Annotated in this window: 100 protein-coding genes (2 of these 100 only partly in view); 46 read left to right on the plus strand and 54 right to left on the minus strand. The window is 50.1% G+C overall.

The annotated features are described in order from the left end of the window. A protein-coding gene (gene cysQ, locus DS731_RS20815) for a 3'(2'),5'-bisphosphate nucleotidase CysQ (RefSeq protein WP_119503109.1) crosses the window boundary here: on the plus strand, positions 1–332 show its final stretch. It extends 505 nt beyond the left edge of the window; the window shows 332 of its 837 coding nt (coding positions 506–837); the start codon falls outside the window, past its left edge; the stop codon is at positions 330–332. Next, positions 329–898, plus strand: coding sequence for a YceI family protein (locus DS731_RS20820; RefSeq protein WP_119503110.1), 570 nt, complete (start codon positions 329–331; stop codon positions 896–898). Before cysQ ends, DS731_RS20820 begins: the two co-directional genes overlap by 4 nt. A gap of 62 nt (positions 899–960) precedes the next feature. Here DS731_RS20820 and DS731_RS20825 read toward each other — a convergent pair whose 3' ends face one another. The 3 genes from DS731_RS20825 to DS731_RS20835 all read right to left on the minus strand — a co-directional run bounded on the left by DS731_RS20825 (position 961) and on the right by DS731_RS20835 (position 5,983). Continuing rightward, complete coding sequence (locus DS731_RS20825; RefSeq protein ID WP_119503111.1) at positions 961–2,184, minus strand: hypothetical protein; 1,224 nt, start codon at positions 2,182–2,184, stop codon at positions 961–963. Positions 2,185–2,343: 159 nt separating this feature from the next. Continuing rightward, entirely contained in the window at positions 2,344–4,248 is a 1,905-nt protein-coding gene (gene mdoH, locus DS731_RS20830) for a glucans biosynthesis glucosyltransferase MdoH (RefSeq protein ID WP_442858473.1), read from the minus strand. Positions 4,249–4,336: 88 nt separating this feature from the next. Beyond that, positions 4,337–5,983: a glucan biosynthesis protein gene (locus DS731_RS20835; protein WP_232373438.1), complete on the minus strand. Its 1,647-nt coding sequence runs from the start codon at positions 5,981–5,983 to the stop codon at positions 4,337–4,339. 436 nt (positions 5,984–6,419) lie between these two features. Here DS731_RS20835 and DS731_RS20840 point away from each other — a divergent pair, with 436 nt between their 5' ends. Together DS731_RS20840 and DS731_RS20845 are read left to right on the plus strand one after the other, a co-directional pair. Further along, entirely contained in the window at positions 6,420–6,962 is a 543-nt protein-coding gene (locus tag DS731_RS20840; protein WP_119503113.1) for a porin, read from the plus strand. Positions 6,963–7,139: 177 nt separating this feature from the next. Continuing rightward, entirely contained in the window at positions 7,140–8,021 is an 882-nt protein-coding gene (locus tag DS731_RS20845; protein ID WP_119503114.1) for a LysR family transcriptional regulator, read from the plus strand. Here DS731_RS20845 and DS731_RS20850 read toward each other — a convergent pair. The 5 genes from DS731_RS20850 to DS731_RS20870 form a co-directional block, all read right to left on the minus strand. Beyond that, positions 7,999–8,388, minus strand: coding sequence for a hypothetical protein (locus DS731_RS20850; RefSeq protein WP_119503115.1), 390 nt, complete (start codon positions 8,386–8,388; stop codon positions 7,999–8,001). The genes DS731_RS20845 and DS731_RS20850 overlap by 23 nt on opposite strands. Positions 8,389–8,463: 75 nt before the next feature. Next, positions 8,464–8,697 carry a YheU family protein gene (locus tag DS731_RS20855; protein ID WP_119503116.1) on the minus strand — a complete coding sequence of 78 codons (234 nt, stop codon included), beginning with the start codon at positions 8,695–8,697 and terminating at the stop codon, positions 8,464–8,466. A 7-nt stretch (positions 8,698–8,704) separates the two neighbouring features. Beyond that, a complete protein-coding gene (locus DS731_RS20860) occupies positions 8,705–9,724 on the minus strand; it encodes a hydrolase (RefSeq protein ID WP_119503117.1) in 1,020 nt (339 codons plus the stop codon). 3 nt (positions 9,725–9,727) lie between these two features. Continuing rightward, positions 9,728–10,216 (minus strand): TIGR02444 family protein, encoded by a 489-nt coding sequence (locus tag DS731_RS20865; protein ID WP_161599196.1) that lies wholly within the window; start codon positions 10,214–10,216, stop codon positions 9,728–9,730. Continuing rightward, a complete protein-coding gene (locus DS731_RS20870) occupies positions 10,200–12,107 on the minus strand; it encodes an ATP-binding cassette domain-containing protein (RefSeq protein WP_119503555.1) in 1,908 nt (635 codons plus the stop codon). Before DS731_RS20870 ends, DS731_RS20865 begins: the two co-directional genes overlap by 17 nt. A 125-nt stretch (positions 12,108–12,232) precedes the next feature. On the opposite strand from DS731_RS20870, the gene DS731_RS20875 reads away from it, so the two are divergent. After that, positions 12,233–12,439 (plus strand): YheV family putative zinc ribbon protein, encoded by a 207-nt coding sequence (locus DS731_RS20875; RefSeq protein ID WP_119503119.1) that lies wholly within the window; start codon positions 12,233–12,235, stop codon positions 12,437–12,439. A gap of 214 nt (positions 12,440–12,653) precedes the next feature. Next, on the plus strand, positions 12,654–13,796 hold the full coding sequence (locus DS731_RS20880; protein WP_119503120.1) for a DUF748 domain-containing protein: 1,143 nt from the start codon (positions 12,654–12,656) through the stop codon (positions 13,794–13,796). Between the two features lie 41 nt (positions 13,797–13,837). Here the strand turns inward: DS731_RS20880 and DS731_RS20885 are convergent, their stop codons facing one another. The 3 genes from DS731_RS20885 to DS731_RS20895 form a co-directional block, all read right to left on the minus strand. Further along, positions 13,838–14,533 (minus strand): transposase, encoded by a 696-nt coding sequence (locus DS731_RS20885; RefSeq protein WP_150154341.1) that lies wholly within the window; start codon positions 14,531–14,533, stop codon positions 13,838–13,840. A 122-nt stretch (positions 14,534–14,655) separates the two neighbouring features. Then, entirely contained in the window at positions 14,656–14,886 is a 231-nt protein-coding gene (locus DS731_RS20890) for a SlyX family protein (RefSeq protein ID WP_119503122.1), read from the minus strand. Continuing rightward, on the minus strand, positions 14,886–15,848 hold the full coding sequence (locus DS731_RS20895; protein ID WP_119503123.1) for a WD40 repeat domain-containing protein: 963 nt from the start codon (positions 15,846–15,848) through the stop codon (positions 14,886–14,888). Before DS731_RS20895 ends, DS731_RS20890 begins: the two co-directional genes overlap by 1 nt. Positions 15,849–16,069: 221 nt before the next feature. On the opposite strand from DS731_RS20895, the gene fkpA reads away from it, so the two are divergent. Further along, the gene (gene fkpA, locus DS731_RS20900; RefSeq protein WP_119503124.1) at positions 16,070–16,852 is read left to right on the plus strand and encodes an FKBP-type peptidyl-prolyl cis-trans isomerase; all 783 of its coding nucleotides are present in this window, start codon (positions 16,070–16,072) and stop codon (positions 16,850–16,852) included. Positions 16,853–16,915: 63 nt separating this feature from the next. Here fkpA and DS731_RS20905 read toward each other — a convergent pair whose 3' ends face one another. The 3 genes from DS731_RS20905 to DS731_RS20915 all read right to left on the minus strand — a co-directional run bounded on the left by DS731_RS20905 (position 16,916) and on the right by DS731_RS20915 (position 19,021). Continuing rightward, positions 16,916–17,998 (minus strand): alkene reductase, encoded by a 1,083-nt coding sequence (locus DS731_RS20905; RefSeq protein WP_119503125.1) that lies wholly within the window; start codon positions 17,996–17,998, stop codon positions 16,916–16,918. A 15-nt stretch (positions 17,999–18,013) separates the two neighbouring features. Beyond that, complete coding sequence (locus DS731_RS20910; protein ID WP_119503126.1) at positions 18,014–18,577, minus strand: type 1 glutamine amidotransferase domain-containing protein; 564 nt, start codon at positions 18,575–18,577, stop codon at positions 18,014–18,016. Positions 18,578–18,730: 153 nt separating this feature from the next. Next, on the minus strand, positions 18,731–19,021 hold the full coding sequence (locus DS731_RS20915) for a hypothetical protein (RefSeq protein WP_119503127.1): 291 nt from the start codon (positions 19,019–19,021) through the stop codon (positions 18,731–18,733). Positions 19,022–19,205: 184 nt separating this feature from the next. On the opposite strand from DS731_RS20915, the gene greB reads away from it, so the two are divergent. Then, on the plus strand, positions 19,206–19,691 hold the full coding sequence (gene greB, locus DS731_RS20920; protein WP_119503128.1) for a transcription elongation factor GreB: 486 nt from the start codon (positions 19,206–19,208) through the stop codon (positions 19,689–19,691). A gap of 43 nt (positions 19,692–19,734) precedes the next feature. On the opposite strand, the gene DS731_RS20925 is transcribed toward greB, so the two are convergent. Together DS731_RS20925 and DS731_RS20930 are read right to left on the minus strand one after the other, a co-directional pair. Continuing rightward, positions 19,735–20,808 (minus strand): aromatic ring-hydroxylating dioxygenase subunit alpha, encoded by a 1,074-nt coding sequence (locus DS731_RS20925; RefSeq protein ID WP_202980684.1) that lies wholly within the window; start codon positions 20,806–20,808, stop codon positions 19,735–19,737. A gap of 22 nt (positions 20,809–20,830) precedes the next feature. Further along, a complete protein-coding gene (locus DS731_RS20930; protein ID WP_161599197.1) occupies positions 20,831–21,784 on the minus strand; it encodes a PDR/VanB family oxidoreductase in 954 nt (317 codons plus the stop codon). A gap of 137 nt (positions 21,785–21,921) precedes the next feature. Here DS731_RS20930 and DS731_RS20935 point away from each other — a divergent pair, with 137 nt between their 5' ends. Further along, the gene (locus tag DS731_RS20935) at positions 21,922–22,383 is read left to right on the plus strand and encodes a MarR family winged helix-turn-helix transcriptional regulator (protein WP_202980685.1); all 462 of its coding nucleotides are present in this window, start codon (positions 21,922–21,924) and stop codon (positions 22,381–22,383) included. A 159-nt stretch (positions 22,384–22,542) separates the two neighbouring features. Beyond that, complete coding sequence (locus DS731_RS20940; RefSeq protein WP_119503131.1) at positions 22,543–24,885, plus strand: Tex family protein; 2,343 nt, start codon at positions 22,543–22,545, stop codon at positions 24,883–24,885. Between the two features lie 62 nt (positions 24,886–24,947). Here DS731_RS20940 and DS731_RS20945 read toward each other — a convergent pair whose 3' ends face one another. Together DS731_RS20945 and DS731_RS20950 are read right to left on the minus strand one after the other, a co-directional pair. Further along, positions 24,948–25,793: an IS3 family transposase gene (locus DS731_RS20945; RefSeq protein ID WP_232373549.1), complete on the minus strand. Its 846-nt coding sequence runs from the start codon at positions 25,791–25,793 to the stop codon at positions 24,948–24,950. After that, a complete protein-coding gene (locus DS731_RS20950) occupies positions 25,790–26,290 on the minus strand; it encodes a helix-turn-helix domain-containing protein (protein WP_119500931.1) in 501 nt (166 codons plus the stop codon). Before DS731_RS20950 ends, DS731_RS20945 begins: the two co-directional genes overlap by 4 nt. A gap of 124 nt (positions 26,291–26,414) precedes the next feature. Here DS731_RS20950 and DS731_RS20955 point away from each other — a divergent pair, with 124 nt between their 5' ends. Further along, positions 26,415–28,940 carry a response regulator gene (locus DS731_RS20955; RefSeq protein ID WP_232373439.1) on the plus strand — a complete coding sequence of 842 codons (2,526 nt, stop codon included), beginning with the start codon at positions 26,415–26,417 and terminating at the stop codon, positions 28,938–28,940. Positions 28,941–28,973: 33 nt separating this feature from the next. On the opposite strand, the gene DS731_RS20960 is transcribed toward DS731_RS20955, so the two are convergent. From DS731_RS20960 to bioH, 7 genes are all read right to left on the minus strand, one after another. Next, positions 28,974–29,837: a putative metalloprotease CJM1_0395 family protein gene (locus DS731_RS20960; protein ID WP_119503132.1), complete on the minus strand. Its 864-nt coding sequence runs from the start codon at positions 29,835–29,837 to the stop codon at positions 28,974–28,976. Between the two features lie 16 nt (positions 29,838–29,853). Next, positions 29,854–30,186 carry a hypothetical protein gene (locus DS731_RS20965; RefSeq protein ID WP_119503133.1) on the minus strand — a complete coding sequence of 111 codons (333 nt, stop codon included), beginning with the start codon at positions 30,184–30,186 and terminating at the stop codon, positions 29,854–29,856. A gap of 168 nt (positions 30,187–30,354) precedes the next feature. Beyond that, positions 30,355–36,504 carry a pectinesterase family protein gene (locus DS731_RS20970; RefSeq protein ID WP_119503134.1) on the minus strand — a complete coding sequence of 2,050 codons (6,150 nt, stop codon included), beginning with the start codon at positions 36,502–36,504 and terminating at the stop codon, positions 30,355–30,357. 98 nt (positions 36,505–36,602) lie between these two features. Next, positions 36,603–39,569: a TonB-dependent receptor gene (locus DS731_RS20975; RefSeq protein WP_119503135.1), complete on the minus strand. Its 2,967-nt coding sequence runs from the start codon at positions 39,567–39,569 to the stop codon at positions 36,603–36,605. Positions 39,570–39,723: 154 nt separating this feature from the next. Beyond that, positions 39,724–41,034, minus strand: a complete 1,311-nt coding sequence (locus tag DS731_RS20980) for a pectate lyase family protein (protein ID WP_150154343.1) — start codon at positions 41,032–41,034, stop codon at positions 39,724–39,726. 5 nt (positions 41,035–41,039) lie between these two features. Then, positions 41,040–41,780 (minus strand): helix-turn-helix domain-containing protein, encoded by a 741-nt coding sequence (locus DS731_RS20985; protein WP_119503137.1) that lies wholly within the window; start codon positions 41,778–41,780, stop codon positions 41,040–41,042. 154 nt (positions 41,781–41,934) lie between these two features. Continuing rightward, a complete protein-coding gene (gene bioH / locus DS731_RS20990; RefSeq protein WP_119503138.1) occupies positions 41,935–42,741 on the minus strand; it encodes a pimeloyl-ACP methyl ester esterase BioH in 807 nt (268 codons plus the stop codon). Positions 42,742–42,750: 9 nt separating this feature from the next. Here bioH and DS731_RS20995 point away from each other — a divergent pair, with 9 nt between their 5' ends. Beyond that, a complete protein-coding gene (locus DS731_RS20995) occupies positions 42,751–43,476 on the plus strand; it encodes a ComF family protein (protein ID WP_119503139.1) in 726 nt (241 codons plus the stop codon). Here the strand turns inward: DS731_RS20995 and DS731_RS21000 are convergent. Further along, positions 43,465–46,053 (minus strand): M14 metallopeptidase family protein, encoded by a 2,589-nt coding sequence (locus DS731_RS21000; protein WP_119503140.1) that lies wholly within the window; start codon positions 46,051–46,053, stop codon positions 43,465–43,467. The two genes, DS731_RS20995 and DS731_RS21000, sit on opposite strands and share 12 nt — an antisense overlap. Before the next feature lie 126 nt (positions 46,054–46,179). Between DS731_RS21000 and nfuA the strand changes: the two genes are divergently transcribed. Next, the gene (gene nfuA / locus DS731_RS21005) at positions 46,180–46,758 is read left to right on the plus strand and encodes a Fe-S biogenesis protein NfuA (RefSeq protein WP_119503141.1); all 579 of its coding nucleotides are present in this window, start codon (positions 46,180–46,182) and stop codon (positions 46,756–46,758) included. Beyond that, positions 46,715–47,002, plus strand: coding sequence for a hypothetical protein (locus DS731_RS21010; RefSeq protein WP_232373440.1), 288 nt, complete (start codon positions 46,715–46,717; stop codon positions 47,000–47,002). Before nfuA ends, DS731_RS21010 begins: the two co-directional genes overlap by 44 nt. Here DS731_RS21010 and DS731_RS21015 read toward each other — a convergent pair. Then, positions 46,959–48,287: an MATE family efflux transporter gene (locus tag DS731_RS21015; protein ID WP_442858474.1), complete on the minus strand. Its 1,329-nt coding sequence runs from the start codon at positions 48,285–48,287 to the stop codon at positions 46,959–46,961. The genes DS731_RS21010 and DS731_RS21015 overlap by 44 nt on opposite strands. 21 nt (positions 48,288–48,308) lie before the next feature. On the opposite strand from DS731_RS21015, the gene DS731_RS21020 reads away from it, so the two are divergent. Then, positions 48,309–49,394, plus strand: coding sequence for a polysaccharide deacetylase family protein (locus DS731_RS21020; protein ID WP_232373441.1), 1,086 nt, complete (start codon positions 48,309–48,311; stop codon positions 49,392–49,394). Here the strand turns inward: DS731_RS21020 and DS731_RS21025 are convergent. The 6 genes from DS731_RS21025 to DS731_RS21050 are packed head-to-tail and all read right to left on the minus strand — an operon-like array spanning position 49,391 to position 53,842. Then, a complete protein-coding gene (locus DS731_RS21025; protein ID WP_119503142.1) occupies positions 49,391–49,993 on the minus strand; it encodes a GNAT family N-acetyltransferase in 603 nt (200 codons plus the stop codon). The genes DS731_RS21020 and DS731_RS21025 overlap by 4 nt on opposite strands. Positions 49,994–49,998: 5 nt before the next feature. Further along, positions 49,999–50,646 (minus strand): SCO family protein, encoded by a 648-nt coding sequence (locus DS731_RS21030; protein WP_119503143.1) that lies wholly within the window; start codon positions 50,644–50,646, stop codon positions 49,999–50,001. Continuing rightward, positions 50,643–51,560 (minus strand): heme o synthase, encoded by a 918-nt coding sequence (gene cyoE / locus DS731_RS21035; RefSeq protein WP_119503144.1) that lies wholly within the window; start codon positions 51,558–51,560, stop codon positions 50,643–50,645. Before cyoE ends, DS731_RS21030 begins: the two co-directional genes overlap by 4 nt. Then, positions 51,553–52,554 carry a COX15/CtaA family protein gene (locus tag DS731_RS21040; protein ID WP_119503145.1) on the minus strand — a complete coding sequence of 334 codons (1,002 nt, stop codon included), beginning with the start codon at positions 52,552–52,554 and terminating at the stop codon, positions 51,553–51,555. Before DS731_RS21040 ends, cyoE begins: the two co-directional genes overlap by 8 nt. Before the next feature lie 14 nt (positions 52,555–52,568). Continuing rightward, positions 52,569–53,126 (minus strand): hypothetical protein, encoded by a 558-nt coding sequence (locus DS731_RS21045; protein WP_119503146.1) that lies wholly within the window; start codon positions 53,124–53,126, stop codon positions 52,569–52,571. A 5-nt stretch (positions 53,127–53,131) separates the two neighbouring features. Next, positions 53,132–53,842, minus strand: coding sequence for an SURF1 family protein (locus DS731_RS21050; protein ID WP_119503147.1), 711 nt, complete (start codon positions 53,840–53,842; stop codon positions 53,132–53,134). Between the two features lie 30 nt (positions 53,843–53,872). On the opposite strand from DS731_RS21050, the gene DS731_RS21055 reads away from it, so the two are divergent. Beyond that, positions 53,873–54,082, plus strand: coding sequence for a DUF2909 domain-containing protein (locus tag DS731_RS21055; protein ID WP_119503148.1), 210 nt, complete (start codon positions 53,873–53,875; stop codon positions 54,080–54,082). A gap of 21 nt (positions 54,083–54,103) precedes the next feature. On the opposite strand, the gene DS731_RS21060 is transcribed toward DS731_RS21055, so the two are convergent. From DS731_RS21060 to coxB, 4 genes are read right to left on the minus strand one after another with little or no spacing between them, the layout of a single operon-like run. After that, the gene (locus tag DS731_RS21060; RefSeq protein WP_119503149.1) at positions 54,104–54,982 is read right to left on the minus strand and encodes a cytochrome c oxidase subunit 3; all 879 of its coding nucleotides are present in this window, start codon (positions 54,980–54,982) and stop codon (positions 54,104–54,106) included. Positions 54,983–55,003: 21 nt separating this feature from the next. Next, positions 55,004–55,594, minus strand: a complete 591-nt coding sequence (locus DS731_RS21065; protein ID WP_119503150.1) for a cytochrome c oxidase assembly protein — start codon at positions 55,592–55,594, stop codon at positions 55,004–55,006. 9 nt (positions 55,595–55,603) lie between these two features. Further along, entirely contained in the window at positions 55,604–57,226 is a 1,623-nt protein-coding gene (gene ctaD, locus DS731_RS21070; protein ID WP_119503151.1) for a cytochrome c oxidase subunit I, read from the minus strand. Between the two features lie 9 nt (positions 57,227–57,235). After that, positions 57,236–58,321 (minus strand): cytochrome c oxidase subunit II, encoded by a 1,086-nt coding sequence (gene coxB / locus DS731_RS21075; RefSeq protein ID WP_232373577.1) that lies wholly within the window; start codon positions 58,319–58,321, stop codon positions 57,236–57,238. A 407-nt stretch (positions 58,322–58,728) separates the two neighbouring features. On the opposite strand from coxB, the gene DS731_RS21080 reads away from it, so the two are divergent. Both DS731_RS21080 and DS731_RS21085 read left to right on the plus strand, forming a co-directional pair. Beyond that, the gene (locus tag DS731_RS21080; RefSeq protein ID WP_119503152.1) at positions 58,729–59,301 is read left to right on the plus strand and encodes a YceI family protein; all 573 of its coding nucleotides are present in this window, start codon (positions 58,729–58,731) and stop codon (positions 59,299–59,301) included. A 109-nt stretch (positions 59,302–59,410) separates the two neighbouring features. Beyond that, the gene (locus DS731_RS21085) at positions 59,411–60,550 is read left to right on the plus strand and encodes a serine hydrolase domain-containing protein (RefSeq protein WP_119503153.1); all 1,140 of its coding nucleotides are present in this window, start codon (positions 59,411–59,413) and stop codon (positions 60,548–60,550) included. Between the two features lie 101 nt (positions 60,551–60,651). Here the strand turns inward: DS731_RS21085 and lexA are convergent, their stop codons facing one another. Then, the gene (lexA, locus tag DS731_RS21090; RefSeq protein WP_119503154.1) at positions 60,652–61,278 is read right to left on the minus strand and encodes a transcriptional repressor LexA; all 627 of its coding nucleotides are present in this window, start codon (positions 61,276–61,278) and stop codon (positions 60,652–60,654) included. Positions 61,279–61,362: 84 nt separating this feature from the next. Beyond that, positions 61,363–62,232, minus strand: coding sequence for a LysR family transcriptional regulator (locus DS731_RS21095; protein ID WP_202980686.1), 870 nt, complete (start codon positions 62,230–62,232; stop codon positions 61,363–61,365). A gap of 102 nt (positions 62,233–62,334) precedes the next feature. Between DS731_RS21095 and DS731_RS21100 the strand changes: the two genes are divergently transcribed. After that, entirely contained in the window at positions 62,335–63,270 is a 936-nt protein-coding gene (locus tag DS731_RS21100) for an AEC family transporter (RefSeq protein ID WP_119503562.1), read from the plus strand. On the opposite strand, the gene DS731_RS21105 is transcribed toward DS731_RS21100, so the two are convergent. After that, entirely contained in the window at positions 63,251–64,552 is a 1,302-nt protein-coding gene (locus DS731_RS21105; protein ID WP_119503156.1) for an MFS transporter, read from the minus strand. The two genes, DS731_RS21100 and DS731_RS21105, sit on opposite strands and share 20 nt — an antisense overlap. Before the next feature lie 42 nt (positions 64,553–64,594). Then, entirely contained in the window at positions 64,595–65,614 is a 1,020-nt protein-coding gene (locus DS731_RS21110) for a LacI family DNA-binding transcriptional regulator (protein ID WP_161599198.1), read from the minus strand. A gap of 376 nt (positions 65,615–65,990) precedes the next feature. Between DS731_RS21110 and DS731_RS21115 the strand changes: the two genes are divergently transcribed. The 5 genes from DS731_RS21115 (at position 65,991) to DS731_RS21135 (ending at position 75,489) form a co-directional block, all read left to right on the plus strand. Beyond that, positions 65,991–68,342, plus strand: a complete 2,352-nt coding sequence (locus DS731_RS21115) for a TonB-dependent receptor (protein WP_119503158.1) — start codon at positions 65,991–65,993, stop codon at positions 68,340–68,342. An 83-nt stretch (positions 68,343–68,425) separates the two neighbouring features. Then, positions 68,426–70,090 carry a sulfatase family protein gene (locus DS731_RS21120; protein ID WP_119503159.1) on the plus strand — a complete coding sequence of 555 codons (1,665 nt, stop codon included), beginning with the start codon at positions 68,426–68,428 and terminating at the stop codon, positions 70,088–70,090. Positions 70,091–70,102: 12 nt separating this feature from the next. Further along, positions 70,103–71,767 (plus strand): sulfatase family protein, encoded by a 1,665-nt coding sequence (locus tag DS731_RS21125; protein WP_119503160.1) that lies wholly within the window; start codon positions 70,103–70,105, stop codon positions 71,765–71,767. Continuing rightward, positions 71,742–73,223: a sulfatase family protein gene (locus DS731_RS21130; RefSeq protein ID WP_232373442.1), complete on the plus strand. Its 1,482-nt coding sequence runs from the start codon at positions 71,742–71,744 to the stop codon at positions 73,221–73,223. Before DS731_RS21125 ends, DS731_RS21130 begins: the two co-directional genes overlap by 26 nt. A 16-nt stretch (positions 73,224–73,239) precedes the next feature. Beyond that, a complete protein-coding gene (locus DS731_RS21135) occupies positions 73,240–75,489 on the plus strand; it encodes an ammonia-forming cytochrome c nitrite reductase subunit c552 (RefSeq protein WP_119503161.1) in 2,250 nt (749 codons plus the stop codon). Here the strand turns inward: DS731_RS21135 and DS731_RS21140 are convergent. Next, positions 75,476–76,270, minus strand: a complete 795-nt coding sequence (locus tag DS731_RS21140; RefSeq protein ID WP_119503162.1) for a hypothetical protein — start codon at positions 76,268–76,270, stop codon at positions 75,476–75,478. The genes DS731_RS21135 and DS731_RS21140 overlap by 14 nt on opposite strands. A 158-nt stretch (positions 76,271–76,428) precedes the next feature. Between DS731_RS21140 and DS731_RS21145 the strand changes: the two genes are divergently transcribed. The 3 genes from DS731_RS21145 to DS731_RS21155 all read left to right on the plus strand — a co-directional run bounded on the left by DS731_RS21145 (position 76,429) and on the right by DS731_RS21155 (position 80,435). After that, positions 76,429–76,854, plus strand: coding sequence for a DUF2177 family protein (locus DS731_RS21145; RefSeq protein WP_119503163.1), 426 nt, complete (start codon positions 76,429–76,431; stop codon positions 76,852–76,854). Positions 76,855–76,968: 114 nt separating this feature from the next. Then, positions 76,969–79,419: a glycerol-3-phosphate 1-O-acyltransferase PlsB gene (plsB, locus tag DS731_RS21150; protein WP_119503164.1), complete on the plus strand. Its 2,451-nt coding sequence runs from the start codon at positions 76,969–76,971 to the stop codon at positions 79,417–79,419. Positions 79,420–79,451: 32 nt separating this feature from the next. Next, on the plus strand, positions 79,452–80,435 hold the full coding sequence (locus DS731_RS21155; RefSeq protein WP_119503165.1) for a Kelch repeat-containing protein: 984 nt from the start codon (positions 79,452–79,454) through the stop codon (positions 80,433–80,435). Positions 80,436–80,484: 49 nt separating this feature from the next. Here DS731_RS21155 and ilvA read toward each other — a convergent pair whose 3' ends face one another. From ilvA to DS731_RS21170, 3 genes are read right to left on the minus strand one after another with little or no spacing between them, the layout of a single operon-like run. Next, complete coding sequence (gene ilvA / locus DS731_RS21160) at positions 80,485–82,014, minus strand: threonine ammonia-lyase, biosynthetic (RefSeq protein WP_119503166.1); 1,530 nt, start codon at positions 82,012–82,014, stop codon at positions 80,485–80,487. Then, positions 82,011–83,861 (minus strand): dihydroxy-acid dehydratase, encoded by a 1,851-nt coding sequence (ilvD, locus tag DS731_RS21165; RefSeq protein WP_119503167.1) that lies wholly within the window; start codon positions 83,859–83,861, stop codon positions 82,011–82,013. Before ilvD ends, ilvA begins: the two co-directional genes overlap by 4 nt. Positions 83,862–83,896: 35 nt before the next feature. Then, on the minus strand, positions 83,897–84,829 hold the full coding sequence (locus DS731_RS21170; RefSeq protein WP_119503168.1) for a branched-chain amino acid transaminase: 933 nt from the start codon (positions 84,827–84,829) through the stop codon (positions 83,897–83,899). A gap of 445 nt (positions 84,830–85,274) precedes the next feature. On the opposite strand from DS731_RS21170, the gene DS731_RS21175 reads away from it, so the two are divergent. Both DS731_RS21175 and DS731_RS21180 read left to right on the plus strand, forming a co-directional pair. Continuing rightward, positions 85,275–85,886 (plus strand): trimeric intracellular cation channel family protein, encoded by a 612-nt coding sequence (locus DS731_RS21175; protein WP_119503169.1) that lies wholly within the window; start codon positions 85,275–85,277, stop codon positions 85,884–85,886. 77 nt (positions 85,887–85,963) lie between these two features. Beyond that, the gene (locus DS731_RS21180) at positions 85,964–87,484 is read left to right on the plus strand and encodes a YifB family Mg chelatase-like AAA ATPase (RefSeq protein WP_119503170.1); all 1,521 of its coding nucleotides are present in this window, start codon (positions 85,964–85,966) and stop codon (positions 87,482–87,484) included. Here DS731_RS21180 and ilvY read toward each other — a convergent pair. Next, positions 87,466–88,329 carry an HTH-type transcriptional activator IlvY gene (ilvY, locus tag DS731_RS21185; protein ID WP_119503564.1) on the minus strand — a complete coding sequence of 288 codons (864 nt, stop codon included), beginning with the start codon at positions 88,327–88,329 and terminating at the stop codon, positions 87,466–87,468. The two genes, DS731_RS21180 and ilvY, sit on opposite strands and share 19 nt — an antisense overlap. A 155-nt stretch (positions 88,330–88,484) precedes the next feature. On the opposite strand from ilvY, the gene ilvC reads away from it, so the two are divergent. Then, a complete protein-coding gene (ilvC, locus tag DS731_RS21190; RefSeq protein WP_119503171.1) occupies positions 88,485–89,966 on the plus strand; it encodes a ketol-acid reductoisomerase in 1,482 nt (493 codons plus the stop codon). A gap of 145 nt (positions 89,967–90,111) precedes the next feature. On the opposite strand, the gene DS731_RS21195 is transcribed toward ilvC, so the two are convergent. Both DS731_RS21195 and DS731_RS21200 read right to left on the minus strand, forming a co-directional pair. Continuing rightward, on the minus strand, positions 90,112–92,076 hold the full coding sequence (locus DS731_RS21195) for an alpha/beta hydrolase family protein (protein WP_119503172.1): 1,965 nt from the start codon (positions 92,074–92,076) through the stop codon (positions 90,112–90,114). Positions 92,077–92,225: 149 nt separating this feature from the next. Then, entirely contained in the window at positions 92,226–93,440 is a 1,215-nt protein-coding gene (locus DS731_RS21200) for a multidrug effflux MFS transporter (RefSeq protein WP_119503173.1), read from the minus strand. A 420-nt stretch (positions 93,441–93,860) separates the two neighbouring features. On the opposite strand from DS731_RS21200, the gene DS731_RS21205 reads away from it, so the two are divergent. Genes DS731_RS21205 through DS731_RS21215 form a run of 3 tightly spaced genes read left to right on the plus strand, consistent with a single transcriptional unit; the run spans position 93,861 to position 100,428 of the window. Next, positions 93,861–95,669, plus strand: a complete 1,809-nt coding sequence (locus tag DS731_RS21205) for an autotransporter assembly complex protein TamA (RefSeq protein ID WP_119503174.1) — start codon at positions 93,861–93,863, stop codon at positions 95,667–95,669. Next, the gene (locus DS731_RS21210) at positions 95,666–99,409 is read left to right on the plus strand and encodes a translocation/assembly module TamB domain-containing protein (protein ID WP_119503175.1); all 3,744 of its coding nucleotides are present in this window, start codon (positions 95,666–95,668) and stop codon (positions 99,407–99,409) included. The genes DS731_RS21205 and DS731_RS21210 overlap by 4 nt, the downstream gene beginning before the upstream one ends. A gap of 2 nt (positions 99,410–99,411) precedes the next feature. Next, entirely contained in the window at positions 99,412–100,428 is a 1,017-nt protein-coding gene (locus tag DS731_RS21215) for an LLM class flavin-dependent oxidoreductase (protein WP_119503176.1), read from the plus strand. Positions 100,429–100,436: 8 nt separating this feature from the next. On the opposite strand, the gene DS731_RS21220 is transcribed toward DS731_RS21215, so the two are convergent. Both DS731_RS21220 and DS731_RS21225 read right to left on the minus strand, forming a co-directional pair. Beyond that, entirely contained in the window at positions 100,437–101,018 is a 582-nt protein-coding gene (locus DS731_RS21220) for a hypothetical protein (protein ID WP_119503177.1), read from the minus strand. After that, positions 101,008–101,508: an RNA polymerase sigma factor gene (locus DS731_RS21225; protein ID WP_119503565.1), complete on the minus strand. Its 501-nt coding sequence runs from the start codon at positions 101,506–101,508 to the stop codon at positions 101,008–101,010. The genes DS731_RS21220 and DS731_RS21225 overlap by 11 nt, the downstream gene beginning before the upstream one ends. A gap of 162 nt (positions 101,509–101,670) precedes the next feature. On the opposite strand from DS731_RS21225, the gene DS731_RS21230 reads away from it, so the two are divergent. Continuing rightward, a complete protein-coding gene (locus DS731_RS21230) occupies positions 101,671–101,940 on the plus strand; it encodes a hypothetical protein (protein ID WP_119503178.1) in 270 nt (89 codons plus the stop codon). A gap of 6 nt (positions 101,941–101,946) precedes the next feature. On the opposite strand, the gene DS731_RS21235 is transcribed toward DS731_RS21230, so the two are convergent. From DS731_RS21235 to proB, 3 genes are read right to left on the minus strand one after another with little or no spacing between them, the layout of a single operon-like run. Beyond that, on the minus strand, positions 101,947–102,876 hold the full coding sequence (locus tag DS731_RS21235) for a D-2-hydroxyacid dehydrogenase (protein WP_119503179.1): 930 nt from the start codon (positions 102,874–102,876) through the stop codon (positions 101,947–101,949). Next, entirely contained in the window at positions 102,877–103,308 is a 432-nt protein-coding gene (locus DS731_RS21240; protein WP_119503180.1) for an acyl-CoA thioesterase, read from the minus strand. A gap of 51 nt (positions 103,309–103,359) precedes the next feature. After that, positions 103,360–104,460, minus strand: a complete 1,101-nt coding sequence (gene proB / locus DS731_RS21245) for a glutamate 5-kinase (protein WP_119503566.1) — start codon at positions 104,458–104,460, stop codon at positions 103,360–103,362. Between the two features lie 245 nt (positions 104,461–104,705). Between proB and DS731_RS21250 the strand changes: the two genes are divergently transcribed. From DS731_RS21250 to DS731_RS21265, 4 genes are all read left to right on the plus strand, one after another. After that, positions 104,706–107,165 carry a M1 family metallopeptidase gene (locus tag DS731_RS21250; protein WP_119503181.1) on the plus strand — a complete coding sequence of 820 codons (2,460 nt, stop codon included), beginning with the start codon at positions 104,706–104,708 and terminating at the stop codon, positions 107,163–107,165. 10 nt (positions 107,166–107,175) lie between these two features. Next, positions 107,176–107,688 (plus strand): DUF6702 family protein, encoded by a 513-nt coding sequence (locus DS731_RS21255; RefSeq protein WP_119503567.1) that lies wholly within the window; start codon positions 107,176–107,178, stop codon positions 107,686–107,688. A gap of 81 nt (positions 107,689–107,769) precedes the next feature. Beyond that, positions 107,770–108,051, plus strand: a complete 282-nt coding sequence (locus DS731_RS21260; protein WP_119503182.1) for a hypothetical protein — start codon at positions 107,770–107,772, stop codon at positions 108,049–108,051. Continuing rightward, positions 108,048–109,364, plus strand: a complete 1,317-nt coding sequence (locus DS731_RS21265; RefSeq protein WP_119503183.1) for an ABC1 kinase family protein — start codon at positions 108,048–108,050, stop codon at positions 109,362–109,364. Before DS731_RS21260 ends, DS731_RS21265 begins: the two co-directional genes overlap by 4 nt. On the opposite strand, the gene DS731_RS21270 is transcribed toward DS731_RS21265, so the two are convergent. Continuing rightward, a complete protein-coding gene (locus tag DS731_RS21270; protein WP_119503184.1) occupies positions 109,358–109,666 on the minus strand; it encodes a DUF6482 family protein in 309 nt (102 codons plus the stop codon). The genes DS731_RS21265 and DS731_RS21270 overlap by 7 nt on opposite strands. Before the next feature lie 361 nt (positions 109,667–110,027). Here DS731_RS21270 and DS731_RS21275 point away from each other — a divergent pair, with 361 nt between their 5' ends. From DS731_RS21275 to DS731_RS21310, 8 genes are all read left to right on the plus strand, one after another. Then, positions 110,028–110,876: a DUF3014 domain-containing protein gene (locus DS731_RS21275; RefSeq protein ID WP_119503185.1), complete on the plus strand. Its 849-nt coding sequence runs from the start codon at positions 110,028–110,030 to the stop codon at positions 110,874–110,876. Next, positions 110,866–111,420, plus strand: coding sequence for a DUF1285 domain-containing protein (locus DS731_RS21280; protein ID WP_119503186.1), 555 nt, complete (start codon positions 110,866–110,868; stop codon positions 111,418–111,420). The genes DS731_RS21275 and DS731_RS21280 overlap by 11 nt, the downstream gene beginning before the upstream one ends. A 73-nt stretch (positions 111,421–111,493) precedes the next feature. Further along, complete coding sequence (locus DS731_RS21285) at positions 111,494–112,777, plus strand: metal-dependent hydrolase family protein (protein WP_119503187.1); 1,284 nt, start codon at positions 111,494–111,496, stop codon at positions 112,775–112,777. A gap of 9 nt (positions 112,778–112,786) precedes the next feature. Further along, positions 112,787–113,371 (plus strand): YqaA family protein, encoded by a 585-nt coding sequence (locus DS731_RS21290; RefSeq protein ID WP_119503188.1) that lies wholly within the window; start codon positions 112,787–112,789, stop codon positions 113,369–113,371. Positions 113,372–113,441: 70 nt separating this feature from the next. Next, on the plus strand, positions 113,442–113,903 hold the full coding sequence (locus DS731_RS21295; protein WP_119503189.1) for a hypothetical protein: 462 nt from the start codon (positions 113,442–113,444) through the stop codon (positions 113,901–113,903). Next, positions 113,903–114,082: a hypothetical protein gene (locus tag DS731_RS21300; protein WP_119503190.1), complete on the plus strand. Its 180-nt coding sequence runs from the start codon at positions 113,903–113,905 to the stop codon at positions 114,080–114,082. The genes DS731_RS21295 and DS731_RS21300 overlap by 1 nt, the downstream gene beginning before the upstream one ends. A gap of 110 nt (positions 114,083–114,192) precedes the next feature. Next, the gene (locus tag DS731_RS21305) at positions 114,193–114,996 is read left to right on the plus strand and encodes a DUF1206 domain-containing protein (RefSeq protein ID WP_232373444.1); all 804 of its coding nucleotides are present in this window, start codon (positions 114,193–114,195) and stop codon (positions 114,994–114,996) included. Between the two features lie 64 nt (positions 114,997–115,060). Then, positions 115,061–115,343 carry the 5' portion of a helix-turn-helix domain-containing protein gene (locus DS731_RS21310; RefSeq protein WP_119500931.1) on the plus strand. Its footprint extends 218 nt past the window's final position, so only the first 283 of its 501 coding nucleotides appear in the window; the start codon lies at positions 115,061–115,063; its stop codon lies off the right edge, out of view.

Raw genomic sequence — 115,343 nt, forward strand, 5'->3', positions numbered from 1 at the left:
GCCGCCGTCAGTCACGGGACAAAGTGTTTTCCCGCATGTGTGCGAAACGGGTTTATCAAACGTTACCTTTGGGTAGCTGCTCGTTGAAATCATGCTTTATTGCCGAAGGCAAAGCTGATGTATTCATGCGTATAGGCATTACCGGCGAATGGGATACAGGTGCATCGCAATGCATCGTGTCGGAAGCCGGTGGCAGCATCCTGGCGGCAAACTTTGAGCCACTGACTTATAACCAGCGTCATACACTGGAAAACCCGGACTTTGTGGTGCTTGGTGATCAACGGGTCCCCTGGCAAGACATTGTCCAATATGAAAAAGGAGCGAAGGAATGATGAAACGAACGTTACTGGCATTATCGGCGTGTATTGCTTTACCGGCCTCAGCGGCATGGACGTTAGACAGCGATACGTCCAGCCTGCATTTTTTATCTACCAAGAATGCCCAGATAACGGAAGTTCACAGCTTCGATGAATTATCCGGCACACTCAGCGATGGTGGTCAGTTATCTGTTACCGTTCCGCTGACCAGTGTGAACACCAGTATTGAATTGCGTGATACCCGCATGCAGGAAATGCTGTTTGATACCACGAACTTTGCTAATGCCACCTTCACTGCAGATGTTCCTGCTGAACTGATGAAGCTGAAAAAAGGAAGCAGCACGACGGGCTCTGTAACCGGTGAACTGGATTTACACGGCGTAAAAGCGCCGGCTACCTTTCAGGTGATTGTCAGCAAGCTGGCCAATGACAAGTTAACGGTATCTACCACAGCCCCGACTGTGATTAACGCTTCTTCTTTTAAACTGGAAGGCGGTATTCAGGCACTTCAGGATGTCGCCAAGTTAAGCAGCATCACACTGGCTGTCCCGGTGACATTTTCGGTCACGTTTGAAGAGTAACATTCTCTTTTTGCCATTAATAACGGACAAAGCCGGCAACACGCTTTGTCCGTTACCATTATTTACGCATCTGGCTTACTGAACCCTGTCAGAACAAACTTCTGCACCCGCTGTCCGGTATACACTTCGGACGTATACAGATTACCGTCCTTATCCGTCTCAATGCTGTGTAACCAGGTAAACTCACCGGCATAACGACCGTTCCTGCCAATACTTCCCAATACCTCGTAGGTGTCGTGCCAGAGGATCCAGATACGCCCGTTCATCATATCTGCCACGTAGAGATACTTATTGTCGGGAGAGAAAGCGACAGCTGTGGCGGTGCCCAGACCGCCTGTTTCAGCGGCAATTTCCAGATTTTTTTCGAACAGAACCTGTCCTTCATCATTTTTTCTGAAGATCTGAAGTCGGTTGTTTCGCCGGTCGCACACATAAATTCTGCCGTCCTGAGACTTATCTACACAGTGGACAATGTCACCAAAATGCTCAGCCCCCGTGGACAAATCTCCGTTTCCGGATGCTGCCTGAGAAGTATCAAAACTTCCTTCACGGGTACCGCCGCCGGGCGCGTTACCCCATGCCCCCCAGGCCTGTTCAAAGTCCAGTTCCTGTTTACCTAGCCTGACTACACGCTTGTTAATATAACCATCAGCAATCATCACATCCGTGTCATCAACCACAATGTCTGCCGGGTTGCCAAGATAGTGTTCAGACGTATTACCATCCGTTTTTCCTGCTTCCCCGAACGCCTTTACAAATTCACCGTCGCGGGTATAGCTGAAAATTTGATGATCGCCTTTCCCATTGCCGCCTATCCACACTTTGCCCTCAGCATCGACATATAAACCATGCACATTCTCAGGCCAAGGACGGTCGCCTTCCGGCCCTCCCCATGAATTAAGTAACTTACCTTCAACAGAAAACTGCATGACGAAAGGTGCCGGCTCACAACAACTGGCAGAACCATTTGTCAGACCCAGTGACAGATTTGGAATAGATGCCGGGCGGTGCAATACCCAAACGGTGTTATCACGTTTGTCTACAGCCAGCCCCGGCACCTGTCCCGTTAACCAGGTTTCCGGTAACGCCGGCCAGGCGGGATCCACTGCAAATTGAGGAATAGCATAACTGGGAGAAACATTATTTGAGTGACTGACAACGGGAATTGTCGTCGTAGTTTCACTTTGTAACGGCTCTGCCTGAACACTTATCCAGGCGCCGCTGAAAGCCCATAGCATAGCCGCACGACGCAGCTTTACAGGTGATGAAATTGAAACAGCTCTCATAAGCACACTCCCCGGGGTTGACGAATTTTTAGCCTAAGGGTTCAGTCTGCTATTGTGTACAAGAATTCGACGAGTAGCCGGTTTCTTCTGCTATTTTATGAGTTTACTGTATTTGATGACGGAAGGGTTACCAGGCAGTAACCCCCGTCAGAAAGGATATCAGGCTGCGTGTTTCGCCTTTGGCCGGCTTTGAGCAAATTCTGCAATCTGTCCGTCTGTTAAGCGTTTTGGTAAAGGCGGAGCTTTGAGATCCTGCACGAACATGGTCTGATGGGTTTCGTCAGGCAGAACCGGTTGCAACGCAGGATAACCTGCAATTTCTTCTGCTGAGATAGTCGCCATGTGCTCACGTACTTCCACCAGCACCGGGGCTTCTTTTATCTCTTCCTGAATCACAAAGATCCCCAACCTACGGCAGGTTTTGCCAAACGACAAGCTGCTGGTTAAACGGATAATGGGCGCTGCAAACACCATACCGGTTAATACCGGCAGCAACCACAGGAACAGCGAAGGCGTGAAATAGAAAGTCACACCGGCCCAGATTAACCCCAAAGTGGTCATTGTTGCGGCTTTAGAAATAGCGACTTTCCATGGCACCATACGTCCTTCACGGGTTTGCGCTTCCCACTTTACCTGGTGACCAATGAATACGCTGATCACGAAGTAACTGTGGAAGAACATCATCATAGGCGCGATAAGTACGGCCATAAACAGCTCGATAAGCGCACCGGACATGAGCCTGAAAGCACCACCAAAATCTTTTCTGCGCTGTATAAGCGCCAGAATAACGCCCAGCATTTTCGGCATGAACAGCAAGGCAATGGTGCCGTAAAGCGTGGCTATCATTAACCCCTCGTGGACAATTTGCCATTCGGGGAATAATTGGTGGGCAGAAGTAAAATACACCGGGTCGATAAGCGCTTTAACCAGCGCATCGGCAGTCCCCGCCATGAGCATCATAAATAACAGCAGCGACGACATGTAAGCAAAGGCACCGAAAGCAAAGTGCAACCGGTTCGTAGCTTTAAGTCCCTTAGTGCTTAACAATCCTAAGTGTTGAATATTCCCCTGCACCCAGCGACGGTCGCGGATAGCGTAATCTACCATGTTGCCGGGTACTTCTTCGTATGAGCCGTCAGTGTCGGTGATGAGATAACACTCCCATCCGGCACGGCGCAATAGTGCCGCTTCCACAAAATCGTGACTCAGTACATCGCCGCCAAACGGTGCCCTGCCTTTGAGGGTAGGTAAGCCACAGTGCTGCATAAAAGGCTGCACACGGATGATGGCATTGTGACCCCAATAATTCGCGCTGTCTGTCTGCCAGAACGACAAACCGGTGGCCAGCATCGGGCTGTAGAGGTGCGCAGCAAACTGCACAAAACGCCCGAAGAATGTGTCCTGACGTACAGGCATGGGAATAGTCTGAATCATTGCCGCTTCAGGGTTAGCTTCGATACGGCGGGTCATATCCAGCACGCGGTGAGCAGACATAACACTGTCGGCATCCAACACCAGCATCGATTCGTACTGACTGCCCCAGCGCTCACAAAAATCGGTGATGTTACCTACCTTACGGCCCCAGTTATCTTCGCGGCGGCGATAAAAAATTTGTTGGCTTTGTTCGCCAAGACGGGAAATAAGACGCTGCCAGGCTTTAAGCTCCGCTTCGGCTTTCTCCTTATCCTGGGTATCGCTCAACATATAAAAATCGTATTTGTCAGCGTACGGGGTATCGAGAATAACTTTCACACACGCTTCGAAACCAACGATAATACGGTCTGTATCTTCGTTGTACACCGGCATCACGATAGCGTGGCGTTGGGTGATGGGCGCCTGATCATCAGAGGCTTTCAATTCCCGGCGGAGTGATAACGGGTCGATATGAAAAAGCTTCAGCAGAAAGCCGATAACAGAGGTCCAGAATGACCAGGTCAGCCAGATGAACAGCACCATACTCAGTGCTAGTTGTATCATTTCCAGCGGCGTAAACCGGTTGGGCCTGAAAATTTCAAACAGGCTGCAGCCGGCAAGGGCCGTAGACACTACGGTCAACAGCCCCATCAGCACCAGCCGCCACCGGCGGCCGTTTACTTTTAAAATTTTGTCCTTCGTGGCTATGCTATCCGGTGCCACGGTGTTTTCCCCGGGATCATTGTGGCTCATACACATAGCTCCAGATTTCGCTCATTTGCGTTTCGTTCTGATTTAAAAACATGCGCATATCGACAACCGCTTCGCCGTCGGGAATGACCAGAAATGTCACGCGAACACTTTTATCACCATCTACCTTATATACTCTGGCCTGCTCGACCTTGCCGTTAGTGGCGTCTAAAATCAGATTCACCTCATCAGGATTCAGCTTCATGCCTTCCGGTAAAGTGAAATCAACAACAAACCGGCGCACATTTCGCTCTTCCGTTGTTTCAAAGCCGGGCAGCTGACTGATCCCCTGACGGGTTCTTTCCACTGTCGCCAGACCATAAGGCATTGGCTGCTTTTCAACAGTCTTGAGTTCATATTCAAAGTAACGGTTTTCACCGGCATTGAATGGCTTCTCAGGCACCCAGTAAGCCACGATATTGTCGTTCACTTCTGAATCAGTAGGAATCTCTACGATTTCCAGCTTACCTTTGCCGAACCCTTTTTTCGGGGTTACCCACAAGCTCGGGCGCAGATGATAGTTCGCCTCGGCATCAAGGTAATTTGCGAAGTCAGTATCCCGCTGCAGCACACCAAAGCCTTTGGGAGCCACATCGCTCAGCGAGGTGATTTGTAATTTGGTCGGGTTAGTCAGAGGACGCCAGATAATTTCCCCGCTACTGTTGAGCATCATCACCCCGTCACTGTCATGCACTTCAGGACGATAGTCATCGCGGCGGATTTGCGAGTTTTCGCCATAAAGGAACATGCTGGTAAATGGTGCGACGCCAAGCTTACCCACATTCTCACGGGCAAATATCCAGCTTTTTACCTGCATGGTGGTATCTTTACCCGGCATGATTTCAAAACTGTAAGCCCCCGCAACAGACGGGCTTTCTAAACGTGCGTAAATTTTAATGGGTTGCCCTTCACGGGGTTCAACCACCCAGAACTTGGTAAAGTGGGGAAATTCCTCGCCATCCGGCATCGCCGTATCGATGGCAAGGCCGCGGGCTGAAATGCCATAAACCTGATTTTTGCCTACTAAACGAAAATACGAAGCGCCGAGAAAAACGGCGAATTCGTCCTTGTATTCTTTGTTTTTAATAGGGTAATGCAAACGAAATCCGGCATAGCCGGATTTTGCATCGGTCAGGCCGGCCAGCGACTCTGCATTCTTTTCATAGATGAAATTATTGCTGTCAAAGGGTACGGTGTGTTCACTGTTGTCCGGAGCAATGGTGACCACTGTGACAGGTTGCTGATAGAGAAAGCCCGGGTGAAAAAATTGCATTTCATAATCATGCTCACCGTGCCACAAGGATTTCTCAGGGTTAAAGCGAATTTGACGATAGGTTTCGTAACCGATGTTTTTCAATTCGTCTGCCAGATTGTGATCATTAACCACATAATCACGTGTAGCATTTTTTTGCGCCGATTCAATAACGCGATTCAAAATAGGTTTGCCTTCCGGCAGGTTTCCGGTAGCCGTTTCATCCGCCAGACTCAATGTGCTGAAGCCCACGCAAATGCAATATACAAAGGCGCGCATAACCGCCGGGCTGATTGAGAAAAATGCGCAAAAGGATGCTACGAATGAAGTAAAAGATGGTGTCGTAATTTCCGTGTTATTCGCTAACTGTAATTGCGGCAGCATGGTTGACTGACTCCGGTTCAAATTTTCCTAACGGGAATATTCCGTTTCTTATTGACCGGATGATTGCAAAAGCTGATCCATGTCGTTCTGATCACATATTTACGATATTTTTCATAACCTTACCGAATCCATCCGTAAAAGTGTGTAGAGAGTGCACAGCAAGTATTACAGACCACCGGGTAAAACAGGGGAACCTGTCTGCTCAGACAGACACTAAGGTAGTATGAACATTGAACACCATGCTTCAGACTTAGACGAGCCCTCTCACTTTCCCGTTAAAACACCAGCCTCCCGGGAATTAACATACCCATGTAAAACATAGACTTACGCAGTCACATAAGCAAAGGGTAGCGCCAACGGAGACCGGATTGGCAAAAAGATTGCTGAACAGGCCACTGACAGTGGATTTTCTTTTTGCATATTTAAGGAGTTTTCTATGCGCTTCACTAAAACTTTTACCGCTTTTGTTGCTGCAACCACACTATCTTCTGCGGCAATGGCTGCATCACCGAACTGGCGCTTCGCTGAGGGCGGCTATACTAATGCCGAAATTGGCCGGGCAGATTTTGACGGGCTTGACCTGGGCGCCACATATTTACTGGAAAACAATATTTATGTTACCGGCGATTACAGCATGCTGGATGAAAGTGGTACCGATCTGGACTTACTGACATTAGGTGCTGGTTACCGGCTGCCTCTGAACAGTTTCACCGATGCCTATTTCGGTCTCAACTATGAACGTGCAGAGGTGGAAAACAACGAAGACAGCGGTTACTCCCTGAATGCCGGTGTGAGATCCATGGTAACTGAACAGGTAGAGCTGCAGGGTGAACTGGGTTACTACGATATCGATGACGGTGATGTCACGGTAAAAGTTGGTGCTAATTACTACTTCTCACCCCGCTGGGCTGTGGGTGCAAGCTATGAAAAAATTGATGATTTGGATATTACACAACTGAACGCCCGTTATACGTTCTGAGTATGAACGCCGTTTGAAAGGAAGGACGTGTTTTCACGTCCTTTTTTATTATGTGCAGTACAAAATCTCCTGACCGTTCAGTTATGTGAATGACTCAACAGGGGCATCGAATTGGCGTAGACAAACATTTTGTTATTAATTAATCTAACTCTAATAACAACCAATTATTGAACTACCGTGTTAAATCCTGTCTGGTTAGAAACATTTCGTACACTTATCGACATCGGCCACTTCACACAAACTGCTGAAGCCCTATCTATGACGCAACCGGGCGTGAGTCAGCACATCCGCAAGCTGGAAGATGCCTGCGGCTATCCGCTTCTCAAGCGGGACACCAGACATTTCGTGATGACAGAGCAGGGCAGACAAATCTACGAATATGCCTGCGCAAGAAAGGCTGAAGAAACAAAGTTAATGGCGAGTCTGAACGCAGATGATCCGTTTTCGGGCGTGTGTAATCTCGCCTGTTCAGGTGCGCTGGCTATGCACCTTTACCCGTCAATACTTACCTTACAGAAAGCTCATCCGGGGTTAATCGCCCAACTGGAAGCCGCACCAAATAACCGTATTCTGGAAGGGATCCATGCGGGCTCACTGGATATTGGCATTGTTACCCGGCTACCCGATCCACACCTGTACGACGCTGAGAGCTTCGGCAAAGAACACCTTTCTCTCGTTCTTCCCGTTGAATACGAAGGAAGTCAGGTAACCGCTGCATTACTGAATAAAATCGGCCTGATCAAACACCCGGATGTGTACCATTACCTCGGCCTGTTTTTGTCTGCCTGTGGTGATGAAGAACTGAGTAAAATCAAACCGGACAGCATTACCGCCTCCGGCTATGTGAATCAGATTGGTCAAATTTTGCTGCCCGTTACCTTTGGGCTGGGATTTACAGTGCTGCCACATTCAGCCGTAAAACCGCTGGCCGATGCTGGAAAAGTCTATGTACCGGTGATGCCCGAACCGGTTTTTGAGCCGCTTTACTGGATTTGGCAGCATCAGCGCAACCTACCGGCGAGATTTACAACCCTGTTTACGAGCCTGAAAGATGCGTGAGGACCTTTGCTGTTCTGCGCCTTGTGATTATTAACGCGAGCATTAGCACTGCACCTGCAGCGGTAGCCAAAATATCCATGACGTCGAATGTTCTTTCCGGAATGTAAGGCTGGATACATTCATAAATAATAAGACCGGCGGTTACACCTGAAAGACTTTTAAATTCCTGCGAGGGGTAAAGTAAAAGATATAAGGACGTGGTAATAACCACAGCACAAGCATTCGGCAGGGAATTGAGAAATAGAGATGAGCTGGTCTCACGCAGCGAATAACCATATTCGCAGCAGTGCCAGGCAACCAGACCTGTCAGAAAATACCACAACCTGAAACACACTGTCTTGTATCCGTTAAATTCTTCAATTTTCACAGCCAGTCTCTTCCTTTCAGATGAAAGGAGAATATCAATTGCTTCAGAGCGGTTAAACCGGGCGGACGGACAGCTTCAGGCGTCTTCTTCACTTTCCCGGTAATCACCTTTTTCGCGGATATTTACCGAGTCATGGAGCTCTGAATAAACCAGCACAACGTCACCCTGCTTCAGTGCTGTCAGTACCTGTTCCACTTTGTCTTCAAAGCTCGCTTCAACCTCGCCGTAATCAGTACCTTCGCGAAGCACAAAGGATTCGACAATGTTACGCAGCGTATCTTTCTCTAACGCGTCGATGGGGATAATCATGCTTGCCTCACTTTGCTGGCTTAACTGGCAGAAACTCAGAAAAATAGTCGACGGCACGCTGCTGCAGCCAGACCACCGGTCGCAGAAAGCCGCCCTGCATAAAGCCTACATGACCACCAAACTCACTGAGTTCAAGGGTAACACTGCGGGACAGAGCAGTTGCATCCGGCACAATTGACGGACTCATAAAAGGATCGTCCAGACTGTGGATAATTAGCGTGGGACAATGAATGGCACTCAGGAAAGGATACGCACTGCATTTCTCGTAGTAATCCTGTGCATCCTTAAAGCCGTGTAAGGGTGCCGTCACTTTTTCATCGAACTCCCGGAACGACGACAGCTTGCCCGCCTGCTCAACCGTCAGCGATAACAAATCTTTGTAGTCCAGCTTACGCATTTTACTTGTCAGCGTGGCCTTCATACTCTTTAACAGGTAGTTCTGGTAAACCTTCGAAAAACCCTCGCCAATGCTGTCGCTGCACGCATCTAGCTTTACCGGCGCCGACACAGCCATGGCGGCCTGCAGCCATTTCTGACCGGGGCTTTCACCCAGCAATTTAAGCAACATGTTGCCGCCCAGCGAAAAGCCAATGGCGACTTTGGGCACGTCCGGGAAACGTTTGTCCAGCCAGTCTAAAAAGAACGCCGGGTCTTCTGTTTCGCCGGAGTGATAAGCGCGGGGCTGACGGTTGACTTCACCACTGCAACTCCTGAAGTGCATCATAACCACCTGCCAGCCCTGTTCGCTGAGCGCGGCCATCATGTCGTTGGCATAGTGAGAACGGATACTGCCTTCAAGGCCGTGAAACATCACAACCATGCCCTGCATATCTTGTGGTTCAGGTCCCCAGGCGAGATCAAGAAAGTCGTCGTCGGGCGTGTTTATACGCTGCCAGGTGTAAGAAACCGGTCTGCGTTTCTGAAAAAATCGCGGCCAGATAGTTTGAATATGACAGTTACGGGCCCACCATGACGGCTCGAAATGACTGCGGCGAACAACGCCATGACCATGTTCAGGTGTGTGCATGAATTACTTCGCGGTACTGTGCAGAGACTGAATCACTGACGTAAGGTATTTAACCGCCTGAGGTTGCTGGCGCAACTTGAATAAATTCACGAAACTGGCAATGCTGCCGTTCACCCCCTGAACCGGCACATATTCTACAGACAGCCGGTTGTACATGGTAGTAAGTGCTTCCTGCTGCTGCATTTCAAGATCCAGTTCTTCCCGTTTCAGGGCGTCATAGGCTTTTTCATTAAACGGACTGGCCTGTCTTGCTGCACGGCGTTTTTCACGGTGAGCAACAAGTAAACTTTCAGTTTCAGCGATAGCCGCATGCAGCACCTGCCACTGGTTCAATGTGACAATACCACCGTTGTCCATACACCAGCATAACAGCAGCAACATATTCACGTTTACGCCAAAGTCATCCTGCAACGCAATCGCTGTGGCAGCGACGTTATCCCGTCCGTAAACATCTAAACTGTATTGCCAGAAGGTGTCAGTATTCAGATTCATAAGTGGCTTTTGCCGTATCCATTGCTTCCTGGGCGTCGAGCCATGCCATTTCATGCTCTTCCATCGCCTGTTTCAACGTTGTCTGTTCATCAAGCAGTGCCATCAGCCTGGCCTTGTTTTGCTCTTCGTATAACGTGGTATCGCTTAACGACGTTTCCACGTCAGAGAGTTTGGCTGACGTGGCTTCCATGGCTTTTTCATGCTTCTCAATCGCTTTTTTCAGCGGTGCGACTGACTGACGAAACTCAGCTTCACGACGTTTTTCCGCTTTGCGATCTACCTTCGGTTTATCGGTTTGCTGCTTCGCCGCTTTCTCTTCATTTTGCTGGGATAAAATCCAGCTGCGGTAATCTTCCAGATCACCGTTAAAAGGCTCAACCTGACCGCTGTCGACCAGATAAAAGTCTTCACAAACAGAGGTCAGCAGGAAGCGGTCGTGTGATACCAGAACCATCGCGCCTTCGAACCCCTGTAAGGCCATGTTCAGTGCATGACGCATTTCCAGGTCAAGGTGGTTGGTCGGCTCATCGAGTAACAATAAGTTGGGCTTCTGGTAAACGATCAACGCCAGTACCAGACGTGCTTTCTCACCGCCGGACATGGGTGCAACAGGTTCAAGGGCCTGGTCACCATGAAAACCGAAGCCTCCCAGGTAATCCCGTAACTGTTGTTCGGTAGCCTGCTTATCTAACCGCTGAAGATGCAAAATAGCAGAGGCTTTGGGATCCAGCGTTTCCAGCTGATGCTGGGCAAAATAGCCCACGTTAAGCCCTTTGGCAGTGGTAAACGAGCCTTGCATCGGATCGTGCACACATGCGAGCAGTTTGATCAGTGTCGATTTACCCTGACCATTGCGTCCCAGCAACCCGATGCGGCTGCCCGGCACCAGATTCAGTTTGACGTTGTTAAGAATAACCTTGTCGCCATAGCCCAGTTGAATATCCCGCATCTGAATAAGCGGGTTCGGCAGACCGGTTGGCTCAGCAAATTCGAAATTAAAGGCACTGGCAGCATGGGCCGGCAAAATTTGCTCCATGCGCTCGAGTTGCTTGATACGGCTTTGCGCCTGTTTAGCTTTACTGGCTTTGGCTTTAAAGCGGGTAATGAAAGACTCAAGATGAGCGATTTTATCCTGCTGTTTCTGGTATTCGATATTCTGTAAGCGGAGTCGTTCTGCACGCTGCTTTTCGTAGGAAGAGTAATTGCCTGTGTAGGCAATAAGTTGTTGCTGTTCGACACTGACGATTTGCGCCACAGTGTTATCAATAAATGCCTTATCGTGAGAGATAAGAATCAGCGTTCCTGAATAACGTTGCAGCCATTTTTCCAACCAGATAACGGCATCTAAATCGAGGTGGTTAGTCGGTTCGTCCAGCAACAGCAAATCAGAAGGACAAAGCAGTGCCTGCGCCAGGTTGAGCCGCATGCGCCATCCACCTGAAAAATCAGTCACCGGTGCTGACAGCTGAGCGGTTGAAAAGCCCAGACCCGCAAGAATGGTAGCCGCCCGAGCTTCTACGTCGTAAGCGCCTGCATGTTCCAGCTGACCATGCAGTTGTCCCATAGCTTCGCCATCCTGCTTCGCTTCGGCTTCAGCCAGTTTAGCCTGTAACCCGCGCAGTAATTTGTCACCGTCAATCACGTAATCTATCGCACAGCGGTCGGTGGCCGGTGTTTCCTGCGCCACGCTGACGATGCGCCAGTGTGCAGGTACCTGACAATCGCCGGCATCAACCTGTAATTCTCCGCGAAGTAATGCGAATAAACTCGACTTACCACAGCCATTGCTGCCGATCAGAGCGGTTTTGTGTCCGGGGAATATTTGTGTACTGGCGTTTTCAAGTAGCACTTTGCTACCACGCATCAATGTAACGTCAGATAAGGTGATCATGCCTGCGCAGTTGTCCTGTGATTTAAGCGGCGTATGATAGCAAACTCCCCCGGCGATGGCTTGTATTTCACTCATTAGTCGCCATAATCCAGCAAGAAGAAATTGTTGTAACCTGCGGAGTAATCATGGCTGAACGCAAAAGAAAACGTTTTATCGCCGGCGCAACCTGTCCCAAGTGTCAGGCATTGGATTCCATCATGTTGTTTTTTGAGAACAATGTGGAGAAACTGGAATGCGTTAAGTGCGGATATTCGCAATCGCAAACCGACGACAAAGTAGAAGCGAAAACCCGATCTGATGAAAATGTGATTGGTGTATTTAAGCCACACTGATTTGTTAAAGTTACCCGCCGGAGCAGGAAAAGGGTGAGCGATTATGCCGCACGGACCTGCCCGACTCCCCGATGTACGTTCATTTTTGCTGTTAAAACAAACCATTAACTCTATAACCCTGCAGCATTTCTCTCTTTACATTCACTGGCACGCCACTTGAATCGATAATAAATACCTCCGGATTATTTATTTTTCATTTAAGCACGGACTGATCATGGCCAGACATAAAACCAGAACCACATTAAAAGCACTCGCGATCCTCGCCGGGCTGCTGATAATTGTCCGCATCAGTTTGCCCTTTGCAGCTCAGTGGTACATCAACGACGTACTGGATGAAGGGGAAGAATTTACCGGTAGTGTTGGTGATGTGGACATAATGCTGTGGCGCGGCGCTTACAGTCTGGATGACGTGGTTATTCTGAAACGGACCGGTGAGGTAGAACAACCGTTCTTTGAAGCAAAGCAGGTAGAATTCAGCCTGTTGTGGAATGCCCTGCTGGATAAAGCACTGGTAGCGCAGGTCGATCTTACCGCACCGGAGCTAAACTTCGTAGACGGTAAAAGTGATGCTGAAAGTCAGTCAGGTGAAAATGAAAACTGGCTTTATCTGGCGGATCAGTTAGTGCCGCTTAAGGTTGACCGCTTTGAAATCCGCCGGGGTATTGTCCGGTTCATCAACCCGGATTCAGAGCCCGCCGTTAACATTGAGCTGCACGATATTCATGCTGTAGCAAGAAATCTGGTTAACAGCCGCTCTTTGTCAAAAGATCTCATTGCCACCATCGAAGCCAGTGGAAATACAGAGCAACAAGGCACCATTACGCTGTCGGGCTCACTGAATCCGGCAACAAAGAATCCGACCTTCGATATCAATCTGCAGGCCAACGATGTGGCGCTGGTGAATTTTAAAAACTTCCTCGATACCTACGCACCCTTCGATTTAGAAGCCGGTACATTAGAACTGGCGCTGGAACTGGCCAGCGACGACGGAGAAATTTCAGGCTACGCCAAGCCTATTCTGCATCAGGTTGAGGTTTTTTCATGGAAAGGTGATATCGAAGAAGATGATGATGGCTTCTTTCGCGGACTCGCCGAAGCACTGTCAGCTTTCATAGCGGAATTGTTCGAAAACCAAAGTGAAGATCAGATAGCCACACGCATCCCCATCTCCGGCTCACTGAATGATGTGGACACACCGGTTCTCGCGACTATCGGTGGCATTTTAAAAAATGCATTTATTCAGGCTATTAACGGTAACCTTGAAGACAGTGTTCAATGGCGCGACGCCGAAGAGGCAAAAGAAGAGAAAGAACAGGAAGCCGCCGGTGAAGAAAACCCGCGCCCTGATCCACAGTAACCGGCAGGGGTGAGTCAGCTTACCAACACCCGCTCAGCTGCTCAGGACGTCACAGCCTTCTTGCGCGGACGTCCGCGCTTACCTTCCGTCAAACGACGACCGGTAACCTGTTCAATGCGTTTGATGAAACCGGGATCTCCCATAGCCAGTCCCATTTTCAGTGACTTGGCAATATCCGCATCCAGATCGTTATTCTGGTGCTGCAAGTGCTGCAAATGCAGTGCTCTTCGTTGTTCCGGTTGTTTTGCTGTTCGTTCGTAAGCACTGTGAGGCGTTACCATGGTGTTGGGTAACCCCAGCGCATTGGTACTGACACTTGACCAGGCGTATTGTTCAGGTGTGCTGCACAACGCTTCATTTACCGGCTTCTGCTCTATGAAGCGGTACACCTCCAAAAGCAGCTCATCATCTAAAACCAGTGCTGATTTATAACGATCACGCCAGATTGCCCCGCTGGTGCCATAACGCTGGTGAAAGTACTGGGCATAAAGTCGCCCGGTAGCCTGCAACATTAATGAGATTCCATCACCGGCCGCGGGGGTGCACAGAAAAAGAATGCTGTCTTTACCTGCAACCCAGGCGTGCATTGCCACTTTATAACGCTGTGCATAACGGCCGAGATAATCGAGATAGGTCAGCCTGTCAGTGTCATCCCGAAACGGGGACACACCTTTTCGTCCTGTTCGCTGGACGAGTTGCGGAATACCTGCCGGAGACGTTCTTAGCTTTCTGGCCATGAAAAGTGCTTCGTTATGTCATTTAACGGGTCGTTTTCTTAGCTTAGACAAGATTCATGCAATTATCTAAAACAATCAACAGATTATTTCACTGCCTGCACTGACAGGTGTTGCAGACAGATTTAATAGTGAGGAGGTGGAGTTTCGTCTGACAGCTTAGCAATATTAGACGGTTCAAAGCCTTTGACTTTCTCCATCATAAAACGCAACTGTACCTGCATTTTCTCGATTTGATATTGTTGAGACGTCAATGCTTCATTCAACGTATCAATTGTATGTTCCTGGAACGCTATCTTGGTCTGCAGTTCTTCAATTTCCTGCATGGCGTGCTCCAGCGTATGTGTGTCGCTCATTATTCAATTGCCCATAATTCAGCTAAACCACTGCTGCTTTCAGACAGCAGTGTATTGTTACCCATAAACCCGACGGCATACACCACAGCGGTTGCCGGTCTCGTACCTTCTTTCGCCGCCACTTTCCATTCGCCGGTCTGCTCACCGGTTCTGACGTCCCACATGTAGATACTGCGGGAGGGTGAACCGGTAAGTAAATGCTTACCATCTTCAGAGAAAACGGCATCAGTAAATATTTTCTGGCGCGCAATATACTTCAGGTTGCTGATCTGCGCACCTGTTTGTGCATCCCACACCTTAGAGCCCTGCTTACTGTCTGCGGTAAAAACGTAGCGTCCGGCATCGTCCAGCGCCACTTTAGAAATACGGCTGCTGTGAGTAAAGGTATGAATAATTTGCCCGGTCTGCGTACTCCATAAATACGCCACATAGTCGTTACCGCCGGTAAGGGCATATTCACCGTTGGGTGAAATATCCACAGAGTTGATGCGTTCCTGGTGACCCAGAAACTCAAGTCGCCGTCCGGTTTCCGGCTCAAAGTACATGACTTTACCGCTGGAGCGGCCAACGAGGATCCCTTTTCCATTATTGGTTACCGCCACATCGCGGATTGTCGATTCATCAATGCGCCAGAATCCTACCGGCTCACCACTTTCAATGCTCCATAACGCAAAGGCTTCGCGGTCTGATGTCACCACAAATTTATTGTCAGCGGAAATATGAATAGCCAGAACCAGATTGTTACCTTCGCTCTGGTGCTGCCAGTGAAACAGCACATTGTCATCTAAATTGTGCCAAACGTTGATACCGTTATCGACACCGGATACCACGCTGTACTCACCGTTCGGGGATATGTCTGCTGCGTAAGCGCCGTCTTCTGCATGCCACCACTGGTTAACCGGGGTGGTATCAGGCACAGTACATGCGGTTACTGAAAAAAGTAAAAACGCCAGTAATGGCATTGTTTGGAACAATCGTCGATGAATCATGTCTTACAGGTTTCGCTTTATATGCAGCCGTGTTTACCATAGCATGGAACAGTCAGGGTCGGATGACCTTAATATCAATTTAGCAAAATGATTTTACTTTGATCGGTTTGCTAAATTGATTAGTTTATACCTTATAACACAAGCCAGTCGTCCCCGTGCGGTGCGACGAACATAATATTAGAATGGAGAAGTTTATGCGTAAGTCGCTTGTCGCCTTATCAACCGTTGCTGCTTTAGGTCTTTTTGCCTGTCAGCCAAATACAAATGAGCAGTCTAAAGAAGCTGCGGCAAAAGAAGCACCTGCACAGGGTACAGCCGCTGCGGACATGACAGACGAACAGAAGCACGCCTACGCAATGGGTGCAAGCATGGGCGTATTCATCACGACCCGCGCAAAACAGCAGGAACAGGTTGGTTTACCGCTGGATATTGAAACGCTGAAGCAGGGTTTCACTGACGCTCTGGGCGAAAACATGAAGTTCAGCCGTGCTGAAATTCAGCAATTTGCTCAGGCCGGTGAAGAAGCCATGCGTGCCAAGCAGCAGGAAATGGCAGCAAAAGCAGCAGAAGAGAATATTCAGCTGGGTGCTGATTACCTGGCAGAAAACGCTAAGAAAGATGGCGTGACTGTGACTGATTCAGGTCTTCAGTACGAAGTGATTGAAGAAGGCACCGGTAAGAGCCCTGAAGCCACTGACACAGTTAAAGTTCACTACCACGGTACGTTGATTGACGGTACTGTGTTCGATTCTTCATACGAGCGTAATGAGCCGGTTACTTTCCCGCTTAACCGCGTTATTCCCGGCTGGACCGAAGGTGTTCAGTTAATGAAAGAAGGTTCAAAATTCCGTTTCGTTATTCCAGCGGAACTGGCCTACGGCGAACGTTCTACCGGTCTGATCACGCCTAACTCAACGCTTATCTTCGATGTTGAGTTGATTGAAGTAGTGGACACTGAAGAAGGCGAAACAGAGTAATTTGTTTCTCTCTCCGGCCACGCCGGAAACAGAATTGAAAACGGCCCTTAACGGGCCGTTTTGTTATTCACTGTAAAACGGATAATCGATATATCCCTTTTCTTCACCTGCGTAGAATGTATCCGGATCCGGCTCGTTCAACGAAACGCCTTTTTCAAGACGCAATGCCAAATCGGGGTTAGCGATGTAAGGCCGGCCAAAAGCAACGGCATCTGCGTAACCTGATTCCACAGCCTGTTTGGCTGACAGGTAATCATAGTCCCCGTTAGCGATATAAAATCCCTGCCAGTGTTCCCGCAATGTGACAAGCGTCGCAAGATCTTCGTTACTGGCGGGCATACCCGGGAAGCGCTCAACCATATGCAGGTAAGCCAGATTCAACGGATTTAAGAAGTTTATCACCTCTCTGAATGTCGCCAGCGGATCGCTGTCAGCGATATCATTTTGATTACCAACCGGTGACAGCCGGATACCCACCTGCGACGCATCCCAGACTTTGAGTACCGCACGGGTGACTTCTTTTAGAAAGCGCAGTCTGTTTTCGATACTGCCGCCATATTCGTCGTCCCGCAAATTCGTCTTATCACGGATGAATTGATCAATCAGATAGCCGTTGGCAGCATGTATTTCCACGCCGTCGAAACCAGCCTCACGGGCATTCTCAGCAGCTTTCTGATAATCAGCAATGGTTGACTGAATGTCGCTGACAGTCATCGCCTCCGGTTCAGACGCCGGACGCTTTTCGCCATCAAAAAACACATCAACATCCGGTTTTACCGCTGACGGAGCCAGCGGCTTCTGATTATCAGGCTGAAAGTGGCTGTGGCTGATACGGCCTACATGCCACAGCTGAAGAAACACTTTTCCTCCCTCAGCGTGCACAGCTTCTGTGATTTCCCGCCATTTCGATACCTGGTCAGCGCTGTAAATGCCGGGAGTCCGGATGTATCCCTTACCCTGCGGATTGATTTGGGTGGCTTCGCAAATGATGAGTCCTGCCGTTGCACGCTGCTGATAATAAGTCAGCGTCATATCTGCTGGCACATCGGTGGTATCGTCAGCGCGACTGCGGGTGAGCGGCGCCATAAAGATGCGATTATTCACATCCACATTGCCCATACGGGCAGATTCAAATAGTGATTTCATATTAGCTTCCCTGAATTACACGTGTTGCTGGTCGTGTTTACCTTCCCGCAATTCTTCAATGATTTTTTTATTGAAGGCTGGCAGGTCATCCGGTGTTCTGCTGGTAACTAACGCCTGGTCGCACACCACCTCTTCATCAACCCAGATGCCTCCGGCATTTTTGATGTCTGTTTTTAAACTGGGAAATGACGTTACTTTACGGTTGTGAAGTACATCAGCTTCGACAAGCATCCACGGGCCATGACAAATAGCAGCTACAGGTTTGTGCTGTTTAAAAAAGTCTCTTACAAATGATACAGCGGCGGTGTCGGTTCTCAGCGTATCAGGGTTTTGAACGCCACCCGGAAGAATAAGACCATGATAATCACCGGCTTTAACGTCAGCGACTAGCTTGTCCACTTTAAATTTGTCACCTTTTTCATCATGGTTCATACCCTGAATTTCACCGCTTTCCAGAGATATGACCGAGACCTCAGCACCTTCAGCTTCCAGTGCTTCTTTGGGCGAAGTCAGTTCAACTTGCTCAAATCCGTCCGTTGCCAGAATAGCAACGTGTTTGCCTTGTAACTTCTTAGTCATTGATAGTTCTCCTTATCAGATAGTAATTTCCCTACGCACCTGATCATCGGGAAGTTTAGTTACAAACATTAAATCTGCCGGCGGCCAGAACGAAACAACCCCCTCACGAAGGAGGGGGTTGTTGTATCAAAAGTTACCTCTGTCAGCTCTGTATCAGCTGTTATCTGACAATAAATGTCTGCGACGCTCCGGCCTCTTCCTTAACGTAGCGTAGTGGCGGATCATCATATGACCAACTTTATAAGCGGCGATACCACCCACCAGCAACGCTGCAGTTTTCACACTGTTAATGTGAACTAAAATATCTATCATCCCGATGGAGAACAGAATAACGCCGGTGAGAAACAGCAGAAAGCCGGCAATAGTAATACCGTTTGACGTGAAGGACTGACCACCACGTTTTACTTCTGTCTGAGTTTGCTCATGCTGCATAATGTTATTCACTCGATTTATTCCATGTTAATAATGGATATTACTACGACATTTCATTTACAAATTTGTTCAATATTCATGCAAACAATCTGCATAAGCTTGTAAAAGTTATGCACAATTACCACATTGCAAACTAGTTATCGACGTAATTTTAGTTTTGATTAGCTGAAAAAACAAAAACATAGCGAAAAAGCAAATGCGAACACCGCTTATTACCCGGAATGGGTACCGAAAGTTACAGGCAGAGCTGGATCATCTCTGGCGTGAAGAAAGACCGGAGACAACACGCAAAGTCACCTGGGCAGCGAGCCTCGGAGATCGTAGTGAGAATGCTGACTATCAGTACAATAAAAAACGTCTGCGGGAAATCGACCGCAGGGTCCGCTACTTGCGTAAGTGTCTGGAAAATCTGAAAGTTGTGGATTACTCGCCGCAACAGGAGGGCAAAGTGTTTTTTGGTGCCTGGGTCGAAATTGAAAATGAAGACGGCAAAACCATGACCCTCCGCATTGTCGGCTATGATGAAATTTTCGGCCGCAAGGACTATATCTCGGTGGATGCGCCGATGGCCCGCGCACTCATCGGAAAAGCCACCGAAGATGAAATTTTTGTCAAAACCGAAGCAGGCAACTTTGAGTGGTGGATAAATAAGATTTGGTACGACAAGGACGACCGGATATAGGCTTTCAGACGCATTACGGGCCGGCTTATGCCGGCCTGTCCTGCTAAGCCTGTTTCAGCGACTCAATAATACGCCTGGCTCTGTTAGGTGCTACATCCACATGAATATCGATGTGTTTCTTCACGCCGAATCGCTTCATGTTCTTATATTGCGTTTCGATAATTGTTTTATCCTCGTCAAACGTAAACTTCGTTTGATCAATGACCTTTTGCATTACCTCATCGCAATTGGATGTGGGGTTACTCGCCATAGTCCAGATATAAAAACAGCTTTCTTCTGTTTCCGGTGTCAGCGCATGAAAGCCCCGCATGTGAAAGCCACCGCGTCCGGGATCATCAACGGCTTCAGTATTATGCTCAACAGCACCAGTCCAGATTTCCAAATGTGAAGGATGGAAAACAATTTCCTGCCACCGGTCGATGGTCTCACCAAAAGGATAAGCAGCACTGTAGGTGGGCGGCGGTACTGAATTGAGCATATGCCTGACAACTTTTACGCTGTTTCCTTGCTGGGTTACATTCATCTCTGCATTCATGTGAATTTTGGCATTTCCACCAATGGTTTTCAGATGAACATAACCCAGATGGCTGAGATCCAGCAGGTTGTCATGGACAAGTTGATAAGGCGCATCGTAGTGGTAAATATCACCGCCAAACATAAAATCAGGATGATGATGAAATTCATAGGAAGGAGGCGGTTCAACGGGCTGAGAATGCTGCGCATCACCAAACCAAATCCATATCAGCGCATCTTTTTCAGCAATATGGTATTGCATGACTTTTGCCCTCGACGGAATTTTTTCCTGTCCGGGAATTTCGATACACTTTCCATCGCCATTGAATAACAGACCATGATAACCACAGCGTAAACCTTCAGGTTCCATGGTTCCGGAAGATAGTGGCAGCGACCGGTGACAACAGCGATCTTCCAGAGCATGTGCTTTTCCGTCTTGTGTCCTGAACAATACCACCGGCTCATTTAACAACATTTTGGCTACCGGCTTATCGTCAAGTTCACTGGACAAAGCAGCGACATACCACATGTTTAATGGAAATGCGTGCCGTGTACCGGTGACAGAGGTATCAGAATTTTCAGGGTGGTGCATTTGAACAGACATAGTTTTATTCCGGTTAACAGGATTAAAGGTCAATAGAAAGTGACGGGGTTAACGCCCGGGAACAACAAGGCGTAAAACGGTCATTTGCTGATTTTTCAGCATCTGTCAGCCACGCGTCCCTGTGGTCAACTTTTCCATCAAGAACACGCAATACACATGTGCCGCAAATCCCCTGTTCACAACTGGCATCCACTTCAATACCGGCTTCATCCAACGCCTCGAGGGCTGTTTGCTCTGTGCTTACATTGATGTGAATATTTGATTGAACAAGGTGCATTGTGAACGCCGTATCAGCGCCGGTTGTGGAAATGTCGTGACTGAATTTTTCCTGATTCAAAGCAAAATCAGGCCAGCTTTTCTCTCTGGCAATCTCATTAACTTTAGACATAAAGCCATCAGGACCGCAGGTATAGAGACCGCAGCCGTCTTCGAAAGCAGGGATAAGCTCCCGCAGTCGTTTCACTATTTTCTCACGACTTTCTGAAGGGATTAAAATGACTTTTCCGGTGTTAACCCCTGCCGCGAGTTCCTTATCGAACGGAATTTGTTGTGCCGGCTTATGAACATAAAGCAATAGATATTGCTTCCCAAGGTCATCAAGACTTTTCATCATTGAAATAAGTGGCGTAATGCCGATCCCCCCGGCAACAAGAATGACTTTTCCGTCATGCTCCCCAAGCGGGAACAAATTTTTCGGTGCGGAGATCTGCACGGCCATCCCTACGCGGAAAGTATCGTGAATGGCTACTGAGCCGCCTCTGGAATGACTGTCACGCAATACAGCGATACTGTACTCATTGACATCTCTGGCAGACCCACAAAGTGAATACTGGCGGGTGATATCTTCATTAACCTTCACATCAACGTGAGCACCGGGTGTAAAGGAGGGAAGTGCATTTCCGCCTTCAGCAATAAAACTGATTTTGGCAACTGAAGCGGCAATTTTTTCAATTTTAGAAATCTTCGCGTTTATCAAAAGAATTTCCCTGTAACTAACATCTATGTAACAAACAATACGAAACAATTAGTTGATATGTCAACTATAGAGATTATCTGATCAGTTCACTAAGTGATAAAATGTTGATTTAGTAACTAATAAAAAGAGAGCAGAAATTGCAGAATCCACAATTTCTAGATTTGGCACGGTACGTACCTGCACTCATTACTTTTCTGGCTAACAAACTTTCGGCCAGCGCTTCGGGTCAGTACCGGAAGATGTTTGGCGTAGGGATAGTTGAATGGCGTGTCATCGCTCTGCTGGCCGTGGAGCCGGAAACAACGGCGAATTCTGTGAGTAATGTCATCGGTCTCGATAAGGCGCTGGTAAGCCGGACAGTGAAAAAGCTCAAAGAGCTGGAAATCATCACTATTTCAAAGAGTGAAAAAGATGGCAGACATCAATATCTGTCACTGTCACCAAAAGGAAAAGCACTCCACGATGAGATTCTGACGGTTGCACTTGAACGGGAAAGTAAATTGCTGGAGGTGTTATCGCAAGACGAGCGTGAATTGCTTATCAGCCTTCTTCAGAAGCTTAACAATCAGGTAGGAAAACTCGACATGAAGTCAGAATAAATTGAGACAAAAGCCCTTCTGACATAAGCCATCGGTGATATACTTACGCCTCTTTTTTGCACCCTATTTAGGTAACAGCTGGCAGCGACACGGGGCAGAGTGCTCATCCCCCTTTTTTAATCCAGCAGGACACAAATTAAAACGCCACAGAGCTTATTTATGATTATCAACAAAATTGCCGAAGAACTTGCCGTTAATGCCAATCAGGTGCAGGCGGCTGTTTCATTACTCGATGAGGGTGCTACGGTTCCTTTTATCGCCCGTTACCGGAAAGAGGCAACGCAAGGACTGGACGATACTCAGCTTCGTAACCTCGAACAGCGGCTGACGTACCTGCGTGAATTAGAAGATCGCCGCAGCGTGATTTTAAAGTCCATTGAAGAACAGGGTAAGCTTACCGATGCGCTGAGAAAGGACATCACCACGGCGGACAGCAAAACGACGCTGGAAGATTTATACCTGCCCTACAAGCCACGTCGTCGCACTAAAGGTCAGATCGCTATTGAAGCCGGGCTTGAGCCTTTAGCTGATAAACTGTTTAACGACCCGTCGCTGACACCGGAAGCCGAAGCAGAAGCATTTGTTTCTGCTGACAAAGGCGTAGCCGATACCAAAGCCGCACTGGAAGGTGCCCGCTTTATCCTGATGGAACGGTTTGCCGAAGACGCTTCTCTGCTGGCGAAAGTACGCCGCTATCTGAATGACAATGCCTTCGTAACCAGTACAGTGGCTCCCGGTAAAGAGCAGGAAGCCATTAAGTACAAAGATTATTTCGACCATCAGGAAAAACTCAAAAGCGTGCCGTCTCACCGTGCTCTTGCCATGTTCCGTGGCCGTAATGAGGGCATGCTGCATATTCAGCTGAACGCAGATCCGCAGAATGAAGATGCCACGGCACCGTCACACTGCGAATTCATCATTGCTGATCACTACAATATCAGTGACAAAGGCCGTGCTGCTGATGCGTTTTTAAAGCAGGTTGTACAGTGGACCTGGAAAATCAAAATTGCTCTGCACATGGAAACCGAACTGTTTTCGGGCTTACGTGAGCAGGCTGAAGAAGAAGCCATCAGCGTATTCGCTAAAAACCTCAATGATCTGCTAATGGCGGCGCCGGCCGGCGCGAAAACCACCATGGGTCTGGATCCGGGTTTGCGTACCGGGGTCAAAGTCGCGGTGGTAGATAAAACCGGTAAGGTGGTGGCCACTAATACGATTTTCCCCCACGCGCCGCAAAACGCCTGGGACAAGTCTATGCGCACACTGATTAATGTGTGCAAACAGCATAAAGTAGAGCTCATCAGTATCGGTAACGGTACCGGCTCCCGCGAAACGGATAAACTGGTTGCTGAAATGCTGAAAGCAGCGCCGGAGCTGGGCGCTCAGAAAATCATGGTCAGTGAAGCCGGTGCATCAGTGTACTCAGCGTCGGAACTGGCATCGAAAGAACTGCCGGATATGGACGTATCTCTGCGTGGCGCTGTATCAATTGCCCGTCGTCTGCAGGATCCTCTCGCCGAACTGGTAAAAATTGAGCCGAAGGCTATTGGTGTTGGCCAGTATCAGCACGACGTAAGCCAGAGTCAGTTAGGCAAATCACTGGATCGCGTTATCGAGGACTGTGTAAACGCCGTAGGCGTCGATCTGAACACCGCATCTCCTGCACTGCTGTCTTATGTATCGGGCCTGAACAAAACCCTGGCACAAAATATCGTTGCATTTCGCGATAACAACGGCGCTTTTGGCGACCGTAAATCCTTATTAAAGGTTGAACGGTTAGGTCCTAAAGCCTTTGAACAGGCAGCCGGCTTCCTGCGTATCACCGCAGGCACTAACCCGCTGGATGCCTCCGCCGTTCACCCAGAAGCCTATCCGGTTATCGACAGCATTGTTGACCGTACGCAGGTCGCCGTAAACGACCTGATTGGTAACACCGATCTGCTGCGTAAGCTGGCACCGGAGGACTTCACCAGTGAAGCATTCGGTTTGCCAACCGTAAAAGATATCCTGAAAGAGCTGGACAAACCCGGCCGTGACCCCCGTCCTGAATTTAAAACAGCGACCTTCAAAGAAGGCGTTGAAACCATCAGCGATCTGAAGCCGGGCATGATTCTGGAAGGTGTTGTCAGTAACGTGGCAAACTTCGGTGCTTTCGTTGACGTGGGTGTGCATCAGGATGGTCTGGTTCACATCTCGGCACTGACCAACAAGTTCATCTCGGATCCCCGTGAAGTAGTAAAAGCCGGTGATATCGTAAAAGTGAAAGTGCTGGAAGTAGACGTACAGCGTAAGCGTATCTCTTTTACCATGCGCCTTGACGATACCCCTGCGCCGGCCGCTGAAAAACGCCAGAGCAGCGCCGGAAAACCTGCCGGGAAGCAAGGTAAAGGACGCCAGCCCGGCCGCAATGGCGGTGGCAATAACCGTCAGGCGCAAGCGCCGGCTAATGCTGCCATGGGTAATGCGTTCGCGGATGCATTTGCTAAAGCAAAGCAGAAGTAACCCCGGACAGAACCTTCAGAAAGCCGGCATGATGAAGTGACCCCATAAAGTTGGACTCATTTCTAAGCGGCTGCCAAGGCCTGATTTCGATATTGTATCGGACTCAGGCCTTTTAGTTTCAGCTTAATACGCTCGTTGTTGTAATAGTCGATATATTCTTTGATGCTTTCAATCAGTTCGTCGGCATCGTTGAACTTCTCGTTGTGATACATTTCCGTTTTTAATATGCCGAAGAAGTTCTCTGCGACGGCATTGTCTAAACAATTTCCTTTCCTGGACATGCTTTGAACTAGCCCGTTTGCTTTGATGTGATTTTGGTACTCTTTATGTTGGTATTGCCAGCCCTGATCCGAGTGAATAAGCGGCTTCTCATGTCGCTGTAGCTTACTCGTCGCGGTTTTGAGCATGTCTGTGACTAGTGGCAGTGCAACCGATGTGCGTACTTCATAGCTGACAACCTCTTGGTTAAACAGGTCAATTATCGGTGACAGATAGACTTTCTGGTCTTTGACTTTAAACTCAGTCACATCGGTCACCCATTTTTGATTTGGCTTCACTGCCGTAAATTCTCGATTAAGTTCATTGCCTGCGATTCTGCCGACTTCACCTTTATAGGACTTGTAACGTTTAGGTCTTACCTTGGATTTTAACCCCAGCTCATTCATCAGGCGTTGTACGCGCTTGTGATTAACTATCAAGCCTACTGTTCTCAGCGCAGAAGTAACTCTGCGATAGCCGTACCGCCCTCTATGTTTATGAAAGATAGTACGTATTTTTTCGCTTAAGCCAATATCGGGACACGACCGTTCTAGCGTATTACGATGATAGTAATAAACGCTTTTCGGGAGTCCTGTGATTTTTAATAGATTTTGTAAGCTGTAACTAGCCTTGAGCTCTTCGACAACTATCGTTTTGTCTTTGCTTTTTTCTTTCTGGCTTGAGCCAAGGCTTCTAACTTTTTTAGAACAGCATTCTCCGCACGTAAATAGTCCAACTCTTCTCTGAGTTCCTTCTCCGTCATTTCAGTTGATGGTTTAGGTGCAGAAGGTTCTTTTTTCACGCGAGGTTTACCTTTTTTCTTTGGTTTTAGACCGGAGATACCATCGTGAGCATAAAGCTTTTGCCATTGGAAAAGAATCCCAGGGGACGATAAATCGAAGAAGGCGCTGGTGTAACTAAGTGACCAGTTGTTAGCTGCCATTGTTTTCAACACATCTGTTTTAAATGCTTGAGAATATGGCCTGTGAGTAGACCTGAAGCTTTCAGCGCCATGAATTCGATAAACAGCAGTCCAATATCGGACCTGCCTTTCTGTGACATTAAATCTGCCACCTATCGCCGAAGAACTTTCAGATAAAGCACACTCAGCTACTTTGAGCTTGAAGGCTCGAGGATGTTTGGACATAAAAAGACCCCCAGTAATTGGAATGTCCAACTATTGGGGGTCACTTCATGATGCCGGCTTTCTTGCTTTTACCCGCCGCTCTGAGTAAATTTAATAAAACATTCAGGACAGGCTATATGTCACTGTGATCACCATTAAATTTATCTGGCGCCCGCTGGCTGTTGCGCTCTGGTTTATCAGCCTGACTGTATCCGCCACCAACCTGACTTCAGAACTGGAAAGCTTTGAGCAAAGACTCCGGCAGGAAACCCCTATGCCGGTCGGTGAAGTGCTCGACACACTGGAATCCCGGTTACTGAGCGACGACTATACTCAGACAGAAAAAGCCCGCATCGGGGCACTTTACGTCGTTTATATGCTAAAGATTCATCATTCTGCGTCTGATAACGTGCTCGCGGTGCTGGAATCTGTCTCGCAGGACAACGAATCCGGCCCGGTTATCCGCGTGGGCCTGGCCAGAATGTATGGCATCAATGCTGAATACAGTAAGAGCTATTACCTGTTCGAAGGACTCCTGAAACAAGCTTCCCTTGCACCTGACGTCCGCGCACTCGCCATCGCCTACCTGATTGTGACCTACAGCGAAAACCAGGTATTTGCCTCTAACGCCAGGCTCATTAATACGCTCAGCGAGCTTATATTCAGTAATCAGCTGGAACAATTACTCCCCCTGCACAATTACATGGTTGCTGATTACTATCATTCCATTAATTCACTGGATATAGCGCTGGAGTATTATGAGAAGTCTCTCAACGGGGCGCTCAGTCAGCAAGACTGGCTGCTGGTCAGTGACAACCTGTATGACATAGGGATACTGCACCGTAACCGGGGCAACTACGATGCCGCCATCAGCTACTTCAAAAAAGCGGAGGCCAACGATAAGAACATCGATATCAACTACTCTGAATACCTTGCTCTGTATGGTATGGCAACGACCTATTTCAATTCAGGACAATACGATCTCGCACTACCTCTTTCGGAAGCCGTTACCTCTCATCCGCTGACATCTGCATTTTACGATACCGAAATTTATAAATGGCGGGCAAAAGCGTTTCTGGATATGAAGCAGTATGAAGAGGCAGAAGAGGCTCTGGATATTTCCCGTAAAATGTACGACGAAGACAGAACTGCTGAGCAGACAACCTGGCGTGCGGAGCTTGAGCAGATTGCTGCTCATATAACGGCGGCCAGAGGAGATTACAAAACCGCATTTGCTCAGTACGAACAGTTTCATGAAGACTATCTGGATGCAAAGAAGTACGAAGATCTGGAATTAATTGAGAGTGCAAATCTCGTACATCAGATAGAGCAGGAAAGAGAGAAAGCCAGCGAACTGGAGAAAGAAAACGAGTCTATATCAGCACTCCTCACGGCCATAGAATCGGCCAGAGCAACCCAGCAACGTTACAATCAGTGGTTAGTTGTGGTTATCGTTCTGGGTATCGTTACACTGCTCATCATTCTCTATCTGCTTCGCAAATCACGCCACACTAATCAGCTATATGCAGATGCAAAAGCCAAAGCTGAACTTCAGGACAAGCTTAAAACCGATTTCCTGTCGAATATCAGTCACGAAATCCGTACTCCGTTAAACGCTATAATCGGTTTCGGACAGGTGCTGACCGAAAAACTGGATAATCCGAAACATAAACGCCTGACGAATCAGATCGTTAACTCTTCAGAAATGCTGTTGCAATTGATTAATGACCTGCTCGACTTCTCTAAAATTGAAGCCGGCAAACTTGAGCTTGATGCCGAACAGTACAACATTCGTCACAGCCTGAAAAAACTGGCGGATATCTTCCACGGCCAGGCTCAGAATAAAGGGCTAAAGCTGGTTTTCTCTATCGATCCTGAGCTGCCTCCGGTACTGATATTCGATGAATTGAGATTCAAGCAGATCCTGGCGAATTTGATCAGTAACGCCATTAAATTTTCATCTGAAGGCAAAATTGAAATCAGGCTGAAACTACTGCGTATTGATGAGGAAAGCTGCACATTTGAAGCCGGTGTGAAAGATACCGGCATCGGTATCAGTGAAACACAAAAAGAAACCCTGTTTGAACCCTTTATTCAGGCTGAAAGCTCAACTGCCCGCAAATACGGCGGCTCAGGTCTGGGACTGCATATCTGTAATCAGCTGTTGTCGCTGATGGACTCTAAGCTTGAACTGGAAAGTGAAACAGGCAAAGGCTCTGACTTCTTTTTCACCGTCACCATGCCTTACGCAACACAGATAAAGCCCGTTAAACCGGTGACAAAAACGTCAGACAATACTTTTTCGGGGCAGCGGTTACTGCTGGTAGAAGACAACGACATTAACGTGGAAGTGATTCTGGCTATGCTTTCAACCACCAGCCTTCAAATCACCCGCGCTGCTAACGGCCGTGAGGCTGTGCAACAGATGGTAGACAACACCTTTGATATTGTACTGATGGATATTCAGATGCCGGAAATGGATGGCTATGAGGCAACCCGTCATATCAGACAGGAAATGGGTATTAGCACACCGGTTATTGCCCTGACGGCAAACGCCATGAGTCAGGACATTGAAGCCTGCCGTGCGGCGGGTATGAATGACCACATCAGTAAGCCGGTGCAGAAAGACACCTTACTGGACACCATAATGAAGTATCTGAGCGACGACTAAAAGCCGGTTAAAAATAAATACCGGTAAAACGCCTCAGGCGCTGGCGGAGAAACCACCTGCTTTCGGGGTCACAGTGGCCTGATAGAATTGCTGAATTACGCCAATACGTGACTGTATAGCCGGAGACTGGTAAGCATCGCCGCCAATTTCCAGCGAACGGTCAGCAACAGCGTCAACAGAAAATGCTTCTGTATTATCCCCGCTTTCAGACTCTGTTGAGCCCGGGTTATCGCCAGATGACAATTCCTGACGGGCTTCATTTGCTTTGCGGGACGCCTCTGCGGCCACTTTTAAATCTTGCGAAGATGGCTCAGCCGGCGCTAGAGCGGCAGCGCGCACCTGCTCCATTTTCTGAACGGTCTGCTCAGGCGTTTCAGCATCGGACACATCAATGCTGACTTCCCCGTCAGTTACGTATCGCTGACCGTCCGGGCCTGTTTCATACTGATATTGCGGAGAACCTGCATACTGACCACCACGGGCAGCATGAGCCTGCTCGTGCTGACGCACTTCCTGGTCACGGGATTTTAAATCTTCAACTTCCTGCTGCTGAGCCTGCTGTTGCTGCTTCTCTTCCGCCGACTCTTTACCTGCGCTTTCCTGATTAGCGTTATCGGTAGCAGCTTCAGGGTTGTCTGCATTTTCATTCTGCTGCAGTGCATCAGCACGGGCATCAACCTGAATTTGCGGGCGCTCATAGGTAACAGGAGCAGGTTTCTGGCCGGGCAGTCTTGCACGGTCAGATTCAGAACCTAATCCCTGCTCAGACGCACTCTGATCTGCGTCCTTAGAAGGAGGTATGGTGTCTTTCAATAAATTGTCACGGCGTGCAGACTCGGTGTTCACATTTGCGGTGGTGAACACTAACGAAGTCGGAACAGGCGTGACAATATTCATGATATTGAAGCTGTGATCAGGTCAGCGTATCGATAATGGTGCCGACGGTATCAAACGCCGTATCGACCACTTTTGCAGAAGCAAGGGCATTGTTGCGGTTATACTGCAATGACATTAAATCAGACGTCAGGCTGTCACCACCGGTGGGCAGTGTATTGCGGATATTCGACAAATTGTTCAGCGATGCATTAGTCAACACCTGGCTGGTGCCATTTAATTCAACACTGGTTTGCGCTGCGCGCTGGGCAATATTTACGGATGCCTGTGTCATGCCCTGATAGGCATTTTGAATGCCGCTCATGCCAGACACGATCGCCGAATTGATATTATTACCAATAATACTCGACATGACTGATACCTCTATTTTGCATATTGGCTACCACACCAATCTGCACCTCATACTCTCTCACGGTTAATTATTGACCAAAATGAGTAAAATGAGAAGTACCGGAGATAAAAAAACGCGCCTCCTGTAAACCGCTGGAGGCGCGTTTGCCACTAACATGTTGATAGTAAATTAGTCTATTGCCGGAATAGCCTCTGCGTCCTGAGTAATTTTTCCCACACCGGAATGATTAATGACTTTCACTTTCACAGAATCCGCATCGTCCAGCGTGTAATCGTAAGGTACGGTGTAACTGGAAGTCGGTTCAGCGTCCGGACCGGCTGATACATCACCGGCATCAGGTTCTGTCCAGATGACACCGGTTCCGAATACGTTTCCGGCGGTATTCCAGTATCCAATCACGTCAGAATAGAACGACACTATGGGGTTTTGCGTTTGCTCAAACACATTGTTCTCGATTTGCAGTTCTGCACCGATACGGGAGTTAATGGCCGTTGAGGAAATACCGTTGTAGTAGTTGTTGTACAGGTGTCCGTAGCCATAACGGAACAGCGGTAAACGGGACTCAATATTTTCAAAACGGTTATGATGGAAAGTGATAAAGCGGTCGGTGTTATCACTGTCCGTATCACTTTCGGTATGACCATGCAGGGATGCTTTCCAGTGATCATGCAGATAGTTGTACGAAATGGTGATGTTTTTCGCGCCACGCTTACTGTCTACCAGACCATCATAGAAGTCTTTATCCACCGATAACGTGCTGTACAACTCGTTGTGGTCAATCCAGATATTACTGGTCGTTGAACCGTCATTATCACCCTCGATGCCAATGGCGTCTTTGCCTTCGGTTAATACGTGATGGATTTTCAGGTTTTGAATAATCACGTTGTTAGCCCGTTTGATGAGAATACCGATACCGTCAAACTCGCCACGGTCGGCCACACCAATAATGGATACATCGTTCATATCACGAATTTCAATGGGGCTACCTGTTCCACCCGTGTTAGCGTCGGTGATAACACCATCTACATACACTGTCACCGGCGTATTGGTTGATGCTGCGGTATCCAGTGCAGCCTGTAGGTCAGCGCCGTTATCTACAGTAACAACCGTACCTCCGGCTCCGCCGGTAAGCGTGTAGTTATAAGCTGCAAAGCCGTTTGCTAACGCTTCAGGTTCCGCTGCGATAACCGGTGCACTTAACGGCGACGGTGTCCAGCCTTCATTGTTATTGTAGTGAGCGAAGATACTGTCGCGATCCGTCAGACCTGTCACGTCACCGGCAGTCAGCACGTAGCCAAACTGACGGGAGGAGAGATCCAGCGGATTGCCCTGCATATCCATGCTGCCGTATTCCCGCCAGCCGGCTGACGCCGTTGCCGGATTCGGGTTAGACGCAGGCTGGCTGTTGATACCTTCACCGGCCCAGCCGATATCCGCTATGTGAGTATCAAAGCGGTTATTGATCAGCGTGATGTTATCAAAATATTCGCTGCTCCCACCGCTTCGGGCGATGTAAGTGGAGTTATCCAGTACGTCGTTGCCGATGGGTCCCGGACCATGGGTAAATTCACTGTTTAAGAAAATAAACCCTTTATTATTGATGTCCGGTACGCGGGCCTGCAGTACATAGCCGCCGGAAGTATCCTGAGTCGGATCGCCGTTCTTGGAATCACCGATGGTGCGGATTTCGCTTTCTTCAAACAGAGCAGTGTTCACATAACCCCAGATGAAGTCCACGTTGCCGGCAACAAGCGACTGATAGAACCAGCTGTACCCTTTCAGCAGCAGGGTATCCTGCTCACTGATAAAGTTCATATTGGTAGCAGTCAGTCGGCCGCTATCACTGTTGAAGTACAGGGTTTCAGCCTGATTAGAGTATTCATTGCTGCGGATATGGCTGTTTTTCAGCGTAAAATTATTCAGCACCAGATTATCCACGCCCTCAATCAGGAAAACGCTGCGACCACCTGATGGTGTGCCGGTGCCCGGCGCTTCACTCTTACCGCTGCCACTGTTGAAGCTTTCAAAGTTATTGTAATACACCACGGTATTGTCACGATCTTCCCCTTGTAAGGTGACGTTATCGTGGTCCCGCAGCAGCATCATTTCCTCGTACTCACCGGCCATGATAGTGATGGTGGCAGCTTCACCAGAAGGTACACTCTGCATTACGTAGTTCAGCGCGCCCTGCACGGTTCTGAAGTCAGCTTCACCATCGTCATCTACCACCAGCGCATTACCTTCCGGTGCAGCTTCGCGGGTGGTAAATGTCCAGCCGGACGTTTTACCCAGCCCGGTAAACACTTCGCCGTTAAGGGTTCCGTCGGTTACAACGTTTTCGCCAATCGCCACATAGTAGTCTTTGCCGTATTCCAGCACATGATTATGGGGTTTGATAAGCAACGTATTGCCGTCTACCCGAACTGGGCGGTAATACACTTTACGTTGACGTTCCTGACCGGCGTAACCGATAAAGTCTTCGTCCACACCTACGTTAATCACATCAACCACAGTATCGTCGCTGGCATCGTAAATACGGATTTCGCCCACGTCACCTAACACGGGCACATCATCAAATGTCAGCGCCAGAGACGTATCGATGTGGGCGTTTTGCTTACCGGCGTAAGGCACGGTGTCACCGGTGAGGCTGCCATACGCGCCTGCCGGCATCACAAAACCTTCAGCAACGTCTATGGTGATGGTTTTGACCAGTGTACTGTCTGAACCTGAAGTAAACGTTACCGTGGCAGAACCGGCTGCCACAGGTGTCAGCACTACTGTCGGCCCGTCGATTTCAACATCAACAACTGCTGTGTCGCTGCTTGTGGCTGTAAAGGTGTCGTCAGTAACACCGTCATTTTGCACCGCAGTCACATACACATAGAGCGGATCACTGCTGGTGGTCGTTTCCCAGCCCGGCTCCTTATAATCCAGCGTCAGTTGTACCGGTTTGACGGTGGGATCACCAATCTTAATATCATCGATTTCAAACGAACGGTTATTGGTGAACATGCCAACCAGGCCTTTTGCGGAATACTGGCTGTCTGCCACCGTCCCCATGTTTTCGCCATCAAGATAAACCGTCAGGTTTTCACCCTGCATTTCAAATCGCACCCGGTACCAGGTGCCGTCTGTTCCGTCTTTCTCACCCAGCAAAACCGGCGATTTCTTCTGTACCGGGCGGGAAATACTGCCACCGGTACTGGTTGCTACTTCCACCTGCGTGCTGGAAGAGGAGTTCTGCACATTCAGACCACCGCCATACCAGTTTCCGGCACTGTCGTAGCGACCCAGCAGGAAGATCTGCTTATTCCGGGTGGTACTGTTCTGACGGGGCCGGATACGGGCTTCAACAAAGTAATCGCCGGAATCCGGCACACCGGCCATGGCCGCGTCTGTCAGCAGGAAGATTTCACCGCCCTCTCCGCCGGCGGTATAACGCAGTACGTTGTTGCCGTCATCATCCAGAATATCGAATACACCCTGAGGCCCGTTACTGCCCTCAATATTGGAAAGCAGATTAAAGTTCTCCGTCGAGCCGTCAGCGAAATCATCACAGAAGTACAAATCCGGCTCGTTGTCACAACTGAATACCTGCGGTGACGCTGCATCGCCGGTATACGACAATACCAGATTATCAATCACCACTTTGCCCCCGCTTTCAGTCCGTAACTGCAGGAACGAGGATGATGTAGCAATGAAGCCTTCTACAGTAAGCCGCTCTCCCGGTGTGAGGCCGGTAAGCGGTTCACTGAAGAACTTCGATGCGCCGCCATGCACTGACTTACCGCTGCTGCTGGTGTTGTTATCAGCATAGATAATGAAGTTGTTATTACCTTCCGTATCCTCAACAGACACGATATCCATGCTGATGGTGTACTCACGGCTTAAATCCAGAACACCCGTTGTGACGGTATCCGCATCGGTGGTTTCAGTATCCGGCGTGGTATTACCCAGTGTAAACCGCGCACTGTCGATGGACAGTTCGCCATCTGTAATGGCCAGACCGCTGCCACCGCCGGTAATACTGTAGAACGGCACACTGCCGTCACCACCGGTACTTTTGTACTCAGCGGAAAACAGGGTGTCGGTGTCCGTTTCAAACTTCTCTTCCAGCAACGTATTTGCCTGAACATACTCAATGCGAATATTGTCGATAACAACAATTGAGCCGCTTTCAGTGCGGAACTGAAGATATGAATTCTGGCCGGCGATTTGTCCGGGCACACTCAGTGTTGTGCCTGCTGTTAATGTTGTCACCAGCTCATTGTAGAACCGGGAATCACCGCCAAGATAAGAGTTGGCGCTGCCTGACGTGTTGTTGTCGACATAAATCTGGAATTTGTTGTCTCCTTCACTGTCTTCCACGTAGACGATATCAAACACCACGTTATAAGGACGACTCAAGTCCAGCGCCCCGCTGGCAGTAGTATTGTCTGCCGCACTGAGGTTATCAGGATCGGTATTCCCCAGTGTAAAACGGCCGCCATCCAGCTGAATGCCGTTTTCAACCAGGGTGACTGAACCACCGGTATTGACGAACATAGGCACAGACTCACCGGCAGCGTTTTCGGCAGCCGCAAAACTGACGGAGAAAATATCCTCGTTAGTGCCGGAAAAGGTATAGCTCAGTGGTAAATCTACCCGCGGAATGGTTACGGGTACTTCCGGCTCTTCCGGCTCTTCCGGTTCCACCGGCTCTTCAGGCTCAACAGGTTCCACAGCATCGGCCACTGTTTCTATACGTAAGTTATCCAGCGTTATAGACGCACTGGAGTCTGTACGTAACTGGAAGAAGCTGTTGGTCACCGCCGCATTGAGGATCTTCGCACCCTCTGCAGCAGGATCGCCGCCGCTGATATCTGCGCCCGGTTCATAGGTATAACTGAAGCGGGTTCCCGGCGCTAAACCGTCGCCGTCCAGACCAATGCTGACAAACTTACTTGCAGCACCGTGAACAGAATTGTCCTGTCCGGTGGTATTGTTATCCACATACAACGAGAACGTGCCTGCGCCGTTATGGGCAACAACGTCAAAACTGATAGTGAAACCTTCACTGAGGTTATAAATACCCGTGCCAACGGTGTCAGAACCTGACGTATTGGCTAACGGATTTGCTGCCGCATTACCTATACTGAAACGGTCACCTTCTAAAATAAGATGTCCGGTAGCAGGATCAACAACAGGGCTGCCGCCGGTTTTCACATACAGCGGGCCGGAATCAGGATCATCAGACAAACGCTTGTAGGATGAAGAGAAGAAGGTGGCGGTATCGGTATCGAAGTTCTCTTCCAGCGCCGCCTGAACGGCATTGGCCGCTTCCACCAACCTTTCGTTTTCTGCCTGCGCCTGAGATTCGCTGAATGCAAATACAGCGCTCATAGGATCGTCTTCAGCCAGGCATTGCTCCACTAATTCCACCATCGACGGTCCGTCAGTGGTCATTTCCCCCTGACACAGACTGTAAACCTGATTAACGGTGTTGAACGCGCGGGATATCAGCCAGGTTTCGCTGTCACCGGATGTGAGTACCAGCACTTTACGTCCGAAAGCAAAATGATATTCGCCGCTGACTTCGCCGTCTTCCAGGGTTTGTGTGTAGGTGCCGTTTAAGTTGGCCTCATCCGCAGGGGTAAAATTATAAGATGTTTGCGTCACCGTACGACCATTTCGCACCGGCGCATAAACCGAACCGGTGAATAAATCCACATCGAAGGTATTAGGAAACAGCGTACCCCGTTCTGTCTCCAGGTAATTCACGAAATGTGTAATTGCATCGTACTTACTGATTAAGGTGCTGCTTGCACCACCTGCAGCACCCAGCCATGCTTCCACATCTGCCGCAAAGTCTGTATCAGACTGGGCAAAGAAGTCCTGTGCGGTTTCGCCATCTCCCAACAACATTTCTGCCGCCGCAGCTGCGCTGCTGCTTAAGGTAATACCGTTTGACGGATCACCGTCGGTATCCAGTGATTGTAATAAGCGCAGTGTGTTCACTACCGGCTGATTAAATGCATTGTCGGTAGCAAATAAGTCCAGCGGCGAAATCACGCTGGAGGCCGGCGCATCAGGAAAAACCAGATCACCGATAAAGAAAGTCAGTTGTTCACCACGGAAGTAAGAAAACTCTCCGTCAGCATTAGTTGTGCCGTCGCTTACCGATTCAGAACGGTACCCCAGGCCGGCAACCGGGCTGTCAACAAACACACCGGTTAACGCCGGATCGGGTGGCAATGTTACGTTAGTTGTACTTTTTTCTCCGCAAGCGGATAGCAGCATCACGCCACTCACTACGGTGGCTATTTTTGTGAGTTTCATATCACTCAATCTCCGTTTATCTGCCGGGCGCACGTTCCCTGACGATTGTCCGCACCAGCTAAAATAGGCTCTGCCGGTGCAAGCACCGGCGCAGACAATTAGTAGAATTTCACGTTCATACCCAGCTGATAGCTGCGTCCGTATTCTTCTTTCTGGTAAAGAATATTGCCGCCGCTTTGCTCATTACCCTGGAAGTAGCGCAGATCAGCCTGGTTAGTGAGATTAATGGCGTCAAAGTAAAGCTGCACAGTGTCGGTGACGTCATATTGCAGTTTGAAATCGAGGCTCTTCACATCGGCCTGATACTGATCGCCCCAGATTTTGCAGGACTTAGCATCATCCAACGACGCAGACTCAGGACAGGAACCAATCTGCTCAAGGACATCCGAGCGGATATTACCGATAAGACGGGCGGAGAAAGTCTGACTTTCCCAACCGAACACCAGGTTAAACGTGGTGTCGGCCTGATCGGGTAACGCCACACTGCCCTGACGAATCGAACTGTCGAGGGTCGCCTTACTGTCGAGTAATGTGGCATTGCTTTGCAGGAAGAAGCCGTTGTCGAAATACTGGTTGTAGCTAAGCTCAATACCGTACACTTTGGCTTTATCGCCGTTGATGGTGATATTGATTTCGTTGAGATACAGGTTCTGCGGGATCACAAACTCCGTCACCTGATTAACCGGCAGCGTGAGCGGCAGATTGTCGATAGACATGCCGATACCGTTCACATCAACAATGAAATTCTCGATATCTTTATAGAAAATGGCGGCTTCCATAAAGAGATCTTCATCAGGATACCAACCGATTGACGCATCGTAGTTAACCGATGTCATCGCCAGCAGGTTCGGATTCCCCACATCCAGCGCATTGTCTGAGCCCAGAACATACTGGCTCAACTGCTGTAGTGAGGCTCCGCCCTGACTGTCATCACAGTCGTCACTGCCGGGCGGACAAAGCTCAATATCACTGTCGAAAATCGCATAGGCACGGGCCTGTTTAAACGAAGGACGGGTAAAGCTGGTCCATACGGCCGCACGCACCAGAATATCTTCAGAGGCTTCCCACTTTAAGTGTGCACTGGGGAAAAACTCGCTGTAGGTGATAGAGGCTTCCGGTAAAGGGATCGCAATATCGAGTGCACCGGCGCCGGCACCGTTAAACTCAAAGTCATCATTTTCCAGCGACATATAGCCGGTAGAAGAAAACTCAGTTTCGGTCCAGCGCACACCAGTGATAAGGGTGGCATCCATGCCTATGGGAAATTCAACCATGCCGTAAATGGCTTTGGTGTCTTCAACAATGCTGTAGTCCCCTTTGGTACTTTCAATGGAGACTTCATCGTTGGTTGCAACAGCCACGGTCTGACGTGTTGCATTCACGATATCATCCACCGTTGAGCGGCTTTCAAAGGGAAGCTGAAACTGACTGCCTGCAGGAATACTGCTGTCGTAGTCAGCAAGAGTGGAATTAACTGCGGTGATACAAGCATCATCGCTGCAATCGGCGGCGGAGGGGTCGAAGCTCCAGCGGTCTTTGTCCCGCACGTGATCCCGCTGCGTCACCTGGCCACCTACTTTTACGTAGTTTACCCAGTCATTGAACACGTCCGCGCGCAGATTAAGATTAACGGTTTTGATTTCGTCAGTCCTGAGGCCGTCCTCTAAGAATAAGTTATCAAACTGATAATTGGACAAATCTGAGCCATCGCCACTGCCTGACGTACCGAAAATACTGTCTTCAGGATCGTAAGTAAGACCGGCTATATCTGCCGCCTCACCGGGTGAGAGCACTCTGGCACGGATGTTATCCCGCAGACCCTGACCGTAAACAATTAGATCACGCTCACGGAACTGCACACGGCGGTCTCCGCGGGAGTCTTCTTCAGAACGGGACTGGGCATATTCATAATCCAGCACGAACCTTTCCGCAATGCGGTTTTCGCCACCAAAACTGAACGTGATGGTTTTGTTCTCACTTTCCTGAATAAATTGCTGATGGAAGACATCAATATCGCTGAGGATGAATTCTTTGGTGTCACTGTTGACGTAAACGATTTCGCCACTGCCCACAGACCCCGCATCCTGAAAGTCATAGAATTCCCGTAGTGCCAGGTCATCATCTTCGAACTGGGTGTAAGTGCCTTTTGCAAAGTAATAAGCATCGGGATTTGGCTTATACTCGATATTCAGCGCTGCGGCCTGACGGGTCCGGCCAGCCACTTCACGGCGATATTCCAGCTGTGACGGCGCGAGTATTTCATCTCCGGCAGCAATTTCCTCATCGGTTTTACCCAAATCCGCCGTGTAGAACTTCATCTCATTAGTGCTGTGGTGACGGGTTTCATCGATAAGGGTTTTGCGATCTTCATGGGAAATGGCAAAACCCACACCGAGGGTTTCATCTAAAAAGAACTGTGTGCCGTCAAAACTGAATTTTGGAGAGTGCTCTTCACGGTTTTCAGAGTAGGCATCCTGAATCCGCATTTTCAGTGTGTTCTTACCGCGATCAAATGCAGAAATAGCTTTAACGTTAACCGTACCACCAATAGAGTTCAGGTTCTGGTCCGGCGTCAGAGTTTTCAGTACTTCGATGGTGCCGAGCAGGTCGGCGGGCAGGGCATCAAGACCCACTTTACGCTCTTCCCCGGCACCTGACATCTGCGATCCGTTCATGTTCACAGAAACAAAGCCCGGCCCCAAACCCCGCACGGTAACAAACTTACCTTCACCTTCTGAACGCTGCAGGGTAACCCCCGGCAAGCGTCGTAACGATTCCGCGACGTTCTGATCAACAAAGTTGCCTAAATCGTCGGTGGAGATCACCGAACTGAAGCCGTTTTTCATCCGTTCTAAATCGCGGGCTTTCAGATCGGCTTGTTTAACCCCTTTAACCTCAACAATTTCAATATCGCTGTCCTGCGCCGTATTTTCTGCGGCCTGATTGTCACTTTGCTGAGTGGTTTGCCGGCCATTTCCGGCCTGTTCTGTGTCTGCGGTTTGTGCCAGTGCCGGCAGCGCTGAAGATATCGCCACTGCCAGAGCTGTCCATTTAAACACTCTCATGTCCTGCACTCCTTAATTCGTTTTTATTGTCGCGGCTTTATTAAACTGCGAATGCCACCGGTAGCATTATTACGAAAAAGAAGTGCAGATCACATTGGTTTTAACTTTTATTTCACAAAATATTAAAATATCAACATTGAGAAAGTCGGGTTTATCAAAGCGCGAGTTTACGCCACTGTTCCGCTGACAATTCTTCTGTTTCAGCGGTATCAGCAGAAGATAATTCCGCGCGGTATTGCTGCCAGTCAGTCACTTCCAGTTCACTGTCGATAATGCCGTCTTTACCGGCGTAGGACCCTGAACGGATAGCTGCGAGGATCCGCCGGTCAGTGCTGTCGTGAGCTTTACGTCCACGGCGTAAAAAACTGCCGGCATCTGCATTTTCTATTAGCGCCACATATGCCTGTTGCGCAGTCAATGTTGATTCCTGTAACGCACTGATTGCCCCTTGCCGGAAAGGCTTATCTGCCAGGCTCGCGGCTTTGATAGCAGCAGCCTGCTGCGGATTTTTCTTTGCCCCTTTTACTTTGATACCCAGCGCGTTGCTGGCAGACATTTCAGGGTGGTCATGCATCTCATTGCCACTGGCATACAGCAGCGCGAGGGGGCGGTCGTCTCCCCAGAATTCAAAGAACCTTGCGGATTTTGTGGCAGGACCCGGCAGGAAATAGTTAGCCGTGAAATTTGCTTTTCCACCCTCACCGCCGTAGCCGGACGCATCCTGCCAATTCACAATAACGTTGTTGCTGATATCAACGAATTCATCTTCCTGCGGATAGGGCGGCTTTAGCCGCCAGCCGTTGATACGGGGATTCCGGCTGATATGACTTACCAGTACATTTCGCAGAAATGAAGCGTCTCTGCCTCCCCAAATCCCGCCGTAGCCATGACTGCCTTTGTGATGCCCGGCGTTATTCAGACTCTCTGCAATAATGCTGTTCTGCAGGGTAAAGCGGGTATTGTTATAAAATGAGGCCACCTCGTCATTCGCCCAGCTCAGGGAACAATGGTCAATTGTGATGTCTGAATGATTCCGCGCACTCAGCGCATCACCTTCCTGCAAAAAATGCCCGGGGCGGAAGGCCATATGACGGATGATAACCTGATCGGCTTCTATTGACGTTGATGCTCCGGCCACCACGATTCCGGCCGGTGAAGTGTGGCCGGCGATGGTGATGTGCGGCTCTTTGATTTCGAGTGTTTTTTCCAACTGAATCACACCGGAAATGGCAAATACGATCAGTCGCGGGTAGGGTTGCTTCACTGCCCAGCGTAGCGTACCTTCCTGCGGATCTTTGCTGTTATCAGCCAGACTGGAAACAACCAGTACCTTGCCCTCATTTCCGCCGGTGGTGTATTTACCAAAACCGCTTGCCCCGCTGAATGCCAGCGCTGGCTGCTCTGCTCTGATCCCTTGTGAGATGAGAAGCAGCATGACAACCACACTGCTCCGGAAGTACTTCATGAACCTCATCCGGCTTCCTTTTTATTTTGTGTACAGATGGCTGCAGGTAATGCCGCCACAGGTTTCAGTTTGCCCGCCCAGTGGCTGAGCAGCTCTGCATCACCATGATGCTCATCCAGTTCAAGGCACAGCATAGCCAGCAATTCACCGTCGCTTGCCAGCACCGGTACTGACACCAGCTGACCTTTTCCCGCCGGCGCATCGGACACAGCAAAACCCCGGGTGCAGGTTTGCGCTGCAAGCTTCATGACTCTGCGCGAGTCGAGTTCGGCAATATTCAGACTACTTTCATCCCGGTAGCGGGGATGATAAGCCAGCATAATGTGACCCGGCGCCGAGCCGGTAAGTGACAGTTGCATACCCGGCCGGATAGCTGAAAGGCGGTGACTGTTAGAACAGAATACATCTGCAGCTACCGCGCAGTTGTCGGCAGGCACACACAGAATTGCTGTGTGAGTCGTATCGCCGGTGAGGGCGGTCAGTGGTGCTGCCAGTAAACGCTGAAATTTTTGTAGTCTGGGCGCCGCCCCGCCAATTCCGTACATGCCGTTTGCAAGATAGTAACGGGTACCGCGCTTTTCTATCAGCCGCTCACTGCATAGGGTTTTAAGCAGTCGGAAAACGGAGGATCGGGGCAGTTGCAACTGCTCTTCCAGTGCCAGTGATGTCATGCCATATTCTGCGTCACCTAAGGTGCGGCAGAGCTGAATGGCCTGGTAAACGCTTGGAATAATGTAACGTTCCATAATGCATCCCTTCAGAGAAAATCAAATTACATAACGCACCTTTAACATTTCGTTAATTATTTGCCACCGGTGGCAAATGTCAAGTGTTTTTGCAACTTTAGTATATAAACCAGAGGGAATATAAAGAACGGGCGAGCCTTGTGGCCCGCCAATTTCAGAAGGTTGCTACCAGAAACTGACGAATAATATCGGCAGACTGTTGCGGATGAGAAATAAAAGGGGCGTGAGATGCGTGAGGCAATACAACCGTGTCACTTTGCGGGTGCAGCTCGCAGATGCGGTCAATGCCGCTGGTCGGTACCAGACTGTCCAGCCGTCCGTATATCCGTAATGTCGGCTGCCTGATACGACCGATATGTTCGCGGAGATCTTCACTGGAAAGCAGCGCCAGAGAAGCTTTCAGCGCCTCTTCTGCCGGTGAAGGCCATGCGGTAATACTTTGTCTGATGGCTTTCATATCCTGGCGGGCGGTATCACTGCCCATGGCCTGAATGGCAAGAAACCGCTCCAGGGTTTTGCCGTAATCTTTTGCCAGCTGCGTTTCAAACTGGGCAAGCAATTCGGCATCAATACCCGGCCAGCAGGGACCGTTAACAAATCTGGGCGTTGAGGCTATAGTGATAAGGGCACTTACATGTTCCGGTAAATCCAGAGCCAGTTGCTGTGCAACCAGACCACCCAGTGACCATCCTGCGACCACGCAGTTTTCCGGCAGATACGGCGTGATCATCTTCGCCACAGATGCCACGGTATAAGGCTCTTCCGGCAGCACACCGTTGTTTTCACCAAAGCCCGGCAAATCAATGGTGGTCACTCTGAATTCGCTTTCCAGCAACGGAATGAAGTGCTCAAACACACCACTGTTCATGCCCCAGCCGTGAAGCAAAACCAGATCTTTTCCTGTACCCCGGGTACGGCTGACGAGATTTTCTGAGACGTTAGCATTTAACACTGATGACATCCTTTGACTATGCCTGCAATTTTGCCGCTGCAGAGCACCACTGCCGGGCTGACAGAGTACTTAACCATGCGACTTCCCAACTTAGCTTGTTTGCTGTGTAATCAGTACAGTGACGTACCTGTGTGTACGTTCTGCAAATTTGATACCCGCTTTTTGTTACAGCTTGGCTATCAGGGTAATTTACTGCGCTACAAAAAAATCAGCCAGCAATTTTTACCGCCCTCCTACAGTGCATTAAGGGCCTGCGGAGAATATCGCTGGCCATTTGACCAGCTTATCAAAGCCATGAAATTCCGGCGCTGTCAGATAAGTCCGGCCATTCTTGGCAACTGGTTCACCTCACAGTGTATCGATGAAGACACACTATTACCGGATGCCTTACTCCCGGTTCCCGTACCACTGCACCGTTTTTTTCGCCGGCAGTTCAACCAGGCAACAGAACTGGCCCGTCACATCGGCCGCAGAATAGAAAGACCGGTCGTCGCTGACTGGGCCCGCCGCACGGGAGGACGATCACAACACACGCTGAAAAAGGACCACCGGATGCATAACCTGCACAGCGCTTTTCGGGTAAAGCCCTGTAAGGAGCTGCGCCACGTAGCCATCATTGATGATGTTATGACCACAGGCGCGACGGCTAATGTGCTCGCCGGTCAGCTGCGTCAACATCACCCCGACCTCATCATTGAAGTCTGGGTGATGGCGCTGACCTGCCGGTTCCCCTTAGCGGACTAAGTGGCCTGACTGATAGATCGCGTTTGACATCAGCTTACCGGTACCATACCAGTAGCCCCGGAAAAGCAGGTTGTCAGTAAAGCCAATAACCACGCCACGACCTTTCGGCTGAGTCAGCACAGATGCCGTGCCGCCAATCATGGTTTCCAGTTGTTTTGCACTGAACCCGGCCATTAACGGACTGTCGGAATAGTGACCGGGCCTGATGAACGGGTCGGCGTCAGCATGCACAATCATATTGTTGGTTTTAAACACCGGCAGTGTTTTACCCGTGTAACCAAAGAAAATTGGATGAGTCGGGTCAATATCAGTTTCGTACACAGCACCGGCAATAATTTTACTGGCACCCAGCGCAGATTTATCTGCATAGGTCAGCTTATCTACCGGAAAAACACTGTCGACTTTATCGCGGGATACGATTTCCGCATCCAGCCAGCCTTTTTGTGCAAAGAATTTTACCGCCGATTTCTGTCCAATCAGCACGCCGCCATTATTCACCCAGTCACTGATATCATTGTTGAGCTTGTCGCTCAGACCACTGTAAGTGCCACTGACGAAAATAATATGGGAATAGTCAGCCAGGCGGATAGTGTTTAAACGGTCCTGCTCCACAATGACCGGCGCTGTGCCTACACGGGTGTCCAGATAGTGCCAGATTTCTCCGGCTTCCGATGAACTGGTGCCGTTACCGCCCACCAGCAGAATTGATGGTGCTTTTACCGGCGCAAGGGTACGACCGCCAAGATCAGAACCCTGCGGTGTCAGGCCGCTTTTTATCCCGAACACTTCCACACCGGTTAAGGCCGATGCATCCTGTAACAGGCTGAGCAGATCATCAGGCTGTGATAATGGCGTGGGCACAATAATGGTTCCGGCTGCGAAATCACGATTCCGGCCATCAGTCAGTGTGGCGGTAAAGGGGGTTTCAGCACTGCGCACTGTGGCCCCGTTTTCCAGCAGTTGTTGCAGCATTGCCGGCGCATAGTAACTTTTCCATTCAAATGCATAGGCGTACGCTTCACCGTCAACGAGCGGTACCGGCATTTTCACCGGCCCGGCTTCCGTTTTGATGCCACGCCCGGCGCGTTTGCTCAGCACGTCGTAATCAAGATTGAACGCCAGCGCGATATTCCAGTTGGACACGTCATAGAAGGTGTTCTCAGCAAATTGCTGACGGGTAGAAAACAGGCTCTTTACCAGGCGGTATTTTGGCTGATTAAAAGGCACAACCAGACTGCCTTTGCTGTAGCGCTTGTTATCAATTTCCTCGTCATCTCTTGCGTAACTGTATTGGATCTCATGTTGATTGAGGATCGACAGTAAAGCCTCTTTACGGCCACTGTCATCCGGCATAGCCACAATCGCCCCGAAATGTTCATCTTTATCAATCGCGTCAGCCGTCTCAGAGAAGAATGTATTCTGGTAATTCAGAATAGCTGGCTTGTTGGCCAGCGAACCGGCAATCGTACTCAGACTGGTCGTCACATGGTTCTGGATAGTCTGTGCAAAGGCCAGCTCTCCGTTCACCGTATCCTGCACGTGTCCGCGGCTGCTTGCCTGTTCAAACAGAATACCGATGCTGCCCATAGAATCGGGATACGATGAGCCTTTCCCGTAGTAAAAATCGTCAAAACCTTCTTCCGAGAAGTATAACTGGCCTGCGTCATCAAACGCTTTGGCGTGAAAAGCTGCCAGCGCTTCTGTAAGCCTCACATTGCCGTCAGGTGTATTCGGGTTTTTCCGCGACGGCACGCCGGGCTGGAAGAAATAGGTGCTGTCCGGCCCCATCTCATGATGATCGGTCAGTACATGAGGACGCCATTTCTGAAACTGCCTGATCCGCGCCTGTGACTCAGGATGGGTCAGCAATAACCAGTCACGGTTTAAGTCGAACCAGTAATGATTCGTTCTGCCGGAAGGCCAGTCTTCCTTGTGCTCCCGGTTTTCTCCGTCAGTGACAAGATTTTTGCTTTTATGCATGTTTGCCCACTGTGCGAAACGGGACAAACCGTCAGGATTGAATGAGGGATCCAGCAACACGACATTTTTGCTGAGCAAATCTGTTACCGTTTCATCCTGCGCGGCGGCCAGGTAATACGCCATGACCAGTGCAGCGTTGCTTCCGGAAGGCTCATTACCATGAATGCTGTAACCCATGTACAGAAACAGGGGCGCATCTTTTGCAGCTTTAGCCCCGCTGTTCACTGTTTTGAGATGGTTTTCCCGCCATTGTGGTAACTTGCTGCGGTTTTCCGGTGCAGTAATGGTAAGCAGTAATAACGGACGGTTTTCATGGGTGCGGCCGGTTTCTTCAATGCTGATGCGGTCAGACGCTGCTGCCAGGGCATACATGTACCCGGCCAGCTGATCATGGCGTACATGCCACGTACCCACTTCAGTACCAAGATAAGATTCAGGGGTCGGAATAGCAGGGTCATAGCTGGTATTTGCCGGCAGGTAAGCAGTAACCGGTTTACCTCCGGTATCTTTAAATACCGGTGCTGCTGATGCTGAATACACGACAAAAGCAAAAAGGGCGAACACCCATTTTCCTGCGCGTCTGAAACTTGAATCCATTTTTCTTTTTCCTGTTGTTTTTTGTACTTTTGACCACACCTGTATAAAAGCATGCAATACTTGACTGTTTTAGTCAGGTAAATTTGTTATTATATGCGCTATCACGATGCAACGTAGGATTTGTTAATGATCAATATATCAGAAGACGCACAGGCTCACTTCGCAAAACTGCTGGAAAAACAAGATGCCGGGACGAACATCAGAGTGTTCGTAGTTAACCCCGGAACCTCAACAGCGGAATGCGGTGTGTCTTATTGTCCTCCGTCTGCTGTTGAACCCGGTGACATCCGTTTAAACTTCAACGGATTCGACGCCATTGTTGACGCAGAGAGTGCGCCGTTTCTGGAAGAAGCAGAGATTGACTACGTGACGGACCAGATGGGTTCTCAGCTCACTCTGAAAGCGCCAAATGCAAAAGCCAGAAAAGTGGATGACAACGCGCCTCTGGTTGACCGTGTAAGCTATGTCATTGAGTCGGAAGTTAACCCGCAACTGGCCAGCCACGGCGGTAAAGTAGTATTGCTTGAAATCACTGAAGAAGGTTTCGCCATTCTGCAATTTGGTGGCGGCTGTAACGGTTGTTCAATGGTCGATGTTACCCTGAAAGAAGGGATTGAAAAGCAGTTGCTTGAACAATTCCCGGGTGAACTGACAGGTGTGCGTGACGCCACCGAGCACGAAGCCGGCGAGCACTCGTATTATTAATCCGTCTGACGCGTCGCTGACTGCACTACACCGCAGCTGGCGACGGTTCAAAACAGGCCTGGCACTCTTTATCGCGGGTGCCACGGCGCTGATGACCATCAGCACTTACCATCCCGCGCTGTATTTTATATCGCTTATTGTGCTGTTCAGTGGTTTTGTCATCGCCATGAGTGGCTATCTGGCCATACTGTGGCAACGTCTTAAAGTGATGAATCCCGCCGCCAGAAAACGAAACCGAGAGTGATCCCTCTGGCCAGCAGGAAAGCCAGCATGGCATACCAGAGCGCCACATTCCCCTGCGACTGACACACCCACCAAACCGGAAAAAACACAAACGCCGCACTGACAAGCATGGTATTACGCATGGCGTCTGAGCGGGTAAGCCCCACAAATACGCCATCAAAGAAAAAGCACCAGTGTGCCACCAGCGGCAACAACACCATGAGGGGCAAATAAGCTTGCGCAGCGGTTTGCAACGCAGCAATCCCCGTCAGTGATGCGATAATAAAATCACCGGCAAGGTAAAACAAAGCGGCATACACCAGGGCAAAAACCGAAGACCAGAATAATCCCCGCTTCACATGCCCGCCCAGGCGTTCCTTGTCTTTTGCGCCGGCCGCTTCGCCGATGAGTGCTTCAACAGCATAGGCAACGCCGTCCAGCCCCAGTGCAATTAGCACGAAGAACTGCATGAGAATGGCATTCACCGCTGCCGCGGTTTCACCAATCCTTGCCCCCTGAATGGTCAGAAATGCAATGCAGGCCTGAAGCGCCAGGTTCCGGATTAACATATCGCTGTTAAGCTTCAGCAGAATTTTTTGTGCTGCGCGGTTAAACCAGTCTGCCTGCGGACGCCAACCTGAAGTGAGCTTAAGGGCGCACACCGCTCCCGATAACATCATGGTGTATTCAGCCAGCACACTGGCCAGCGCCACACCACCAACAGACATATCCAGGCCATACACAAACAGAATATCCAGCGCAGCATTCAACAGGTTACCTGCCACCTGTATCCATAACACATGACGGGTTTTCTGTTGACCTACCAGCCAGCCGGTTAATGCCATGTTGAGCATCGCCGCCGGTGCGCCCCATACCCGGATATTAAAATACTCCCGGGTATAAGAAGCCACTTCAGCACCGGATGAGGCTAACGCAAGCCCTGCCTGCAATACGGGCACTTGCAGAGCAACGATAAGTAAGCCGGCGGCGAGGGCAACCGCGCCTGTTTGCCAAAGTACTTTTGCGGAGAGTAAGCCGGGCTGTTCTGGATCGCCTTTTGCCTGTGCACTCAGGCCAGTGGAGGACATTCTGAGAAAGCCGCACACCCAGTAGATTTGCGTGAGGATCAATGTTCCAATAGATGCACCGGCCAGCATGGCAGATGAATCCATATGCCCCATTACGGCCGTATCAACCAGCCCGAGTAAGGGAGTGGTAATATTGGCCAGAATCATAGGAAAAGCGATGGCCAGTAAGGTTTTATGGGCTGGCCAGCCAGCATTGGCGGTCGTGGTCAAAACGGAAATAACTAAGTTTAAGGAATATGCATGCAGCTTATCAGAAACCGCGCAATGAAGTGGGGAAAAGGTGTGTTTGCCAGCGTTGTGACGCTGTTAGTGATGGCACAATCTGCGGCCGCTGCCGGGCAGGACAGTGCAGTGGTTTTACTTTACCACCACGTATCTGAAGACACGCCGGCAAGCACCAGTGTTACACCTGAACAATTTAAAACCCACATGACCTGGCTGGCGGAAAACTACAAAGTCATGCCTCTTCAGGACATTACAGAAGCGCTGAAAAACAAGCAGACATTGCCGGAAAATGCCGTTGCCGTCACCTTTGATGACGGTTACCGGAATATTCTTGAAAACGGTCACCCTGTGATGCAGTCATTAAAACTTCCCTACACCGTATTTATCAATCCTGATGAAATTGGCCGTCTGAAAAACCAGTTAAGCTGGGATGATGTAAAGGCCATGCACAAAGACGGTGTGGATTTTGCCAACCATACACTGGACCATTTGCACATGCTGGACCGTCATCAGGATGAGTCCAAAGAGGCCTGGTTAGAACGGGTATGGCAAAATGTTGAAGAAGCGGAGAAAAAACTCACAGCACAAACCGGTGAGTCACTGAAATACCTGGCGTATCCCTTCGGTGAATACAATAAAACACTGGCTGATAAACTGGCAAAAGAGGGATACACCGGATTCGGACAGCATTCCGGCGGCATCAGCAGTTACAGTGATTTCACCGCATTACCACGCTTTCCCGCGGCTGGCCGTTTTGCCAATATGGCACCTTTGAAAGTGAAGATTGCAAGTTTGGGTATGCCGGTGACACACAACGATATCGATAACCCTGAGCGCACTGCCAGAGTTATCGATGAAACATTGTCGTTCACCACCAACAGCGATGATGTGGGCTTACCCCGCGCCGCCTGTTACTACCAGGGTGAATCACTGCCGGTTAACATTAACGGCAAAACCTTATCATACACGCTGAATACCGTGCTGCCGGTTGGCCGTTCACGTATTAACTGTACCGCACCGTCGAACTCGCAGAACGGTCGCTACTACTGGTTTTCACAACCGTTCTTTATTTCCGGCGAAGACGGCACCTATCCGGATTAAGTGATAACCGGCGCAATACCTTTGGTGAATTGAATGAAAGGCGGGATCCCCTGCCTCGATTTAAAGCCCATGGATTTGTAGAAATCGATGGCTCTTGTGTTGTGTTCCTCTACGTCCAGGACGAGAGATAATTTGCCCAGTTCACGTGCCATGTTTTCCATGTACCTGACGAGGATGGTGGCAACACCACTTCGTCTGGCTCCGGCTGCTACAGCCAGATGTCCGATGGACATTTCCAGCACCATAGGCGGGTTAAGCGCGATGGTGTAAGTTTGACTTCGCATCACCACATCAATAGCCTCATCAAGACCAAAGAAATCGGTAATCGATGTCAATGTATCCCGATCAAATTGCTGCGGAAGGCTGTCATGCCAGCATGAAATAATGCCGACAATTTCGTCTTCTATACACGCCAGCCAGTGATTGGCAAAACCATATTGTCCCGTGCCGCGAAGCCAGGCCGCTGACAGGAAAGCAAACGCCGTATCACGATCGCCGTCCCCATATATTTTCGTAAGTAAATGCTCTCCCGCATCCAGTAACAACGGCACCGCATAAGTCGCATCCCTTGCGGTTGCCTGACGTACTACTACTGTCATGAATACTACCGGGTGATAACCACCTTAGGCATATCTGCAAGAATTTGCTCGCTGTCTATGATCGCTAACTTCCCGGGCTCCATTATTGGTTTGAACCTTCCGAGCACTTCCGCTTCGGGGCTGATGAGAACCACCGACGCGCTATGATCGACCAGATAGTCAGCTTTATCAGTGTCCTCAGTTAATGAGTACATCAATCCCATGTTCCTGACAAGGGGGAATATTTCGGCGTGCGGACCGGTTGCAGCGATGAAGTCTTTATTAAAAAAACTTATATAACTTTTAAGCCTTTGAAAAGTATCCCTTTTGGGATCCACAGACAAAAATAGTACTTGAGTATTAGCCCCGGATTTTATAGACGAAAGTTTAGGCCATATTTTATTTAAAGACGCCATCGTTGTGGGGCACACATCCGGACAATAAGTGTAGCCTAAAAATACTAATGTCCAGGCGCCGGTCAGATTTTCCCTGGTAAATGGCTGTCCGTCAGCATCTGTGAGAGAAAAATCGTCCAGTGGTTTGGGCTGAGGATAAGCCTGAAAGTACTCCGGAACCCGGCTTTCACCGGAAGGCGGAGCGATATAAAGGGCACCGGCGATGCCGGCGATCAACGCAAGCAATGCGATGATGCCGGTTAAGGTTCTTTGAGTCATAGTGTTACGGGTAAGTAGTGGTCAATTAAGAGCACCACAAACAATAACATGAGATGGTAAATAGAATAGCGGAATGTTTTCATTGCCGTGTCGGGCTTAGCCGCAAACTTTAACCTGCATGCCCACAAACAGAACCCTGCATTCAATACCAGCGATCCCGCCAGATAAATAAGGTGAGACATACCGGTAAGGTAGGGCAGCAAACACACCAGAACCAGCAGCACGGTGTAAGCCAGCACCGAGGTTTTGGTGAACGATTCCCCGTGGGTAACCGGCAGCATTGGCACGTTGGCCCGTGCGTAGTCCTTTTGCCTGTGTATCGCCAGTGCCCAGAAGTGAGGGGGAGTCCAGGTAAAAACAATTAATACCAGCAGCAAAGCGTGGGCGTGGATCTCGCCGGTTACCGCGGTCCAGCCCAGCAGCGGCGGTGCAGCACCTGCCAGTCCGCCGATAACAATATTCTGAGGCGTCGCCCGCTTGAGGAACATGGTGTAGATAACCGCATACCCGACCAGACTGGCCAGTGTTAGCATGGCGGTAAGGGCATTCACGAAAAACCACAGTAATGCGAATCCGGCGAGCCCCAGCACAGCGGCAAAAAACAACGCCTGAGATACACTCACCTTACCCTTCACGACCGGACGGTTAATCGTGCGGGCCATCATACCGTCAATGCGGTGATCGACTACATGATTAATCACCGCTGCAGAAGAAGCCAGCATACCAATCCCCGCCATACCGGCAATAAGTGCATTTGCCGGCACCAGCGACTCTGTGGCCAGGCACATACCCACCAGGGCTGTGAGCAACAGTAGCATAACTACTTTAGGCTTGGTTAACTCATAATAGTCACGCCAGCTGACCGGCTGAGATGTCGCCAAGCGGCGCTGATGAACAGAAACAGATTTAGCCATGTGCTCCTCCCTGTTGCGGATCACCCTGATAGCGGGACACCTGATAAGTGATCCATACCATTACCAGTAATAAACAGGCAGCGACGATGTTGTGAGCAACGGCCACAATGACGGGCAGACTCAGCACGACATTGCTTACGCCCAGTGTTACCTGAATCATCAGCACCCCGATGAGCAGCAGCGCGGCACTTTTCACCGGCGCAGCCACCTCCCGGCTGTACAGCCTGAAGCCGAGCCAGAGTAAATATAAAAACGTAATGACCGCGCCGGCTCTGTGGACAATATGCATTGTCATGCGTTCACCGTATCCGTGGGCGCCATATTCGTAGGTTTCGGCATAAGGCACACTGAAAGCACCGGAAAAGTCGAGCCTGGAGGCCCAGCCATCTTCACACACCGGAAAGTCAGTACAGGCAAGTGCGGCATAGTTTGCTGATGTCCAGCCCCCGAGGCCAATCTGCATCAGCAGAATAGCCATACCCAACAGAGCAAATTTGGTGATGCTGTTAATACGCCGGGGCTTTCGTTTACTCTCCCGTAATTTGAGATGCAGTAAAAACAGGCACGCCAGTATGGTGAAGCCGCCGAGCAGATGCCCCATTACCACAACCGGCAGTAAATTCAGCGTCACCGTCCACATGCCCAGGGCAGCCTGAAAGATAACCAGAGCAACGAGCAACAGTGGCAGGCGCACTGTACGCCCGCTGTGACGCTGCTTCACAGCGATGGCAGCGATAGTAAAAATACATAAACCCAGCGCACCGGCAAAGTAACGGTGAATCATTTCATTCCAGGCTTTGGCCGCTTCTACCGGACGTTCGGGGAAGGCGGCATTCGCCGCCTCAACATGATGGTCTTCCAGCGGAACGGTGAGCAACCCGTAGCATCCCGGCCAGTCAGGACAGCCCAGCCCGGCATCGGTGAGCCGCGTGTAGGCACCGAGAATAATAACAACCACCGCGAGGATCAGACTAAACAGGACTAACTTTCTCATGCTTGCCTCCCGGATTATCCGATACGTGACAGTTTCAGCAGTTTTTTCACGTCAGCCAGAATGTCCCGGCTATGCTGTATTGCCATTTGCTTGTCAGTAAAAGTGGGGTAACGAAGCATGGCATTATTCAGGGTGTCGACGAGCAAAATAGACCCTGCGTCACTCACATTAAGTGCTGCCTGCTGACGACTGTCTGCCACCTTTACAACATGCAGGTTTTGTTCTGACTGCAACTTCTCAGCAATGGCGGCATCACTGTTACCGGTAAGCAGTACCGTTGCCTCAACTCTGTCAGTCTCCCTGCCAAGGGCAATCCACACCTGATGAATACTGTAAATCGCATTCTGGCAGGCGGCATCGCACTGCTCCGGCACAGAGTACACAATGCGCCATTTAGGCTTTTCAGCGGCAAACACCGGGGTCAGATCCCTCACAGGCTGCAGCAGCTCTCCTTTGTTAGTGGCTGCATTGGTAAACCACTGATTATCCAGGGCCAGCTTTGCCAGCATAACCGGAAGTACAAATACGGCGGCTACGCCCAACATAGTCAACTTGCTGTTTTTTCCTGCCATACTGATCATCCTTTTTTATTCGAATTCATTGAAAAGTAACTGACTGCAGCCGCAGCGATGGCCAGCCCGAACCATTGAATGGCATAACCCAGGTGCTTCTGTGGCGGCATTACAACGGGCTGCCAGTTGCGGACAAACGCACTTTTTTCCGGTGCAGTTAACTCAACCACAAAGGGTTGCAGAGGCTGTCCGGTCAGGCGGCGGATAAAGGGGATATCCAGCGCCTGCACCACCACGGGAAACGTAGCATCAGACGACAGCGTTTCGCGCACCACCGGATTGTGTCCCGGCATAGTTATACGGCCATGGAAGTGCTGAAACTTGCTTTCAACATCCACTCCGGGCAGTTCATTCCGGCTTAACGGCGCCTCCACCCATCCAAAATTCACCAGCACCGTGCCTTCACTGCTATGTACAGGCACGATAACGTCATACCCCACGCGCCCGTTTTCCACCCTGTTATCCAGAAACAGGATCTGAGATGTATCAGCGCGGCCGTTAAACCCCACCTGATAATCACGGATATCTTCCCGCACAGGATCCAGCTGACTGAGAGAGATTGACCCTTCGCTGCTTTTTTGCGCTATGCTAGCCAGACGCTGTTCTTTCTGGTGCATCCGGTCGAGTTGCCAGAAGCCTAGTGAAATCATGCAGATAACCGCTGTCAGTACCACAACAGCGAGAGGTAAGGAACGGAACCGGTTTGCCTGATTCATAATTGGCTCCCCTTATTGACGGAGAAAAAAATGATTATAAAAATCGTCCTTGTATGCTTAGTGATTTACATGATCGCTAACTTGTTTCTCGCCATGCGGGTAATGATGAAAGATGACCCGGACGGCGAGCCTATGAGCAAATACATCGGCCGCCGTGTTTTAACCTCTGTCATCATTGTTACCCTGATCCTTATCGCACTGGCTACCGGACTTATCAGTCCGAATCCCGCCCCTTACTGAGGCGGGCCGGTGCGCTGTCACTTAAAGCACATACACAAACAGATACAGCATTACCCAAACCACATCGACAAAATGCCAGTACCAGCTGCCGGCCTGAAACGCGAAGTGGCTTTTGGGTGTAAAGTGCCCTTTCAGCACCCTTAAGAACAACACAATCAAAATGATGGTACCCAGCGTCACATGCATTCCGTGGAAGCCGGTGAGCATGAAAAAGGTGTTGCCGTACACGCCGGACTGCAGTGTCAGACCCAGCTCCTGATAAGCATGGATATATTCTTCGACTTGCAGTGTCAGAAAGCCCAGTCCCAGTAATATGGTTACGCCCAGCATGACGGTCAGCTGTTTACGTTTGTTCTGCTCAAGGCCCACGTGAGCAAAGTGCAGGGTAACGGACGAAATCAGCAGAATAATGGTGTTAATGGTAGGCAATCCGGCAGCACTCATTTCCTGAGTAGTCGTGCCCCCGGGCGTGGTAACAAGGGGCCACATGGCTTCAAATGCCGGCCACAACACGTCATTGGTCATCGCATTGTTCGAGGCGCCTCCGAGCCATGGCACCGAAATCATGCGTGCGTAAAACAGTGCCCCGAAAAAAGCGGCAAAAAACATCACCTCAGAGAAGATAAACCAGCTCATCCCCTGACGGTAAGAGCGGCCAAGCTGATCGCTGTATAACCCGCCCATGGATTCATCAATCTGATTTTTAAACCAGCCAAACAGCATCACCAGCAACGTGACGATGCCCGCCGCCAGAACATGCGGCCCGTAGCCGCCTTCCCCTTTGGTACTTTCAATAACGGTGTTGCCGGCTCCCACCGCAATCAGAAATAAGGCTACCGCCCCGACAATGGGCCAGGGACTTTGTGCAGGCACATAATACCGTTGATATTCTTGTTGCATGGCTACTCTCCTTCCGGCCTGTCAGCGGCTGCCGCTTACAGGCTGTCGTAAATAAGGGTTGTCACTGCCGCTCAGATCGCCGGCCCTGGCGGTCACGTCGTACAGTGTGTACTGCAAGGTAAAATAGGTAATATCCTCCGGCAGCCCGGCATCCACGTAGAACGACATAGGCATCCACGCTTCCTGACCAGCCTGTAAGGGCTGCTGGTTAAAGCAAAAGCACTCGGTTTTATTCAGATAGAGGGCCGCCTGTCCCGGACTGACAGAGGGAATTGCCTGAGCAATGATGTTACTGGCAGCCGGGTTTCTGACGTAAAACGCCACGGTATTCACTTCTCCGGGGTGCACCTTCACACGCTGTGTTTCTGCACGAAATTCCCATGGCATGCCGCTGTTTGTGCGGGTAATAAATTCCACGGTCACAGTGCGGCTGGTATCGATATCTTTGCCCTGCCACACTGCGGCCCGGTTAGCCGTTTTTCCGTTGATACCGGTGATATCGCAGAACACGTCATACAAAGGCACCAGAGCGAAACCGAAGCCAAACATACCCGCTACGACCACAAGCAGTCGCAGGGTAAGGGTGCGGTTACCGGCTGCGCGGTTGTCCATTTTGGTAACTCACTTCACAACCGGAGGCGTTTCAAACGTGTGGTAAGGAGCAGGAGAGGGAATTTCCCACTCCAGACCTTCAGCACCTTCCCACACTTGTGACGTAACCGGTTCGCCCTGCTTTTTGCAGGCTTTAATGAGCAGTACCAGGAAAATCAGCTGGGATAATCCGAAAGCAAACCCGCCGATACTGATCCACTGGTTGTAATCAGCAAATTGCAGTGAGTAATCAGGGATCCGCCGTGGCATACCCGCCAGCCCCACAAAATGCATAGGGAAGAACAGCACATTCACGGAAATCAGTGAGCACCAGAAATGCCACTTGGCCAGCGTGATATCAAACATCTTACCGGTCCATTTAGGCAGCCAGTAATACACCGCCGCCATAATAGAAAACACCGCTCCGGTCACCAGAACATAGTGGAAATGGGCCACGACAAAGTAGGTATCGTGGTACTGAAAGTCCACAGGTGTTATTGCCAGCATCAATCCGGACAAGCCACCGATGGTGAACAGCACAATGAATGCCAGAGCAAATAACATGGGGATTTCAAAGGTCATGGAACCCCGCCACATGGTGGCCACCCAGTTAAACACTTTCACGCCGGTGGGTACGGAGATCAGCATGGTGGCGAACATAAAGAACATTTCAGCAAACACCGGCATACCCGTGGTAAACATATGGTGAGCCCAGACAATGAATGAGAGCAGGGCGATGGAGGCAGTGGCGTACACCATGGAGGCATAGCCGAACAGGCGCTTGCGGGCGAAGGTCGGCACAATCTGCGAGATAATGCCAAAAGCCGGTAATATCATGATGTAGACTTCAGGGTGTCCGAAGAACCAGAAAATATGCTGGAACATCACCGGATCACCGCCGCCGGCAGCGTCAAAGAAACTTGTCCCGAAGAATTTGTCGGTAAGCACCATGGTCACTGCACCGGCCAGTACAGGCATTACCGCAATCAGCAGGAATGCAGTAATTAGCCAGGTCCAGACGAACAGCGGCATTTTCATCCATGTCATACCCGGCGCACGCATATTAAAGATAGTCACGATTACGTTGATTGCGCCCATGATGGAAGAAATCCCCATAATATGGACTGAGAACACAAACAGCGCGGTACTGTCGCTGCTGTACGTCGTCGACAGCGGTGCATAGAAGGTCCAGCCGAAAGCAGGGCCACCACCTTCCATGAACAGTGAACCTAACAGCATGGAAAACGCAAACGGCAGGATCCAGAAGCTCCAGTTGTTCATTCTCGGTAATGCCATATCCGGTGCGCCGATCATCATGGGGATCAGCCAGTTAGCCAGACCGGTAAACGCCGGCATGACAGCACCGAATACCATTATCAGGCCGTGCACTGTGGTCATCTGATTAAAGAAATTCGGGTCTACGATTTGTAAACCGGGCTGGAACAGTTCGGCGCGGATCACCATCGCCATCGCGCCGCCGGTAAGAAACATGATGAAGGCGAACCACAGATATAACGTACCGATATCTTTGTGGTTAGTTGTCAGCACCCAACGCATCAGGCCTGCCGGAGCGCCGTGTCCGTGGTGATCATCGTGATGTTCATCATGTGCCGCAGTGTGCTCCGGCGTCATAGTTTCAGTTGCTTTACTCATCGCACGCTCCTATTTACCGGTTGCTACTGCATTAACGTCTTTAGGCTGGATCACATCGCCGGTGTTATTTCCCCAGGCATTCCGCTCGTAAGTAATCACAGCGGCGATATCTTTCAGGGACAGCATCTTGCCAAACGCCTGCATGGCCGTGCCTGCTTTACCGTTAAGCACAATATCGATGTGCGCTTTCTGATCCTCTAATACCATCTGACTGCCTTTAAGTGCAGGGAAAACGCCCGGCAACCCCTGACCGTTAGGCATGTGGCAGGCTGCGCATGTTGCGTTGTACACTTTCTCGCCGGTACTCATCAGCTCTTCTTTGCTCATGTTCATGGCCAGCAGACGCTGTTCTTCTTCTTTCGCCTGTTTCACAATGGCTTCCTGCTCTGTCATCCAGGTTTTATAGTCATCCGGGCTCTTCGCAATCACCACTACCGGCATGAAACCATGATCCTTCCCGCACAGTTCAGCGCACTGTCCACGGTAGATACCGGGCTCATTCACTTTGGTCCACGCCTCATTGATGAAGCCAGGGTTAGCATCTTTCTTCACTGCGAAATCGGGCACCCACCAGGAATGGATAACGTCGTCAGAGGTGATCAGGAAGCGGACTTTTTGTCCGGTAGGAATGACCAGAGGACGATCTACCTCAAGCAGGTAGTTTTCCCCTTTTTCGAATTTGTTCTCAATCTGCTCACGCTGTGTGGCCATGATGGAGTAAAAGGACACATCGCTGTCCATGTACTTGTAATGCCATTTCCACTGGGAGCCGGTGACAAGAACCGTCAGTTCAGGTTCACTGGCATCTTCCATCGCGATGAGGGTTTGTGCTGCCGGGACGGCCATAAAAATCAGGATCAGGAAAGGAATGACTGTCCAGGCGATTTCTACTTTCACATTTTCGTGGAAGTGCGCCGGTTTGGCGCCCCGGGATTTACGGTGCTTGAACATGGAGTAAAACATCACACCGAACACCACCACGGCGATGGCCACACAAATTGAGAACATCAGCATATGCAGGTCGTAAACCTGTCCACTGATGTCTGTGACACCTTGTCTCAGGTTGATTTCACCTGACCGGTCTGATGTTGCCATGGTTTCTGCTTGCAGCGATGCCGGAATAACAGACATCGCTAATCCCCAAACCATCATTGCGTTACATACGAGTTTCTTCACTCAACACCTCCGTGATGGAGGATCTTGTGTAATACCCTGCTCACAGGACCCTGTCGTATCAGGCTAGCCGCCTGTTAATTTTTATCTTTTTTTGTTATTTTTTCGTTAACAACGGTATAAGAATTAAACAGATTTCATCTTGTGTCTAGTCTTTCTGAAAAAATAAATGGCCGGGGTAGCCTCAGAAACAGGGTCAGAGCACTTCATTCTGATATTTCGAATGTTTCGTTCAGATCTTCGACACATCCGTATTTCAGGAACGCCGTATTATAGGTAAGTAAATCGTCCTCACACTTGTGACATCAACGTTATGAAAGGAATGTGTAATGAATAAATTTATCCCGGCAGTATTAGTTTCAGGTTTAATCAGTGCAGGCGCATTCGCGGCGCCTGTCAGCTACCAGATTGATCCTACTCACACCAGCGTTATCGCTTCATGGAATCACTTCGGATTCTCTAACCCGACAGCCGCTATCAACGGCGCTGAAGGCACCATCGTGTTTGACAAAGACGCGCCGGAAGACAGCAAAATCGATGTGTCTGTGAAAATTGATACCATTGATTCATTTGTTAAAAAGCTGAATGAAGAATTTGTCGGTGCTGACTGGTTCAATGCAGCGAAGTTTCCTTCTGCAACATTTACCAGTACAGATGTTGAAATGACAGGTGATAAGACGATGGAAGTGACCGGCGATCTGACGATCAAAGGTGTGACTAAGTCCGTCACTATGGATGTCACTCTGAATGGTTCAGGTGTACACCCGATGACTCAGAAAGAAGCGATTGGTTTTGATGCAATGACCACCATCAAGCGTTCTGACTTCGGTATTGATATGTACGTACCGAATGTAAGTGATGAAGTGACGTTGCACATCACCACAGAAGCACAAGCTAAATAAGTTTTCGCATCACCGTCCGGATGCCCGGCCCGCGCAAGCGGGCCTTTTTATTGGTAGCGATCTGTTAACTGCGGTAGTCTGGTTGTTTTTATTGTCAGGGATTGCTTCTATGTTGCGCCGCGCAGTTTTCTCCTCTTTTCTGTTATTTTTAACTCCCTCTGTTTTTGCCAAAGATCTTCCTTCCGGCGCTATTAACGCTCTGTTTGAAGAAGCGGTAAGTCATGACACAGTGCCGGGTATAACCATGGCGCTCGGTAACGATAAGGGCATGCTGATGGCTAAAGGCTACGGTTTTGCCGACGTTGAAAACCATGTACCTATGACGACAGATCACAAGGTGCGTATCGGCAGTGTCTCTAAACTCATCGCTACGGCCGGATTAATGCGTCTTGCGGAAGCGGGCAACATTGATCTGGATAAACCGGTCACTGAATACGTCAGCGCATGGCCAGCTGATAAACCGGTCATTACTCTGCGCCAGCTTACCTCACATACAGCAGGCATCAGGCACTACAAAGAAGGAGCCAATGAATTCCTTCTGAATGAAAGTTATCCGGATATCGACAGTGCACTGGCGATGTTTAAAGATGATCCACTGCTGTTTGCACCCGGCACAGATCACCGTTATTCAACGTTTGCCTGGACACTGGTCAGTGCCGCAATGGAAGGGGCTGACCCGTCCCGGGATTTCCGCGCCATCATTAACGAAGAAGTGTTTGCGCCGCTGAAACTGGACAACACGGTATTTGACGACCAATACACCATCATCGATCACCGGGCGAGACCTTACACCGTACACGAAGGTGAGCTGATTAATGCGCCACAAACGGATCACAGCTATAAATGGGCCGGCGGCGGTTTTATTTCTACGCCGTCAGATATTGTCCGGTTTGCTGTAGCCCATGTGGCAAGCGATTACCTGAAACCAGAGACTACCCGGGCCATGTTTACTCCTGCCAGGCTTAACAATGGTGAAACCGTGGGCTTCGGCATAGGCTGGAAAACCGGTTTTGGCGATTACAAACAACGTAAAGCGTATAAAGACAATGCCAGCGCGCTGGCTTTGATGGACGATATTCCTGATGCAGTGATGCACTCAGGTGGCAGTATGGGCGGCATTACAATGACCATTCTTTGCCGTGAACATAAAACAGCGGTTACTGTAGTAAAAAATGTCAGTGGTGAAGACGATGCTGATGTTTTTCTGCTGGCGCTGAAGACACTGCACTTTGCACATACCAGCCAATAGTAAAAAAAAGGGCGATGATGGTTCACATCATCGCCCTTCCAATTTTTCAGCGCTGTGGCCAGTGCGCACAATAGTTATTGCACCGCGCTTAGCGAAAAGCCTTACATCCAGTCAGCATTGCGGATAACACCTACAGCCAGACCTTCAATGTTGAATGGTTCAGCAGCAAGATCCACCTTGATGGTATCGAATTCTTCATTTTCTGCATGCAGCCATACTTCGCGGCCGCGTTTTTCCAGACGTTTTACCGTGACATCCTCATCAACCCTGGCAACAACAACCTGCCCATTGTGCACGTCAGTAGTACGGTGAACGGCAAGTAAATCACCATCCAGAATACCGATATCTTTCATACTCATACCGTTTACACGTAACAGGAAATCCGCACGGGGGTGGAACAGATCAGGGTCGACCTTGTAATGCATTTCCACATGTTCCTGCGCCAGAATAGGTTCACCTGCCGCAACACGGCCGATTAACGGTAAGCCTGCGTCTTCATCGTTTTCTGCTTCCAGCGGAATATTCAGCTTTATACCCCGTGAGGTACCCGCCAGAATTTCGATTACACCTTTACGGGCCAGCGCCTTTAAATGCTCTTCTGCTGCATTAGCTGATTTAAACCCTAATTGCTTCGCAATTTCCGCACGGGTGGGCGGCATGCCGGTTTCCAGCATGGTGGTTTTAATCAGTTCGAGAACTTCCGTTTGTCTTGGAGTAAGTGGACGCATAAACAGCCCTGTTTTTCTATACAGTTCCTGTGAGTATATACAGTTGCGCTGGTTTGACAAGGGCTGCCGGCGAAATTATTACGGTTATTTCGACGCGCACTCAATAAATCGGGCCAAAGCCGGGTTGCTGTTGTCCTGCTGCCATACCAGCACATATTCCACCACCGGCGCTCTGTTCAGCGGCAGCAGAACCACATCCGGCGGACACACCTGCTTCAGCGGTTCAGGCACAAGCGCAATCCCTACTTCACTGGCCACCAGCGACACGATGGTTTGCTGTAACTGGGTTTCTAACACCACACGGGGCACAAAGTTCGCTTCAGCACAGTACTGTTCAATGGTGTTACGCAGCTCCGGCGCCACATTGTGGGGCGTAACAATGAATTTTTCGTCAACTAAATCCTCTGCGCAGACTTTTTTTGCCCCGGCCAGCCGGTGGTGTTTATGAACAGCCAGACAGAGCGCTTCAGTGCGCAAAGACAGTATTTCCAGTCCCCGGGACGTCGCCGGCTTTAACATGATGGCGGCATCAAACTGCGCAGAAGTAACGCCATTAATTAACTCAAAGGGAATAACCTCCTGAATATGAAAGGACACAGCGGGATAACGGGACATAAACTGTCTGGCCAGTTCAGGCACAATGTTATAAGCCGCATGCATCATGAATCCCACAGACAAGCTTCCCGACTTTCCGGCACCGGTCGCTCTTGCCCGTTCCGCGGCTTTGCTGACCGATTGCAATATGGTTTTGCTGTCGCGGTAAAACTGCTTTCCTGCGGCAGTCAGACTCACGCCTTTCGGGTGACGACTGAACAATGCCGTACCCAGCTCTTCTTCCAGCAGTGCGATCTGGCGGCTGAGAGGTGGCTGAGTGATGTTTAGCCGCTGCGCAGCCCGACCCACATGACCGGTTTCAGCTACCGCAATAAAATATCTTAAGGGTTTTATATCCATGATGATTCAATATTTGTATCAGAATTAACTCAATTCTATATTGGATTGAATGATAAGACTAAAGGTAATCTGACCGCCGGTTCCCTGATCACCTGTCATTTCATGTTGTCTGTTTTCACGCTCATATTCCCCATATTTGCCCTCATATTCCTTGGCTGGTATTTACGCAAAAGGGATTTGCTGAACGACTCTGCCACTACACAACTCAATAAATTTGTTGTCTGGCTGGCGTTGCCTGCGCTGCTTTTTGACATCACAGCAACGTCTGCCATTGCGTCTCTCTGGCAACCGGGTTTTGTTTTGAGCTTCACCCTCGCCGTGTTTGTCATTTTTACGCTTACTGTCGCAGTACAAAGGAAACGTAATATGTCGCTATCAGAGAGTGCAATAGACGGGCTAAACACCAGTTACGCCAATACCGGATTTATGGGCTTTCCCTTGCTCATGGCGGTAGCAGGAAGCGAAACGCAGACGCCAGTGCTCATTGCGACAATCATCACCGTTTGTGTTTTATTTGCCGTTGCCATTGTGCTGATAGAGATTGATCTCAGTAAAGCAGTAAGCCTTCGTAGTCTGATTGCAGATGTAAGTGTAAAGCTGCTGAAAAACCCGGTGGTGATTGCACCAATGGCCGGGGTCATGTTTACCGCTTTTGATATTGACCCTCCCCATCCATTGCTGACCACGGCATCGTTGCTGGGTCACGCTGCAGCCCCCTGCGCATTGGTAACCATAGGATTGTTTATTGCGGGCAGTCATACCTCAACGAAAGGCAGCAGCGCTTCGGTTATCAGCTTTGTGATCACCAAACTACTTGTCCACCCGGCGCTGGCATACGTAATCGCGATGTTGATCATGCCTGATAACGCGACAGGGATTTTTTACGTGGTTTTACTCAGCGCGTTACCTGCAGGTACAGGCCCGTTTATGCTTGCAGAGTATTATCAGAAAGAGGCGGCGAAGGTCTCTGCGTCGATCCTCATCACTACCGTAATGTCGCCGTTTACCCTTGGCGTCATTATTTATCTTTTTCAGTAGCTAACGCGTTATGCACCGCCCGGGTGAGAGGATAAAACCAGAGCACCACAGCCCCGAGCAGACAGCCTGCGCTGGCTACCAGCGAAATGATTTCGACGAATAGCACAGACTCAATATCAGCGTTTGCACTTTGCGCCGCATATTCCAGCGCACCGGCAATCACAGCAAAAGACAGCCCGTCGCTTATCCGCATCACCAGATGAAATGCGCCAAAGGTAAGCGCCTGATTAGGTATCCCCTGATCCCTGGCACCGTACTCAATGGTGTCTGGTAATGCTGACCACACCAGTACCAGCAGTCCGCCTGAGAAAAAACCACAAACAACGAAATAAACACAGGCGCCGGTCATCGTGGCCGGGATCAGCAGAAGAAAGCTAAGGAAAGTCACAGCCAGCCCGGCCAGCGCAAGGATCATGGCATGATGCTTTTCCATGCGCTGTGAGAGATGGTTAAACCAGGGTAGCGCCACCAGCTTTCCTGCCGCCAGACTCATAATGAGCCAGGTCGTCAGCTTCTCGTCGTGAAAAAGCATGCTTGCGAAGTAAACGCCGGATTTGTAGAACACCGGAATAAAGATACACGGCAGCAATGAATATAACGCCAGTACCATGAATGCCTTATTTCGCAGGAGTGCACGGAATGCTTTACTGAGCGGAGGCGGGTGTTTGACCGCTGTCAGATTACCTTCCCGCCAGACCGGCAAAATACATAAATAAATATTCACCAGCATGAACACGCTTGCCGTGATAAGCAAGATAGTCCGCATCCCGTTATCCTGTGACTCCAGCATGGCAAGTGTATCGCCGGCAAATGCGGCGAAGAGCAGGATTGCACAGGAATTATAAAAAATGCGGGATGAAGACAGACGTGTCCGCTCATGGCTGTCTCTGGTCAGTGACCCCATCATCGCGTTGTGAGGTATGTCTACCAGTGCATAACCAATGCGAAAGAGGATGGTCACCACAAGATAAAAAGTAAACAGATAGTCCGCACCGGCTGGCAGGGGATAAAACAAAATAGCGAACGACAGTACTGTCAGCGGCGCACCTGAGGCGATGACTTTCTGGTAGTGCAAATTATATCTGTCGAGAAGCAGAGACAGCGAGATATCCAGCACGCCGGAAACAAGCAGAGACACCATCAGGATCAGGCCCGCTGCCGCTGCCCCCAGTCCCTGTATATCGGCAAAATAATAAAGCAGCAGTAAATCAGTAAAGTTCCAGAGTGTACTTTTAGTAAAAGCGCCGGATGCATAGGCCTGTCTCTGGAAAAATGTCAGCATGAGCAGCTTCCGGAGGGCGGGATAGCAACCGGCATATTCATATCAGAGCAGCGGCCCGCAGGAGCTTCGCTGCACGTATTTACACGTCAGATCTTCTTTCTCTTCATAGGGACGATGCAACACAAGCTGTTGGATCAGCTTGCCGGCCGCTGCGCGCCCCAGATTGCCCACCGGCTGGTGCACAGTGCTGAGTGGTGGCCACAGATTCTTACTGGAAGGGTCGTCATCAAAACCTATCACCGATACATCGTAGGGGATCCGCAATTTCAGCTGGCTGGCCACTTTGTAAACCAGAGTGGCAAGATAATCATTGAAGGTAAAAAATGCGGTGGGGCGCTCGTCCCCGGACAGCAGGCGACGAATAATCTTTTCATATTCTTCATCTGACGACATAGGGCCCTGAAAAACCAGCGATGTATCAATAGGAATATCAAAATCGCGGTGCGCTTCTTCATAGCCCTGATAACGCAGTAAGCCACCGTGTACATTGTTAAAATTAATGATCGCAACACGGCGGTGCCCCAGCGTAAGTAAATGACTCACCGCCTCTTTCACGCCGGCCACAATGTCACAGGAGACGCAGCTGTTGGCGTCCAGTGACATAGGCAGAATTTTAACCGCCGGTTTTTGTTCAGCTTCGATGACTGACAATACTCCCTGATCATCACACAGTGGTGGCGTAAGAATGTAACCGTCAGGGTTTGAACGTTCCGCCAGTGCCTTAACCTGTTCGGCCAGCGAGGTTCTGTCTTTTACCGGCCGCACCAGTAAATCGTAGCCGGCTTCGTCACACACTTCGATGGCACCGGATGTCAGTCTCGCCGAATAGGAGTTCGAGGCATAGTCCATATATAACAGACAAATAAGATAAGACTGTTTAGTGCGCAGGCGCCTGGCATTGAGGTCCGGCCGGTAGCCAGTTACGGCCACTGCACTGAGCACCTTTTCTTTATTTTTATCTCTGACTGTCGGGTCATTATTTAATACACGGGATACCGTTTTAATTGATACACCGGCAACCCGGGCGACATCATGTACCGTGAGATTCTTATCCGTCTTCATTATGGCGAGCTTCATTTATTTATGAATACATTGTGCCACAGAAGGCACCTGTCAGAGAATCCATCAGGTTGTAAAAAGTTCCTCAAATAGACAACGATGGCATATATTTAATACAAATAGCTTTATAACCATTAAGAATATATAAAATAAATTCAACTAAAATCATCAAATTAAATTTAATTGATTTAACAAATAGCAAAAAGACAACGATAGACTTTTTAAATATCAACGTAGTATGATTGTTAAACATTTAACAGATATTAAACATTTGCCGCACCGGATTTTGCTGTACCGGTGAATGATAAAAATAAAAACCGTTAATTTGCCGGGTGCTGATAACAGCCCCGAAAGGACTACACTCTGAGGAGAAAATCCGATGTTTAACAAAAAACCACTGAATCGCGCATTGTTGCTCGCACTGGGCACGATGACATCCACTTATGCCGCCGCTCAGGACAACACCAGTGATGAGGCGAAAGCGAACTCACAACTGGAGGTCATTGAAGTCACCGCACAAAAGCGGGTACAGGGCTTCATGGAAGTACCGGTTGCCGTTACCACAGTATCCGGCGAAATTTTAGATGCCGCTCAGGCCACAGAATTCCAGGACTTAGTTCAGGTAAGTCCGTCGGTGACATTTAACCAGTCCGGCGATATGCGTGGTTCCGGTGTGAACATTCGCGGGATTGGTACCACCGCGTTCCAGACCGCTGTAGAACCTACTGTCAGTACAGTCATTGACGGTGTCCCCCTTGGCCGTACGGTACAGTTTTTGTCGGATCTGGCAGATATTGACCGGGTTGAAGTACTACGCGGACCGCAGGGCACCTTGTTTGGTAAAAATGCTTCCGGTGGTGTACTGAGTATTTTTACTAAACGTCCGGAAGATTCATTCTTTGGTGAAGTCCGCCTTACGCTCACTGATGATGACGCCTGGGGCATGATGGGTCAGGTGACCGGCCCGATCAGTGACAATGTGCGCGGACGGTTGTCTTTTTATAACCGTGATTTCGATGGTTTTGTGGAAAATGTTACTAATGGCGACACCATCAACGGAGACGAAAGTAAAGGTGTAAGAGGTAAACTCGATATCGATCTGGGCATGAATGACAACGTTTATATTATTGCCGATTATTCGAAGCAGGAAAGGGACTGCTGTACGCCAGTTTTACAAAGTATTGGCCGGGGTTCACTGGCAGACTTGCATCAGTTAGGAGAAGACTATGCCGACGTGGATGTATCCTGGGGTAACAACAAGGTCAAGATTGCCAGTCCGGCATATTCAAACACTGAAACCGGCGGGATCTCAGTTGAATACAACCACAGCTTTGAAGACTTTGCGCTGACCTCAATTACTGCTTATCGCGGCTTCACCCTGGAAACAGCTCAGGATGCAGATATCAATCCGTACACGTCGCCGGTAACAGGCCATGTACTGTTCACCAAAAACGGCGCTTCCGGCGACGGCGATCAGCAACAAACCCAGTTCTCACAGGAACTGCGTTTATCCGGCCAGGCCACTGATAATATTTTCCTGACAGCGGGTGCATTCTACTGGGAGCAAACCGTTGAGCGTTATTTTGAACGTGAAGTGATGCGCTGCGCCGATGCCTACGATCCGGCTGTGGGCACTGTCGCCTGTTCAGAAGAAGGCTCAGGCATCGGTTTTGCTGCGATGGACTCAAAAGTTGATACCCGCAACTACGCATTCTTTGGTCAGGCAGACTGGGATGTAACCGAAGATTTTACTGCGTCATTGGGCCTGCGCTACACCAAAGATGAAATATCTTTTGATTTCGCCCGCGGTGCTGCAGTCATTACCGGCCCGTTCTCAGGATTACCGGCACTGCCTGCGTCAGCCGGGTATTTCACCAATGAAACCGAAGACGACGCACTGACAGGCCGCCTGGCGCTGTCGTACGATATCAACGATACCACCATGATTTTCGGTAGCTATGCCGAAGGTTACAAAGCCCCTGCCTTCGACCTGATTTTCTCGCTGAACGAAAGCCGAACCGCACCGGTACCGGCGGAAACAAACAAAGCCTGGGAAGGCGGCGTGCGTTCAGAGTTTTTCGACCGCAGACTGCGTCTGTCTGTCACCGGTTTCCACACTACCTTCGAAAATTTCCAGGGTCAGGCTTACAACCCGGAAACGGTGACCTTCTCACTCACCAGCGCCGGTGAAGTCATCACCGAAGGTCTGGAAGTGGAGTTTAACGCCAAGCCTGTCCCTGAGTTACTGATCAGTGGTGGTGTCGCCTTTATCGATGCAACCTACGGTGAATTCCAGGATCAACAATGCTATTTCAATCAAACAGCAGCACAAGGCTGTATTGACGGCTTCCAGTCGATTACCGGCGGAGATGTGCCTAACTCTCCGGATACCAAGTTTACCCTGTCCGGCAAATACAACATCTACCTGGACGGCGAGATGGATATGTTCGTCAGCGCCAATTACCGCTGGCAGGATGAAACCCAGATGAATCAGAACCAGGCACCGTATCTTATTCTGCCAAGCTACAGCGTATTGGATCTGACTGTCGGTCTGCAGGCTGATGACGGTAAATGGGTCGCCAGTGTATTTGCGAAAAATGCACTCAACGACACCTATGTTGCTCAAATCGGTACCGCTATCTTTGATCAGAGCAACATTAACGCGCAGCTGACCAGAGACTTCCAGCGTTATATGGGTGTTGAATTTACATACCGCTTCGGCGCTTACTAACCCGGTGATACATTTCGCGGATAAAAGACAACGTTGCTTTTATCCGCACTTTTTCACTTTTTACGAATACGGAATAAACAATCATGCCCGACACATTCACTAAGAAGCTGTTAACTGCTGCCAGCGCCATCGCCTTAAGTTTGTCGATGAATGCCGGCGCTGCAGAACAACAGCGTAACGTTATTTTTGTACTGATGGATGACCTTCGCTACGACGGTATGGGTTTTCTGCAGGAAGAACTGCAAACCCCGAACATTGATAAACTGGCTGAAACCGGTGTGTATTTTCCCAATGCGGTAGTGACATCTTCACTGTGTTCACCCAGCCGCGCCACCATTCTCACCGGCATGACCGCCCGTAATCACAAGATTGTTGATAACAATAACTCCAGTGAAGAAGGCCTGACCTTCTTTCCGAAATACCTGCAACAGGCAGGTTATCAAACCGGCTTTTTCGGTAAGTGGCACATGGGCAGCCATTCAGATATGCCCCGTGACGGATTTGATAAATGGGTCAGCTTTCCGGGACAGGGAGCGTATTACCCGACTGACGCCATTCCGGCTCCGATGCTGGCGAAAGGTATGGTGAATCAGCTCAACGTGGACGGTAAGCACGTTGACCAGAAAGGCTACATCACAGACGAGCTGACGGATTACGCACTGGACTGGTTGAAAAATGATGTGAAAGGTAATCAGCCATTTTTCATGTACCTGAGCCATAAAGCCGTGCACTCCGATGCCACGCCTGCAGAACGCCATAAAGGACAGTACGATGATGTGGATTTCAAATTACCGGACTCAGCGGTGGTGACAGAAGAGGACGCGAAGAACAAGCCCATGTGGGTACATAACCAGCGCAACAGCTGGCACGGCACAGACTTTTTCTATGCCAGTGACCGCACTATGGAAGCATACCTTAAAGACTATTACGCCACCTTGTCAGCCGTTGATGAAAGCCTGGGCGAGTTAGTGCAGTACCTGAAAGACAACGATCTGTACGACAATACCATGGTGGTATTTTACTCTGACAACGGCTTTCTGATTGGCGATCACGGCCTTATCGATAAGCGCAATGCTTATGAAGGCTCAGTACGCGTTCCTCTGGTGATCAGCGCGCCGGGCCTGCTGCCACAAGGTGCGACCAACGAGGCACTGGTGAGAAACCTGGATATGGCTCCTACTTTCCTCGAACTGGCGGGCGCGGCGCAGCCTGAACAGTTTGAAGGAAAAAGCTTTTTACCCGTCGCATCCGGCAAGGTAGCAGAAGAAGACTGGCAGTCGCCTGATTTTGTTTACGAGTACTACTGGGAATGGTCTTTCCCCATGACGCCTACCACCTTCGCCATTCGTCGCGGCGATCTTAAATACATCCAGTATCACGGTGTCTGGGACATCGAAGAACTTTACGATCTGAAAAACGACCCGGAAGAAATGCATAACCTTATCCGCGATCCGAAATATGCTCATGAGTTACTGCCACTGCGTCAGGCGCTCTACGCCGCTCTGCGTCCTGCTGATAACAGCAAGCCCTCGGTACCCTTTAACGCAAGGCTGGCTGAAGGTATGAACTTGCGCAAGAAAGACGGGTTGAAGGCTGCTCCGTTCCCGGACTGGTGGCTGGTTGAGCCCAACCGCAAAGACATGTACATGGGACTGTTTCCTGATACGCCGATGAAAATCGACATGCAGCGTAAAGGTGAAATGTACTTCCCGTGGATGGAAAAAACGGCTGACAAGCCTCTTCATTAAGGAGTTTGGTAAATGCGAATGTTACGCTGGTTAACTTTCACCGTTGTTGCCGGTTTATCCCTTACCGCATGGGGAAAGCAACCCAACATCTTGTTCATCGTTGCCGAAGATCTGAGCCCGCGCATAGGAACCTACGGCGATGAGATTGCTAAGACCCCAAATATTGATGCACTCGCTGAGCAAGGCATTCGCTTTACCAACGTTTATGCAGCGGCTGGGGTGTGTGCGCCGAACCGCTCTGCACTCATATCAGGTATGTATCCCATTTCTATGGGAACCCATCAAATGCGTACCTCCCAGTTACCTTTGCCAAATGGTAAAACCGGATACGAAGCCGTTACTCCCGCGCAGATGAAAGCATTTCCGGAACTGCTCCGGCGGGCCGGTTATGAAACGGTGAATTTCGCCAAGAAAGATTACCAGTTCGGCACACCTTCAACCCTCTGGGATAAAGATATTGGTAACTATTTTTCGCCACTGAAAGCAGATTTATGGAATGAACTCTCCGGCGGGAAACCATTCTTCGCGATGATAAACCTGATGTCGACTCACGAAGGACACCTGTTAACAGAAGACGGCAAAGCCGCAGAAAAATTTAAGGGCTTTACGGATTTAATCAAAAAAGATCTGGCAAGGGTGCAGGCAGTCACCGATCCGGCCTCCGTCACCGTGCCCCCTTATTACCCTGACACACCTGTGGTACGCCGGTCCATCGCACAGCACTATGACAATATTCATTATATGGACAGCCAGGTAGGAGAGATCCTTGCTGCACTGAAACGGGACGGCCTCAATGACAACACCATTGTTGTGTGGACCACAGATCACGGTGATGCGCTGCCCCGGGCCAAACGCTCAGTTTATGACACCGGCCTGCATATACCACTGATTGTGCGGTTTCCCGACAGACGCGGCGCCGGTACACAAAACGACAGGTTAATTTCTATGGTGGATTTTGCGCCAACGTTTTTATCCTTTGCCGGTGCACCGCTCCCTGATTTCTTACAGGGTACGGGTATCTTCTCCGGCGAACAGAGAGAGTATATCTTCGCAGCCAGAGACCGCATGGATATGGTGCCTGATAAAGTACGCGCCGTAAGAGATCTCCGCTTTAAATACATCAGAAATGACATGCCTGAACTGCCGTACTTCAGACCACTGGTTTTCCGCGACATGTTTCCTGTGATGATTGCCTGGTGGGAAGGGCTGAATAAACAAAGCCTTAATCCCGCACAGCAATTTTACTTCGAGGCTCCCAGGCCCGGTGATGAACTTTACGATACAGACAATGATCCCTGGGAAACCCGCAACCTGGCAGACGATCCGTCACAAAGAGCACGCCTGAGCCGGATGAAGAAAGCGCTGAAAAACTGGGAGGTACAGGTTCATGATAAAAGCACTGAGCCGGAAACCAGTATGGTCGGGGCCATGTGGCCGGGGTTTGAACAGCCGGTGACCGCCAGCCCGCAATTTAAGCTGACCGAATGCAACCGGCAGGTTTGCGTTGCGATTACCTCGTCCAGCGACAATGCATCCGTTGCCTGGCGAATGGCAGCCGGGGAGCCCTGGCAACTGTATACCCAACCCGTTCCTGTCCAACCCAACAGTTATATCGAAGCAAAAGCCGTCCGCTACGGCTATCAGGAAAGTAATGTGGAGCAATATCATCATGACTAAGTTTTCTGTAGCAACACTGTTATCTGCCACCATCGGCGCAGCATGTTTGCTACCTGCATTTTCAGCCAGCGCAAAAAGCACTGAGCAACCCAATGTCATTATCATTTTCGCTGACGATATGGGTTACGGCGACATGAGCAATAACGGACACCCCACACTCACCACGCCTAATCTGGATAAAATGGCGATGGAAGGACAGAAATGGACAAATTTCTACGTGGCTGCTCCGGTGTGTTCCCCCAGCCGCGCCGGTCTGATGCTGGGACAATATCCCGTTCGTGCGGGACTGGTATCATCCACGCCAATGCGTCAGGTTTTCCGCGAAGACTCCTTGGGAGGCATGCCGGACAGCGCAACTACCATACCTGAAGCACTCAAAGCACAGGGCTACGACACGGCGATGATTGGTAAATGGCATATTGGCCATCTGCCACAATACCTGCCGGTCAATCACGGGTTCGACAGCTGGTTTGGTATTCCTTACTCCAACGATATGGATCAGGATTTTGAGAAAATTCAGCAGTTGAATGGCCCGGACTGGAGCGTAAAAAACTGGAATAAAGGCAAACAGTGGACTAACCCCAAATCAGAATACTTCCGTGTGCCACTGATGCAGGGAGAGGAAGTCATTGAACGTGCGCCCGACCAGCATCAAATTACCAAAACCTATACCGCAAAGGCACAGGATTACATTAAGTCTCATAAAGACAATCCGTTCTTTTTGTATATCGCCCATGCGATGCCTCATGTGCCACTTTTCGCATCAGAGGAATTCGAAGGACGCAGCACACAAGGTCTTTACGGCGATGTGATAGAAGAACTGGACTGGTCAGTAGGTCAAATTCTGCAAACATTGAAAGATGAAGGCATCGATGACAACACGCTGGTGATTTTCAGTTCAGACAACGGCCCCTGGTTGTGGTTCGAAACCATGGGCGGCAGTGCCGGACTGCTTCGCGGTGGTAAAGCCGACGTTTTTGAGGGGGGAATGCGTGTTCCCGGCATCTTCTGGTGGCCCGGACATGTCAAACCGGGGATCCGTCACGATATTGGTTCCACCATTGATTTACTGCCCACACTGGTGGATTTAGCCGGTGGTGAAATTCCCAAAGACAGCGACGGTTATTCAGTCAAAAGCACACTTCTGGACGGTGAAGATGCAGTCCGTGATGTGTATTTTTACTACCGCGGAGCAAAAGTGTTCGCTGTCCGTAAAGGCCGCTACAAAGCCCACTTTATTTACAAAGAAGGCTACGGCGGCAACCCCGGAGAAACACTGGCAGAGCCGTTATTGTTTGACCTGAACGCCGATCCTTCCGAGAAATACAACATTGCTTCAGAGAACAAAGCCATTGTTGCAGAGCTCGCCGCACTGCGGGAACAGCACGCGGCAAGCATTAAACCGGTTGAAAACCAGCTGGATAAGTGTCAAAAAGGGTCGCGACTTTGTCAGTAACGAAAAGCAGATCATAGTGAACAACCTGATAAGGGGCTGCCTGGCAGCCCTGTTTTTATGCATTACCTTTACCGCCACAGCCAGTAGCGATAAGCGCTATACCGGTGCGGAAACCTGCCTGTCCTGCCATGAGAAGGAAGGGGACGCCTGGCGTCAGTCTGATCACTATCACAGCATGCTGCCTGCCAGTGACGAAAGCGTGCTGGGAAACTTTAACGACATGACTTTCAGTGCGGGAGCCCGCACTTCCCGTTTCTTCAAAGAAGGTGATGCTTACTTTGTCGAAACGCTGAACGGCCAGGGAGAAAAACAAAAGTTCGACGTGGTTTACACGTTCGGCTTCAGACCACTGCAGCAGTATTTATTACGGACAACCGGCGGACGACTGCAAGCTTTTGATGTGGCATGGGACAGCCGGCCGGCAGAGCAGGGTGGGCAGCGCTGGTACCAGTTGCAGAACGATGAAGTCACCGATCCGGAACATCCTTTTTTCTGGACAGGTTACTATCAGAACTGGAACAGCCGCTGTGCTTCCTGCCACTCGACCAATTTACAAAAGCACTATGACCCCGTTAATAATACGTTTGATACTGTATACTCAGACGTTAATGTGGCTTGTGAAAGCTGCCATGGCCCTGGCAGTGAACATATCAAACTGGCCGGTGAAGGCACGTTAAGCGCAACCAACACAGGCCTTAAGGCGTTGGGCAAAGCCATCGCTTTTCATTTTAAGCCAGGAGACGCCATTGCACGGCCCCAGTCTTCTCCTGCCCCAATCAGTGAACTTGCCCTGAATACCTGCGGAGGGTGCCACAGCCGCAGAGCAGAATTAGGTGAACCGGATCTGACACAGCCATACCACCAGCAATTCCAGTTAGATGCCATCGACGAACCGCTATATTTCAGTGACGGTCAGATCCGTGATGAAGTTTTTGTACTCGGTTCATTTATGCAAAGCAAAATGGCGCAGGCTGGTGTTACCTGTATCCATTGTCATGATCCCCACTCGGGCAAAACCCGCCTGCCCGGAGCTCAGGTATGTGCAACATGTCACCGTCCTGACGTATTCATGGCCGACACCCATACCTTGGGTCATAGAGACGCCAACTGCCTGGACTGTCATATGCCGGCGCGCACCTACATGGGCGTGGATGACCGACGGGATCATAAATTCCACCGGCCTTCAGCCCTGAATGAAGACAGTGTGCGACCCTGCGCCACCTGTCATGAAGACAAATCCACGGCCTGGCTGCGCGATGCTGTTGAAAAATGGCCTGCCCGTGACGGCGCATCGCCGGATACCTCAGGTGAATGGGCAAAGTTAAATGCGGCATTAACCACGTGGGATCCTGCAGCCATTGCTGAATCCGCATCACTGCTTTCCGACCCAAAAATTACGCTGCCTGATTTACTCACCAGTGCCCTCACCAGAAAAGTGGCCGCTCAGGCTCCGCAGCAAGCCGTAAAACTGATAAAAGCTCAGGCGGCTTCGCCATCTGCAGCGGTACGCCGTGGCGCTGCTATGGCAGCACCGTCTTTATCAGCACAGCAACAGGCAGCTGTACTGGCTTCACTTGCAGATGATCCGGCATTGTCTGTACGCAGTGAGGTGGCAGCGGCACTGCTGAATGCACCTGCAAACAGTATTCTGCCAGAGGCGCAAATCAGCCCTCTTTTGGCAGAATATGAAGCCACACTGCTGGCCACGCGGGATCATCCCGGCGCCAACACCGGTCTCGCCCAACTGGCTTTGCGTAAAGGAAACATCATCGACGCAAAAATGTATTACGAGGCAGCGCTTCGCGTTGACCCGGCCAACTTACCGGCTCTGCTGAGCTTTGCCGATTTTTTGCGCAACATGGGTAATGAGGACGGCGAGAAAAGATATCTGACAAATGCACTGACCATCGCACCGGATTCCGGAGCCGTGCAGTTTGCCTACGGACTCATGTTAGTGCGGGACAAGCGTTATGAAGCAGCGACGACGCATCTGGAAAAGGCCGCTGGGGCAGAAGATGCCAGCCCGCGTTTTGCCTTTGTTTACGGCGTATCCTTGTGGCAGCTCAAACAACCCGAAAAAGCACTCACGGTGCTGGATGACGCGGCAACAAGATGGCCGGGCGATTATGATTTGCTGACAACACGCGCTAAATACGCCTATCTAAGCAAAAACGCCGTGATGCTCCAGAAAGCAGTCACGGCGCTGGGTAAGGTGTATCCGCAGGACAGCGTATATCTGCAGTTAAAACCGCTTATTCAGCCTTAGCGGCAGACGGCGCCTCAATGTGATGTGCCGTTACTCCCGCCGGATATAATAAACTGCGACGAAAGGTCGATGTTACCGTTACATCACCAAATCCGGCATCTTTCAGTACAGCTTTGATGGACTTGTTCGAATAGCAACGCAGGCTCGACACAATGCCATCCCACAATAACATTAGCGGTACTACCGGGATCAGATAGGTGAAAATGGCAGTCACCAGCAATAACCGGCGCTCGGTGATAAACGGTAACATGATCATCGCCACCAGCGGGCCTAACAGCATAGACACGTAACTCATAAAGGAGTTATCACAATACTCCAGCACCAGCACATCATCACCGTGTGACAGATTGAGCTTGAAGATCTGCGCCACCTGTTCGTTGTCAAAGTGGTGGAAAGAGTTAATAAAGATTTTCGGGCAGCGGAAATCCGGATTGTCTTTCAGCACGTCAATGGGTTGTTCCAGATAATGAATACGGTCATCACCCAGATTGTTAATGCGCTCACGGAATTCCGGGTTTTTATCAATCATGAAATCCGACAGGTAAAAACGCAGATCTTTCTTATTCAGCTCCTTCATCAACAGTTCGTTGACATAGCCACTGCCGGCACAAGGATCCATCACTGTGCCTCCGGCTTTGTTGATAAAGCGGTTCAGTTCAGGCAACCATAATCTGTGATAGCCGAATACTTTATACAATGCGCCCATAAAGCGACGCAGAAAGGCGTGATAAAACTCCGGAACCCAAAATAAATCACCGAATTCAAACAATTTTTTCTGCATGGTATCCCCGCGTTCTGTCCTTTTATCGTTGTAGGGTGAACAGTAAATAAACCTGTCATCGCCACAGGGTAAGTCTGTTTAGTATGGCTTATGTTGCGATAAACGGTTGAGCTATTTTTTCGCTGAACCTTTTACGCGCTTTTTCCGTTTATGATCTTATGCATTATTCTTTTAAAACACTCACCGGCGCATACATCGCCGTACTACTGGCTTTTGCCTGCCTGGACGCAGTCTGGCTGGGCGTTATTGCTATGCCGTCGTATCGTGAAGCGTTTGAAAGTCTGTTGCGACCGCAATTTATTACCTGGCCATGGATCGCATTCTATCTGCTTTACTGTACTTCGGTCGTCTGTTTAACGATACGTCCTTATGCCGGAAAGAACCTGATTCATACTTCATTAGCGGGCCTGGCCCTGGGGGCTACCGCCTACGGAACCTACAATCTGACCTGCTATTCCATTATCCGGGACTGGCCATTGAGTATGACTTTGATTGACTGGATATGGGGAACCGTGGCCACAGGAATCATTGCCACCTGCGGCGGTTTTGCAGCACAAAAAATCAGCGATAAACTGGCGCACTGAGGGTGACTCAGGCCCAAAGACCCCCTATCATGGTAACCCCGTCTTATGTTCATCTGGATCGCAGTAAATTTATGGTAGACTGCGCCCGTTTTCTCAACACAGGATTCCATTTTCATGTCGTGGATGCGCAAAACGCTTTTGTCAGTGTTTCATTATCCCGTAAAGTTGCTGGTAAAAGACCACAACATTCCCGCGAATGTCGAAAAAGAACTGGGTATCGACCGCACTAAGCCGATCATTTATCTGCTGCCCACCAACTCTGTGACCGACCAGCTTGCGCTGCGTATGTGCACACAGCGGTTAGGTTTGCCCAGCCCTGTGAAAGATGTCGAACTGGCCGGCAAAACCTATCCCGCCAGTGTCTTTCTGCGTAAAACGGAACCCTTGTTCGGACAGCCGTCCCAGACGGATGTAGAATCAATATTCTCAGATCTTTTCCACTTGCATCGTGACCATGAAGATGTGGATGTGCAGGTTGTCCCGGTTTTCGTTACCTGGGGACGTGCGCCGGGTAAAGGCAAACCCGGCCTGAGTGATTTAATTGCCCATCATGCCTCACCAAGCTGGCTGCGAAAATTCTTTATTGTGATGTTTCTGGGCCGCGATAACTTCATCAATTTTAGCAAAGCCGTATCAGCGAGAGAAATGTCGACCCAGCGGGGTACGGATGATTCGATTGCTCACAAACTTGTGCGCGTAGCAAGTACTCACTTCCATCGTAAGCGCCAGAGTATGACGGGCCCCACTTTGCTCGAACGTCAGGAATTGCACAATGCAATCCTGGGGTCGGAAGCAGTTAAACGGGCCATGGCTGAAGAATCTGCGTCGAAAAAGGCGAAGAAACAGGATCCTAAAGAAGCTGTCAGAGAATACATCGATGAGATTGCAGCAGACTACCGTGAAGGCTTGATCCGGTTCGGTGATCGCATCCTTACACGAATCTGGAACAAGATTTATAACGGTATCAGTGTGGGCCACAGCGAGCGGATCCGTGAACTGGCTGCCAACGGTCATGAGATCATCTACGTGCCCTGTCATCGCAGTCATATGGATTACATGTTACTGACCTATGTGATTTATCACGAAGGTATGGTGACGCCTCACATTGCTGCGGGTATCAATCTTAACTTCTGGCCGGCGGGTCCCATTTTCCGTCGTAGCGGCGCCTTCTTCCTGCGCCGCAGTTTTGCCGGGAACAAGCTTTACACTGCGGTTTTCCGTGAATATCTGGAATTACTGTTTAATAAAGGCTATTCCGTTAAATATTATCCGGAAGGTGGCCGCAGCCGCACAGGTCGTCTTATACCGCCTAAAACCGGTATGCTTGCCATGACTATGCAGGCAGTACTTAAAGGTGTTCAACGCCCTGTGAGTATTGTGCCTGTGTACATCGGGTACGAAAACGTGATGGAAGTAAAAAGCTATCTCAGTGAACTGAAAGGCAGCGGCAAAAAGAAAGAATCTAATTTGCAGGTGTTTTCTGCCATCAGAAAACTGAAAAATTATGGCCACGGTTACGTAAACTTCGGTGAGCCGATTCAGTTGAATCAGTTCCTTGAACAAAGCGTTCCTGACTGGCGTGAAACCTTACCTGCAGACCCGGAGAAAAAACCAAACTGGCTGACGCCACTGGTTAACGATCTGGCCCACGAGGTAATGCTGCGCATTAACCGCAATGCTGCCATTAACGGTATGGCGCTGATTTCTTTATGTCTGTTGTCATCTAAAACTCAGACCATGACGGAAAAAGAGTTGGTCAGGGTGATGGACAACTACCTGGCGTTGCTGCGCAGTGCACCGTACAGTGATGACGCCACCATTCCCGCCAGCAACGCCAGAACCATGCTGGAAGAAACCCTGGCGTTGAAGCGCTTTGATATCAGTCAGGATGGCTACGGCACGATGATCGCGCCATTAAAAGATGCCGCTGTATTCCTTACATATTACAGAAATAATATTCTTCATTTGTTTGCTTTACCCGGTGTGATCCTTTCAGCAGTCTTCGGCCGGCCCGGCATTCACCGTCATGAGATATTACGCCTGATGGCAGCACTATACCCTTTGCTGCAACGGGAGCTTTTCATCTACATGACTCAGGATGAGGCGCTGGCTTACACCGACAAGCTCATCACCACTTTGCTGGAACAAGGCATGCTGACAGAGATGGAGCAGGGACTGTTGCATCCGCCGGCATCATCAGACCGGGCGTTCCATTCAGCCTGGCTGCTGAGCCGCTGTATGCAGGAAACTTTCCAGCGCTACGCGGTGGTACTTACCATTATTGAGCGTGAACGGGTGATAAGCCGCAATAGTCTGGAGCGGACCAGCCGGCAGGTGGCGGAACGTCTGTCGACCTTATACGGCATGAACTCTCCGGAGTTTTACGACAAGAATGTGCTTTCTTCTTTCATTTCTGCCCTGCGGGAGAACCACTGGCTGGATTCTGCGCCGGATGGCAGTCTGAAGTATTCTGAAGAAAGCGATGCGCTGCGCCAGGATGTGTTGTCTCTGGTGTGGCCTGAAATTACCCAGCACTTGCAGAATGTGGAAGCAACGTGCGGGTAACGGATCCACGTGTAAAAGTGAAAAGGAAAGTTATGATACAGGGCACTTGTCGATATTTATTTGCCTTCGCAGTGACGCTGATGCTGGCGTCATGTTCATCTGTGCCGGATATCAGCGAATACCGGAAACCGGCGGGGTTCAAGCTGGAAAGTCCCCGTCTTGGTGCCGGTGCAGCTACCGATCAGAAAACCATATTTGTGTTTGGTGGCAGTAACCAGAAGGGTCTGCTGAATGATGTGGAAATTCTCGACCCGGCGACCAAAAACGTGCAGGTGCTGAAAAACCATATTATTCCCCGCCGCTATTTTTCGTCAGTTTACGATGACAATAACCACGTGTATCTGATTGGCGGGATCTCTGCGTCAAAACAACGGGCAAACTATGAAAGCACCGTTGAGGTGTTTAATACCGTTACCCGTAAAGTGACTAAAGCGGCGACATTACCTTACCCTACGCGTACTAACACAGCAGTATACCTGGATGGCAAAATCTATGTGCTGGGCGGCTCTCACCACGACTGGCAGACCCGCAAGCTTAAACCTACAGCACTGATGGCAGTTTATGATATCAGCAAGGACGAGTGGTCTCTGGGCGCGCCGATGCCCACAGCCAAGTCCACGTCAGCTGTCACATGGCAAAATAAAATTTATGTCGTTGGCGGTTACACCGGTGAAGAGCAACTTGATGTGTTTGAACAGTACGATCCGGCGACTAAAAAGTGGAAATCTCTGCCTCCGCTGCCGGAGCCTGTCAGCGCACATACCACCACTGTGTGGCGTGATTACCTGATAGTGTTTGGTGACTACAACAATCTTGATGCTGTGTGGACTTACGACTTTAAGGCAGGCACCTGGCATCAGAGCGACTTATCCATGACCGGTGTCAGACACGCAAAAGCGGTTACCTACAACGACGCTGTATATTTGATTGGCGGTAATCAGGACTCACCGGGTCCTGTGCTCGACACTATTCAGATATTTGATGCGAAGCAATTGCGTCAGGCCGTTGGAAAATAGCCTGATCCAATTCATTCAGACATAAAAAAGGGGCTGTTCAGCCCCTTTTTTATGACAGGAAGAATTTATACGCGGGGTCGTCTGTGACCTCTTTAAACTCGTAGCTTAACTGCTGCAAGTGAGCATTAAATTCATCACGGCTTTCCGGTGGAATTTCAAAACCGGCAAGCACCAGACCTTCAGCGGCTCCATGATTACGGTAATGGAACAGTGTTATGTTCCAGCGTTCACCCAGTGTTCCAAGGAATTTAAGTAACGCCCCCGGGTGCTCAGGAAACTCGAAAGTAAACACCGCTTCGTTCAGCAACGCTGGTGGTCTGCCGCCAACCATATGGCGTACGTGCAGCTTCGCAAGCTCGTTGTCGCTCATATTGAAGCAGTCGTAACCCTGTTCAGTCAGCGAGTCATTCAGCGCAGCAAACTCCTGCTTACCGCCTTTAAGATTTACACCCACAAAGATGTGCGCGTCTTTCTCGTTAGCAAAACGGTAATTGAATTCAGTGATAGCTTTACCGCCAAGGACTTCACAGAATTGCTTGAAAGCCCCCTTACGCTCGGGGATCTTCACTGCAAAAACAGCTTCTTTCTGCTCACCTAATTCACAACGCTCAGACACATAGCGCAGCGTGTGAAAATTAATGTTGGCACCGCACAGAATACCACCCAGCTTCTTGCCCTTGATATTATGCTCTGCCACATATTTCTTAATAGCCGCCACAGACATCGCACCGGCAGGCTCTGCGATAACACGGGTGTCATCGAAAATATCTTTGATTGCCGAACATATTTCGTCATTGGTAACAGTGATCACGCCGTCCAGCAATCTTTCACACAGACGGAACGTTTCTGTCCCCATAGTTTTTACCGCAACACCGTCGGCGAAAATACCCACCGAGGGCAGAGTCACGATTTCACCGGCTTCCATGGCCGCCTTAAAGCAGGCTGATTCTTCCGACTCTACACCGATGATTTTGATGTCCGGCTTCAGTTGTTTCAGATACACCGCAATACCCGCAGCCAGACCACCACCGCCGATAGCCACAAACAGAATATCCAGATTAGGATTCTGCTCCAGCAGCTCCCGGGCTACAGTTCCCTGGCCGGCAATAACATCAGGGTCATCAAACGGAGGAATAAAGGTGTAGCCGTGGGTTTTCGCCAGCATCTGCGCGTGCTTGCTGGCCATATCGAAATTCGTGCCGTGGAGCACAATGTTGGCGAAGTGCCCGCCGAAGCGGCGTACCGCATCCACCTTGATATCCGGCGTGGTTTCCGGCATCACGATGGTGGCATGTACGCCTTTCTTCTTTGCACCATATGCAAGACCCTGAGCATGATTACCTGCAGATGCTGCAATAACACCAGCATCCAGTTGCGCTTTGCTCAGCGCACTTAATCTGGTGTAAGCACCGCGGAGTTTGAAAGATTTAACCGGCTGCTGATCTTCACGTTTCAGATAAATATCATTACCTGTCAACTGCGAGAGTCTGGATAACACAGACAACTCGCTGTTAACCGCAACTTCATAAACCGGCGCTAACAAGACCTTTTTGAGGTATTCGTGATCGCTGACGGTCATATGTCTTCCAGTTTAGAGGCATCCCGCACAGCACCTTTGTCTGCACTGGTAGCCAGCATGGCAAAGTTCTTCAGTGACAGAGACACTTTACGTTCGCGGTTCTTCGGTTTCCAGGGCTTGTCGCTGGCTTCCATCGCGGCACGGCGGTGAGCCAGTTCCTCGTCAGAAATCGCAATGTTGATAGTCCGGTTAGGGATATCAATTTCAATCTTATCGCCGTCTTCCACCAGACCAATGCCGCCACCGCTGGCCGCTTCCGGTGAACAGTGACCAATAGACAAACCGCTGGTACCGCCAGAGAAACGTCCGTCAGTGATAAGGGCACAGGCTTTACCCAGACCTTTCGATTTCAGGTAGGAGGTCGGGTACAGCATTTCCTGCATGCCCGGGCCGCCTTTCGGACCTTCGTAACGAATGATAACCACATCACCGGCTTTCACTTCGTCACCCAGGATGCCTGCTACCGCATCATCCTGGCTTTCGTAAATCTTCGCAGAACCGGTAAATTTGAGGATAGATTCATCCACACCCGCCGTTTTCACGATACAGCCATCAACTGCCAGGTTACCGTACAGAACCGCCAGACCACCGTCCTTGCTGTAAGCATGTTCAAGATCGCGGATACAGCCTTCGCTACGGTCGGCATCGGCTTCATCCCAGCGACAATCCTGACTGAATGCCTGCGTAGTGCGGATACCTGCAGGGCCTGCACGGAAGAAAGTATCAGCATCTTTGTTTTCAGGATTAGTGATATCCCAGTCGCTGATCACTTCCGGAAGCGTCTTACCGAGAACGTGATGCACGTCCTGATTCAGCAGACCGGCTTTATTGAGTTCACCAAGAATACCCAGTACGCCACCGGCGCGGTGCACGTCTTCCATGTGATATTTAGGTGTAGACGGTGCCACTTTACACAAATGCGGCACTTTCCGTGACAGACGGTCGATATCTGCCATGGTGAAAGGCACTTCACCTTCCATTGCCGCTGCCAATAAATGCAGAATGGTGTTTGTAGAACCGCCCATGGCGATATCCAGACTCATAGCATTTTCAAATGCCTTGAACGATGCAATGTTGCGTGGCAACGCAGTTTCATCATCATTCTTGTAGTAACGCTCACACAACTCGACTATCAGCTTACCCGCCTGCTTAAACAGCTTCTCGCGGTCAGCGTGAGTAGCCAGCATAGAACCGTTCCCTGGCAGGGACAGACCCAGCGCTTCTGTTAAACAGTTCATCGAGTTTGCGGTGAACATGCCTGAGCACGAACCACAGGTCGGGCAGGCAGAACGCTCAATCTGGTCTGTGTCTTCGTCGCTGACGCGGTCATCCGCAGCAGCAACCATGGCATCAACCAGATCCAGCTTAATCAGTTGATCTGACAACTTGGTTTTACCGGCTTCCATGGGGCCGCCGGAAACAAACACCACAGGAACATTCAGACGCATAGACGCCATCAGCATTCCCGGGGTGATTTTGTCGCAGTTAGAAATACACACAATGGCATCAGCGCAATGGGCATTCACCATGTATTCAACGGCATCAGCAATGATTTCACGTGAAGGCAGGCTGTACAGCATACCGCTGTGGCCCATAGCGATACCGTCGTCTACCGCAATGGTGTTGAACTCTTTAGCAACGCCACCGGCTTCTTCTACACTGCGGGCAACAAGTTGTCCGAGATCTTTTAAATGCACATGCCCTGGCACAAACTGCGTGAAGGAGTTGGCAATAGCAATAATCGGCTTTCCGAAATCAGTGTCTTTCATACCGGTAGCGCGCCACAGCGCACGTGCGCCGGCCATATTTCTTCCCTGGGTGGAGGTTGCAGATCGTAACTTGGGCATAATGCTTTCCCGTTTCTTAATTCAATTCAAAAAAATTACTTATAAACCGGCGTTAACCAGTTCCATTTATCTTCAGTCTTGCCGTTGAACAAGCCAAAGAACATGTCCTGTACTTTCTCAGTGATCGGGCCACGGGCACCGTTACCTACTGAAATACCGTCAACACTACGGACCGGCGTTACTTCAGCTGCTGTACCGCACATCAGAATTTCGTCAGCCAGGTACATCGCTTCACGCGGGATATTCTCTTCACGGACTTCATAGCCCATTTCTTTCAGCAGGGTGATCACTGTGTCACGGGTGATACCCGGCAGAATGGCTGCCGTCTTCGGTGTGGTAGATACGATACCGTTGCGGATAACAAAGATGTTCTCACCGGCACCTTCCGAGATATAACCGTTACGGTCCAGTGCGATACCTTCACCGTAACCATGACGACGGGCTTCCATCGAGATAAGTTGTGAAGACAGATAGTTACCACCGGCTTTTGCACCGGTAGGGATGGTATTGGCCGCCAGACGGTTCCATGAAGAAATACCGGCATCCACACCATTCTTCAGTGCTTCTTCACCTAAGTAAGCTCCCCATTCAAAAGCAGCAATGGCCAACTCAGTTTCAGTACCGAAAGGTACAGCCAGACCCATACCGATATCGCCGTAATAAGCGATTGGACGAATATAAGCTGATTTCAGTTCATTCTTACGAATGATATCCATGGTTGCTTCATTGATTTGGTCCAGCGTATAAGGAATCGTCATGCGGTAAATTTTCGCAGAGTCCAGCAGACGCTTGTTGTGCTCGTCCAGACGGAAGACGCAGGTTCCTTTATCTGGCGTGTTGTACGCACGGATCCCTTCAAAGACAGATGAACCGTAATGAATAGCATGCGTCATTACATGCACAGTTGCATCTTTCCAATGCTTGATTTCACCGTTAAACCAAATAAATTCTGCTGGTTGCTTAGCCATGTTAATTCCTTCCTGTAGCAGGCAGTTCGCCTGAAACCGTTAGTTCGGTACAAAATAAGTGACAAGACAAATGTCTTAAGACGAATGATACATGACCGCAGTGAAGTGCCCAATAACCTCTCCGGACTCTGCTTGCGACTGGACAGGAATATTTACACCTTTTGTAAGGTTGCAGACACACCTGTTCACGCCTGATTTCGCCTGTAGGTCGACACAGAAAAGGATAGTCCCTGAATACGGACTTGTTATGACTGGATTGTTGATAGTTCGGAATTTTATAAAGGGCCGGAACAGGCCCCCGGATCGTGGCTGGCTGACCACGAATCTGTATGATGCGAAGAAATAGCATGAAACCCATGCCATAATCAAGTATTTTGCGCCCTGAACGCCGATTTTCCGTTTAACCGGCGTGCGTGTTAAGCAATAAAAAAAGCTGAGTAAAGAAATGACAGACTGGTTTCACTGGTTAAACCTGGCGGGTGTGGCTGTTTGTGCCATTTCCGGCACTTTAATGGCTTACCAGAAAAAAATGGACGGCTTCGGAGTCGTTGTACTGGCATCGGTGACCGCGATTGGTGGCGGCACGCTGCGGGATATCATGCTCGATTTGCCGGTATTCTGGATTCAGAATACCGACTACATCTATACCACTTTAATTGCTGCGCTGGCGACCATTGCGTGGCTCAGAGTCAGCCCGCGATTTCCCTATCACTACTTATTGATCGCCGATGCGTTCGGTCTGGCGTTATTTAATGTCGTCGGCATGGAAAAGGCACTTATTCATGAAGCGCCCATGTCTGTGGCCATCGCCATGGGGACGATTACCGGCGTTTTTGGCGGCCTGCTGCGTGATGTTATATGTCGTGAAGTCCCGCTGGTACTGAACGGAGAGCTTTACGCCATTACCTGCATTACCGGCGGATTAAGTTACGCATTGCTGCTTTATTCCGGCTTTGATCAACATTACTGCCCCTGGGCTGCTTTGCTTGTCACCGTCGTCATGCGCCTGTGTGCCATGCGGTGGCACTGGCAACTGCCGGTTTTTAAGCCCGACTGAGAACTGTTCACCGGTTCAGTTATTCCCGATCCGCCACCTCTGTAAACTGCATAGCAAAAGAACACAGGAGTGCGGACATGGGAATGGCAGTGGTAAAAACCCGCGCCGGTACGGGAATCGATGCCCCGCTGGTAAGGGTGGAAGTGCATCTGGCAAACGGATTACCGGCATTTCAACTGGTGGGTATGGCAGAAACTTCAGTGAAGGAGGCCAGAGACAGGGTTCGCAGTGCGCTTATAAACAGCGGCTTTGAGTTTCCGGCCAGACGGATCACGGTAAACCTGTCTCCGGCAAGTATTCCCAAGCAGGGCGGCCGTTACGATCTTGCCATCGCGGTAGGTATTTTAATGGCACATGGTCAGCTTAACGACAGCACCTGTGACGGAATGGAATTTACCGGTGAGTTATCGCTAACCGGCGAGCTGATGGCTGTCAGTGGCATTATTCCGGCTGTTATAGCCTGCAGATCCGCAGGCCGCACAATGTTTCATCCCGCTGCGAACAAAGATGAAGCCGCACTGGTTGATGGTGCAAAGCGCTTTGCTGCAGATTCTTTAATTTCCGTTTTTCTGCACCTGGCAGGGCTTGAGCCCCTTGCCGCTGATGAAAACCATCCGGTAAAGCCTGTTCATGGCTCCGCGCAGCCCGTGTGGGAAGGTATTCATGGCCAGCATCAGGCAAAACGGGCACTTATGATTGCAGCGGCCGGCGCGCATAATCTGATTTTCACGGGGCCGCCGGGCACCGGCAAAAGTTTACTTGCCAGCCGGCTGCTCCGCTTACTGCCGCCATTATCAGCGGATGAGGCTCTGGATGTGGCGGCGTTGTATTCAGTCAAACATACCGTTACCCGTGACATCATTGCCGGTTGCCGTCCTTTCCGCTCTCCACATCATACCAGCTCAGCCGTTGCGCTTACCGGTGGCGGTGCATCACCGGCTCCCGGGGAAGTGTCACTGGCACACCACGGCGTATTATTTTTAGATGAACTGCCGGAGTTCGGCAGGCGGGCGCTGGATGTACTCCGCGAACCCCTTGAAACCGGTGAAGTGCATATTTCAAGAGCATCCGGGCAGGCCACCTTCCCGGCACGTTTCCAGTTGATAGCCGCAATGAACCCCAGTCCTACCGGCGATGCAGATGACGGCCGAACGCCACCGGACCAGATATTGAGATACCTGAGCCGCATATCCGGTCCGCTGCTTGACCGTATCGACATACAGGTGGAAGTGCCCCGCTTACCGGACTATCAGTTGACTTTGACCCCGGAAAACCATGAACCGGATGACATCCGCCAGCCACAACAAAAGGTGCAGCAGGCACAGGCCGTTCAGTATGAACGTCAGGGCGGGTTGAATGCCATGTTGCCGGTTAGCAGGCTGGCAGACGTCTGCGCCTTGTCAGAAGAAGATTCGCGGTTTATTCAGATGGCGGCAGAGAAATTGTCACTCTCTATGCGGGCATTTCATCGTGCTTTGAAGGTGGCCAGAACCATTGCCGATCTTGAAGGGCAGGATACGGTTCAGCGCAATCACCTGTCAGAGGCACTGGGCTACCGTGCGCTGGATAATCTGCTCCGTCAGCTTAGCGGGATCTGAAATAAAGCGTCAACCAGGGGCTCGTTACGGCGGGAAGACAAACAGCTGATCCCCAGCTCATAAGCTTCAATATCGCCAACCTGTATTTTGCTGACACTGCCTGCCATAGAAGAATGATCCAGCACAACCTGAGGTACAAACCCCACACCGCACTCCAGTGCCACCATGCTCACAATGGCCTCATTTCCTCCCACAGAAGCATACACGTTAGGTCTTATCCCGTGTTCCGCAAACCAGTGATAAGCAATCCGTCGCGTGGGGCCGTGTTCCGGCATGATCACCTGATGCCGCCGCCAGTCAATCTGAGCCAGTTCAGTAAGCCGCCAGTCACGGGGAGCAATCAGCACCAGCGGCACTTTATCCAGTGGAGTAAAAGTCATATCGGTGGGGAAGTCCGGAGCATGAATAGCGATCGCCACGTCGCATTCCTTGTGCTTTACCTTTTCGTTAGCCAGCGCCGGATCACCGGTCACCAGCCTGATATCCACACCGGGATAGCGGGAACGAAACTGCCTGAGCAGGGCCGGCAGATGGCTCTGGCTGGCCGTTACCGAGCAAAATACACTGAGCTCCCCCTGTAATGCTTCACTGTCATCGTGCAGTTCACGTTGCAAAGATTGCCAGTCTTTCAACACTTCCGTAGAGAACGCCAGCAGCTTATGGCCGGCATGGGTCAGGACCACAGAACGGTTATTCCGCTTCAGCAACACTGCACCGCACTCTTCTTCAAGCCTCTGAATACAACGACTTAGCGTGGATGGTGACACATACATCGCCTCGGCGGTGTCACCGAAATGTAAACTGGATGCGAGATGATTGAAAAGTTGAAGTGAACGGAAATCCATAAATATTGCAAAAAATGAAATACTGTTTTGCGAATATATCATTTTCCAAAACAAAAGTGATCAAGTAATCTTCGCAGCAAGTCGTCATCGACGAGGTCATCGACTGGCTTTGAGCCCGTTGATAATGACTAGATTAATGATGTTCGGAATTTTATATGGCTAATTATTTTAATACTCTGTCTCTACGTCAGCAACTCGACCAGCTTGGTCGCTGTCGTTTCATGGAGCGCAGCGAATTCACAGACGGTTGTGAGTTCTTGAAAGGCAAGAAAGTTGTTATCGTCGGCTGTGGTGCTCAGGGCCTGAACCAGGGTCTGAACATGAGAGATTCAGGGTTGGATGTTGCTTACGCATTGCGTCAGGCAGCAATCGACGAAAAACGTGATTCTTTCCAGCGTGCAAGCAGCAACGGATTTAAAGTTGGTACCTATCAGGAACTGATCCCTGAAGCCGATCTGGTATACAACCTGACGCCTGATAAGCAGCACGCAAGCGTTGTTGAAGCGGTAATGCCGCTGATGAAAGAAGGTTCTGCATTAGGCTATTCTCACGGTTTTAATATCGTTGAAGAAGGTCAGCAAATCCGTAAAGACATCACGGTAGTGATGTGTGCACCTAAGTGTCCGGGTACTGAAGTACGTGAAGAATATAAGCGTGGTTTCGGTGTACCTACACTGATTGCGGTTCACCCTGAGAACGATCCGAAAGGTGAAGGCTGGGATATCGCAAAAGCACTGGCAAGCGCTACTGGCGGTGACCGTGCAGGTGTTCTGGAATCTTCTTTTGTTGCAGAAGTTAAATCAGACCTGATGGGCGAGCAAACCATTTTATGTGGTATGCAACAAGCCGCCGCTATCCTGGCATTTGAAAAAATGACTGCTGATGGCATCGACGCCGGCTATGCCGCTGCGTTAATTCAGTATGGTCTGGAAACCATCACCGAAGCCCTGAAAATCGGTGGTGTAACAAACATGATGGACAGACTGTCAAACCCTGCGAAAATCAAAGCGTTTGATTTGTCTGAACAACTGACCGATCTGTTACGTCCACTGTTTGAAAAACATCAGGACGACATCATCAGCGGCGAGTTTTCCCGCACTATGATGGAAGATTGGGCAAACGGTGATGCCAACCTGCTTAAATGGCGTGAAGAAACTGGTCAGTCTGGTTTTGAAAATGCACCTAAGTATGATGGTAAAATCACTGAGCAAGAATTTTTTGACCACGGCATCCTGTTAGTTGCCATGATCAAGTGCGGTGTAGAAGTTGCCTTCGACGTAATGGTTGAAGCAGGTATCTTACCTGAGTCTGCCTACTACGAATCACTGCATGAAACACCATTGATTTCAAACACTATCGCACGTAAGCGTCTGTATGAAATGAACGTGGTAATTTCCGATACTGCTGAGTACGGTAACTACCTGTTCGCAAATGCTGCAGTACCGCTGATGCGCGAGAAGTTTATGCCGTCTATCGATACCAGTGTTATCGGCAAAGGTTTAAATGTCAGCTCTAATCAAGTTGATAACCGCCGCCTGGTAGAAGTAAATGATGCCATCCGTAATACCGGTGTAGAAGCTATCGGTAAAGAATTACGCGGCTACATGACGGACATGAAAGCCATCATTGGTGTGTAACGATTTCTGTCGTTAGGTGCTTAACCAAGCCCTCTTGCCCGACCATTTTGGTCGGGCTTTTTTATGCCTGAAATTCCATATCTGCACACAAAAACACCGGCAGAACGCCGGCGCTTGAATTGAGTAAGCCATACCGCTGCGCTGTTTATTTACCGGGCCCTGCAATATCGATTTCCGGTAACGGCTCTGCAGTGTCAAAGCCCAGCACCTGAGAATAGAAATACAGTTCAGCATTCAGGGCTGTCACAATATTCTCAGACTTTCTGAAACCATGCCCTTCACCTTCGAACGACACGTAAGCTGTCGGAATACCTTTGTCTTTCAGTGCTTCGAAAATCATCTCTGACTGATTTGGAGGTACCACTTTGTCTTCCAGACCCTGTAGCAGCAGTAGCGGTGCATTGAAGCCATCAAGATGATGGATGGGTGAGCGTTCAATGTACAGGTCCTTTCGTTCCGGATACGGTCCGATCACCTGGTCAAGATAGCGGGATTCAAACTTGTGAGTATCTCCCGCCAGCGCTTCAAGATCGCTGACGCCATAATGGCTCGCGCCCGCTTTGAACACGTCACTGAATGCCAGGGCCGCAAGCGTCGTGTAGCCACCGGCACTGCCACCGCGAATAATGAGCTTTCCGGCATCTGCCAGCCCCTGATCCGCCAGCCACTGCGCGCCGGCCACGGCATCTTCTACATCTGTTACACCCCATTCACCGTAAAGTGCATGACGATATTCACGCCCATAGCCCGTACTGCCGCGATAATTAAGGTCAAGAATACCGAAGCCCCGGCTGGTCCAGAAATACTTACTCACTGAATAGGTGGGTGACGCTTTTGATGTCGGCCCGCCGTGGATCATCACAATAAGTGGCGGCGCACTGCCTTCAGGTGCTGTCACGTCCGGATTCGCCGGCGGGAAATACGTGCCGTATGCTTTCGCGTTTTCACCCACCGGGAAACTCACTTCCTGAATGGTTGGCACCCACGCAGGGGACAGCGCGGAATCACTGGAGGTTGTGATCACACTGACTTCAGGGGAGTCAGCGGTTAGATCAGATAAAGCAATCAGTTCACCCGGACGGGTTTGCGGATCCTGAATGACATACAATGCAGAGTCCGACTCAACAAAGTCTTCAATAGCCGCACTTTCCGGTGTCAGCACCCGCATTTCGCCGGTTTTTCTGTCTAACAGATAAAGCTGGCCGATGGCCCCCTGAACCACATTCGCCAGAATGGAACCATCCTGACGGATGCGGTAGTAATGCTTACCCACCTGCCAGGCCGGTCCGCCAGTCTCTGAATTCTCCGGCTGCGGGGACAACAGAGTAAATGCAGTGCCTGATACCTGATACAGTGACCACCAGTTATTGCGGTCGCTCAGCACGTACAGATTGCCTTCTTCATCCCACTGGGGATCGATAGCCGATTCCCCGGTATCCGGGTTATGTTCTGTCAGCCCTTCAAGTTTGCCGTCAGCGGCAAAGGTAGCCGACCAGAGCGTTGTGTTATCCCAGGGCATATCCGGATGATTCCACGCGATAAAGGCAACGGATTTGCCATCCGGAGACAGCCCGGGTGCAGACACAAAGCTGCTGCATGAAAAAAGCACGTCGCCTTCTGACATCCCTTCAACCGGAATGGCGACCAGCGTATTCTCCGGCTCACCGGACACGCGATGATCTTCGCGGATACAAATCAGCCGGTGACGGGGCGCATCAAGCTCAAAGGCACCAAAACGAACGTTTGCTGCCGGAGTGATAGCCACCGGCGCTTCGCCAATGACCATGCGGTAAACACGCTGATCATTAAAATGCGTAAACCAGACCACGCCGTTATTAATCAACATGGAACGGCCACCGTACTCATGTACCCGTGTTCTTGCATTCCACGGTGCAGGCAGCACCTCTTGTGGCTCACCTCCACTTTGTCCCTTTTTTCTGCGCATGATGGTACACCGGCCACCTTCTTCAGGCCGGGACTCAACCCAGTAAACAAAGTCACCATCGACGGCCAGAGAGGACAGACCGCGACTACCCTGCACAACCGCCTGAGCGGAGACAGGAGATGGCCAGCCGCCATATCCGGTGGTGTGAGAAGAAGGTGTATTCATGAAGCTTCCTGTCTGGTAACGGTTGTCAGTCCGGTTTGCCCCGGTGAACTGGGGCAAACCACCTCCGCACAAGATACCGCATCAGGAAGCGGGTTTGAATGCAGGGCTTACATTTACATATTCAAATGTGTACAGCCCTGCCGCCGGTTTCAGTGCACTGACTTTTCTGCAAATCTCACGCTCACAAAAGCGAGGGAGAAGAAGATCAGGAAGCCAAATCCGATAGGATATAAGGTGCCGTTTAAGAAACTGTCGATAGACAATGCGATAGGAACAGAGAATATACTCGACATGGATCCGATGATAGCTGCGCCAAGGCCGGCCATCTGTCCCAGAGGCTGCATTGCAAGGGCGTTCAGATTACCGAACAGGATACCCACAAAGAAGAATCCGCAGAACATAACCGGCAGAAGCAAGGTCAGAGGAGGTAATCCGCTGAATGCCGTGATAAGCGCCAGGAAAACGACAGAGAAACTCACAACGCCGTATAACGCAATACCCACCAGCTTTTTCATACCAAAGCGTACTACCATCGTGCCGTTAAAGAACGATGCCAGACCGATGGAGAACGCGAGGAATGCAAAGATAAACGGGAACATGGTACCTGTGTCGTAATATTCCTGAAAAATGGTCTGTGAAGCGCTCAGGTATCCCAGGAAAGCACCGAACATAAAACCCATAGCGACGGTATAACCCATCACGTTTCCGTGGGTCAGAATAAACTTCGAAGACTGGAAAAATTTAGACCAGGCGAAGCGGCCCCGCCGGTCAGCTGGCAGTGTCTCCGGCTGGCGGGACAAAAACCATGTGCCGGTGAACACAGAGACAATCAGAAACAGCGTAAAAATATGCGTCCAGTGGAAGAACGTCAGGACAGCCTGACCCACCATCGGCGCAATCATCGGCACCAGAATGAAAACCATCATGATAAATGACATCACTCTGGCCATTGCATCACCCACATACAAATCGCGGATGATCGCCATTGCAGCCACACGGGGGCCGGAAACACCGAATGCCTGTATTAAACGGCCGGCCAGCATGGTAGACATGTCGTCTGCCATCATACAGACCACTGTGCCTACAACGAAAATCGAGATGCCAAGTAAAATGGCTTCCCGCCGGCCACGGGTATCAGAATAAGGGCCAAAAAAGAGCTGACCAAAAGCCATGCCGCCGAAGAAAATAGACACAATCAGATGCGCATCATGGGGATCGTCTGCATGCAGCGCTTCGCCAATCTGGATCAGAGCAGGCAACATCGCGTCGATGCTCAGGGCAACCAATGAAGTCATTAACGCCATCAGAGCAACAAACTCGACAAGGCCCAGCGTTGGCTTAATTGGGGAAGGGTTTTCTGACATGTGTGTTGTCTACTCTAGTCGACATAAAATAAAGGGCGCATAGTATAGCCTGAATTTGCCGGAAATTGCGTCAGTCTTTACCGCCGGAATGTAGAAAATTTACACCTTTTAAAGCATAACCGGTTTGATAAAACGCATACCCCGGCAAAATAGCGCCTTTTGAACTTTGCAGTCCGGGATATACTCTAACGCCTGTGATAATGGAGCTTTAGTTTCAACGGCAATTTTACGCAGTTTATAGCGTCTGAAAGATGATCGTTTTGCATCGTTTCTACGAATACCATTATCATTGTACGACCGTTTTTTTAGGGTAGGCATCCATCAATACTGTTTTCCGGCTTTTGCAAGAGAGCCTTTCTATCACGGGGCTTTAATGCACACTTTCCATCTGCACCACAGGAAAAGGAAATTCGCCCGGTTATGATTCACCGTTTTACTGTTAACGCCTGGCAGCGTTTTGTGCTGTCCTGCGCCCTTGTGTTACCTGCATTTTGCACCTTCGCCATCGATGTGGATATTGAAGGCGTAGAAGACGGGAAACTGGAAGATAATATCCGTTTACACCTTAACAGTCTGGATATCAGCAAAGATGTGTTGTCAGACCCGTTCTGGCAGGATGAGCTGGGTGCGACAGTGTCAACAGCGGTTGAGCCTTTCGGCTATTACAACAGCACGACGACCGTAGAAGTATCCGGCGATGATGTGATCCTTCATGTGAATCTGGACACGCCGCTGACAGTGACCAATGTTACCCGTGAGATCATCGGTACCGGCCGTGAAGATAAAGATTTCCGTGACCGCTTTAATGCCTTTTCGCTGAAAAAAGGCGATGTACTGAATCAGCCGGTATACGAAAACTTTAAATCGTCCATGTTTAATTACGCGTTGTCCCACGGTTATTTTGACTTTAACTGGCAGGCAACGCGGCTCGACCTGGTCAGGGAAGAAAGAGCAGCCAATATTCTGCTTATCGCACAGAGCGGCCCCCGCTATAAGTTCGGTGAAGTAAAGCTGATTGGCGATCAGAAGTCTGAAGCCATCCTCAACCGGTTAAAGCCCTTTGAATCCGGCGAGTATTACTCGTCGGCGAAACTGACCGAATTTAACCGCCGTCTGAATCAGTCGGGTTACTTCTCACGAGTTATTGCCCGTCCGGTGGTCAGCGAAGCGGTGGATCTGACTGTGCCCGTTGAGATTACACTGGTACACAAGCCCCGGGATACCTTTAACGTGGGCCTGGGTGCGGCTACAGATACAGGTGCCCGGTTGCGGTTAAAATGGGAACGGCCATGGATCAACACACGGGGACACTCGGTTACCTCTGAACTGTTTTTATCTTCTCCGGAGCAGTCGTTTACGGTGGACTACCGTATTCCAATGCAAGATATCACCAATGACTACCTTAGTATTGAAGGCGGTTACCAGTTTATTGACTACAGCAATACCAATACCGAGGCTGAAACCCTTACCGTTGCCGCGCACCGTTACTGGCAGGAAGCCAATTCCCCCTGGCAGCAGGACGGCTCGCTGACTTATCTGCGGGAAAATTACACCCAGGGTACGAGTGTGGAACAGACAACCCAGTTGGTAATGCCGGGGTACGCCATACGTTATCTGGATCGTAACGACCCGCTGAATATCACCAGAGGCACCTACCTCCAGGCGTTTTTCCAGTTTGGCCGTGACAACGCCGGTTCTGACATCAATATCACTAAGACCGTTTTGGAAGGCGGCATGATCCGTACACTCAATAAACACTGGCTGATGCTGAGAGCAGAAGGCGGTGCCATTGAGACCAATGACTTTTACCGTGTACCTGCATCACTGCGGTTTTTCGCCGGTGGTGATCAGAGTATCCGGGGCTTCGCTTACCGCGATATCTCACCGAAAAAGAATGTTTATATTGACCCGGAAACTGGTGAAGAGATTGTTGACGTCATTATCGACCCGGAAACCGGAGAGGAACTTACCGACGTGTCGGTGGGCGGCCGCTACCTGGTGACGGCCAGTGTTGAATACGCCTACCGTATAGCCGAAAACTGGCGTGCTGCGGTCTTCACTGACGCCGGTACGGCAACCAACGACTTTGACGAAGGCCTGGCTTATGGCTTTGGTGTGGGTTTTCACTGGTTATCGCCTATTGGACCTGTGCGGGTTTATGGTGCCAGAGGTCTGTCTGAATTCGAAAACAGCTGGCGGCTTCACTTTATTCTGGGGCCGGAACTATGAGCAGACGGAAGTTCACTTTCTGGTTTTTTACCACTCTGCTGCTGATTGTACTGGTTGCAGGCCTTATCATCAGTCCGTTAGGTACGCCTGTGATCCGCTATATTGCGAACAAGGCTGTCGATGGATTACATATCGAAAATATCAACGGAACGGTACTCAGTGACTTCTCTGTAGAAGGCGTAAGCTGGCAGAACGAACAGTGTTCGGTAAACGTTAAGCGGGCTGAAATCAATGTGGTTTTAGGCTGTCTCATCACATCCAAAGTGTGTATCGACTATCTGAACGTTGATGGCACCCGTGTTGAGCAACTCTCCGAAGCACCCGCTGAGGATGAGCCGGAACCGGAAAGTACAGAACCGGTTGAAATTCCGGTTCCGGTGAAAATCAATACATTAGGTATTACGGATGTGTCGGTTAAGTTGCTGGCAGGTCACATCACTCTGCAGTCTTTGTCACTGGAAGGTCAGGCCTTTAAAGAGGTGACGCTGTCACCGGTAAATATTGAAGGACTTATTGTCGCACTGCCAGAAAGTACAGAGAAAGCAGCGGATAATGCCGGTGATGACAAACCGGTGAGTTATGCACTGAGCTATAAAGCGCCGGAACTACCTGAAATAGTCATCCCCATCCCGGTCACCGTGGAAAATTTCACCCTGCGTAATACAAAGTTAAAGCAGGGCGACGTGGTGACGCAGGAAATGGCGCTGCTGAGTTTCAGTACCCTGACACTGGAATCGAGCGATATCGCACTGGATAAGCTCCACGTGGAACATACGCTGGCCAAACTCGATGCGGATGCAAAGGTGACCTTGTCCGGTGATTATCCTCTGTCTTTAGCAGCCAGTGCTGATGTTAATGCCGCCGGTGTGGAGGAGCAGGTCAACGTGTCTGCCGACGGCTCCCTGAAAGCTTTAGCACTGGATGTTGATGCCAGCGGAACATATTCAGCCAGCGTGACCGGTAACGCCAGCATTCTGGATGATACACTGCCACTCGAACTCTCCGTAAGCTGGCCGGAGCAACCTGTACCTGACGTCAAGGACACCAGACTGTGGGAAGGTGCGCTGGATCTCACAGGTACCATGGGCAACTACCATTTTACCGCCAAAACCGGTGCAACCTTGCCGGATATCGGCGATATTCCCGTTAATGCAGACGTGGTACTTAACAGCAACAACATCACGGTGAATGCCCTGACAGTGGATATTCTCGAAGGGAAAATTACCAATACCGGCACATTATTTTTAAATGAATCTGTCAGCTGGTCGGGAAAAACCAGACTGAACGGTATTTCAGCGCGCAGCTTGTCGCCCTATGCACCATCGCAAATTGAAGGCGGACTAACCAGTCTGATGCAGCTCACCGACAAGGGCGTTGAAGTCAGCGTTACCGATCTTGCAGTAGACGGCATCAGGGACGGTAGTGAGCTGAACGTAACAGGATCACTGGTGTACTCTCAGGCCAGCGACTTAATTGTTACCAATCTGGGTGTTGTGCAGGAAAAAAACCGGGTTCACGTTGCCGCGCAAGTATTTAACCAGCGTTATATTAATGCAGATATCGACCTGGACGTAGACGCCACTGAGCAGCTTTATCCTGATGTATCCGGTCAGATAAAAGGTCGTATCAAAGCCAAAGGTGAATGGAGCGATCCGGTGGCGGAAGGTGACATCACACTCACCGGCGTAAAAGTATCGCCGGTACTGAGCGCGCTGGCCGCTGAACAGGGAGAAATGAACGGTAATCTGGGGATCAGCGGCTCGTTATCAGCACACAATTTTAATGTGGATCTCACCCTGCCTGATCATCACCTGAAACTGGAAATGGACGGCGCGTGGAAAGATGAACGCTACACCGCCGACATCACAAACAGCCAGCTGGGATTGCTGACAACACGGTGGCAGTTAAATCAGCCTTTCCGGGTTGCAGTGCGGCCAGAACCTTTCAGCATGAAAATATCTGAGAATTGTTGGGAGTCCCGTGAGAACGGTGAGCTTTGCATCGAAGATGTGCTGTTTAAAGATGAACGGACAAAATGGATTGTCAAAGCGAACGGTCTGCCACTCGGGTTGTGGGCCCATGAGCTGCTGCCCGACACATTTACAGCCAGTTCTGATGCGAAGCTGTCGGTAAATACAACCGGTGAATTTGGTAAGAATGCGCCAATGACAGCGAATTTTGATCTGGCAGTCACTCCGTCTGTCTGGACAATGGGGCCTGAACAGCAACTGAAGCTGAACCTTGATGAAGTCTCCGCCAAAGGCCGGTATGAAGACGATTTGCTTACCTCCACACTGAACATTCTCAGCGAACAGCTGGGGGCGGTAAACGCCGACATGAAAGTCAGACCTGTTGAAGAAAACATTCCGCTGGAAGGAACGGTGAATATCGACAATATCCGCATCGCACCGTTCAAACCCATGTCAAAAGCGATACGGGAACTGGAAGGCGCACTGAACGGCCAGCTGGCAATTAAAGGCACGGCAAGCTCACCGTCGCTCACAGGCAGCGTGAAGCTGACAAACGGCAATGTGGATATTGAAGATATGCCGGTGAAAATAGGCGACTGGGAACAGACTATCGAATTCGTTAACCGCAGTGCCACCTTTAACGGCGCGTTTTTGCTCGGTGAAGGAAAAGGAACGTTGTCCGGCGATGTCAGCTGGGAAGATGAGCTTACCGCTAATGTGAACCTTAAAGGCAAACGCTTCCAGATTAACCAGCGTGATATCCGCATGCAGGTGTCGCCTGACATTACAGCCAGCATCAAACCCGGCAACGTAAAAGTGACCGGCAATGTGAACCTGCCATGGGCCAGAGTAAAAATTGAAGAACTGCCTGCCAGTGCGGTTTCGCCATCCAAAGACGTGCATTTACGGGGCGAACCGCCGGTTGAAGACCCGCTGGATATTATTGATGCCACTGTCATGGTAAATATCGACAAAGACAAAACCGGCGAAGTAAAGCTGGATGCTTTCGGGCTGACAGCTAACCTTTACGGCGGCATTGAAGTCAGAACCCATCCTGCACTGGTGGGATACGGCGATTTGCAGATCCTTGACGGACGCTACCAGGCCTATGGTCAGGACTTGATTATCCAGACCGGTGAAGTGCAGTTTAACGGCCCGTTGGATCAACCCATGCTGCTGGTCGAAGCTATCCGCGACCCGGACAAAACAGAAGATGGTGTGGTTGCAGGGATCCGCATTGACGGCGCGGCTGACAGCCCGAATATAAACTTATTCTCTGAGCCGGCAATGAACCAGAGTAACAGTCTGTCATACCTGTTAACCGGATCCGGCCCGGGGTCATCCAGTTCTTCTTCGCCAGACTACAACGCCTTGCTGCTGGGCTTCGGTTTATCCAATACGGAGAAGCTGCAAGGCAAAGTGGGCAGTGCGCTGGGGATTGAAGATTTCAGCGTCGGCACCACATCAAGTGCAGGGGGCGGCGCAACGAAGTTATCGTTGAATGGCCGCATAAACGATCGTCTTACTGTGCAATACAATGTTGACGTGGGCCTGAGCGGAGACAACAGCAGTACGCAAACACTAAGACGACGTCAGGAGCCACCCGACCTGGCACTGCGTTATCGTCTGTTACCCAAGCTGTTTGTAGAAGGTGTGCAGACAACCATTGAAGAACAAACGGAATTTGCTATCGATTTTTATTATGAATTCTTTCTGGGCGGCCCGCAGGAAGCAGAGAAAAAAGCTGATGATGAGGCTGACGAGGAGTAATCATGCAATCTGTACCGTTTTCCATTCTAGACCTGGCGCACATCGGTGAAGGCCAGACCGCAGCCGATGCCTTTGAAAAAAGCAAAGCCATTGCGGCAGAAGCAGAAGCACAAGGCTACCAGCGCCTCTGGCTGGCAGAACACCACGGTATGCGGGGTGTAGCCAGTGCAGCAACAGCGGTATTACTGGCGGCTATCGGTAATGTCACCCGCCATATCCGTATCGGGTCCGGCGGCATTATGTTGCCCAATCACTCACCGCTGGTCATTGCCGAACAGTTCGGTACGCTGGCGACACTGTTTCCGGGCCGGATTGATTTAGGCCTTGGCCGTGCACCGGGTACAGATATGGCGACGGCCATGGCGCTTCGCAGAAATATGCACGCCAGCGTGGATGACTATCCCGCTGATGTGCAGGCTCTGCAGGCGTATTTGTCTGATGACAAAGGTGGCAGGGGCGTTATCGCTATGCCGGGCGCAGGCACCCGTGTACCACTTTGGCTACTGGGCTCCAGCCTTTACTCGGCAAAACTTGCCGGTCAGCTCGGTTTACCCTATTCATTTGCCTCCCATTTTGCACCGGAAATGTTGCAGGATGCCATAAGCGTTTACCGCGCCAGCTTCAGACCCTCTGAACAACTGGAGAAACCCTTTGTATCCGCCGGTGTGATGGCAGTAGTCGCTGATGATGAAGACGAGGCTGCCCGGCTGTTTACGTCGGTCCAGTTGCAATTTGCTAACCTGAGAAAACAGGCCAACAAACCCATGCCGGCTCCGGTTGATCATATTGAAGCCGTGTTGTCTGAATACGAAATCGCGGCCATCAATAACACCCTCCGCTTTGCCATTACCGGCACGCCGCAGCAGGCTGAGCGCCAGATAGCACAGTTTATTGAAGCTACCGGCGTAGATGAGATGATTTTCTCATTCCCGGTCACCGATACCGGAAAATGCTTACAGGCAATCCGTCATGTTGGCAGCCTGACGTCAGTGATGGCTAAGCAGAGCTGGGCAGCCTGAACAACGCCTCAGGACTGGTTTTTAATCAAAGCCAGTTCCTGAAGCTTGGCTCTGAAGCGGCGTTCACGGCGCTGTCCCCACAGGTAACAGTGCAAAGAAAACACTACCCCCAACCCCAGTGCCCCGTAAAACCGCATTGAAGAAAAGTCCGGTTGAGCTGCTTTTTCCCCGGTCATCAGTTCCCATCCCAGTATGCCGGCCAGATACAAAACAGCGACCCAGCAGGAATGCTTCGTTAACATGGCAATTTTCACATTATTGGCTATCTGACGATAAAGCACATCCACATACGCCTGAGTGTTCACGGCAGTGCTGAAAGCTGCATGCCGGCGCAGCCAGAGCAGGTATCCCACCAGCGGAATAGTGATGATAAGCAACCCCCAGATCACAGTACGGGAGAAAGACGACAGCTCATCTGCCATGATGTACAACATGAGTATGAGCGGTACCGGGCTTAACAGATCGATCAGAATGTACAGCCGCTGCTTGCGACGCTGACCGGTGAGTTCACGCCTTAGCTTGTCGATGTCTATGGTCTGCACGTCCTGCGTCTGCCACAGGGCTGCCAGTTCATCCGTATTATTCGTCATGATTTAACCTCCTCACCACTTCTTCTTTTGTGCGTTTCAGCAGCACACCGGCGTGGCTGGTTGTGATCCCGCAAACATCTGCAATTTCCCCGTAGGACAGCCCTTCAAGGGATAAAGTCAGCACCTGACGCCCCGGCAAAGGAAGGGTACGTACCACTGAGAGCAGCGCTTGTAATTGCTTGTCCTGTGCGGTGGCGTCTTCGGGATTTAGCAATGCAGATACGCCGTGTTCAGTGTTTTCATCCAGTTCATCAGTGCGGGGAAGCCGGGCATTAGAGGCAACATGCGTGACCGCACGGTTATGGGCTATCTTCAGAATGTAAGTTTTCAGGCTGCTTTTGTGTTCAAAACGCTGCAGTCCCTGCCACACAGCAACGGCAATCTCCTGCAACAATTCCTGACGCAGTGCTTCATTAGCCTCGTAACCGGCGGCGACACGGCTTAGTAATCCGTTATACTGTTTTAATATACTGGCGAAATCTGCAGCCAAAATGGATTCCCGTTCATACAAAAATTCCCTGTTTCCAATGCCATAGTCGCGGGACAAAGAAAAAAATTACAGTTATTTGTAATTTTTTTTATCCCGGCAGGACTACCTGATCAACACGCCGCCATTGCGGTTCGAAACAACCCTGATTACCCGGAGACAACCATGACCATTACCGCCGTGATAATTATCCTGAGTGTGCTGTCGGTTTCCCTGACCGTATGCTTTCTTGATGCCCGCTATAACCTGAAACTGGTCGCGTGGATGAACGGAGAGGTCACCAACCCGTTTATGCAGGCTTCGTTCAGTGAAAAAGTCTCAGCAAAAAAACGGGATGATACAGAAATGGCAGCCCTGAAAGCCCGTATCGCAGCCCTTGAAACCATCGTGACAGAGCCTGCCTACGAGTTAAACCAGAAACTCAACCGGCTGTAACTGTACTTACTTTGACAGGAAAGCAGACAACCGTTCAGCAGCAATATTCACCAGTCTTTGCCGCGCCTCTTTTGCCACCCAGGCAGAATGGGGAGTGATAAGCAGATTAGGCAGACCGGTATTTAACAGGGGATGATCTGCCGGGGGCGGCTCTGTCGACAGGCCATCAAGTCCGGCGCCGGCAATGTCCCCGTTTTTCAGCGCCTGTAACAACGCCGCTTCATCAATCAGCGCGCCTCTGGCGGTATTAATAAGAAAAGCCGACGGCTTCATTTTACTCAGGCGCTGCGCATTGATGAGATGATGGGAATCCTCTGTGAGCAAACAGTGCAGCGACACCACATCAGCATCAGGTAACAAACTGTCCAGTGACGGTCTGTCGTCATCCGGCTTACCCGGTCTGGCAGCAACCGTGACACGCATACCCATCGCTTTTGCCATTTCAGCAAAACGCTGACCAAGTTCGCCATAACCCACAATCACCAGATGTTTGCCCGCCAGCTCCATGGCCGGATGATCCAGCAAGCAAAAGTGCGACCCTGCAGACCACTTGCCGGCGTTTACATCGCGGGCGTAAGGAGCAAACGAGGTAGACAAATTTAACAGCAGCATCAGTGCATGCTGGGCAACGGCGTCAGTGCCGTAACCTTCCACATTAGCAACCTCGATGCCGTGCTGCGCGCACCAGTCTTTATCAATATTATTGGTACCGGTTGCCAGAACACCTATGTACTTACATTGCTTCGCATGACGCAACACTTCAGCATCCAACACCACTTTGTTTACCAGAATGATATCAGCATGGTGCACTCTCTCTTTGCGCTCATCCGCTGTTGTGGTGGCATACTGTGTCAATGACACAGGCAGGTCAGTCAGGCAGGAAATATCAAGCTCTTCCGGCTTCAGCGTATCAGCATCCAGCAACACGGCCTTCATTCAGAATTCCTCCCTGATGGATTCCAGTGCGTCTTTGATATCAGCAGGAACAGGCACGGCATGATCGGTCTGCCGTTCAACATAAACATGGACAAATTGTCCGTGTGCTACGCGGCGCTTAGCATCGCCGGCATACACAGACAGCCCGTAAGTCACTGAACTGCGACCAACTTTAACCACCCGCAGTCCGACAAAAATACTTTCAGGATAGGAAGCGGGAGAAATGTACTGACACTGGGAACTCACCACATAAGCGACGATATCCCGCGAGGCATCCGGACAACGCTCTTTGAGAAAACGGCTCACACCGGTATCAAAGAAGCTGTAAAACGCCACATTGTTGATATGGCCATTTTCATCGTTATCCTGTAACCGTGTGGTTAACTCTACATGCCACGGGTAGTCACTTAATCCCGGTGTAAAATCCGTCATCCGTTCACTCCTTCTGCTTCGCAGCTAAACCACCTGCGGGCTTATGTGCGTCTAGGGCAACAACACCAGGTCGTCGCGGTGGACAATCACCTCTCCATAGTCATAACCGAGAATATGGCGGATTTGATTGCTTTTCTGCCCTTTTATCTGGGCCAGATCTTTGGCGTCGTAAAGTGCCAGACCTTTCGCCAGCGCTTTCCCGTCGCAATGCAGCTCCACTGCATCTCCGGCAACAAATTTACCTGAAATGCCGGTGACACCGGAAGGCAGCAAAGAAGCACCCCGGTCTGTGATAGCCCGGCGGGCACCTGCATCAATGTCGATGACACCACGGGTTTTTAACGTATGGGTTAACCATAAAGATCGGGCGGTCTGACTGGACTGCCTTGCAGTAAATAATGTTCCCGGGCACTGGCCTTTGAGCAATGCATCAAAGACTTTGCCATCACGGCCGTTGACGATAAGCGTTTGAATACCGCTATGGGTACATTTATCCGCTGCCTCAATTTTCGTCCGCATTCCGCCGGTGCCCATGGACGTTCCCGCTCCGCCGGCTAGTGCATAGATGTCCGGAGTAATGGAATCAACAACAGGGATCAGAGTAGCCGAGGCATCTTTGCGGGGATCGGCGGTGTACAAACCGTCGATGTCCGAGCACATGATCAGGGTATCAGCCTGTGCCACCAGCGCAGTATATGCACCAAGATTGTCGTTATCGCCGACTTTAAGTTCGGCCACCGCCACGGTGTCATTTTCATTCACAATAGGCAGCGCTTCATGTTTAAGCAATTCGCGCAGGGTGTTTTTAATATTGACGTACCGGGTACGGTCACGAAGGTCATCCGCAGTCACCAGGATCTGGGCACAGGGACAGTCGAAAAAACGCTGCCAGTTCGCCATCATCTGCATCTGTCCGATCGCGGCCATGGCCTGTTTTTCGGCAATAGAAGCAGGATGGTTGATGGTTACCCGTCCCCGTCCGGCAGCAATACTGCCTGATGACACAACAATCACTTCTTTTCCTGCAGCATGGCTTTCGGTAATGAACCGCGCCAGGGGCAGTAAATACTTAGCACTGACATGTAAACCATCAGGTGCGATTAACGCGCTGCCGACCTTTACGACGGCACGCTGCCAGGTGAAATTACTCATGAAGATAACTGATAAACAAAGAGAGTTTGAGAATACTGCAAACCCATTCAGAAAAAAACGCATATCCGCGCTTTCCCAAAGAACAATTTGTCTCACCGCAGTTTATTCTGATCTGAAACCCGCTTCCGTATGCCTCAGTTTGCGGTGAGACCGGAGCTATCTACGGCTAAAAACTGGCATCTGCGGGGGAAAACTCATTAAAATAGACGTTTGGACTTTAGTGTCTTAAATAAGAAGGAAATTGAATGAGCACGCGACAAAAGCGACTGCTTTGGCTGGCTCCTGTACTGGGTTTACTGGTTCAGGCTCCGTTTGCCTCCGCAGCGATAAAACAAACAAAGGGCGACTTCGAAGATAAATTCAGACAACTCGACGAAGTACTTCCTACCCCTAACGTATACAGAAACGCCGCCGGTGAAGCTGGTCATCAGTACTGGCAGCAGCAAGTCGATTACGTCATTAATGCAAAACTCGACGAAGAAAAACGCCGCATTGATGCTTCTGAAAAGATTTCTTATCACAACAATTCACCTGACACGCTGAAGTATCTTTGGATCCAGCTTGATCAGAACAAGTTCCGTGATGATTCCATGTCAGCCCTCACCACTACCTTTGGCGGCATCGGTAACCGTGGTCCGGCGACTCAGTCAGCCAGCGGCGACAGCCCGGCTAAACTGAGTATGGGTGCACTGCGCCGTCAGCAATTCGTTGACGATCACGAACTGGGCTATCAAATTAAAGCCGTTGAAAGTGCCGGCAAAGCGCTGCATCACGTGATTGTAGGTACGCTGATGCGTGTAGACCTGGCAACACCGCTGAAGCCGGGTAAATCAGTCGATTTCACCATCGAATTCGGTTACAACATTGTTGAAGAAGACGCAGTCTCTGCCCGTTCCGGATATGAGCACTTCCCTGATGACGAGCGCGAAGGCGGCAACGACATCTTCCTGCTGGCACAGTGGTTCCCCCGTCTGGCGGCTTACACTGACTACGAAGCCTGGACGAATAAAGAATTTATCGGCCGCGGTGAATTTACCCTGGAATTCGGTAACTACGATGTGTCTATGACCGTACCGGCTGACCACATTGTTTCTTCTACCGGTGTGCTGCAGAACCCGAAAGACGTACTTACCAGCACTCAGCGTAAGCGTCTGGAAGAAGCGAAAACCGCTGATCGTCCGGTCTTTATCGTAACCGCCGAAGAAGCGCTGGAAAACGAGAAAGAAGGCACAGGCAAAACCAAAACCTGGCGTTTCAAAGCTGACAACGTGCGTGATTTTGCGTGGGCATCTTCACGTAAATTCATGTGGGATGCCAAAGGCGTAGAGCAGGACGGTCCGCAGAAACACGTTATGGCCATGTCTTTCTATCCGAAGGAAGGTGGCGATCTGTGGAAGAAATATTCTACAGAGTCAGTGGTGCATACGCTGGACGTATATAACCGTTTCACCTTCAGCTACCCGTACCCTACAGCCCAGTCTGTTAACGGTCCTGTTGGCGGTATGGAATATCCGATGATTTCCTTCAACGGCCCGCGTACTGAGTTACAGGACGATGGTTCACGTACTTACTCGCTGTCTGAAAAGCGCTTCCTCATCGGTGTGGTTATCCACGAAGTGGGTCACAACTACTTCCCGATGATCGTTAACTCTGACGAACGTCAGTGGACCTGGATGGATGAAGGCCTGAACAGCTTCCTGGACGGCGTTGCCGGCCGCGAGTGGGATCCGAACATTCCATGGGGTGTTGAACCCCGCGATGTTACCGGCTACATGAAGTCTTCATCTCAGGTACCCATCATGACCCAGTCTGACTCGGTACTGCACCTGGGTCCGAATGCTTACACCAAGCCGGCAGTTGCACTGAACATTCTGCGCGAAACCATTCTTGGTCGTGAGCTGTTTGATTTTGCCTTTAAAGAGTATGCACAGCGCTGGATGTTCAAGCGTCCTACGCCATCTGACTTCTTCCGGACAATGGAAGAAGCTTCCGGTGTCGATCTCGACTGGTTCTTCCGTGGCTGGTTCTATACCACCGATCACGTCGATATTTCACTGGACCGTGTGTACAAGCTGCGCCTGGACACGAAAGATCCTGACATCGACCTGGCCCGTCAGCGTGAAGCTGAAATGGAAAAGCCTCTGTCTCTGACCGACGAGCGCAACCGTGAAGAAGGCCGCAAGCTGTGGGTTGAGCGTTTCGACGACATCAAAGATTTCTACGATGACAACGATCAGTACACACCAACCAACAAAGACCGTAACAAGTACCGCGAATTCCTGAACAAACTGGAACCGTGGGAACGTGAAACCTTTGAGCGTGCTGTACGTGAAGACAAAAACTACTACGTCATGGACTTCAGTAACCTGGGCGGACTGGTTATGCCAATTCTGCTGGAAATGGAATTTGCAGACGGTACCAAACAGTCAATGCGTATTCCTGCTGAAATCTGGCGTCGTACACCGAATGCCGTCTCTAAGCTGGTCGTGACCGACAAAGATAAAGAGCTGGTAAGTGTTACTGTGGATCCCCGCTGGGAAACTGCTGACGTAGATGTGGAAAACAACTACTATCCGCGCCGCATTATTCCTTCACGTATTGAAGCGTATAAAGCGAAGAAGAGCGAAGCCCGTACCTCAATGGATCTGATGCAGGACAGCAAAGCTGAACTGAAAACAGATGACGGAGAGGGTGATGACAACTAAGTCTCACCGCATGATTCAGTGGAGCCTTGCGGCTCTGCTGTTGATGGTTTGTCAGGCAGTCTCTGCCCATCAGATTAAAGCGGCAATCACCACGGTTCTGTTCAATCCGAGAACAGAAAATATTGAGGTGATGCACCGGTTTAATCTGCATGATGCGGAACATGCTGTAAAAGCACTGTTCGATAAGCGTGCAGATATTCTGGATGACAAAACCACTCAGCAGGCTTTCACTGATTATGTGATGGCCCGCTTTGCATTACTGAATGCAGATGGCGAAAGTCTGGGGTTGAAAACTGTAGGTTATGAAGTGGATGGTAAGTTTTTCTGGGTTTATCAGGAAACCGAACAACCACCGTCGCTGGAAGGTCTCAGTATCCGTCACGATGCACTCAGAGACTTGTGGCCGGCACAAATTAACACTCTTAACGTGGAAGGACAGGGCGACGTAAAAACCCTGACATTCCGTGATAACGTGGAATTACTCAGTGTGGAGTTCGCTAACAGCTCTGCACGCCACCACTAAAGTCTTATATCTTCACATTGACCCGCTTGCCCGTATTGCATCATAGTTAACCACACTGTTTTCGCGTTACGGGTAAGTGTTATGTCTGAAACGACTCCTCAAACCAACAGCTTCACTGACAAAAAGAATATTATGTGGGTGTTGCTATCCGGCGCTATGGCCATTCTTTTTGTTGCGCTGTTATTTATTCCGGGCGCCACCAGCCCCGACAGCACCCTTTCAATTTATGCCGCCATGCTATGGTGCGGTATTTTCTCCGCTACGGTTTTCCGTTACCTGGGCAAAAACGGCTGGACCGGATTTGCAGCAGGCAGTGCAGCCGGATTCTGTATTCAGCTCCTTTCTGCATTCGTGACACTATGAGCGATGAGCCGGACGGCAAACCCGTCCCCTCTGGCAGACTGTCGCGGGTAATAGGTCTGGGTTCTCTGGCTGGCCGCATAGCCGGCAATATGGTGACCAGTGGTGCCGGACAATTACTGAAAGGGCAGCGGCCTGCCATGGCTGACTTGTTGCTGACGCCGGCCAACATCACACGCATAGCTGACAAACTGGCCACCATGCGCGGTGCCGCCATGAAAGTAGGGCAACTTATTTCCATGGACGGCGGAGACTTTCTTCCTGAAGAACTGTCCGCAATCCTTGCCCGTCTGCGGGAAGATGCCAGTCCGATGCCCAAAGCCCAGCTTACTGAAGTGCTGAGCAATGCACTGGGTGAAAACTGGCAGAATTATATGCTGTATTTCTCTTTTGCCCCTGTCGCCGCCGCGTCTATCGGCCAGGTCCATAAAGCCATCACCCCCGACGGCACAATGCTGGCGTTAAAAGTCCAGTACCCCGGCGTACGTGAAAGCATCGACAGTGATGTTGATAACGTGGCGACACTGGTTCGCATGAGTGGCCTCATCCCCAAAACGCTGAATATTGCGCCGGTGCTGGAAGAAGCGAAACAGCAGCTTAAACAGGAAGCAGACTACCTGCGGGAAGCCTATATGCTGGACACCTACCGTTCCCGTTTGCAGGATGATGATGCGTTTATTGTGCCCCGCAGCTACCCGTCGCTATGTACTGAAAATGTCCTTGCCATGTCTTTTGAAAAAGGGGATGACATAGAGTCGGTACTGCATCTGGAACAAGACCTGCGCAACGGGGTCATGAGCGCACTGATGCGGTTGTTTTTCAGAGAAGTCTTCGATTTCAAACTGATACAGAGCGACCCGAATCTGGCAAATTACCGCTATGACTCCGTTTCCGGAAAAATTATTCTGCTGGATTTCGGTGCCACCAGAGAAATTACCCCGGCCATGGCTGAAGGATACCGTTCGCTGTTGCGCGCGGCGGCAAACAATGACGCTGACGCCATGCTCAGTGCAGCGTTGTCTATAGGACTTGTCACGAGTGAACATACCACTCAGCAGCAAACCAAAGTCGTTGAACTCGGCATGACCGCCTGTGAAGCGATACATGTTGACGGCAGCTATGATTTTGGTAACAGTGACCTGATAATGCGGTTACACAATATGGGCACCGCACTGACGTACCGGGAAAATTTCTGGCATGTGCCTCCGGCAGATGCTCTGTTCATTCACCGTAAATTGGGCGGATTATTCCTGCTGGCCAAACGGTTAAAAGTACAGATGAATCTACGCCAGATTGCTTCACCCTGGATTCAGTAGGGTAATGCCATAGTGAATGGTAACGCTACAGAATGTGACGCTTTCGGCGGATTACCAATCATCTCATCGTAGGGGGTGTCATGCTTCATCACCGATTTTTCTACATGACAATGAGCGAACAACTCGCGGATCTGTCCTGCACTGTAAAAACGCATGGGCTTGTCTTCGTTATCGTAAACCAGTCCCGAACGCTGGCCGATGCAAATAAGCACCAGATATACGTTCATTTCGAATGACTGTACTTCAAGGTAATTAATCACTACAGGGTCGTTTTCGATATCGCGAAAGTAGAATTTGTTCATCGCTGCTCTCCGTTAACCTGTCTGAAGTGTACAAATACCATTCAGAAAGGACTACTTTTACAGGCGGAATTCCCATTAAGATGTTGTAATGAAGCGCTCCGTTTTTTCGCATTTTTTCTGGTTATAGCAAAGATAATGCGATCAAAATCAGGCTTTTCTGAGTAGAAAAGTGTTAGAAAAGAGGAATTTGCTATTAGTACGGAACAAATTGATCCATTGATTCTCAAAACAGAGAACACATCTCTGGTAGTATGATAGCCGTGCTATCTCAGGACAGTTGAATTCAGCCAATTTCTGAGGCGAATGTCCTGAGGTAGCACGGGTTTATGATCCAGAGGGAACATTACAGGGTGAAAAGTTTATGAGTGATGATTCAGAGAAGAAAACGCTGGCGCCGCACATTTTAATTATCGCGGTGATTGTAGTGGTCATAATTGCAGTTCTGTTGTGGCCGTCGAAGGAAGAACCTGCACCGGTTACCGAAGAAGTGCCGGCAGAAGAAATGCCAGTTCTGCCTGACGAGCCGGACGATTTTCAGCCCGCCCCGCCACCGGAACCGGTAGATATTGATCCCGTTGACGAGCCGGAACCCATGCCGGAACAACCAGAGCCTGAACCGGAACCTCTGGATGTGTCGGATAAGGGCGTAGAAGAAGCCTTAAATGCTATTTCAGGTACGGAAGAAGCGAATAACCTGATTGTGAATGAGGGTCTTATTCAGCGCTTTGTAGTTACGGTGACCAATCTGGCCAATGATGAAATGCCGGCGGCCCAGCAGGTACCGTTAACCGCACCGGAGCAAACATTCAAAGTTTACCGTCAGGCTGATAAAGAGTGGATTGATGCCGCCAGCTACAAGCGATACACGCCGTACGTTACCATGATGGAAAGTTTTGATAACGAAGCACTGCTTGACCTGTTCAAGCGCTACAAAGGGGAAATCCAGTCGAAGTATGACGAGATTGGACAGCCCGGCCAGCCGTTTGAATCTGTCGTGGTGGAAGCTATCGATCAACTGCTCGATACCCCGGAAGTACCTGTTCCGGTAGAAGTGTACTCGGACTCAGTGGCCTACAAATATGCTGATCCGCAACTGGAAGAACTCAGCACGCCGCAAAAGCAATTGCTGAGAACTGGTCCGGACAATATGCGCCGTATTAAAGCGAAATTACGGGAATTGAAATCCCTGCTTGCAGATGATGGATTTTAACCGGTTTCAGGCTCAGATAGAGTCGCACCCGTCAGATGACGGGTGCAACCTCCCTCCGGTAGAACAATGGCATCCGCTATTTTGCGGTAACATCGATATGTGCATCACTGCCTCCGGTGAATGGCAATATCAGCAATCTCCTGTTACACGATTATCCCTTGTCAGGCTTTTTTCCTCTGTTTTAGTAAAAGAAAATGACGATTATTTTCTGGTAACGCCGGTGGAGAAAGTCGGTATACAGGTAGAGGATGTGCCTTTTGTCATTATTCAGTGGGCAATGGAAGATAATCACCTCAGATTAACCACACAAACCGGTGATACATTCACTGTCAGCGCCTCTCATCCCGGCACACTGCGGGCTTCTTTAGACGGCACCTTTTTACCTTACGTGAATGTCCGGCGTAACTTGTGGGCCAGACTTCATCAGAATGTTTACTATCAGTTACTCAACGAAGCTGAGGAAAAAACAGCACCCGACGGCACCACCCGCTTTACAGTTCAAAGCGGTGACTATGAACTCATTCTCGGAGAAATCAGCGAATAACCTTTGCCATACTGGCATCCGCACAGTCATTTCATTACAGTAGAAAACTCACACACTGATAACGATAATGACAATGAAAAAACTCTCTTTATGTATAACAGCCCTGTTGGGACTGAACACTTTACCTCTGCAGGCAGACACCCTCATTCATGCCGGCAACTTATTTTCTGCAACTGACGACTCTCTGCAAAGCCGGATGACAATTGTGGTCGACGGCAACAAGATAACCGCGGTGAAAAAAGGCTATATCAGCGCTGAAGACGGCGACACAGTGATTGACCTTAAAAATCATACCGTGATGCCGGGACTGATGGACATGCACGTTCACCTTTCCTCCCAGCAGGGCCCGTCTTCTTATATGGAACGCTTCACACTTAACGAAGCTGACTACACCCTGAAAGCGGCACACTTTGCGGAGAAAACCCTGTCTGCCGGCTTTACAACCGTACGTAATCTGGGTGACGAATACAACGAAACCATCGCACTGCGAAAAGCCATCGATAAAGGTCTGGCACAGGGGCCACGTATTTTCTCTGCCGGTAAATCGATTGCGACAACCGGCGGACATGCAGATCCCAGTAACGGGATGGCACACAAACTTCGCCCTGATGTCGGACCGGAGCAGGGAGTTATAAACGGCGTTGCAGAAGCCCGCGATGCAGTACGGCAGCGCTATCAGGATGGTGCTGACGTGATAAAAATCACTGCCACCGGCGGCGTTCTGAGCGTAGCGAAAAGCGGCCAGAATCCGCAATTTATGGACGATGAACTGGAAGCCATTGTTGCTACAGCTAATGACTACGGCATGACAGTGGCTGTGCATGCTCACGGAAAAGAAGGTATGAAGCGGGCCATTAAGGCCGGTGTGACGTCTATCGAGCATGGTACTTACATGGACGATGAGATCATGGATTTGATGAAAGAACACGGCACCTGGTACACCCCGACTATTCTCGCCGGCGAGTTTGTGGCTCAGAAAGCGAAAATCGACGGATTCTTTCCGGAACTTGTCAGACCCAAAGCGGCCGCCATCGGCCCGTTGATCCAAAACACCTTCTCCAAAGCGTATAAAGCGGGTGTAAGCATTGTGTTTGGCACTGACAGCGGCGTTTCAGCACATGGCGATAACGCTCAGGAGTTTGCACTGATGACAGAAGCTGGCATGCCTGCTGCTGAAGCATTGCGCAGTGCAATGGTTTCACCGGCGAAACTGCTGAATATCAGTGATGAACTCGGCACTATCGAAAGCGGTAAACTGGCCGACATCATTGCAGTTGAAGGTAATCCCCTTGAGGACATCAGGGTGATGGAGAAGGTTGTCTTTGTTATGAAGGACGGGGCAATCTTCAAACAATAACGGAAGATTATGCCCATAACGAAAAAGTTAAAACGTACGACGAAGAAAATGGTGGATTCCAGGCACATGCTGAAAGGCATTACCCTGGCGTCATTTCTGGAATCTACCATCGTACCTGTGCCCCTGGAAGCGATCCTTATACCGCTGATGCAGGCAAGAAGGGAAAAGCTCTGGAGCATTGCCCTGATGGCCACTCTGGGGTGTGTTATTGGTGCATTATTCGGTTATGCGCTGGGGTATTATCTTTTCGATCTAACCGGCGACTGGATCATTAACACCTTTTCTGACCCGGAACAGTTTAAGCAAGTTTCAGCTAAAATGGAGCAGCAGGGGTTCTGGTTTGTGCTGACGCTCGGAATTGCCCCCATTCCGTTTCAGATAGCCATGCTGGCAGCGGGTGCAACAAAATACTCCCTGCTGTTGTTCTTACTGGCCACGGTCATCGCCAGGTCCATAAGGTATTTTGGTCTGGCACTGGCGGTATATGTTGCCGGAGACAAAGCTGAAGCGTTAATCAGGCGATACAAAACGAAAGCAATACTGGCACTGACTGTCGTCGTGCTGTTGATCTGGTATATCACTACATTGTTTTAACCGGGCAACAGCGCTAAATTTAATTTGATAATAATTCTCATTTGCATTACTTTTAATTCAGGAGGTGCATATGATGAAAACCCATTATCTTAGCCCGGAATACTGGAAGTGGCTGCAATCCCACCCGGAGCATGCCCGCAACCATTTTACACAAACCAGTCAAACTGCGCTGGAAAAGGCAAAGTCCGGTGAAATGGAATCCGCCCGTCAGACAGCAGGGGAAGCTTATGAGATCGCGCAGGCGGTATTGCTTTCTTTGCAGGCACCGGAAACCTCCCCGGCCTCACAGAGAAAAGATTTGACCGCTTATGGTGCTGCTGCCATACAGTTTGCACGCAGCCATGCTGCTACAGGGAACATTGAAGATGCTGCCACCTGTCTTGATGCGGCATCACAGCAAATCTATGCGCTGGCCCCGCTGTTTGCATTACACCCTGAGTTACTGACGATGCTGCAACAAATTACGTTTTCACTGCAGAAAGGGCTGGCCTTCTACCAACGGCAAACATTATCTTCAAGGGTACTTCACTAGTGACCTTACCGGTGGACAGCCAGTCATCCACAACCATAACGCTGGAAGTGGATATCAGGCTTCTGAAGCATATGCTACGGCAGCGGATTCTGCACATCAGCGATCTCCGCTGCCAGTCTCATGATGACAAAGTGCGCTTACAGCGGCTATTACTTCAGGCCATCACGGAAAGCCATTAATTTTAGCAACAGATAAATCGCTATCAGCAGTTATTTGCGTATTCAAATAATACAGGAAAAAGCTTGCGGGTTTTCCCCCTGCCAGCGTAACGAATACCGGATAAGATACTGTGATCGCTTCAACCACTATCAGCTATATTGCCCGCGCCGGATATGGTGCAAAAACCGTTGTTTATATTCTTCTTGGTATTTTCGTTATAACCACAGCATTTACGTTTCTGCAGTCTGAAGAACCCACTCAGGACCATGTTTTCAGAACTCTCCTGGAGCAGCCTTATGGATGGTATCTGCTGGCCGGCGTAGTGTGCGGGCTCATTTGCTATATGTTATGGCGTCTTATCCAGGCCTTTCTGAATACCGAGAACCTGGATATGTCAAAAGCCGGCGATGTGATCACCAGAGCTTTCTTTGCATTATCAGCGACGATTTACGGAGTCGGGGCCTGGGGTGCAATCAGAGTACTGATTGGTACCGGTAATTCAGAGAAAGACAGCAGTAAACAGGTTTCACAGGAATTAATGCAGCAGGCGTGGGGAGGATGGCTGGTTGCTGCCATCGGTACCGGTATTCTGATATTTTCTTTCATCCAGCTAAAGCATGCCTGTAAAGCCGATTTCATGGAAAAATTTAATACTCATCATATGCGGGACAGTGAGATTCATATCAGCCGTATTGCCGGCAGACTCGGCTATCTCGCGAGGGGAGTTGTTTACATCTTAGTAGGTGCTTTTTTTATTCAGGCGGCAATTGAACTGGATCCGTCAGAGGCCGGTGGACTTAAAGAAGCATTTAGCACTATTTTAAATCAGCGGTACGGGCAATATGGACTTGCCGCGACAGGTGCCGGTATAGCCATGTTTGGCATTTTCTGTGGCTTTGAAACAATTTACCGCACCACGCCGGGAAACCGGTAACAAAAAGCCGGCATATTGAAGTGACCCCCAATAGTTGGACATTCCAATTACTGGGGGTCTTTTTATGTCCAAACATCCTCGAGCCTTCAAGCTCAAAGTAGCTGAGTGTGCTTTATCTGAAAGTTCTTCGGCGATAGGTGGCAGATTTAATGTCACAGAAAGGCAGGTCCGATATTGGACTGCTGTTTATCGAATTCATGGCGCTGAAAGCTTCAGGTCTACTCACAGGCCATATTCTCAAGCATTTAAAACAGATGTGTTGAAAACAATGGCAGCTAACAACTGGTCACTTAGTTACACCAGCGCCTTCTTCGATTTATCGTCCCCTGGGATTCTTTTCCAATGGC

It is taken from the genome of Alteromonas sp. RKMC-009 (assembly GCF_003584565.2).
Taxonomy (GTDB): domain Bacteria; phylum Pseudomonadota; class Gammaproteobacteria; order Enterobacterales; family Alteromonadaceae; genus Alteromonas.

Coding starts and splice junctions, on each gene's coding strand:
- DS731_RS20820 (WP_119503110.1), top strand. CDS start 329: ATGATGAAACGAACGTTACTGGCATTATCGGCGTGTATTGCTTTACCG.
- DS731_RS20825 (WP_119503111.1), bottom strand. CDS start 2,184: ATGAGAGCTGTTTCAATTTCATCACCTGTAAAGCTGCGTCGTGCGGCT.
- mdoH (WP_442858473.1), bottom strand. CDS start 4,248: ATGGGGCTGTTGACCGTAGTGTCTACGGCCCTTGCCGGCTGCAGCCTG.
- DS731_RS20835 (WP_232373438.1), bottom strand. CDS start 5,983: ATGCTGCCGCAATTACAGTTAGCGAATAACACGGAAATTACGACACCA.
- DS731_RS20840 (WP_119503113.1), top strand. CDS start 6,420: ATGCGCTTCACTAAAACTTTTACCGCTTTTGTTGCTGCAACCACACTA.
- DS731_RS20855 (WP_119503116.1), bottom strand. CDS start 8,697: ATGATTATCCCCATCGACGCGTTAGAGAAAGATACGCTGCGTAACATT.
- DS731_RS20860 (WP_119503117.1), bottom strand. CDS start 9,724: ATGCACACACCTGAACATGGTCATGGCGTTGTTCGCCGCAGTCATTTC.
- DS731_RS20865 (WP_161599196.1), bottom strand. CDS start 10,216: ATGAATCTGAATACTGACACCTTCTGGCAATACAGTTTAGATGTTTAC.
- DS731_RS20870 (WP_119503555.1), bottom strand. CDS start 12,107: ATGATCACCTTATCTGACGTTACATTGATGCGTGGTAGCAAAGTGCTA.
- DS731_RS20875 (WP_119503119.1), top strand. CDS start 12,233: ATGGCTGAACGCAAAAGAAAACGTTTTATCGCCGGCGCAACCTGTCCC.
- DS731_RS20880 (WP_119503120.1), top strand. CDS start 12,654: ATGGCCAGACATAAAACCAGAACCACATTAAAAGCACTCGCGATCCTC.
- DS731_RS20885 (WP_150154341.1), bottom strand. CDS start 14,533: ATGGCCAGAAAGCTAAGAACGTCTCCGGCAGGTATTCCGCAACTCGTC.
- DS731_RS20890 (WP_119503122.1), bottom strand. CDS start 14,886: ATGAGCGACACACATACGCTGGAGCACGCCATGCAGGAAATTGAAGAA.
- DS731_RS20895 (WP_119503123.1), bottom strand. CDS start 15,848: ATGCCATTACTGGCGTTTTTACTTTTTTCAGTAACCGCATGTACTGTG.
- fkpA (WP_119503124.1), top strand. CDS start 16,070: ATGCGTAAGTCGCTTGTCGCCTTATCAACCGTTGCTGCTTTAGGTCTT.
- DS731_RS20905 (WP_119503125.1), bottom strand. CDS start 17,998: ATGAAATCACTATTTGAATCTGCCCGTATGGGCAATGTGGATGTGAAT.
- DS731_RS20910 (WP_119503126.1), bottom strand. CDS start 18,577: ATGACTAAGAAGTTACAAGGCAAACACGTTGCTATTCTGGCAACGGAC.
- greB (WP_119503128.1), top strand. CDS start 19,206: ATGCGAACACCGCTTATTACCCGGAATGGGTACCGAAAGTTACAGGCA.
- DS731_RS20925 (WP_202980684.1), bottom strand. CDS start 20,808: ATGTCTGTTCAAATGCACCACCCTGAAAATTCTGATACCTCTGTCACC.
- DS731_RS20940 (WP_119503131.1), top strand. CDS start 22,543: ATGATTATCAACAAAATTGCCGAAGAACTTGCCGTTAATGCCAATCAG.
- DS731_RS20950 (WP_119500931.1), bottom strand. CDS start 26,290: ATGTCCAAACATCCTCGAGCCTTCAAGCTCAAAGTAGCTGAGTGTGCT.
- DS731_RS20960 (WP_119503132.1), bottom strand. CDS start 29,837: ATGAATATTGTCACGCCTGTTCCGACTTCGTTAGTGTTCACCACCGCA.
- DS731_RS20965 (WP_119503133.1), bottom strand. CDS start 30,186: ATGTCGAGTATTATTGGTAATAATATCAATTCGGCGATCGTGTCTGGC.
- DS731_RS20970 (WP_119503134.1), bottom strand. CDS start 36,504: ATGAAACTCACAAAAATAGCCACCGTAGTGAGTGGCGTGATGCTGCTA.
- DS731_RS20975 (WP_119503135.1), bottom strand. CDS start 39,569: ATGAGAGTGTTTAAATGGACAGCTCTGGCAGTGGCGATATCTTCAGCG.
- DS731_RS20980 (WP_150154343.1), bottom strand. CDS start 41,034: ATGAAGTACTTCCGGAGCAGTGTGGTTGTCATGCTGCTTCTCATCTCA.
- DS731_RS20985 (WP_119503137.1), bottom strand. CDS start 41,780: ATGGAACGTTACATTATTCCAAGCGTTTACCAGGCCATTCAGCTCTGC.
- bioH (WP_119503138.1), bottom strand. CDS start 42,741: ATGTCATCAGTGTTAAATGCTAACGTCTCAGAAAATCTCGTCAGCCGT.
- DS731_RS20995 (WP_119503139.1), top strand. CDS start 42,751: ATGCCTGCAATTTTGCCGCTGCAGAGCACCACTGCCGGGCTGACAGAG.
- DS731_RS21000 (WP_119503140.1), bottom strand. CDS start 46,053: ATGGATTCAAGTTTCAGACGCGCAGGAAAATGGGTGTTCGCCCTTTTT.
- nfuA (WP_119503141.1), top strand. CDS start 46,180: ATGATCAATATATCAGAAGACGCACAGGCTCACTTCGCAAAACTGCTG.
- DS731_RS21020 (WP_232373441.1), top strand. CDS start 48,309: ATGCAGCTTATCAGAAACCGCGCAATGAAGTGGGGAAAAGGTGTGTTT.
- DS731_RS21025 (WP_119503142.1), bottom strand. CDS start 49,993: ATGACAGTAGTAGTACGTCAGGCAACCGCAAGGGATGCGACTTATGCG.
- DS731_RS21030 (WP_119503143.1), bottom strand. CDS start 50,646: ATGACTCAAAGAACCTTAACCGGCATCATCGCATTGCTTGCGTTGATC.
- cyoE (WP_119503144.1), bottom strand. CDS start 51,560: ATGGCTAAATCTGTTTCTGTTCATCAGCGCCGCTTGGCGACATCTCAG.
- DS731_RS21040 (WP_119503145.1), bottom strand. CDS start 52,554: ATGAGAAAGTTAGTCCTGTTTAGTCTGATCCTCGCGGTGGTTGTTATT.
- DS731_RS21045 (WP_119503146.1), bottom strand. CDS start 53,126: ATGGCAGGAAAAAACAGCAAGTTGACTATGTTGGGCGTAGCCGCCGTA.
- DS731_RS21050 (WP_119503147.1), bottom strand. CDS start 53,842: ATGAATCAGGCAAACCGGTTCCGTTCCTTACCTCTCGCTGTTGTGGTA.
- DS731_RS21055 (WP_119503148.1), top strand. CDS start 53,873: ATGATTATAAAAATCGTCCTTGTATGCTTAGTGATTTACATGATCGCT.
- DS731_RS21060 (WP_119503149.1), bottom strand. CDS start 54,982: ATGCAACAAGAATATCAACGGTATTATGTGCCTGCACAAAGTCCCTGG.
- DS731_RS21065 (WP_119503150.1), bottom strand. CDS start 55,594: ATGGACAACCGCGCAGCCGGTAACCGCACCCTTACCCTGCGACTGCTT.
- ctaD (WP_119503151.1), bottom strand. CDS start 57,226: ATGAGTAAAGCAACTGAAACTATGACGCCGGAGCACACTGCGGCACAT.
- coxB (WP_232373577.1), bottom strand. CDS start 58,321: ATGGCAACATCAGACCGGTCAGGTGAAATCAACCTGAGACAAGGTGTC.
- DS731_RS21080 (WP_119503152.1), top strand. CDS start 58,729: ATGAATAAATTTATCCCGGCAGTATTAGTTTCAGGTTTAATCAGTGCA.
- DS731_RS21085 (WP_119503153.1), top strand. CDS start 59,411: ATGTTGCGCCGCGCAGTTTTCTCCTCTTTTCTGTTATTTTTAACTCCC.
- lexA (WP_119503154.1), bottom strand. CDS start 61,278: ATGCGTCCACTTACTCCAAGACAAACGGAAGTTCTCGAACTGATTAAA.
- DS731_RS21095 (WP_202980686.1), bottom strand. CDS start 62,232: ATGGATATAAAACCCTTAAGATATTTTATTGCGGTAGCTGAAACCGGT.
- DS731_RS21100 (WP_119503562.1), top strand. CDS start 62,335: ATGTTGTCTGTTTTCACGCTCATATTCCCCATATTTGCCCTCATATTC.
- DS731_RS21105 (WP_119503156.1), bottom strand. CDS start 64,552: ATGCTGACATTTTTCCAGAGACAGGCCTATGCATCCGGCGCTTTTACT.
- DS731_RS21110 (WP_161599198.1), bottom strand. CDS start 65,614: ATGAAGACGGATAAGAATCTCACGGTACATGATGTCGCCCGGGTTGCC.
- DS731_RS21115 (WP_119503158.1), top strand. CDS start 65,991: ATGTTTAACAAAAAACCACTGAATCGCGCATTGTTGCTCGCACTGGGC.
- DS731_RS21120 (WP_119503159.1), top strand. CDS start 68,426: ATGCCCGACACATTCACTAAGAAGCTGTTAACTGCTGCCAGCGCCATC.
- DS731_RS21125 (WP_119503160.1), top strand. CDS start 70,103: ATGCGAATGTTACGCTGGTTAACTTTCACCGTTGTTGCCGGTTTATCC.
- DS731_RS21130 (WP_232373442.1), top strand. CDS start 71,742: ATGTGGAGCAATATCATCATGACTAAGTTTTCTGTAGCAACACTGTTA.
- DS731_RS21140 (WP_119503162.1), bottom strand. CDS start 76,270: ATGCAGAAAAAATTGTTTGAATTCGGTGATTTATTTTGGGTTCCGGAG.
- DS731_RS21145 (WP_119503163.1), top strand. CDS start 76,429: ATGCATTATTCTTTTAAAACACTCACCGGCGCATACATCGCCGTACTA.
- plsB (WP_119503164.1), top strand. CDS start 76,969: ATGTCGTGGATGCGCAAAACGCTTTTGTCAGTGTTTCATTATCCCGTA.
- DS731_RS21155 (WP_119503165.1), top strand. CDS start 79,452: ATGATACAGGGCACTTGTCGATATTTATTTGCCTTCGCAGTGACGCTG.
- ilvA (WP_119503166.1), bottom strand. CDS start 82,014: ATGACCGTCAGCGATCACGAATACCTCAAAAAGGTCTTGTTAGCGCCG.
- ilvD (WP_119503167.1), bottom strand. CDS start 83,861: ATGCCCAAGTTACGATCTGCAACCTCCACCCAGGGAAGAAATATGGCC.
- DS731_RS21170 (WP_119503168.1), bottom strand. CDS start 84,829: ATGGCTAAGCAACCAGCAGAATTTATTTGGTTTAACGGTGAAATCAAG.
- DS731_RS21175 (WP_119503169.1), top strand. CDS start 85,275: ATGACAGACTGGTTTCACTGGTTAAACCTGGCGGGTGTGGCTGTTTGT.
- DS731_RS21180 (WP_119503170.1), top strand. CDS start 85,964: ATGGGAATGGCAGTGGTAAAAACCCGCGCCGGTACGGGAATCGATGCC.
- ilvY (WP_119503564.1), bottom strand. CDS start 88,329: ATGGATTTCCGTTCACTTCAACTTTTCAATCATCTCGCATCCAGTTTA.
- ilvC (WP_119503171.1), top strand. CDS start 88,485: ATGGCTAATTATTTTAATACTCTGTCTCTACGTCAGCAACTCGACCAG.
- DS731_RS21195 (WP_119503172.1), bottom strand. CDS start 92,076: ATGAATACACCTTCTTCTCACACCACCGGATATGGCGGCTGGCCATCT.
- DS731_RS21200 (WP_119503173.1), bottom strand. CDS start 93,440: ATGTCAGAAAACCCTTCCCCAATTAAGCCAACGCTGGGCCTTGTCGAG.
- DS731_RS21205 (WP_119503174.1), top strand. CDS start 93,861: ATGATTCACCGTTTTACTGTTAACGCCTGGCAGCGTTTTGTGCTGTCC.
- DS731_RS21210 (WP_119503175.1), top strand. CDS start 95,666: ATGAGCAGACGGAAGTTCACTTTCTGGTTTTTTACCACTCTGCTGCTG.
- DS731_RS21215 (WP_119503176.1), top strand. CDS start 99,412: ATGCAATCTGTACCGTTTTCCATTCTAGACCTGGCGCACATCGGTGAA.
- DS731_RS21220 (WP_119503177.1), bottom strand. CDS start 101,018: ATGACGAATAATACGGATGAACTGGCAGCCCTGTGGCAGACGCAGGAC.
- DS731_RS21230 (WP_119503178.1), top strand. CDS start 101,671: ATGACCATTACCGCCGTGATAATTATCCTGAGTGTGCTGTCGGTTTCC.
- DS731_RS21235 (WP_119503179.1), bottom strand. CDS start 102,876: ATGAAGGCCGTGTTGCTGGATGCTGATACGCTGAAGCCGGAAGAGCTT.
- DS731_RS21240 (WP_119503180.1), bottom strand. CDS start 103,308: ATGACGGATTTTACACCGGGATTAAGTGACTACCCGTGGCATGTAGAG.
- proB (WP_119503566.1), bottom strand. CDS start 104,460: ATGAGTAATTTCACCTGGCAGCGTGCCGTCGTAAAGGTCGGCAGCGCG.
- DS731_RS21250 (WP_119503181.1), top strand. CDS start 104,706: ATGAGCACGCGACAAAAGCGACTGCTTTGGCTGGCTCCTGTACTGGGT.
- DS731_RS21255 (WP_119503567.1), top strand. CDS start 107,176: ATGATTCAGTGGAGCCTTGCGGCTCTGCTGTTGATGGTTTGTCAGGCA.
- DS731_RS21260 (WP_119503182.1), top strand. CDS start 107,770: ATGTCTGAAACGACTCCTCAAACCAACAGCTTCACTGACAAAAAGAAT.
- DS731_RS21265 (WP_119503183.1), top strand. CDS start 108,048: ATGAGCGATGAGCCGGACGGCAAACCCGTCCCCTCTGGCAGACTGTCG.
- DS731_RS21270 (WP_119503184.1), bottom strand. CDS start 109,666: ATGAACAAATTCTACTTTCGCGATATCGAAAACGACCCTGTAGTGATT.
- DS731_RS21275 (WP_119503185.1), top strand. CDS start 110,028: ATGAGTGATGATTCAGAGAAGAAAACGCTGGCGCCGCACATTTTAATT.
- DS731_RS21280 (WP_119503186.1), top strand. CDS start 110,866: ATGGATTTTAACCGGTTTCAGGCTCAGATAGAGTCGCACCCGTCAGAT.
- DS731_RS21285 (WP_119503187.1), top strand. CDS start 111,494: ATGAAAAAACTCTCTTTATGTATAACAGCCCTGTTGGGACTGAACACT.
- DS731_RS21290 (WP_119503188.1), top strand. CDS start 112,787: ATGCCCATAACGAAAAAGTTAAAACGTACGACGAAGAAAATGGTGGAT.
- DS731_RS21295 (WP_119503189.1), top strand. CDS start 113,442: ATGATGAAAACCCATTATCTTAGCCCGGAATACTGGAAGTGGCTGCAA.